The sequence below is a fragment of the Pseudoalteromonas sp. 20-MNA-CIBAN-0454 genome (genome assembly GCF_040308685.1).
Classification (GTDB): Bacteria; Pseudomonadota; Gammaproteobacteria; order Enterobacterales; family Alteromonadaceae; genus Pseudoalteromonas; species Pseudoalteromonas nigrifaciens.
The window spans coordinates 1-115,343 of the sequence record NZ_JBEOOB010000010.1; the positions used below are offsets into that span (position 1 = coordinate 1).

The 115,343-nt window shown below is 39.4% G+C and carries 106 protein-coding genes and 2 pseudogenes (1 of these 108 running past the window's edge); 71 read left to right on the top strand and 37 right to left on the bottom strand.

The window, feature by feature from the left end; all coding sequences use genetic code 11:
- Window positions 1-70: 70 nt before the first annotated feature.
- Both AAEZ22_RS06580 and AAEZ22_RS06585 read left to right on the top strand, forming a co-directional pair.
- Window positions 71-1,330, top strand: a pseudogene (locus tag AAEZ22_RS06580) (SLC13 family permease); the annotation flags it as partial.
- Window positions 1,331-1,508: 178 nt separating this feature from the next.
- On the top strand, window positions 1,509-2,930 hold the full coding sequence (locus AAEZ22_RS06585; protein WP_197182300.1) for a coniferyl aldehyde dehydrogenase: 1,422 nt from the start codon (window positions 1,509-1,511) through the stop codon (window positions 2,928-2,930).
- 118 nt (window positions 2,931-3,048) lie between these two features.
- Here AAEZ22_RS06585 and AAEZ22_RS06590 read toward each other — a convergent pair whose 3' ends face one another.
- Entirely contained in the window at window positions 3,049-3,774 is a 726-nt protein-coding gene (locus tag AAEZ22_RS06590; RefSeq protein WP_193038794.1) for a tetratricopeptide repeat protein, read from the bottom strand.
- A 512-nt stretch (window positions 3,775-4,286) separates the two neighbouring features.
- Here AAEZ22_RS06590 and AAEZ22_RS06595 point away from each other — a divergent pair.
- From AAEZ22_RS06595 to AAEZ22_RS06610, 4 genes are all read left to right on the top strand, one after another.
- Window positions 4,287-4,958 carry a DUF6279 family lipoprotein gene (locus AAEZ22_RS06595; RefSeq protein WP_352296647.1) on the top strand — a complete coding sequence of 224 codons (672 nt, stop codon included), beginning with the start codon at window positions 4,287-4,289 and terminating at the stop codon, window positions 4,956-4,958.
- 51 nt (window positions 4,959-5,009) lie between these two features.
- Window positions 5,010-6,212 (top strand): IS256 family transposase, encoded by a 1,203-nt coding sequence (locus AAEZ22_RS06600; RefSeq protein WP_008465246.1) that lies wholly within the window; start codon window positions 5,010-5,012, stop codon window positions 6,210-6,212.
- Between the two features lie 47 nt (window positions 6,213-6,259).
- Window positions 6,260-6,451 (top strand): hypothetical protein, encoded by a 192-nt coding sequence (locus AAEZ22_RS06605; protein WP_352296650.1) that lies wholly within the window; start codon window positions 6,260-6,262, stop codon window positions 6,449-6,451.
- 131 nt (window positions 6,452-6,582) lie between these two features.
- On the top strand, window positions 6,583-7,614 hold the full coding sequence (locus AAEZ22_RS06610; RefSeq protein WP_350550772.1) for a GGDEF domain-containing protein: 1,032 nt from the start codon (window positions 6,583-6,585) through the stop codon (window positions 7,612-7,614).
- Between the two features lie 3 nt (window positions 7,615-7,617).
- On the opposite strand, the gene AAEZ22_RS06615 is transcribed toward AAEZ22_RS06610, so the two are convergent.
- Window positions 7,618-8,556 carry a LysR family transcriptional regulator gene (locus AAEZ22_RS06615; protein ID WP_011329997.1) on the bottom strand — a complete coding sequence of 313 codons (939 nt, stop codon included), beginning with the start codon at window positions 8,554-8,556 and terminating at the stop codon, window positions 7,618-7,620.
- 118 nt (window positions 8,557-8,674) lie between these two features.
- On the opposite strand from AAEZ22_RS06615, the gene AAEZ22_RS06620 reads away from it, so the two are divergent.
- The 5 genes from AAEZ22_RS06620 (at window position 8,675) to AAEZ22_RS06640 (ending at window position 18,007) form a co-directional block, all read left to right on the top strand.
- Window positions 8,675-9,844: an efflux RND transporter periplasmic adaptor subunit gene (locus AAEZ22_RS06620; protein ID WP_089369230.1), complete on the top strand. Its 1,170-nt coding sequence runs from the start codon at window positions 8,675-8,677 to the stop codon at window positions 9,842-9,844.
- A gap of 9 nt (window positions 9,845-9,853) precedes the next feature.
- Window positions 9,854-13,006, top strand: a complete 3,153-nt coding sequence (locus AAEZ22_RS06625) for an efflux RND transporter permease subunit (RefSeq protein ID WP_089369231.1) — start codon at window positions 9,854-9,856, stop codon at window positions 13,004-13,006.
- The gene (locus tag AAEZ22_RS06630; RefSeq protein WP_089369232.1) at window positions 12,999-14,411 is read left to right on the top strand and encodes a TolC family protein; all 1,413 of its coding nucleotides are present in this window, start codon (window positions 12,999-13,001) and stop codon (window positions 14,409-14,411) included. The genes AAEZ22_RS06625 and AAEZ22_RS06630 overlap by 8 nt, the downstream gene beginning before the upstream one ends.
- A gap of 9 nt (window positions 14,412-14,420) precedes the next feature.
- Window positions 14,421-15,449, top strand: coding sequence for a zinc-binding dehydrogenase (locus AAEZ22_RS06635; protein WP_011330001.1), 1,029 nt, complete (start codon window positions 14,421-14,423; stop codon window positions 15,447-15,449).
- 302 nt (window positions 15,450-15,751) lie between these two features.
- Window positions 15,752-18,007, top strand: a complete 2,256-nt coding sequence (locus AAEZ22_RS06640; protein WP_011330002.1) for an acyl-CoA dehydrogenase — start codon at window positions 15,752-15,754, stop codon at window positions 18,005-18,007.
- Between the two features lie 120 nt (window positions 18,008-18,127).
- On the opposite strand, the gene AAEZ22_RS06645 is transcribed toward AAEZ22_RS06640, so the two are convergent.
- Window positions 18,128-18,679, bottom strand: coding sequence for an outer membrane beta-barrel protein (locus AAEZ22_RS06645; protein ID WP_089369233.1), 552 nt, complete (start codon window positions 18,677-18,679; stop codon window positions 18,128-18,130).
- Between the two features lie 456 nt (window positions 18,680-19,135).
- On the opposite strand from AAEZ22_RS06645, the gene AAEZ22_RS06650 reads away from it, so the two are divergent.
- From AAEZ22_RS06650 to AAEZ22_RS06675, 6 genes are all read left to right on the top strand, one after another.
- On the top strand, window positions 19,136-20,092 hold the full coding sequence (locus AAEZ22_RS06650; RefSeq protein ID WP_197182304.1) for a phosphotransferase: 957 nt from the start codon (window positions 19,136-19,138) through the stop codon (window positions 20,090-20,092).
- A 145-nt stretch (window positions 20,093-20,237) separates the two neighbouring features.
- The gene (gene upp, locus AAEZ22_RS06655) at window positions 20,238-20,867 is read left to right on the top strand and encodes a uracil phosphoribosyltransferase (protein WP_011330005.1); all 630 of its coding nucleotides are present in this window, start codon (window positions 20,238-20,240) and stop codon (window positions 20,865-20,867) included.
- Between the two features lie 24 nt (window positions 20,868-20,891).
- Complete coding sequence (locus AAEZ22_RS06660) at window positions 20,892-22,133, top strand: uracil-xanthine permease family protein (RefSeq protein WP_197182333.1); 1,242 nt, start codon at window positions 20,892-20,894, stop codon at window positions 22,131-22,133.
- Window positions 22,134-22,213: 80 nt separating this feature from the next.
- Window positions 22,214-23,086 (top strand): kinase, encoded by an 873-nt coding sequence (locus AAEZ22_RS06665; protein ID WP_192532289.1) that lies wholly within the window; start codon window positions 22,214-22,216, stop codon window positions 23,084-23,086.
- Window positions 23,087-23,302: 216 nt separating this feature from the next.
- Window positions 23,303-23,692 carry a cytochrome b562 gene (locus AAEZ22_RS06670; RefSeq protein ID WP_011330008.1) on the top strand — a complete coding sequence of 130 codons (390 nt, stop codon included), beginning with the start codon at window positions 23,303-23,305 and terminating at the stop codon, window positions 23,690-23,692.
- Window positions 23,693-23,702: 10 nt separating this feature from the next.
- Window positions 23,703-24,089, top strand: coding sequence for an OsmC family protein (locus AAEZ22_RS06675; RefSeq protein ID WP_011330009.1), 387 nt, complete (start codon window positions 23,703-23,705; stop codon window positions 24,087-24,089).
- A gap of 73 nt (window positions 24,090-24,162) precedes the next feature.
- Here AAEZ22_RS06675 and ykgO read toward each other — a convergent pair whose 3' ends face one another.
- Window positions 24,163-24,297, bottom strand: coding sequence for a type B 50S ribosomal protein L36 (gene ykgO / locus AAEZ22_RS06680; protein WP_011330010.1), 135 nt, complete (start codon window positions 24,295-24,297; stop codon window positions 24,163-24,165).
- Window positions 24,298-24,562: 265 nt separating this feature from the next.
- Here ykgO and AAEZ22_RS06685 point away from each other — a divergent pair, with 265 nt between their 5' ends.
- On the top strand, window positions 24,563-24,832 hold the full coding sequence (locus AAEZ22_RS06685; RefSeq protein ID WP_011330011.1) for a hypothetical protein: 270 nt from the start codon (window positions 24,563-24,565) through the stop codon (window positions 24,830-24,832).
- A gap of 136 nt (window positions 24,833-24,968) precedes the next feature.
- Here AAEZ22_RS06685 and AAEZ22_RS06690 read toward each other — a convergent pair whose 3' ends face one another.
- The 5 genes from AAEZ22_RS06690 to AAEZ22_RS06710 all read right to left on the bottom strand — a co-directional run bounded on the left by AAEZ22_RS06690 (window position 24,969) and on the right by AAEZ22_RS06710 (window position 29,875).
- Window positions 24,969-25,178 carry a cold-shock protein gene (locus tag AAEZ22_RS06690; protein WP_011330012.1) on the bottom strand — a complete coding sequence of 70 codons (210 nt, stop codon included), beginning with the start codon at window positions 25,176-25,178 and terminating at the stop codon, window positions 24,969-24,971.
- Between the two features lie 189 nt (window positions 25,179-25,367).
- Window positions 25,368-25,577: a cold-shock protein gene (locus AAEZ22_RS06695; protein WP_011329603.1), complete on the bottom strand. Its 210-nt coding sequence runs from the start codon at window positions 25,575-25,577 to the stop codon at window positions 25,368-25,370.
- A 190-nt stretch (window positions 25,578-25,767) separates the two neighbouring features.
- Window positions 25,768-25,974, bottom strand: a complete 207-nt coding sequence (locus AAEZ22_RS06700; protein WP_011330013.1) for a cold-shock protein — start codon at window positions 25,972-25,974, stop codon at window positions 25,768-25,770.
- Between the two features lie 553 nt (window positions 25,975-26,527).
- Window positions 26,528-29,092, bottom strand: coding sequence for an excinuclease ABC subunit UvrA (gene uvrA / locus AAEZ22_RS06705; RefSeq protein ID WP_197182305.1), 2,565 nt, complete (start codon window positions 29,090-29,092; stop codon window positions 26,528-26,530).
- A gap of 129 nt (window positions 29,093-29,221) precedes the next feature.
- Window positions 29,222-29,875: a DUF6058 family natural product biosynthesis protein gene (locus AAEZ22_RS06710; RefSeq protein ID WP_011330015.1), complete on the bottom strand. Its 654-nt coding sequence runs from the start codon at window positions 29,873-29,875 to the stop codon at window positions 29,222-29,224.
- Between the two features lie 172 nt (window positions 29,876-30,047).
- Between AAEZ22_RS06710 and dapA the strand changes: the two genes are divergently transcribed.
- From dapA to AAEZ22_RS06815, 21 genes are all read left to right on the top strand, one after another.
- Window positions 30,048-30,965 (top strand): 4-hydroxy-tetrahydrodipicolinate synthase, encoded by a 918-nt coding sequence (gene dapA / locus AAEZ22_RS06715; RefSeq protein ID WP_182683632.1) that lies wholly within the window; start codon window positions 30,048-30,050, stop codon window positions 30,963-30,965.
- Window positions 30,966-31,082: 117 nt separating this feature from the next.
- Complete coding sequence (locus tag AAEZ22_RS06720) at window positions 31,083-31,796, top strand: beta-ketoacyl synthase chain length factor (RefSeq protein WP_182683631.1); 714 nt, start codon at window positions 31,083-31,085, stop codon at window positions 31,794-31,796.
- On the top strand, window positions 31,789-32,574 hold the full coding sequence (locus AAEZ22_RS06725) for a lysophospholipid acyltransferase family protein (RefSeq protein WP_011330018.1): 786 nt from the start codon (window positions 31,789-31,791) through the stop codon (window positions 32,572-32,574). Before AAEZ22_RS06720 ends, AAEZ22_RS06725 begins: the two co-directional genes overlap by 8 nt.
- On the top strand, window positions 32,571-32,828 hold the full coding sequence (locus AAEZ22_RS06730; protein WP_011330019.1) for a phosphopantetheine-binding protein: 258 nt from the start codon (window positions 32,571-32,573) through the stop codon (window positions 32,826-32,828). Before AAEZ22_RS06725 ends, AAEZ22_RS06730 begins: the two co-directional genes overlap by 4 nt.
- 25 nt (window positions 32,829-32,853) lie before the next feature.
- Window positions 32,854-33,099, top strand: coding sequence for an acyl carrier protein (locus AAEZ22_RS06735; RefSeq protein ID WP_011330020.1), 246 nt, complete (start codon window positions 32,854-32,856; stop codon window positions 33,097-33,099).
- A gap of 4 nt (window positions 33,100-33,103) precedes the next feature.
- Window positions 33,104-33,670, top strand: a complete 567-nt coding sequence (locus tag AAEZ22_RS06740; protein ID WP_197182306.1) for a COG4648 family protein — start codon at window positions 33,104-33,106, stop codon at window positions 33,668-33,670.
- Window positions 33,663-35,042 carry an AMP-binding protein gene (locus AAEZ22_RS06745; protein WP_197182307.1) on the top strand — a complete coding sequence of 460 codons (1,380 nt, stop codon included), beginning with the start codon at window positions 33,663-33,665 and terminating at the stop codon, window positions 35,040-35,042. Before AAEZ22_RS06740 ends, AAEZ22_RS06745 begins: the two co-directional genes overlap by 8 nt.
- On the top strand, window positions 35,026-35,385 hold the full coding sequence (locus AAEZ22_RS06750; protein WP_011330023.1) for an ApeI family dehydratase: 360 nt from the start codon (window positions 35,026-35,028) through the stop codon (window positions 35,383-35,385). The genes AAEZ22_RS06745 and AAEZ22_RS06750 overlap by 17 nt, the downstream gene beginning before the upstream one ends.
- On the top strand, window positions 35,386-36,135 hold the full coding sequence (locus AAEZ22_RS06755) for a glycosyltransferase family 2 protein (RefSeq protein WP_011330024.1): 750 nt from the start codon (window positions 35,386-35,388) through the stop codon (window positions 36,133-36,135).
- Window positions 36,125-37,084, top strand: a complete 960-nt coding sequence (locus AAEZ22_RS06760) for a lysophospholipid acyltransferase family protein (RefSeq protein WP_197182308.1) — start codon at window positions 36,125-36,127, stop codon at window positions 37,082-37,084. Before AAEZ22_RS06755 ends, AAEZ22_RS06760 begins: the two co-directional genes overlap by 11 nt.
- A 2-nt stretch (window positions 37,085-37,086) precedes the next feature.
- Window positions 37,087-38,631 carry an HAL/PAL/TAL family ammonia-lyase gene (locus tag AAEZ22_RS06765; protein ID WP_011330026.1) on the top strand — a complete coding sequence of 515 codons (1,545 nt, stop codon included), beginning with the start codon at window positions 37,087-37,089 and terminating at the stop codon, window positions 38,629-38,631.
- Entirely contained in the window at window positions 38,624-39,052 is a 429-nt protein-coding gene (locus tag AAEZ22_RS06770) for an acyl-CoA thioesterase (RefSeq protein WP_011330027.1), read from the top strand. The genes AAEZ22_RS06765 and AAEZ22_RS06770 overlap by 8 nt, the downstream gene beginning before the upstream one ends.
- Window positions 39,053-39,073: 21 nt before the next feature.
- On the top strand, window positions 39,074-39,613 hold the full coding sequence (locus AAEZ22_RS06775; protein ID WP_011330028.1) for an outer membrane lipoprotein carrier protein LolA: 540 nt from the start codon (window positions 39,074-39,076) through the stop codon (window positions 39,611-39,613).
- Between the two features lie 40 nt (window positions 39,614-39,653).
- Window positions 39,654-41,915 (top strand): MMPL family transporter, encoded by a 2,262-nt coding sequence (locus AAEZ22_RS06780; RefSeq protein WP_197182309.1) that lies wholly within the window; start codon window positions 39,654-39,656, stop codon window positions 41,913-41,915.
- A gap of 1 nt (window position 41,916) precedes the next feature.
- Window positions 41,917-43,212 (top strand): NAD(P)/FAD-dependent oxidoreductase, encoded by a 1,296-nt coding sequence (locus AAEZ22_RS06785; RefSeq protein WP_011330030.1) that lies wholly within the window; start codon window positions 41,917-41,919, stop codon window positions 43,210-43,212.
- A 156-nt stretch (window positions 43,213-43,368) separates the two neighbouring features.
- Complete coding sequence (locus AAEZ22_RS06790) at window positions 43,369-43,788, top strand: DUF3261 domain-containing protein (RefSeq protein WP_231613330.1); 420 nt, start codon at window positions 43,369-43,371, stop codon at window positions 43,786-43,788.
- Window positions 43,785-44,957 (top strand): beta-ketoacyl-ACP synthase, encoded by a 1,173-nt coding sequence (locus AAEZ22_RS06795; RefSeq protein ID WP_197182310.1) that lies wholly within the window; start codon window positions 43,785-43,787, stop codon window positions 44,955-44,957. The genes AAEZ22_RS06790 and AAEZ22_RS06795 overlap by 4 nt, the downstream gene beginning before the upstream one ends.
- On the top strand, window positions 44,950-45,420 hold the full coding sequence (locus AAEZ22_RS06800) for a hotdog family protein (RefSeq protein WP_225740935.1): 471 nt from the start codon (window positions 44,950-44,952) through the stop codon (window positions 45,418-45,420). Before AAEZ22_RS06795 ends, AAEZ22_RS06800 begins: the two co-directional genes overlap by 8 nt.
- Window positions 45,417-46,142 (top strand): 3-ketoacyl-ACP reductase FabG2, encoded by a 726-nt coding sequence (locus AAEZ22_RS06805; RefSeq protein WP_086995832.1) that lies wholly within the window; start codon window positions 45,417-45,419, stop codon window positions 46,140-46,142. The genes AAEZ22_RS06800 and AAEZ22_RS06805 overlap by 4 nt, the downstream gene beginning before the upstream one ends.
- A complete protein-coding gene (locus tag AAEZ22_RS06810) occupies window positions 46,142-47,371 on the top strand; it encodes a beta-ketoacyl-ACP synthase (RefSeq protein ID WP_197182311.1) in 1,230 nt (409 codons plus the stop codon). Before AAEZ22_RS06805 ends, AAEZ22_RS06810 begins: the two co-directional genes overlap by 1 nt.
- Window positions 47,372-47,461: 90 nt before the next feature.
- Window positions 47,462-48,763 carry a DEAD/DEAH box helicase gene (locus AAEZ22_RS06815; protein ID WP_011330036.1) on the top strand — a complete coding sequence of 434 codons (1,302 nt, stop codon included), beginning with the start codon at window positions 47,462-47,464 and terminating at the stop codon, window positions 48,761-48,763.
- 91 nt (window positions 48,764-48,854) lie between these two features.
- Here AAEZ22_RS06815 and AAEZ22_RS06820 read toward each other — a convergent pair whose 3' ends face one another.
- The gene (locus AAEZ22_RS06820; RefSeq protein WP_011330037.1) at window positions 48,855-50,465 is read right to left on the bottom strand and encodes an NAD(P)/FAD-dependent oxidoreductase; all 1,611 of its coding nucleotides are present in this window, start codon (window positions 50,463-50,465) and stop codon (window positions 48,855-48,857) included.
- A gap of 194 nt (window positions 50,466-50,659) precedes the next feature.
- Here AAEZ22_RS06820 and fdxA point away from each other — a divergent pair, with 194 nt between their 5' ends.
- The 3 genes from fdxA (at window position 50,660) to AAEZ22_RS06835 (ending at window position 55,426) form a co-directional block, all read left to right on the top strand.
- The gene (gene fdxA / locus AAEZ22_RS06825) at window positions 50,660-50,983 is read left to right on the top strand and encodes a ferredoxin FdxA (protein ID WP_011330038.1); all 324 of its coding nucleotides are present in this window, start codon (window positions 50,660-50,662) and stop codon (window positions 50,981-50,983) included.
- Window positions 50,984-51,129: 146 nt separating this feature from the next.
- On the top strand, window positions 51,130-53,376 hold the full coding sequence (locus AAEZ22_RS06830) for a carbohydrate binding family 9 domain-containing protein (protein WP_197182312.1): 2,247 nt from the start codon (window positions 51,130-51,132) through the stop codon (window positions 53,374-53,376).
- A 139-nt stretch (window positions 53,377-53,515) separates the two neighbouring features.
- On the top strand, window positions 53,516-55,426 hold the full coding sequence (locus AAEZ22_RS06835; protein ID WP_197182313.1) for a putative bifunctional diguanylate cyclase/phosphodiesterase: 1,911 nt from the start codon (window positions 53,516-53,518) through the stop codon (window positions 55,424-55,426).
- Between the two features lie 88 nt (window positions 55,427-55,514).
- Here the strand turns inward: AAEZ22_RS06835 and AAEZ22_RS06840 are convergent, their stop codons facing one another.
- The 7 genes from AAEZ22_RS06840 to AAEZ22_RS06870 all read right to left on the bottom strand — a co-directional run bounded on the left by AAEZ22_RS06840 (window position 55,515) and on the right by AAEZ22_RS06870 (window position 62,319).
- A complete protein-coding gene (locus tag AAEZ22_RS06840; RefSeq protein WP_058375018.1) occupies window positions 55,515-56,216 on the bottom strand; it encodes a TorF family putative porin in 702 nt (233 codons plus the stop codon).
- A gap of 10 nt (window positions 56,217-56,226) precedes the next feature.
- Complete coding sequence (locus AAEZ22_RS06845) at window positions 56,227-57,444, bottom strand: BCCT family transporter (RefSeq protein ID WP_058375019.1); 1,218 nt, start codon at window positions 57,442-57,444, stop codon at window positions 56,227-56,229.
- Between the two features lie 155 nt (window positions 57,445-57,599).
- Complete coding sequence (gene betA, locus AAEZ22_RS06850) at window positions 57,600-59,267, bottom strand: choline dehydrogenase (RefSeq protein WP_197182314.1); 1,668 nt, start codon at window positions 59,265-59,267, stop codon at window positions 57,600-57,602.
- Between the two features lie 12 nt (window positions 59,268-59,279).
- A complete protein-coding gene (gene betB / locus AAEZ22_RS06855) occupies window positions 59,280-60,743 on the bottom strand; it encodes a betaine-aldehyde dehydrogenase (RefSeq protein ID WP_197182315.1) in 1,464 nt (487 codons plus the stop codon).
- Window position 60,744: 1 nt separating this feature from the next.
- Window positions 60,745-61,320: a transcriptional regulator BetI gene (betI, locus tag AAEZ22_RS06860; RefSeq protein WP_050754485.1), complete on the bottom strand. Its 576-nt coding sequence runs from the start codon at window positions 61,318-61,320 to the stop codon at window positions 60,745-60,747.
- Between the two features lie 439 nt (window positions 61,321-61,759).
- Window positions 61,760-62,062, bottom strand: a complete 303-nt coding sequence (locus AAEZ22_RS06865; RefSeq protein ID WP_197182316.1) for a hypothetical protein — start codon at window positions 62,060-62,062, stop codon at window positions 61,760-61,762.
- Window positions 62,062-62,319: a DUF3081 domain-containing protein gene (locus AAEZ22_RS06870; RefSeq protein WP_011330048.1), complete on the bottom strand. Its 258-nt coding sequence runs from the start codon at window positions 62,317-62,319 to the stop codon at window positions 62,062-62,064. The genes AAEZ22_RS06865 and AAEZ22_RS06870 overlap by 1 nt, the downstream gene beginning before the upstream one ends.
- Before the next feature lie 146 nt (window positions 62,320-62,465).
- Between AAEZ22_RS06870 and AAEZ22_RS06875 the strand changes: the two genes are divergently transcribed.
- The gene (locus AAEZ22_RS06875; protein WP_197182317.1) at window positions 62,466-63,746 is read left to right on the top strand and encodes a flavohemoglobin expression-modulating QEGLA motif protein; all 1,281 of its coding nucleotides are present in this window, start codon (window positions 62,466-62,468) and stop codon (window positions 63,744-63,746) included.
- 444 nt (window positions 63,747-64,190) lie between these two features.
- On the opposite strand, the gene AAEZ22_RS06880 is transcribed toward AAEZ22_RS06875, so the two are convergent.
- From AAEZ22_RS06880 to AAEZ22_RS06895, 4 genes are read right to left on the bottom strand one after another with little or no spacing between them, the layout of a single operon-like run.
- Window positions 64,191-64,994, bottom strand: a complete 804-nt coding sequence (locus AAEZ22_RS06880) for a DUF1338 domain-containing protein (RefSeq protein WP_179806896.1) — start codon at window positions 64,992-64,994, stop codon at window positions 64,191-64,193.
- Between the two features lie 49 nt (window positions 64,995-65,043).
- On the bottom strand, window positions 65,044-66,510 hold the full coding sequence (gene astD, locus AAEZ22_RS06885) for a succinylglutamate-semialdehyde dehydrogenase (protein ID WP_197182318.1): 1,467 nt from the start codon (window positions 66,508-66,510) through the stop codon (window positions 65,044-65,046).
- A 6-nt stretch (window positions 66,511-66,516) separates the two neighbouring features.
- Window positions 66,517-67,551 carry an arginine N-succinyltransferase gene (astA, locus tag AAEZ22_RS06890; protein WP_011330052.1) on the bottom strand — a complete coding sequence of 345 codons (1,035 nt, stop codon included), beginning with the start codon at window positions 67,549-67,551 and terminating at the stop codon, window positions 66,517-66,519.
- A gap of 49 nt (window positions 67,552-67,600) precedes the next feature.
- The gene (locus tag AAEZ22_RS06895) at window positions 67,601-68,806 is read right to left on the bottom strand and encodes an aspartate aminotransferase family protein (protein ID WP_011330053.1); all 1,206 of its coding nucleotides are present in this window, start codon (window positions 68,804-68,806) and stop codon (window positions 67,601-67,603) included.
- A gap of 191 nt (window positions 68,807-68,997) precedes the next feature.
- Between AAEZ22_RS06895 and AAEZ22_RS06900 the strand changes: the two genes are divergently transcribed.
- The 3 genes from AAEZ22_RS06900 to AAEZ22_RS06910 all read left to right on the top strand — a co-directional run bounded on the left by AAEZ22_RS06900 (window position 68,998) and on the right by AAEZ22_RS06910 (window position 70,751).
- On the top strand, window positions 68,998-69,426 hold the full coding sequence (locus tag AAEZ22_RS06900) for an Lrp/AsnC family transcriptional regulator (RefSeq protein WP_011330054.1): 429 nt from the start codon (window positions 68,998-69,000) through the stop codon (window positions 69,424-69,426).
- Between the two features lie 283 nt (window positions 69,427-69,709).
- The gene (locus tag AAEZ22_RS06905; RefSeq protein ID WP_182683617.1) at window positions 69,710-70,096 is read left to right on the top strand and encodes a hypothetical protein; all 387 of its coding nucleotides are present in this window, start codon (window positions 69,710-69,712) and stop codon (window positions 70,094-70,096) included.
- A gap of 226 nt (window positions 70,097-70,322) precedes the next feature.
- A complete protein-coding gene (locus tag AAEZ22_RS06910) occupies window positions 70,323-70,751 on the top strand; it encodes a hypothetical protein (RefSeq protein WP_011330057.1) in 429 nt (142 codons plus the stop codon).
- A gap of 79 nt (window positions 70,752-70,830) precedes the next feature.
- Here AAEZ22_RS06910 and AAEZ22_RS06915 read toward each other — a convergent pair whose 3' ends face one another.
- Window positions 70,831-71,751 (bottom strand): hypothetical protein, encoded by a 921-nt coding sequence (locus tag AAEZ22_RS06915; protein WP_041454933.1) that lies wholly within the window; start codon window positions 71,749-71,751, stop codon window positions 70,831-70,833.
- Between the two features lie 224 nt (window positions 71,752-71,975).
- Here AAEZ22_RS06915 and AAEZ22_RS06920 point away from each other — a divergent pair, with 224 nt between their 5' ends.
- The 3 genes from AAEZ22_RS06920 to rluF all read left to right on the top strand — a co-directional run bounded on the left by AAEZ22_RS06920 (window position 71,976) and on the right by rluF (window position 75,365).
- Window positions 71,976-73,190: an HDOD domain-containing protein gene (locus AAEZ22_RS06920; protein ID WP_179806894.1), complete on the top strand. Its 1,215-nt coding sequence runs from the start codon at window positions 71,976-71,978 to the stop codon at window positions 73,188-73,190.
- 11 nt (window positions 73,191-73,201) lie between these two features.
- Window positions 73,202-74,296 (top strand): DUF418 domain-containing protein, encoded by a 1,095-nt coding sequence (locus tag AAEZ22_RS06925; protein ID WP_182683615.1) that lies wholly within the window; start codon window positions 73,202-73,204, stop codon window positions 74,294-74,296.
- An 85-nt stretch (window positions 74,297-74,381) separates the two neighbouring features.
- Window positions 74,382-75,365, top strand: a complete 984-nt coding sequence (rluF, locus tag AAEZ22_RS06930; protein WP_197182319.1) for a 23S rRNA pseudouridine(2604) synthase RluF — start codon at window positions 74,382-74,384, stop codon at window positions 75,363-75,365.
- A 71-nt stretch (window positions 75,366-75,436) separates the two neighbouring features.
- Here rluF and AAEZ22_RS06935 read toward each other — a convergent pair whose 3' ends face one another.
- The 3 genes from AAEZ22_RS06935 to AAEZ22_RS06945 all read right to left on the bottom strand — a co-directional run bounded on the left by AAEZ22_RS06935 (window position 75,437) and on the right by AAEZ22_RS06945 (window position 82,378).
- A complete protein-coding gene (locus AAEZ22_RS06935) occupies window positions 75,437-77,971 on the bottom strand; it encodes a putative bifunctional diguanylate cyclase/phosphodiesterase (RefSeq protein ID WP_197182320.1) in 2,535 nt (844 codons plus the stop codon).
- 241 nt (window positions 77,972-78,212) lie between these two features.
- Window positions 78,213-81,293, bottom strand: a complete 3,081-nt coding sequence (locus tag AAEZ22_RS06940) for an efflux RND transporter permease subunit (RefSeq protein WP_197182321.1) — start codon at window positions 81,291-81,293, stop codon at window positions 78,213-78,215.
- 2 nt (window positions 81,294-81,295) lie between these two features.
- Window positions 81,296-82,378, bottom strand: a complete 1,083-nt coding sequence (locus tag AAEZ22_RS06945) for an efflux RND transporter periplasmic adaptor subunit (RefSeq protein WP_197182322.1) — start codon at window positions 82,376-82,378, stop codon at window positions 81,296-81,298.
- 124 nt (window positions 82,379-82,502) lie between these two features.
- Here AAEZ22_RS06945 and AAEZ22_RS06950 point away from each other — a divergent pair, with 124 nt between their 5' ends.
- Together AAEZ22_RS06950 and AAEZ22_RS06955 are read left to right on the top strand one after the other, a co-directional pair.
- Window positions 82,503-83,405 carry a LysR family transcriptional regulator gene (locus tag AAEZ22_RS06950; protein ID WP_011330065.1) on the top strand — a complete coding sequence of 301 codons (903 nt, stop codon included), beginning with the start codon at window positions 82,503-82,505 and terminating at the stop codon, window positions 83,403-83,405.
- Window positions 83,395-83,700, top strand: coding sequence for an MGMT family protein (locus AAEZ22_RS06955; RefSeq protein ID WP_011330066.1), 306 nt, complete (start codon window positions 83,395-83,397; stop codon window positions 83,698-83,700). Before AAEZ22_RS06950 ends, AAEZ22_RS06955 begins: the two co-directional genes overlap by 11 nt.
- Before the next feature lie 158 nt (window positions 83,701-83,858).
- On the opposite strand, the gene AAEZ22_RS06960 is transcribed toward AAEZ22_RS06955, so the two are convergent.
- Both AAEZ22_RS06960 and AAEZ22_RS06965 read right to left on the bottom strand, forming a co-directional pair.
- Window positions 83,859-83,990, bottom strand: a complete 132-nt coding sequence (locus tag AAEZ22_RS06960) for a putative transporter small subunit (protein ID WP_011330067.1) — start codon at window positions 83,988-83,990, stop codon at window positions 83,859-83,861.
- Window positions 83,991-83,999: 9 nt separating this feature from the next.
- Window positions 84,000-85,625, bottom strand: a complete 1,626-nt coding sequence (locus AAEZ22_RS06965; RefSeq protein ID WP_011330068.1) for a sodium:solute symporter family transporter — start codon at window positions 85,623-85,625, stop codon at window positions 84,000-84,002.
- A 425-nt stretch (window positions 85,626-86,050) separates the two neighbouring features.
- Here AAEZ22_RS06965 and AAEZ22_RS06970 point away from each other — a divergent pair, with 425 nt between their 5' ends.
- On the top strand, window positions 86,051-86,533 hold the full coding sequence (locus tag AAEZ22_RS06970) for a thioesterase family protein (protein ID WP_197182323.1): 483 nt from the start codon (window positions 86,051-86,053) through the stop codon (window positions 86,531-86,533).
- Between the two features lie 218 nt (window positions 86,534-86,751).
- On the opposite strand, the gene AAEZ22_RS06975 is transcribed toward AAEZ22_RS06970, so the two are convergent.
- Window positions 86,752-87,381, bottom strand: coding sequence for a trimeric intracellular cation channel family protein (locus AAEZ22_RS06975; RefSeq protein WP_011330070.1), 630 nt, complete (start codon window positions 87,379-87,381; stop codon window positions 86,752-86,754).
- 284 nt (window positions 87,382-87,665) lie between these two features.
- Complete coding sequence (gene trhA, locus AAEZ22_RS06980) at window positions 87,666-88,295, bottom strand: PAQR family membrane homeostasis protein TrhA (protein WP_197182324.1); 630 nt, start codon at window positions 88,293-88,295, stop codon at window positions 87,666-87,668.
- Between the two features lie 169 nt (window positions 88,296-88,464).
- On the opposite strand from trhA, the gene AAEZ22_RS06985 reads away from it, so the two are divergent.
- From AAEZ22_RS06985 to AAEZ22_RS07060, 16 genes are all read left to right on the top strand, one after another.
- Window positions 88,465-88,806, top strand: a complete 342-nt coding sequence (locus AAEZ22_RS06985; protein WP_179806886.1) for a hypothetical protein — start codon at window positions 88,465-88,467, stop codon at window positions 88,804-88,806.
- A 216-nt stretch (window positions 88,807-89,022) separates the two neighbouring features.
- Window positions 89,023-89,295 (top strand): hypothetical protein, encoded by a 273-nt coding sequence (locus AAEZ22_RS06990; RefSeq protein ID WP_011330073.1) that lies wholly within the window; start codon window positions 89,023-89,025, stop codon window positions 89,293-89,295.
- 219 nt (window positions 89,296-89,514) lie between these two features.
- Window positions 89,515-90,093, top strand: coding sequence for an LON peptidase substrate-binding domain-containing protein (locus AAEZ22_RS06995; RefSeq protein WP_011330074.1), 579 nt, complete (start codon window positions 89,515-89,517; stop codon window positions 90,091-90,093).
- A gap of 69 nt (window positions 90,094-90,162) precedes the next feature.
- Window positions 90,163-90,786, top strand: coding sequence for a sigma-70 family RNA polymerase sigma factor (locus tag AAEZ22_RS07000; RefSeq protein ID WP_011330075.1), 624 nt, complete (start codon window positions 90,163-90,165; stop codon window positions 90,784-90,786).
- Complete coding sequence (locus AAEZ22_RS07005; RefSeq protein WP_011330076.1) at window positions 90,779-91,453, top strand: ChrR family anti-sigma-E factor; 675 nt, start codon at window positions 90,779-90,781, stop codon at window positions 91,451-91,453. The genes AAEZ22_RS07000 and AAEZ22_RS07005 overlap by 8 nt, the downstream gene beginning before the upstream one ends.
- A 24-nt stretch (window positions 91,454-91,477) precedes the next feature.
- Window positions 91,478-92,431 carry a YbgA family protein gene (locus AAEZ22_RS07010; RefSeq protein ID WP_011330077.1) on the top strand — a complete coding sequence of 318 codons (954 nt, stop codon included), beginning with the start codon at window positions 91,478-91,480 and terminating at the stop codon, window positions 92,429-92,431.
- Window positions 92,431-93,837, top strand: coding sequence for a deoxyribodipyrimidine photo-lyase (phrB, locus tag AAEZ22_RS07015; protein WP_089369269.1), 1,407 nt, complete (start codon window positions 92,431-92,433; stop codon window positions 93,835-93,837). The genes AAEZ22_RS07010 and phrB overlap by 1 nt, the downstream gene beginning before the upstream one ends.
- Window position 93,838: 1 nt before the next feature.
- Window positions 93,839-94,267 carry a nuclear transport factor 2 family protein gene (locus tag AAEZ22_RS07020; protein WP_011330079.1) on the top strand — a complete coding sequence of 143 codons (429 nt, stop codon included), beginning with the start codon at window positions 93,839-93,841 and terminating at the stop codon, window positions 94,265-94,267.
- A gap of 2 nt (window positions 94,268-94,269) precedes the next feature.
- On the top strand, window positions 94,270-94,980 hold the full coding sequence (locus AAEZ22_RS07025; protein WP_011330080.1) for an SDR family NAD(P)-dependent oxidoreductase: 711 nt from the start codon (window positions 94,270-94,272) through the stop codon (window positions 94,978-94,980).
- Window positions 94,977-96,233 carry an NAD(P)/FAD-dependent oxidoreductase gene (locus tag AAEZ22_RS07030; protein WP_192531852.1) on the top strand — a complete coding sequence of 419 codons (1,257 nt, stop codon included), beginning with the start codon at window positions 94,977-94,979 and terminating at the stop codon, window positions 96,231-96,233. The genes AAEZ22_RS07025 and AAEZ22_RS07030 overlap by 4 nt, the downstream gene beginning before the upstream one ends.
- Complete coding sequence (locus AAEZ22_RS07035) at window positions 96,226-96,963, top strand: DUF1365 domain-containing protein (protein WP_011330082.1); 738 nt, start codon at window positions 96,226-96,228, stop codon at window positions 96,961-96,963. The genes AAEZ22_RS07030 and AAEZ22_RS07035 overlap by 8 nt, the downstream gene beginning before the upstream one ends.
- A 44-nt stretch (window positions 96,964-97,007) precedes the next feature.
- Window positions 97,008-98,270, top strand: a complete 1,263-nt coding sequence (locus AAEZ22_RS07040) for an SAM-dependent methyltransferase (protein WP_011330083.1) — start codon at window positions 97,008-97,010, stop codon at window positions 98,268-98,270.
- Complete coding sequence (locus tag AAEZ22_RS07045; RefSeq protein ID WP_192531870.1) at window positions 98,248-98,748, top strand: DUF2878 domain-containing protein; 501 nt, start codon at window positions 98,248-98,250, stop codon at window positions 98,746-98,748. The genes AAEZ22_RS07040 and AAEZ22_RS07045 overlap by 23 nt, the downstream gene beginning before the upstream one ends.
- A gap of 53 nt (window positions 98,749-98,801) precedes the next feature.
- Complete coding sequence (locus AAEZ22_RS07050) at window positions 98,802-99,293, top strand: chalcone isomerase family protein (RefSeq protein WP_041454935.1); 492 nt, start codon at window positions 98,802-98,804, stop codon at window positions 99,291-99,293.
- 1 nt (window position 99,294) lies between these two features.
- Window positions 99,295-99,834, top strand: a complete 540-nt coding sequence (locus tag AAEZ22_RS07055) for a DUF3833 domain-containing protein (RefSeq protein ID WP_011330086.1) — start codon at window positions 99,295-99,297, stop codon at window positions 99,832-99,834.
- A gap of 209 nt (window positions 99,835-100,043) precedes the next feature.
- Entirely contained in the window at window positions 100,044-100,319 is a 276-nt protein-coding gene (locus AAEZ22_RS07060) for an HU family DNA-binding protein (RefSeq protein WP_008166804.1), read from the top strand.
- Window positions 100,320-100,471: 152 nt separating this feature from the next.
- Here the strand turns inward: AAEZ22_RS07060 and ilvN are convergent, their stop codons facing one another.
- The 8 genes from ilvN to AAEZ22_RS07100 all read right to left on the bottom strand — a co-directional run bounded on the left by ilvN (window position 100,472) and on the right by AAEZ22_RS07100 (window position 110,334).
- Entirely contained in the window at window positions 100,472-100,972 is a 501-nt protein-coding gene (ilvN, locus tag AAEZ22_RS07065; protein WP_011330087.1) for an acetolactate synthase small subunit, read from the bottom strand.
- Window positions 100,972-102,696, bottom strand: coding sequence for an acetolactate synthase 3 large subunit (locus tag AAEZ22_RS07070; protein ID WP_011330088.1), 1,725 nt, complete (start codon window positions 102,694-102,696; stop codon window positions 100,972-100,974). Before AAEZ22_RS07070 ends, ilvN begins: the two co-directional genes overlap by 1 nt.
- Before the next feature lie 438 nt (window positions 102,697-103,134).
- Entirely contained in the window at window positions 103,135-104,142 is a 1,008-nt protein-coding gene (locus AAEZ22_RS07075) for an isocitrate dehydrogenase (RefSeq protein ID WP_011330089.1), read from the bottom strand.
- 187 nt (window positions 104,143-104,329) lie between these two features.
- The gene (locus tag AAEZ22_RS07080; RefSeq protein WP_352296659.1) at window positions 104,330-106,012 is read right to left on the bottom strand and encodes a hypothetical protein; all 1,683 of its coding nucleotides are present in this window, start codon (window positions 106,010-106,012) and stop codon (window positions 104,330-104,332) included.
- A 12-nt stretch (window positions 106,013-106,024) separates the two neighbouring features.
- Window positions 106,025-106,408, bottom strand: coding sequence for a DUF3192 domain-containing protein (locus tag AAEZ22_RS07085; protein ID WP_011330091.1), 384 nt, complete (start codon window positions 106,406-106,408; stop codon window positions 106,025-106,027).
- Between the two features lie 69 nt (window positions 106,409-106,477).
- Window positions 106,478-107,251, bottom strand: a complete 774-nt coding sequence (gene xni, locus AAEZ22_RS07090) for a flap endonuclease Xni (protein ID WP_011330092.1) — start codon at window positions 107,249-107,251, stop codon at window positions 106,478-106,480.
- A gap of 8 nt (window positions 107,252-107,259) precedes the next feature.
- A complete protein-coding gene (gene ppnN / locus AAEZ22_RS07095; protein ID WP_352296662.1) occupies window positions 107,260-108,603 on the bottom strand; it encodes a nucleotide 5'-monophosphate nucleosidase PpnN in 1,344 nt (447 codons plus the stop codon).
- A 216-nt stretch (window positions 108,604-108,819) separates the two neighbouring features.
- On the bottom strand, window positions 108,820-110,334 hold the full coding sequence (locus tag AAEZ22_RS07100) for a GGDEF domain-containing protein (protein WP_089369277.1): 1,515 nt from the start codon (window positions 110,332-110,334) through the stop codon (window positions 108,820-108,822).
- Window positions 110,335-110,559: 225 nt separating this feature from the next.
- Between AAEZ22_RS07100 and AAEZ22_RS07105 the strand changes: the two genes are divergently transcribed.
- The 3 genes and pseudogenes from AAEZ22_RS07105 to AAEZ22_RS07115 form a co-directional block, all read left to right on the top strand.
- The gene (locus tag AAEZ22_RS07105) at window positions 110,560-112,347 is read left to right on the top strand and encodes a M61 family metallopeptidase (RefSeq protein WP_352296665.1); all 1,788 of its coding nucleotides are present in this window, start codon (window positions 110,560-110,562) and stop codon (window positions 112,345-112,347) included.
- 165 nt (window positions 112,348-112,512) lie between these two features.
- A pseudogene (locus AAEZ22_RS07110) lies at window positions 112,513-114,607 on the top strand (sensor domain-containing protein).
- A 178-nt stretch (window positions 114,608-114,785) separates the two neighbouring features.
- Window positions 114,786-115,343: the 5' end (the start) of a S46 family peptidase gene (locus tag AAEZ22_RS07115; RefSeq protein ID WP_197182331.1), read on the top strand. 1,614 nt of this gene lie beyond the right edge of the window; 558 of the gene's 2,172 nt are visible here — the first part of the coding sequence; the start codon lies at window positions 114,786-114,788; its stop codon lies off the right edge, out of view.

Sequence of the window (115,343 nt, forward strand, 5' to 3'; positions counted from 1 at the left end):
TAAGGGATCACCGCTGTTAAAATTTGCGGTGGAAAGTGAGCTTTAGTGCTTGCTGTCCACCTCAGGGCGTGTTGTTATATCGCCACTGGCTGGTATAGCAGGTATGAAAAGTGTAGCCGCGCCTTATGCTCATCCATTAATATTTTTATTTTTAGGTGGGTTTTTAATTTCTATCGCAATGGAGCGCTGGGGGTTACATAAACGCATAGCACTGAGCACCATGTTGTATGCAGGCACTAAGCCTAGCTTACAAATATTAGCTATGATGCTGGTTACGGCTTTTTTATCTATGTGGATGTCAAATACAGCCACTGCAGTGATGATGCTACCAATAGCTTTGTCTATTACACATTTAGTAAAGCAGTCAGATCCTAGCAATGAAGGATTTGGTAAAGCTTTACTACTCTCTATTGCTTATGGTGCCAGTATTGGTGGTATTGCAACATTAATCGGTACTCCGCCTAATGCATTAATGGCAGCTTACTTGTCCGATAGCTACCAAATAGAAATTGGCTTTGCACAGTGGATGCTAGTCGGTGTACCACTGGCGGTAAGTATGCTGTTTATTAGTTGGATTTGGCTTACAAAGTTTGCATATAAAGTAGACGCAGGTATTAAAAATAATCAAAAAATAGACACCAAAGCTGTATTTACTGAACAATTAAAAGCACTTGGTGAAATGCAACGCGCCGAAAAAGGCGTGTTATTTGTATTTGTGCTTGCTGCCGCGTGTTGGATATTTAGACCTATGCTAGGCGAGTTTAGTGGTTTGAGTATTTCTGACACCACTATTGCGATTGCAGCGGCGTTATTATTATTTGTATTGCCTGCAAATAAAGGCACTAACGAGCGTATTTTAGATTGGGAAAGTGCTGCTAGAGTGCCATGGGGCGTATTATTATTGTTTGGTGGTGGCTTAACACTTGCCTCGCAAATAAAGTCATCGGGCTTGGCGCAATATATTGCACAAATGATTCAAGGCGCGAGTGCTATTCCTCTCGTTATGAGTATTTTAGTGGTCGTTGCATTAATAACATTTTTAACCGAAATCACCAGTAACACCGCCACCGCGGCTGGTTTTTTACCCTTACTTGGCCCCGTTGCAGAATCCATTGCAGGCTCACCACTTGTGTGGGTTATTCCGGCGGCGATTGCCTGTAGTTGTGCATTTATGATGCCAGTAGCCACCCCGCCAAACGCAATTGTGTTTGGCTCAGGGCAAATACAAATGCGCGACATGATACGCGCAGGCTTTGTGCTTAATATTGTGGCAATTGTTTTAATTACCTTAGTAACAATGACAATTGCAGCGCAAGTATTTGGCTTTTAAATTACGCAGCTATTGGCTGCTAAACAACAGCCAATAGCTGCAACAGTTACCACTTAGTTCCAACCAAAACCAGAGTAGTTTTGTATATAGTTCAATACTATGCAAAATTACTCTTTATTGCTCGTATTACAGAACAAGGTTATAGTCTCAAATAACTTTAAAATTTGAGTAATCTATTTTGACTATCGACGCACCGCAAACACCTTCGTTAACTACACAATTTGATGAGTTACAACAGTACTTTATAAAAACTCCTTACTTGTCGATTAATAAACGCATCACAGTGTTAAAGCAATTGCGCAGTCGTATTGTAGAGTTTGAGCAAGAGCTGATAGACGCAGTATCAAAAGACTTTGGTTATCGCACCGCATTTGACACCTTGCTAGGCGATATATTACCCACCATGCAAGCCTTAGCGCACACTATAAAAAAACTACCAAAGTGGTCTAAACCAAGCAAGCGATCAGTAGGTTTAAGCTTATGGCCTTCAAAGGTGAGCGTAACATACCAGCCTAAAGGCGTGGTTGGCATTATAGCGCCTTGGAATTACCCAATACAGCTTGCCATTGTGCCTGTTATTACCGCATTGGCAGCGGGTAATCGTACAATGTTGAAGCTCAGTGAGTTTACCCCCCACACCAATCAAGTGCTTGAAAAGCTATTTAGTGGTGAACTAGAGCAGCATTGTAAATTAATACAAGGGGGGAGTGACGTTGCTAGTGAGTTTTCATCGCTGCCATTTGCACACCTGTTTTTTACAGGCTCAATTGCGGTAGGTAAGTTAGTAATGGGCGCTGCAAGTGCTAATTTAACGCCAGTTACCTTAGAGCTTGGCGGTAAATCGCCTGTTATTATTACTGAAAAAGCAGATATTAAAAAAGCGGCGCAAGCAATACTCTTTGGTAAAATGGCCAATGCTGGGCAAATTTGTGTTGCCCCCGATTATGTATTTGTACCCAAAGAGCTTGAGCATCAATTGGTGCAACACTTGTGTGAATTATATAAAAAACACTACAAACAAGGGGTAGAAGGTAAAAATTTAACCTCTATTGTAAGCGACGCTCACTATGCACGCTTATCTGGTTATTTAGAACAAGCACAGCAGCTAGGCGCAACCATAATTAAACCTCTTGAAGATAACCAGCAAGACCCAGATAAACATCGAATGGGGCTACATATTGTCACCCAAGTAACCGATGACATGCAATTAATGAAAGATGAGCTATTTGGCCCAATATTACCTGTAATGAGTTACACCAACTTAGAGCACGCAATAAGTTATATAAAGCAGCATCATCACCCATTAGCCTTGTATATTTTAGGGCAAAATAAACAAATTCAAGAATATATTATAAAGCAAACACTAAGTGGTACTGTTGCGGTTAACGACACCTTAGTGCAAGTAACTGCCGATGATGCGCCGTTTGGTGGAGTGGGGCATTCTGGAATGGGGCATTATCATGCTGATGAAGGGTTTTTAACCTTTAGCCATGCTAAAAACACGCTGGTTTCTGGATCATTCAATCCACGTATCGGCATGCTACTTAAACAAAGCAAAGTACTAATTAAGTTATTAAAGTGGCTTTATATTAAAAAGTAGTGAATATAACAAAAAGGCTAAACTCATCTTACTGTATTAGTTAGTATTAGCGAGCTTAGCCTTGTTATTTAAACGCTGTTTTAGAGCAATTAATTAAAACAGCGTTTAAAGCAGTTTATTAAAACAACCGCCCTTCACCAGCGTAAGTGCCGGCTAAAATTCTGGTATAAATAGCGTCGGCTTTTTCTTTTGCTTCTTCCACTTCTTTGGGCAGCATTTTTTGCTCGTCGAGCTTGCGACTATGGCTTGCTTGCATATTGCCGTTATACTCGGCAATGGTGTTCCAAATATATGACTTTTCTAAATTCTTAGGCATGCCTAAGCCTTCAAAGTACATTAAAGCTAAATTAAATTGCGCCAAAGTATAATTATTGGCTGCAGCTTTTTCATACCACGTTTTAGCAAGTTCATAATCTACGCTTACGCCATCACCATTGGCATACATAACGCCTAGGTTAAATTGTGCAGCGGGTAGGTTTTTGTTTGCCGCTTGTTCAAATAACTTTATTGCCATTTGTTTGTCGAGTTTTACCCCGTTGCCTTCATCGTATAAAACGGCTAAAGCAAACATAGAATCGGGGTGATTTTTTGCTACCCCTTGTTGATAAAGTTGAGCAGCTTTACGGTAGTCACGCGTTACACCATACCCACCTTCATACAATTTACCCAGCTCATAAATACCAGGGGCAAAGCCTTTATCTGCTAGGTAATTAAACTCTTTTAGTGCTTGTGCAAATTCGCCTTCATTAGCGGCTTTGATCCCTTCCTCTAACCCAGCATGAGCGAAAGGGCTACTAAGTAAAATGCCAGCTAGGAGTAAGGTTTTAAAATTAAACTGTGACATAAGAATGTCTCCAATAAGTGATAGTTGCAATGTGTACTATTTAAACATTATTCTATTTAAAATTTTGCGCTAAATGAGGTAATGCAACGTTTAAAAATTAAGTGCAAAGTTTATTGCTTGTTATGCATTACGCTGGCTTTAGTATTAAGCACCGCATTAGCAAATGCAAAGTACGCTTATTATAGCTTAAAGCCGAGCAGAGTTGTTTTAGCAGTGTAAGATACAGATATTACAAAAAATTTAAAGCAGTAAAAAAAGCCCTTTCGGGCTTTTGGGTCATATCAACCGTCACTAATATGAAAAATGAAGATGTAAGCTAAACTTTGTTTATTAAAACCTGAGCTACATAAGTATTACGTGCTTAAATAAAATAACAGCATCCGTGCTTAAAGTTCATCCTTGGGCACTGAGGTCGGTACATTTAACTTATGCGAGTGATTATCAGTTAGATTTAAATTAAAGTCAAATGCAAATAAAAACTATTATCAAGTTTGTGTGTGCGCAGGAGAGTTATGTTAATTAAAATAAATACAAAAAAAATAATACATGCAATGGTAGTCATCAGCTTTGTACTTTTAGCTAGCTGCTCTACTTCTTTTGCTTATAACAATTTACCTTGGCTATCATCATTTTGGGTAGATGACTACATAGACCTAAACAGTAGCCAAGCAAAACAGCTTAAAATTATAATTAAACAAACCCGTAATTGGCATCGTCAGGTAGAGCTGCCTAAGTACAAGCAAGATCTTATCAAGTTACAAAAAACATTTAATAGTGAGTTTAATATCAGCGATTTAACACAGCAGGTTACTGTAGCTAAATTGCATTGGAGCAATTTATTAGTACAGGTTAAAGCGCCTTTAATAGAATTGGCTAAAACACTCAGTACCAAGCAACAACAAGAGCTTGTAACTAACATACAAGCTAACTTAGCTGACGAGTTAAAACAGTATCAAGAGCAAACGACGCAACAACTTAGCGAAGAGCGCCTAAAAGAGCAGCTTAGTTATTATAAAGATTGGTTAGGGAAATTAACTAAGCAGCAAACCCAGCTTATAACATTGGCTAACGAGCAGCATATTAATACCTTTGTGCTTTGGCAGCGCTATAAGCAAAATAGGTTAAACGCACTGCAACACGCTTTTAATTATGAATTACGTAATGTTGAGCAGTTTGATCGGTAGTGTTTAGAAATCTGTGTCATTTCAGTATTATTAAGAAAACAGGAGTGACACATGACTCAATCTTTCGACTTCAACAAAGCATTAGCTGAACTTCAAGCTGGTAAAGGCCTTACTGGCGAAGACGGTGTTCTAACACCATTAATTAAACAACTCACCGAAGCGGCTCTTAAAGCTGAATTAGAGCAGCATTTAGAATCTGAGACCCAAGTTAACCGTAAAAATGGTTCAACCAAAAAAACAGTTAAGTCATCCATAGGTCAATTTGAACTTGAAACGCCCAGAGACCGTTCAGGTTCGTTTGAACCTCAGCTTGTTAAAAAGAACCAAACCAAGTTAACGCCTGAAATTGATGAGAAAATCCTATCTATGTTTGCTTTAGGTATGAGCTATCGAGATATTCGAGGCCACATACAGGATATGTATGGCGTTGAGGTATCAGAGGCCACCATCACTGCCGTAACAGACCAACTGATACCAGAGCTTAAAGCATGGCAAGCGCGCAGCTTAGACACGCTTTACCCGTTTATCTGGCTTGATGCCATTCATTATAAGATTAAAGAAAATGGGCGCTACGTGAGTAAGGCTATTTATACCGTACTAGGTGTCAATATCGAGGGCCGCAAAGAGTTACTTGGTTTATATATCTCTGAAAGTGAAGGGGCTAACTATTGGTTATCAGTATTAACAGATTTACATAATCGTGGTGTATCCGATATTTTAATTGCCTGTGTTGATGGACTAAAAGGCTTCCCTGAAGCAATAGCAACAATCTATCCTGACGCCGAAGTGCAGGAGTGCGTTATTCATCAAATTCGTAATTCGATGAAGTATGTTGCTTCAAAGCACCAAAAAGAGTTTATGGCTGACTTGAAACCCGTTTATAAGGCAGCCACTAAAGATGCAGCAGAAGCCGCTCTCGCCGAATTAGATGCCAAATGGGGCAAGTTATACCCTATCGTTATCGAGTCTTGGCGTCGTAAGTGGGGCAATCTGTCGGTTTACTTCAAGTATCCAGATTACGTGCGAAAAGCTATTTATACCACAAATGCAATTGAAGCTGTACATCGTCAGTTTAGGCGACTCACCAAGACTAAGGGAGCATTCCCTAATGAAAACAGCTTGATGAAATTATTGTATGCAGGCATATTGAATGCCTCGAAGAAATGGACAATGCCAATCCATAATTGGAATCTGACATTGTCGCAATTGGCCATCCACTTCGAAGGTAGGTTAGATGGTGTGCTAGATATTTAGCAACTTAGGCTGACACAGAATTCTGAACGCCCTCGTTTGATCAGCAAATGGGCATTATAATTACCGAGCGTGAATATTTTATTAGTGAAGAATTAGCGGCCAAAAACCAAGCTAATTTAATGGCTCATGTAAATTTACTTGTTAGTTTAAATAGTACTTTATCGGATAAACAACGCCGCCACGTAAATAAGCACTTTGCTGAGTTGATAGAGACTGTGGATGATCTTATTGCTGATTAGGTTTTTTGCGCAGTACAGTAACGAATTTTTATATAATTATTTACCAGCAGGGCTGCTATTGTAGGTAAACTATTTTGTTATATTTATGTTTCACGCTAAACTAATTTTTTATTTTTTATCAAGTTTCATAAATGGATATAGCAGCACTTAATAGTACAGAGTTTTTAAGGAAAAATGTTCTCAAATGGGTCAGCTTATGCTTTGGTTGCTTGGCGTTGGTATTTTCAGGTTTTAATCTTGCTGTGAATAATTTAAGTGTGCTTGGTTATTTTGAAGCTGTTTTTGCGCTGTATTGTTTTTGCATTTATTTTCGTTTGGGTAAACACCCGGTGCAAGTTTGGCAGTCTGTTGTTATGTGTGCCTTTATTTCTTTTATTGTGGTTTTTGGGGCTTATATAGCCACGCTTAATAATGCGGTGTTTGTTTGGGCGTTGGTGCTGCCTACTATGTATTATTTATTGCTAGGAAAAAACTATGGATTTATTTTTTCTATGGTTTTGCTTAGCTTACAAAGTATTGTATTAATGAATAAATCCTCGTTAGCTCCTTTTACTTCTCTGAATTTATATTTAAATATATTATTTGCTTATATTGTTATTTGGGCTATTTCACATACATTTGAAAGCAACCGCGCACAGTTTTCAAAAAGACTTAAAAACCTTGCCATGCTTGACCCTCTGACCGGATCGGGTAATCGTTTGGCAATGAATCATTATTTTTCGGTTGAGTTACATGAGCGTACCCAGCTTTACTTATTTTTAGTTGATTTAGATTTTTTTAAGCAAATAAATGATAAATACGGCCACGATGTGGGCGATAAAGTACTGATAGAAGTAGCCACGCTATTAAAGGTCACTTTTGCTAAAGGTTATGTTTTTAGGATCGGGGGCGAGGAGTTTGCACTTATAAGCTCGTTTAATAGTGAGCATGCAGCGCTTGCTGTTGCCGAAAAAGTAAGAGCAGCACTGGAAAATAAATACATAAACGTTGATAACTATAAAATAAACCTAACAGCAAGTATTGGCGTTGCACGTTATAAACCCCAACAATCACTCAATGAATTGCTTAAAGCAGCCGATAAACAGCTTTATAAAGCCAAAGATTTAGGGCGCAATAGCGTTTATTATCCAGCGGTTAAAAGTGACAAAACAGCGCTTATATAACGATTAATACATGTGATCAAAATTTGGGATACTGTTTTCCCAAATCGGTTTATCTTTGCCTAAATACTCGCGCACAGCATCAAAAAATAGTCGCGTTCTGACCGGTAAGTCGCGGTGCGGATATAGCGCATACATAGCACTGTGGTCCATTATTTTTATATTGGTAAGTAATGGCACTAACTCGCCATCAATAACTTCGTTATCGAGTAAAAATGCAGGCGCCAAAAAGTAACTGGTGCCAGAGAGTGTTTTCATTAGCAATACTTCAGCGTCGTTAGCCCGAAACACACTCCTTATTTTTTGCTCGCAAGCCTCACCTTTATCGTTATAGTAATTTATTGCATCCACTCTAAATGCATTGCTTTTATAGCTTGCCGCCGGTAATTGAGCCAGATCGCTCATAGTTTTAGGCATGCCATAGGTTTTTACAAATTCAGGTGTTGCTAATATTAATAAACGATTACGGGCAATTTTACGCGCAATGAGCGATGAATCTTTTGGCTCGCCAATTCTAAATGCTAAATCAAACCCTTCAGATACTATATCGACCAAGCGGTCATCTAAACGTAATTCTACTTCTACTTGTGGAAAGCGTTTTTGAAAATCATTAATAACAGGTTGTAAATAACGGCGACCAATAATGGTTGACGCTGTTATTTTTAATAATCCACGCGGCTCTTGGTGATAGTTTTCGGCCATGCGCAGGGTTTCACCTAGCAGCTCTCTAAGGTCGGCTGCTTTTTTTATCATTTCGGCGCCCGCTGCAGTAAGCGAAAAAGAACGTGTTGTTCTGTTTAACAACCTCACGCCAAGCTCATCTTCTAAGCGGCTAATTTGTTTTGATATAACGGAGCGGTCAATATTACGTATTTCAGCTGCTTTGGCAAAAGAGCCTTGTTCAACCACTTCAAGTAACATTAAAAGTCGACTAGTTGTATCCATAACATTACCTAAAATAGTTTATTGATGCCATTTTGGCATTAATGAATTTAGAAATCTATTATTTTTGTCAGCACGATTGTTCCGTACCATGCAACGCTAATTATAAAGGAGCGTCGTAATGAACAAACATTTAATTGCTGTAGCACTGGCTACAGCATCCTTAACACTTACAAGTTGTGCCGATGAAAGCACGGCTCAGTCGGCTCCAACAGCGCAACATCAGCCAATAGATGTTGCCAAGGTTATTGTTAAACCGGTACAAAGCTGGCACACCTACACAACTCGCTTAGAATCGCCTCAAGAAGTTGCTTTAATGCCACGAGTATCGGGTGTTATCGACAGCATCGAGTTTAACGAAGGCGACTTGGTAAATAAGGGCGACGTGTTATTTCAATTAGATAACCGTTCATTTACAGCCAAGGTTGCCAGCCTTGAGGCGCAAGTTAACAGTGCAAAAGCAGCGCTTGAACAAGCAATCAGTGAAGCAACCCGTGCGGTACGCTTAACGCAGCGTAAAGCTATTTCAACTGAGCAAGCACAAGCACGTACTTCAACACTGCGCCAACGCGAAGCGCAACTAGCGGCGCTACAAGCACAGTTAACATCGGCGCAGCTTGATTTAGAATTTACCTCAGTTGTATCGCCTATAGATGGCATTATTTCGCGCGCTAATATTACTAAAGGTAATAATATTTTAGCGGGGCAAAGCGTATTAACGTCGATTGTTTCAAATGAAAAAATGTACGCTTATTTTGATATAGACGAGCGCACTTGGAATTCATCGTTTAATGATGTTAGTGCAGCAAGCCGCCAACCTGTGGTAATGCAAAAGGTAGGTCAAGATGATTTTGCTTATTCAGGTTACATCAACTTTATTGACAACCAAATTAACGCCGCTACGGGTACTTTACGCGTGCGAGCAGTGTTTGCAGATAATAGCGGGCAGTTACGTGCAGGTTCGTTTGCGCGTATTAAGTTAGCCGCTAATGCAATTACTGAAACAGTGATAGTGCCAGATAGAGCAATAGGTACAGATTTAAAAAATCGCTTTGTACTTACGGTCGGCGAAAACAATGTTCTGCAATATAAATTAGTAACCGTTGGAGAGCGTTATGGCTCATTACGCGCGATTACTGCAGGCCTTACAGAGGGTGATGTGATTGCTGTAAATGGCCCCGCTCGCGTCGGACCTGGTATGCCAATTTCTCCTAATACCGTCACTATTGATACCAGTGGAATTGCATTTACTTTAGGTAATAGCAACAACCAGTTAGTCGCTAAACAATAAGGTTTATTGATGAAGTTTTCGCACTTTTTTATCCAGCGCCCAATATTTGCGGCGATGTTGTCGTTAATCATTTTAATAGCAGGGGGAATTTCATTATTTCAACTGCCAGTAAGTGAATACCCAGAAGTTGTTCCACCTACCGTAGTGGTAACAGCCAGTTACCCGGGGGCAAACCCAACCGTTATTGCACAAACGGTAGCAACGCCATTAGAGCAAGAAATTAATGGCACCGAAAACATGTTGTATATGTTTTCACAAGCCACTAGTGATGGTCGTATGACCTTAACGGTGACGTTTGCGCTTGGCACCGATTTAGACCGAGCACAAGTACAAGTACAAAACCGAGTAAATAGCGCATTGCCGCGTTTACCACAAGAAGTACAGCGCTTAGGCGTAGTAGCCGAAAAGTCATCGCCCGACTTAACCATGGTGGTGCATTTATATTCTCCTGAAAACACCCACGATACGGCGTATTTATCAAATTATGCCGATTTAAATATTAAAGATGAAATTGCACGCTTATCGGGCGTAGGTGATATTCGCCTGTTTGGTGGCGGTAAATATTCTATGCGTGTGTGGCTTAATCCCGATGCTTTAGCATCGCGCGAGTTAACCGCATCGGATGTAGTAAGTGCACTGCGCTCACAAAACCAGCAGGTTGCTGCGGGTAGCTTAGGCGCTCAGCCAATTTCGAACGACAGCCAGTTTCAAATATTGTTAAATGTTAAAGGTCGTTTAAACAGTATTGAAGAATTTGAACAAGTTATTATTAAAGTAGGTGAGCAAGGGCAGTTAACCCGTTTATCTGATATAGCTCGTGTAGATTTAGGGCAAGACACTTATGCACTGCGCGCTGAGCTTGATAATCAACCAGCACTGGCTATGCCAATATTCCAACGCCCGGGTTCTAATGCAATTGAGCTCTCTGATCAAGTACGCGAAACCATGGCGCGTTTAGCGAAAGACTTTCCTACCGGTGTTGAATACGACATAGTGTACGACCCTACAGTATTTGTACGCGGCTCTATCGATGCGGTAATTACTACCTTGCTAGAAGCAATCGCATTGGTTGTTATTGTGGTGATTGTATTTTTACAAACATGGCGTGCATCTATAATTCCATTGATTGCGGTGCCTGTTTCACTCATTGGTACTTTTGCAGTGATGCAGTTGCTGGGAGTGTCTATTAATACCTTGTCGCTGTTTGGTTTAGTATTGGCCATAGGTATTGTGGTAGATGATGCCATAGTAGTGGTAGAAAACGTTGAGCGTAATATTGAAAAAGGTCTGTCGCCACTTGAAGCAACCCGCGTTGCCATGAGTGAAGTAACCGGCCCTATTATTGCAATTGCCTTGGTACTTAGTGCGGTATTTATTCCTACAGCGTTTATTACCGGGTTGTCTGGGCAGTTTTATAAGCAATTTGCCTTAACCATTACTATTTCTACTATTATTTCAGCTTTTAACTCGCTGACTTTATCCCCAGCACTCGCTGCATTATTATTAAAACCCCATGACGCAAAGCCAGACGCTTTTACGCGGTTGTTAAATAAACTATTTGGCCGTTGGTTATTTGCACCCTTTAATCGCGTGTTTAATCGTGGCGCTAAAGGCTACGAAAAACTGGTACAAAAGCTGATCCGCATGAGCGTGGTGGTCATGGTTGCTTACGTTGCTTTAGTGGGCGGTACTATTAAGTTATTTGACTCTGTACCCGGTGGCTTTATTCCTCAGCAAGATAAACAGTATTTAGTGGCGATTGCACAGCTCCCTGATGCTGCGAGCCTAGATCGTACCGAAGCGGTTATTAAACAAATGCAACAAATAGCGCTAGAAGTGCCCGGCGTTGCCCATACGGTTGCCTTTCCGGGGTTATCGGTTAACGGTTTTACCAACAGCCCTAACAGCGGTATTGTATTTACGCCCTTAGCTCCTTTTAGTGAGCGGACTGATCCTAGCCTATCTGCCATGGCAATTGCAGCGCAACTTAATCAGCGCTTTGCAGCAATTGACGAAGCATTTGTAGCGGTATTTCCGCCGCCGCCTATTCAAGGTTTAGGCACCACAGGTGGCTTTAAATTACAAATTGAAGATAGAGCAAACAAAGGCTTTGAAGCATTATTTAATAGCCTACAAGCGGTAATAGCCAAAGCGCAACAAGACCCAGCATTAGTTGGCCTGTACTCAAGTTTTCGTATTCAAGTACCACAAATGGATATAGATATTGACCGTGAACAAGCGCTTATTCAAGGCATACCACTGGATGAAGTGTTTAATGCGTTACAGATATATTTAGGCTCAGTGTATGTAAACGACTTCAACTTATTTGGCCGTACTTACCAAGTAAATGCACAAGCTGACGCCGATTATCGCGTTGATCCAGAACAAATATTGCATTTAAAAGTACGAAATCGTGCGGGTAATATGGTGCCATTAGGATCAGTGTTAACGGTAACTCCTACCATAGGCCCAGACAGAGTAATGCATTACAACGGCTACCCAAGTGCAGAACTTAATGGCAGCCCAGCGCCAGGTTATAGCTCAGACCAAGCGCAAGTTGCGATTGAAAAAGTACTTGCCGATACGCTACCTTCAGGTATTGAATACGAGTGGACCGAAGTAACCTATCAGCAAGTACTTGCGGGTAATACTATGGTGTATGTATTTCCGTTAGTGGTACTACTGGTATTTATGGTGCTGGCTGCACAATACGAAAGCCTACGTTTACCATTGGCAATTATAATGATTGTACCTATGACCATATTTTCAGCGCTAATTGGGGTGTGGTTTGTGGGCTCAGACAACAACATATTTACGCAAATTGCATTAATTGTGCTGGTGGCTTTGGCCTCTAAAAACGCGATACTTATGGTGGAGTTTGCCAAAGATCAACACGAAACCGGTTTATCACATTTAGATGCCATGTTAGCGGCATGTCGAATGCGCTTACGTCCCATATTAATGACCTCAATAGCCTTTACCGCGGGCGTTGTACCATTAGTATTAGCAACGGGTGCGGGAGCCGAGATGCGCCACGCTATGGGTAATGCTGTATTTGCAGGCATGATAGGAGTAACCGTATTCGGCTTATTATTTACCCCGGTATTTTATATGTTAGTAGCCAATAAAAAGCAAAAAGCACAGCAGGTATCACATGATTAAATTAGTGCAAAAAAACCTTAAAACGTCGCTTACCACAAGCGCTATATTAATTGCTGCTATGTTATCGGGTTGCGCCGCTAAAATTGACGCTGCCAGCGAGCAAAACGTGGTTAGTGAGTTTATAGCTAGTGCCAATATAGCCAGCGAGCTTAATAATATTGATGAGACAAACTGGTGGCAAAAGCTAGAATCAGCTCAGTTAAATCAGTTGGTTACAGACGCATTAGCCAATAACCACAACTTACAAACCAGTCAGTTAGTACTTAAAAGCGCCTTGGCGCGCTTAGGTGAGCAACAAGCGCAGTATTTACCGCAAGGCGGGGTAGAAATTGGCGCGCAGCGCAGTGGTTTAGGCGATACTAACAGTCGTCAATCGAGTGCTAATTTAGCACTTAATTGGCAGCTCGATTTATTTGGTCGTATTACGGCATTGGTTGATGCAGCGAATGCATCGGCCATGAGCCAAGCCGAGCAAGTACGTTTATTGCAAATTGAAGTGGTTTCGTCGGTTGTTAAAGGCTTTGTGAGCTATCAAGGTAATGTACAAAAGCAGCACATTGTTACGTTGCAAATAGACGCACTAGAGCAAAGTATTGCGGTACTTCAAGCCCAGGTTGATGAAGGCGTAGCAAACGAGCTTGATTTAAATCGTACTATGGCACAACTTAAGCAACAACAAGCACTAATGCCGGCAATTGAATACGCTAAATATCGCGATTTATCTACACTGGCTGTGCTTAGCGGACGACTAGCACAAAATGTTAAACTCACTAATGAGCAAGCCATTTTAGAGCATAAATTTACCGTATCGTTAAATGATGCTAATGAATCTATCGCACTTAGGCCCGATATTAGCCAAGCACTTTATGCATTTAGCCAAGCAAATAGTTTAAGTGTTGCTGCAAGTAAAGCGTTATTACCAGATATAAGCTTAAGTGGTTTTGCAGGCGTGCTTAGTATTGGTAGTAATAGCTTTAGTGATACACAGCAGCAATGGCAGGTGGCTCCGCAAATTCAGTGGTCAATACTGAGCTACCCGGCACTCTTAGCGCAGCGCGATGCACAGCAATTTTTAACTCAAGCGGCTTATAGCGATTATCAACAAGTGATACTCCAAGCGCTGAGCGAAAGTGAACTTTCTTTGCAATTGTTGGTCAACCAAGCTCAGCAAAAGAGCTTTGCTGAGCAGCGTTATCAGTTTGCGAATAATGCATTTTTACAAGCGCAAGCAATGTACGAAGAAGGGCAAATTCCTTACTTAGAGTTGTTAGATGCGCGTCGGGATGTTCTAATAGCTCAAGAAAATGCTGTTGATTCAACGATTTCATCACTGCTCGCTAAAGTAAATGCTTACCAATCATTTAACGGGCGATGGAGTTATGCGTTAAATAATACTAACCAGTAGAGTTTTTTGATGTCTGATACTGATATTTCACCGCAATACACGCTACCGCAGACTATGCGAGCAATTGTATTGCCTGAGCCTAATGAAAAAATTTGTTTAGCCGATGTTGAGTACGCTGTTCCTGAGTGTGCAGACAACGAGCTGCTTATTAAAGTTGAATATGTTGGCTTAAACCCAGTTGATGGCTTGTTTGCTAAATCGGGTTTTTGTAAGTGGCAATATCCACATATTTTAGGGCTTGATGCCGTTGGCGTAGTGGTAAAGGCTGGTAAAGGTGTTTTCCCGGGCGTTGGCACGCGTGTAATGTGGCATGCCAGTATTGGCGATCAAGGGGCGTTGAGTGAATATACCAAAGTAGCTAACTATGCTGTATCGGTTGTTCCTGCTGAGCTTGCAGGCGATATGGCGGCTACTTTACCTTGTGCCGGTATGGCTGCACTCATAAGCCTAGATAAAATTAATATTACCGAGGGCGATACCGTATTAATTGACGGTGGCGCAGGGGCTGTAGGGCAGTTTGCCATTCAGTTTGCAAAGCAGCGCGGTGCCGACGTATTTACCACAGCAGCTAAGCGTAATCATAAATTGGTAAAACAATTAGGCGCTGATGTGGTATTTGCTTACCAGGATAAAGACTTATGCGAAAAAATTCGCCGAGAGCTTGGCCCACAAGGCTTTGATGCGGTAATAGACACCGTTGGTGGCGCCTCTACAATACGCAATATAGAACTAATGCGTTTTTGTGGGCGCATTGCTTGTTTAAACCCATTACCACATTTTGAACAAGAGCTAATGTATCGTCGAGCACCCAATATTGGTGTTGTATCCTTAGGAGGTGCTTGGTTGGCAAATAGTTTATGTGCCCAGCAACGTTTAAGTTTTATGGGTAACTTATTAATAGAAGGTGCTTTGAGTGGTGACATTAAAACACCCGAAATTACAGCTGTCGACTTTAACGCACAAGCAGTATCAGCAGCACTACATAAACAATTAGACGGCGGTTTTACCGGCAAACAAGTGGTTAAAATAAGCACTTAGTTAATTTTATAATTGAGCGGATACTAATTAACGCAGCATATAATTATGCTGCGTTTTTTTATGCCCGTTAAAGTCGCTTTATCTTTAAGGCGTGATTTAGCTAAGTTTTGTTGTTTAATTAGCCAAATGAAGAAAAATAATGTTTTTCAGCGCATAGCCGTAAGCCCTTGTGTTTAAACAGTTTACGTTCACGTAAAGAAAATAAATTGAAAAAACTGTTAATTATTTGCATAGAGTAATTGATCTAATCGAATTTTTATGACGTAATGTAGTTATTATTATCTGGTCGGATGAGTTCAATCATGAGTTTACGTACAAAATTAAAAAAAGTATTACCAAGTATTTCAATTACTGAACAAGAAGCGCTAGACGCCGGCGATGTATGGTTAGAAGGGTCTATCTATCAAGGTAAACCTGACTTTAGTGCACTACGCGCCGTGCCAGCTGCAGTATTAAGCGCAGACGAAAAAGCCTTTATTGATGGCCCACTGCAAGACTTGTTGGGTATGATTGATGACACCGAAATTCAAAATGGCATTCATTTACCGGATTACATTTTAGACTTTTTAAAGAAAGAGCGTTTCTTCTCGCTGATCATTCCTAAATCGTTTGGCGGTTTAGAGTTCAGCCCATACGCTAACTCAACAATTGTAGCCACTATTGCCACTAAAAGCTCTGCAGTAGCGGTAACAGTAATGGTACCTAACTCGTTAGGCCCAGGTGAGCTATTACTGCATTTTGGTACGCAAGAGCAACAAGCACACTACCTACCACGTTTAGCAAATGGTACAGACATTCCATGTTTTGCATTAACTAGCCCAGAAGCGGGTTCTGACGCAGGTGGCATTCCAGATTTAGGTACAGTTACTAAAGGCATGTACAACGGCGAAGAAGTACTAGGTTTAGAAATTACGTGGGACAAGCGTTACATTACACTGGCGCCTATTGCGACTGTATTAGGCTTAGCATTTAAAGTTGTTGACCCTGATGGTTTGCTTGGCGGCAAAGAAAACCTAGGTATTACCTGTGCGCTTATTCCTAAAGAGCACCCGGGTGTAGAGTTAGGTAATCGCCATGATCCTATGAATATTCGTTTTTATAACGGTACTACGCGTGGTAACAAAGTATTTGTACCTATGGACTTTATCATTGGTGGCCAGAAAAACATTGGTCGCGGTTGGCAAATGCTAGTTAGTTGTTTAGGCGCAGGGCGTGGTATTTCATTACCAGCACTGGGTGTAAGTACGGCGCAAGTTGCATTTAAATCAGCGTCTGAGTACGCTGCTGTGCGCGAGCAATTTGGTTTAGCAATAGGCCAGTTTGAAGGTATTCAAGAAAAGCTTGCCGATATTGCAGGTAAAACATACCTACAAGAAGCAATGCGAGTGCTTACAACGGAAGGCTTAGGCATGGGCTTAAAACCATCGGTAGTAACTGCAATTGCTAAATACCACATGACTGAGTTGGGCCGTGATGTACTCGACTCTGCAATGGATATTCAAGCGGGTAAAGCAATTCAAAATGGCCCACAAAACACGCTAGCAAGCGGTTATGTAGCACAGCCAATTGCTATTACGGTAGAAGGCGCGAATATTCTTACTCGTAACCTGATGATCTTTGGTCAAGGTGTAATGCGTTGTCATCCATACTTACAATCTATGGTTGAATCAATTCATAGCGAAGATAAAAATGCAGATAAAGAATTTAACCGTATTTTACGTAAAACAGTAAGTTACAGCGTAGCAAACAGCTTACGTGCGTTCCGCTTGGGTGTATTACCATTTACAGCAGGTGCAAGTTCAACGTTACCAGAAGTACGTGAATACGAAAAAGCAGCACATAAACTGTCAGCTAAATTAGCTGTATATGCAGATTTCTCGCTACTTGTACTTGGCGGTAAGCTTAAGCAAGCAGAAATGTTGTCGGCACGTTTAGGTGATGTAATGAGCTTTTTATACGCGGCAATGGCGTCAATTAAATACTACGAGCAAAAAGTATCAAGTAGTGAACGTGAGCAAGCAGCACCGTATTTTCATTATGCTACTCGCTTTGCACTACAAAGTGCTGAAGAAGCGCTGCACAAGTTTTTAGATAACTTCCCTGCAAGTGGCACGCGTAAGTTCATGCGTTTTATTACCATGAATTACTCAACTAAAATGCCAAAAATTAGCGACGACTTAATTCGTGAACTAGCTAAGCAAGCTCAGCTAGATACGGCCTTTAAAGCGCAAATTACGCATTTAGTTAAGCCAGTTAAAGGTGACGGACATTACATTAACGAGCAAGCGTACAAAGCTAAAATGGCATCGCTTGGTGAGTTGGCTAAAGTTAAAAAAGCACTGCGTGCTAAAACAATTAAAGCGGGTATTCGTTTTTCAATCACACTTGATAACGCACTTGCGGCTAATGTAATTACAGCAGCTGAACATACTCAGCTTATTGATTACAACACTAAGCGCGAAAAAGCGATTCGTGTAGATGAGTTCGATTTTGATATGAACTTACTTGACGACAACGCACAACCGGTTAACCCACTTAAAAGTGTTGTAAACCAGTAATCACCCGGTGTAAATAAATTCAACAATGTAAGCGCCTGTAGTTTGGGCGCTTTTTACGTTTTTAAAGAAAGCCCCCAAAAGTTAATTGAGGGGGCTTTTTGTAACTTAATGAGGAGCTATTTAAAATAAATAAGAAATAGTTAAGTTACCCGATACAGCAACGTAGGTGCCTGTGCGGTACATAAAATCTTCATATTCATCAGCTTGGCGTAGAGTTAAAACAAAATCTAAAGCCGCAGGGCCCCAGTTGTAGCCTAAGCCGCCACCAAGTTGAAAGCCTGACATAGTTTCATTTTCACCCAAGGCACTCCACTTATCTGAAAAGAAACCAGCACCGCCATAGCCCCTAAAGCCTTTTTTAGACAAACCCACACCCCCGTAAGCCATTAGGTCGAATCCATCACTTTCTATCGCTGAAAAATCGTCATTTTCTAATGAGAAGTAGGTAGCTCTAATTTGAAAGTGATTATTAACAGCATAACCAGCAGCTATATTAAAACCACTAAAATCCAAATCTTCGCTTGAGCTATTGTCATTGGCTAATGTGAACGCGTAAGCACCCGCTCCAATACTCCAATGTTTTTGAGGTACTGGTTCTAGCTCATTCGCTTGTACAAAAGAGCCTAGTAATAAAGAAGATAGCAGCAAAGTTCCCTGGAATGTTTTTTTCATTATTTTTCCTATTTTGATATTTTAAAAGTACGATTTAAAGATAATTCTCATAAAGCATATTCAGGTTTTAACGACTAAAAAATTTAGCCCGTTACACCAAGTAAGCAGCATGTATGATGTTATAGAGATGAAATCGGCGAGAGAATAGCGCATACAAAAGCAAGTGTCTAATGTTAAGTTGTTGTATTTGTTTTGTTATTTGCAATGGTGGTGTGGTTGGGATACTTATCATACTAATTGTGAGCGGTATGTGAGCGTGTATTGAGCAATGCTGCTAATTGTTTTCTGTTTTTTGATTTAAAGATGAATAGAGGTAATAGCTAACGTTAATGAAAATAAATTTATAAATAAAATTGTTCTTTGTCACTTAAGTAGTTTTTACTATTAAATAACACTTTTTATAATAACAACGCTTTGCGTTAAACTAACTAAAATTTATTAATATTAAGTGCGGCTATGGCTTTTTACCTTTCTTTATTACAGCAACAGTTTAAACAGATAAAAGTGGGGGCTACGCTGACTTCTTTGTGGAGTGGTTGTGGCAGCATAGTGGCTTGTGAGCTTGATGGTCAGGCGTGTGTTATAAAGGCGGTGAATATTCCTGAGGTTATAAATCACCCAAAGATTAAACAAACGGCGTTTGCTGTTAATCGTAAGCGTAAATCTTATAATGTTGAATACCACTTTTATAATGATTGCAGCCAGCAGTTACCTAATAACGCTGCTGCTATTGGCTGTTTAGCCGCAATCCAAAATGATCAGCAATATGTGCTGGCGTTTAACGATTTTACCCAGCAGGGCTATGTACAAGCTTTGCCTCAAGACTATCGCGAGGTTATTAAATGGTTAGCGCATTTTCATGCGTTTAATCTAACAATTGAAGCTGTTACTCACGCGGCTGAAAAGTTATGGCCACAGGGCAATTATTGGCATTTAAGTACGCGTCCCGATGAGCTTACAAAGCTCCAGCAATCAGCTATTAAGCAGGTTGCAGCTAAGCTAAATACGACATTATGCAATAGTGCATATAAAACAGTAATTCATGGTGATGCCAAGCTGGCAAATTTTGCCATAAACAAACAGCAGCACGTGCTAGGGTACGACTTTCAATATGTAGGTGCTGGTGTTGGGGTTATAGACGTGATGTATTTTATGACAAGCTGCTTTAACGAAACACAATTGCATCAGCATGCTGATAGTTGTTTAGAGTGGTATTTTAGCGAATTGAAGTTAGCATTAGGCGTTTATCATCCTAAGGTAGAGGCAAGTAAAGTGATTAACGATTGGCGCAATTTATGGAGTGTTGCATGGGCCGATTTTTATCGTTTTTTAGCAGGGTGGAGTCCAGAGCATAAAAAAATAAACAGTTACATGTTGCTTCACGTAAAGAGTGAGTTAAAAAAACACATTTAATTAACGCTTGAATTAGGTATATTGCCTTAATATCAGGCAAAATAATGTTATTTGGCAGCAATTGTGAAAACTTAACGAAAACTGCAGGCCAAATGCACTTTTTTACTATAAAATATCGCAAATTTTATCACTAGGTTTTTTTAATATGGCTATTCACGTTATAACTCATCCCCTTGTTCAACATAAATTAGGCTTAATGCGCTCCCATGGAATTAGCACTAAAAGCTTTCGTGAATTGTGCTCAGAAGTAGGTACTTTATTAACCTACGAAGCAACTCAAAACCTACCGTTAGAAGATAACGAAATTACCAGCTGGGATGGCACAAAGTTAAATGTGCAGCATATTAAAGGTAAAAAAATTACTGTAGTGCCTATTTTACGTGCGGGCTTAGGCATGATGGACGGTGTGATGCAGTTATTGCCGGCTGCCAAAGTAAGTGTTGTAGGCCTTGAGCGAAACGAAGAAACATTAGAGCCAATTCCATACTTTGAAAAGCTAGTAAGTAATATTAATGAGCGTTTAAGCTTAGTGATAGATCCTATGCTTGCAACAGGCGGCACTATGATTGCCACTATTGATATGCTTAAAAAAGCAGGCTGTAAAGAAATCAAGGTAATTGTATTAGTTGCAGCTCCTGAAGGGGTTGAAAAAACATTAGCTGCCCATCCAGATGTAGAAATATATACTGCATCGGTAGACAGCCACTTAAACGATAAAGGCTATATTGTGCCTGGTTTAGGTGATGCAGGTGATAAAATTTTCGGTACGGTTTAAGTGAAAACAGTGCAAAACGATACGATGAAAAACAATGCCATGTTCTCAATAAAAACGATACTTACTGGTGCGCAAATGTTGTTTGTAGCATTTGGCTCATTAGTATTAGTACCGCTGTTAACAGGGCTTGATCCAAGTGTTGCTCTTTTTACCGCGGGCTTAGGTACGCTGTTATTTCAGTTTGTTACTAAAGGCCAAGTACCCATATTTTTAGCGTCATCGTTTGCTTTTATTGCACCGATTATTGCCTCAATACAAATATGGGGCATACCTGCCACTATGGGTGGTTTAATGGCGGCTGGTTTTGCTTATATGCTATTGAGCTTTTTAGTTAAATTTAAAGGCACTGAAACGCTACATAAAATATTACCACCAATAGTAGTCGGGCCGGTTATTATGGTTATTGGCCTAGCTTTAGCACCGGTTGCGGTAAACATGGCCATGGGCAAAAGTGGTGACGGCAGCACGCAAATTATTGCTTATGATAGTGCTATTTACATCTCATTATTTTCTTTAGTGGTTACGCTTATATTAGCGGTATGGGGTAAGGGTGTATTTAAACTTATTCCAATATTAGCAGGGGTGATAGCTGGTTATAGTTTATCGCTTGCTATGGGCGTAGTACAATTTGACGCCGTAACCAATGCACAGTGGTTAGCTGTGCCTAACTTTGTTTTACCTGAGTTTAAATGGCAAGCCATTTTGTTTATGGTGCCGGTGGCGATTGCTCCCGCTGTTGAGCATATTGGCGACATGATGGCGATTAGCCAAGTTACTAATAAAGATTTTTTGAAAAAACCAGGGCTACATCGCACTCTATTTGGCGACGGATTAGCTACCTCAGCAGCATCATTGTTTGGTGGGCCGCCAAACACAACTTACTCAGAAGTAACCGGTGCAGTAATGCTAACTAAAAACTTTAACCCAAAAGTGATGATATGGACTGCAATTATTGCCATTACTTTAGCCTTTATAGCTAAAATGGGCGCAAGTTTACAAACAATTCCAGTGCCGGTTATGGGCGGCATTATGATTTTATTGTTTGGCTCAATTGCAGTGATTGGATTAAACACTTTAGTTAAATCTGGGGATGATTTAAGCGAACCGCGTAATTTAAGCATAGTAGCGCTTATTTTGATTTGTGGTATTGGTGGAATGCATATTGGCAGTAGTCAGTTTAGCCTAGAAGGCGTAAGTTTATGTGCCATATTAGGCATAGTGCTAAACTTAGTGTTACCAAAAGCCGAGAAGAAAACCGCAGCTTAAATTTATAGATAAGTTAAACTAACCTAATAGCGCATATATATGCGCTATTTTTTTATCTAAAATAAAGGCGCAATAGAAATATGGATATCAGTGATTTTTTAGCAAAACATCAACTACCAATAAGCTATCAACAGCAGTGTGAACAGTTTTTTATTCCGGTAGCAAAAAATATATTGCACGCTAAAAAAACGAATACTCCGTTATTTGTTGCTATTAATGGCAGCCAAGGCTCGGGTAAAACCACCTTGGCTGATTTTTTAGTAACTTGGTTGGCAAAAAATAGTTCGTTTAATAGCATAGCGCTTTCTATTGATGACTTTTACCTTACTAAGCAGCGCCGACTGCAGCTTGCAAAAAATGTACACCCGCTACTTGCCACTCGCGGCGTACCCGGCACGCACGATGTAGCTTTAATGAAAAGCACACTTGAGCAGTTACTAGCAGGGCACAGTGGTGTGCCTCTACCTCATTTTAATAAGCATTTAGATGACAGTGCACCACATAACGAGTGGCCGCGTAATAATACCGCTGTCGATATTATTATTTTAGAAGGGTGGTGCGTAGGTAGTAAGGCACAATCGGCATCAGCATTAACTGCACCATTAAATGAGTTAGAGCAAAATGCAGATAGCCAAGGTGTTTGGCGTAACTATGTGAACAATTGTTTAAAAACAGAATATTTAAACATTTTTGCTAAAGTTGATTATTTAGTGATGCTTAAAGCCCCTAGTTTTGCTGCCGTATTTGCATGGCGAAAAGAGCAAGAGCAAAAGCTTATAGCCTTAAAAGGGCAAGGTGCAGGCACTATGAATGACGCCCAACTTAGATACTTTATTGCTCATTTTGAGCGTGTCACTCGAGAAAATTTAAACACACTAGCATCAACAGCAAACGCCCTTGTAACACTTAACGAGCAACGTGAAATTAGTTGCTTGGAGTTTAAAGCTGATTAATTAAAATGTTATGTCAGCAGCAACTGTGGCTTGCTATAACAAGGTTGAGTTTACTAAGCTCCTCAAAAAAGTCGCTCTTTACTCTTTAAGTTTGCATCTAAAGTGTAAAGGGGCTTTACACAGCGAACAAGGCTAAACATTACACACTTTCATTTGCGGTTACTTACTAGCGTATTATTGGTATAATCGACGGAGTTTTTAATTGAAAGGTTTATCATGAAGTACTTTTATTTTGTTTTTATTTTACTCACGTCATCAGTCTCAATTGCCAGCGCGCCAGTTGACCTTGAAATTAATATGAAAAACACGGGGCTTGCATATAAACAAGCAGTGCAAGCGACTAATATTGACGAGTTTAACCTTGCGATTAATGAATTCATCTCGTTAGTGGAAATAAGTAAAACAGCTAAGTTTTATAAAGAACCAGAGCAATCATTACAAGGGCTTGATAAAGTCATTGCTCAGGCTGAGCTTGCAAAACAAGCTGCTAACCTGCAAGGTTTGAGTGCGGCTAAACAGCCACTAAAAAATATAGATAATTTACGTAAAAAGTACCATGAGTTACATGAGCCTCCAGGCTTTTTTGAATTACTATTTGGAAAATAAGGGACCCTCGATGGAAATTTCAGTTGCAATGTTAGATGGCCAAAAGCTCAGTGCTAAATTTGGCGATCATGAAGTGATAAGCGATCAGAGTTTGGCTGCAGGTGGCAACGCAGAGCACCCAGAACCGTTTGATTACTTTTTAGTGAGTATGGTGTTATGTGCAGGTTTTTATGCAAGAAAGTTTTGCCAACAACGCGATATTTCGACACAAGGGATGTCACTTAAGCAAAATAACGAAAATGTGGATGAAGATGGTAAAAAGTTATTTTCTATTGAGATAACACTCCCAGATGGATTCCCTGATAAGTATAAAAAAGCACTGGTTGCCGCGGTAAATACATGTACCGTGAAAAAAGTAATTCAGGCAGTACCTGAATTTTCAGTGGTAGTTAAATAACTAGTTAAATAAAGTCACTCTGTGTTGCACACAACACTGAGTGACTGCTTTATAAAGTGATAGTGGTTAAATGCTATTTCTTTTTCATACCCTGAACAGCTTTAAAGCGCGGGTTCTCCTTACAAATCACAAACACGCGTCCTTTACGTTTTACAACTTGACACCCTGCACGCTGCTTAGCACTTTTAAGTGAGCTTAATACTTTCATTTTATACCTCATTAATAAATAAAATAGGGAAATTCTCATAACAGCATTACGTTATGTGATATTATATCATTTTATTCATCAGGATCTATAGCCACTCAAAAAATTATTTAATAAGCATTTAAAAACCATAATTGCTGGCTATTTATGCAAACAAATCAAAAAATGAGCAGTTAAACCAAAAGTGCTGGCTATTGGCGTTTAGCCTGTTATAACTATAATTACATTCGTTAAAAATAGCATAAACAGTAGATCTCAGAGGTAACATATGAGCGACGCAATACAAAAACAACAACAAATAGATCAAGGAGTAATGGATACTCTAAAAGAGCGCGACCATAGTGTTTTAGCACAACAAGTAAACCCCTTAACTTGCACCCATAATGATATTATTGAGTTACTTGCCCAATATATGGCATTAAGTGAACAGGATAACGATGATCTATTTGATCACTGGTTTGATAATCTAACTAAAGAGCAGCATACAGTACTAAAAGTATTTGAAGTGTATCGTGGGCAATACGAACATCAAAACTAGCCTAATAATAATCTTATTTATTGCTATGAAAGCTAAATAACAATGCTATATAAGTATAGAAAAACAAAAAACCCACTTATAGCCTAGCTATGAGTGGGTTTTTAGTGCGCTTTAAAAACGCATCAGCTAAAACAGCTTAGATAGCTACGATGTTTTCAGCTTGTGGGCCTTTTTGACCTTGTGTAACAGTAAACTGTACGCGTTGGCCTTCAGCTAGAGTTTTAAAACCGTCGCCAGAAATTGCGCTAAAATGTGCAAAAACGTCTGCGCCAGATTCTTGCTCGATAAAACCAAAACCTTTTGCTTCGTTAAACCATTTTACTGAACCAGTAGTTGTATTAGACATAATAATATCCTTAAAAATTAATAAAAGTGTGCCTGAAAATAGGCGATTGAGCCGGAAAAAACCTATATTTAACTTGAGGATAACGCGAAGGATTATTACTAATATCAACGTGGTACTTACAAATAAACAGTATTTCTTTCAAACTTATATAAATAGATGGGTTATAAATAACCCATCAACTTAAACATCTTAGATACAAACGATGTTTTCAGCTTGTGGACCTTTTTGACCTTGTGTAACAGTAAACTGTACACGTTGGCCTTCAGCTAGAGTTTTGAAACCGTCGCCAGAGATTGCACTGAAATGTGCGAAAACGTCTGCGCCAGATTCTTGCTCGATAAAACCAAAACCTTTAGCTTCGTTAAAAAACTTTACTGTACCAGTAGTTGTATTAGACATAATTGTATCCTAAGAAATTAATAAAAAATGTGCCTGAAAGTAGGCGATTAAGCTGGAAAAAATAAATATTTAACTTGAGGATAACACAAAGGATTATTACTAATATCAACGTGGTACGTACAAATAAACAGAACTTCTTTCAAACTAATATTCATTAACGGGTTATTACTAACCCATTAAATTAAACAATTTAGATGCAAACAATATTTTCAGCTTGCGGGCCTTTTTGACCTTGTGTAACAGTAAACTGTACACGTTGGCCTTCAGCTAATGTTTTGAAGCCATCGCTAGTAATTGCGCTAAAATGAGCAAAAACATCAGGGCCAGACTCTTGTTCAATAAAACCAAAACCTTTTGCTTCATTAAACCATTTAACTGAACCAGTTGTTGTAGACATAGTAGTATCCTAAAAAATTAAAGTGCGCCCTATATAAGGCAATGTAAAGAGTAAGAAAACATATATTTAACTGAGGATAGCGCGAAGGATTATTACTAATAACAACGTGGTACTTACAAATAAACAGGGCTTTCTATCAACCCGATGCGACGTACTTTAACAGTAACCTCAGCCGGATATCAAGTTTTATTTAGATTTATTTTTACCACTAGCAAAACGTACTGGCTTTTACGGATTATAATTTGTTAAATTATTTCAGATAAAGAACGTTATATTAAGCAGTAACTTAAAAGATGAATTACTTGTTAATTACAGTTTTTATTATATACAGCAAGATAATGAGCTGTACGAAGTTAAATTACCAACACTAGAGCGGTAAACAATAAAGGCATTAATTAACAATAAGTTACATTATCTGGCGTTTGATCTGGTTTACAGGCACTTTTTAAATATAAAACGTATAAATTGGCAAAACTAATTTTGACTTTATACCACTCACCCACTAAGTTATTTGCTTATATCAAGTGTTTAACAGTATTGTTATAGCTGTATTTTAGACTAATAAAAAGGGAGCCGTTTGGCTGGTTTTTGACTTTGCGACCTGTGCAGGGGAGCCTTGAGCGACTATTTGTCCGCCATGATCACCTGCGCTGGGGCCCATGTCGATAACCCAATCACTATTACTGGCAACCTGCATATCATGTTCGACCATAATAACGGTGTTACCTGCATCTACAAGCTTATTTAATTGCACCATCAGCATTGCTATATCAGCTGGATGCAGGCCAGTAGTAGGCTCATCAAGTACATAAAGAGTATCACCGCGTTGTGTGCGCTGTAATTCGGTTGCAAGTTTAATACGCTGGGCTTCGCCGCCAGATAACTCGGTTGCTGGCTGGCCGAGGCGTAAATATCCTAGGCCTACTTGTAACAAAGTGTCCAAAGCTCGTGATATCTGTGGTTCATCTATAAAAAATTGACGTGCAGATTCAACCGTTAAATCGAGTACTTGAGCAATGTTTTTATCGCGATAACACACTTCAAGTGTTTGCTCGTTATAACGCTGGCCTTGGCATACTTGACACGGTGAATAAACACTTGGCAAAAATAACAGCTCAACACTAACAAACCCCACACCCTCACAATTAGCACAGCGGCCTTTTTTCACGTTGAACGAAAAGCGGCCCATATCGTAGCGTCGTGTTTTAGACTTGTTAGTGGATGCAAATAATTTGCGGACGTGATCAAATAAGCCAGTATAGGTGGCTAGGTTTGATCTGGGTGTACGCCCAATTGCCTTTTGATCTACATTTACTAGACGTTTTACGTGCTGCATGCCATCTGTAATTTGCCCGCCAGTGGGAATTTCTAGTTCTTGCTCGAGTAACTCGGCTTCGTCAGTTGGGCTCTCTAAAGTGGCTTTTTGTCCTAACGCATCATAAACCAGCTCCACTAGAGCTTGACTTATGAGGCTTGATTTACCCGATCCAGAAACTCCGGTAACGGTTGTCATCACGCCCAATGGAAATTCAACATCTAATTTTTGTAAGTTATTACGCTCAATTGCTGCGAGCTTTAGCCAGGCTTGAGGTTGTCTGCAAGTGTGTTTGGTTATCGCGTCTGCAGTAAACAAAAATCGAGCGGTATGAGATTTAGCAACGCCTTGTAAACCACTAATAGGGCCGCTGTAAATCACTTCACCGCCATGCGTACCAGCATCTGGGCCAACATCAACAATCCAATCGGCATGTTTAATAACGCTAACATCGTGTTCTACAACAAATACAGAGTTACCAGCTGCAATGAGTTGATCAAGCGCCCCAAGCAATGCTTGGGTATCTGCTGGATGTAGTCCTGCTGAGGGTTCATCTAAAACATAAACCACACCAAATAGTTGTGAACGAATTTGGGTTGCTAGTCGTAAGCGTTGTAGTTCGCCTGCAGATAAAGTGGGTGTGGTACGTTGCAACGACAGATACCCTAAGCCAAGCGTTGTTAGTGCCTCTACCCGGGCCAAAATGTCGCTGGCAATTCGCTGAGCTACAATTGCTTTCTCTCTATTAGGCGTATTTTTGGCTGGCTTTATCTTAGCAATATCACGTAGTCGCAGTGCTAGCTCTGTTAGCGTTAATTGCGATAACTCACCAATATCAAGACCTGTAAACTTGACCGACAAGGATTGCTGTTTTAATTTTTTACCTTTGCAATCAGGGCATTCAGAAATTTGCATAAACTGTGATACACGTTTTTTAGTTCGCGGGCTTTGCGTGGTAGCAAAAGAGTGCAAAATAAAACGTTTAGCACTTGAGTATGCACCCATGTAACTCGGCTTCTCATTTTTTTCAATGGCGTTGCGAGTTTGCTCTTTGCTGTATTGCGGGTAAACAGGTACAACGGGAGTTTCGTCGGTAAATAGAATCCAATCGCGGGTTTTTTTAGGGAGTAATTTCCATGGTGTATCAATGTCGTAACCAAGTGAGACAAGTATACGGCTGAGGTTTTGTCCTTGCCACGCAGGAGGCCATGCAGCTATGGCCCGTTCGCGAATTGTTTTTGTATCATCAGGTACAAGTAACTTTTCTGTTACTGCAAACACTCGGCCAATACCATGACATAAGGTGCAGGCACCTTGTGGAGTGTTAGGGGAAAATGCGTCGGCGTAGAGTATACTTTGACCGCTAGGGTAGTCGCCTGCACGAGAGTAGAGCATTCGCAGGGTATTAGAAATAGTAGTTACACTTCCCACAGATGAGCGAACCGATGGGGTGCCTCGTTGTTGTTGCAGTGCTACTGCAGGAGGTAGGCCGTTTATATCATCTACATCGGGCTCATCTACTTGGTCAATTAATCTTCGCGCGTAAGGCGAAACAGAATCGAGATAGCGGCGTTGTGACTCGGCAAACAAGGTGCCAAAAGCGAGAGATGATTTTCCAGATCCCGATATACCAGTAAAAACGATGAGTGCGTTGCGGGGTAAATCTACATCAACATTTTTTAAATTGTGAACCCGCGCCCCCCGAACCTGAATACAGTGCTCAGGTGCACTGGAAATGCTGTGCGTTTGCTGTTGAAGTGTGTGGTTTACAGATGTTGTTGCGTTTTTGCTGGTACTGCTCATAAAATTGCTGCTCCGGATTATATCGTGCTTTTCAATTTTTGATCTAGTTTGGCGTGGTTAGTCTAGCTTGCTTACCTTAACGTACCTGCATTAATACTTCAAACCTGCATTTTAGTTTAGTTTGTATTATTACTTTATCGATAAGTCGTATTTTAAAATAAGGGTATCTATATAGCGGGTTCTAAGTGTGTGTTGCTTTTCGTGATCGGCACCATGGCTCAAAGCCCGGTTGAGTAACTTTATAGCGGGGTGCAGTTTTGCACGCTCATCTTGATCTAACCCCGCTTTACTGCGTAATTCGGTTATGTCATCAACCACTAGGCGGCCTATATCAACAGCCACTATTTCGTCTATTAAGCCATTTTGAGTAAGCACGCCATATTTGCTGCATAAAAATTGCTGCCATACTTGTTGAACATGTTCTTCTATTTCACAACCAAATAGTTCTTCGTTAAATTCAAACCCTTGTTGGGCAAGTTTGGTTAAGCTGGCGGTATATTGCTGGGCAAAGTAATTAAATGCCTGGCTGGATGAATCGATTTTTTGTTTTATCAGCCCTTGGCCCCAGTTTACACAACCTCGTGGGTAATAATCGTCGTACTCTTCGCATTCGTACAAACCCGAATATGAGCTGCAACTTAGTTGGTTTTTAATACAATAACTAGGCTTAGGAAATACACTTTGCTGTTGCCAATGCTCAAGCTTATCTGCATCAATATTGAGTGCCTGGCATAGCTCGTCGGTATGATAAAAATGGGTTGTTAAGTACTGAGATAAACGCATAAAAGCTCGCCTAATATTAAAAATACAAACACTGTTTATATATACAGTTGTTCATTTTGTATTATCAAACTTAATATTACAAGCCATTTTATTACAAAATATGCGTTTACAGCTGCAAAAGCACACATAAATATGGTACAAATAGCGCAAGTTTTATAAAGAATGATTTTTTATGCGCAGCCTAGAACAAATTAAACAAGCAAGTCTTATTACAGCAATTAAAACACCTTATTTATCGAGTGGCGAAATTGACCTTGCAACATACGATCGCCTTGTTGAGTTACAAATAGCAGCTGGGGTTGACGGTATCGTTGTAGGCGGCACTACCGGCGAAGGCCAGTTAATGAACTGGGAAGAGCACTTAATGCTCATAGCGCATAGCGTAAATAAGTTTAGCAGTAAGCTGGTAATTGTAGGTAATACGGGCAGTAATAATACCCGAGAAGCGATTAAAGCCACTAAATATGGTTTTGCCAGTGGTATGGATGCTGCGTTGCAAATTAACCCTTACTATGGGCGCACCTCTATTGCGGGTGTAAAAGAGCATTTAAAGCGTGTTCTTGATATTGGCCCTGCATTTATTTACAACGTAGCGGGGCGTACAGGACAAGACTTAACGCCTGATATTATTGAACCACTAGCAAAGCACGAACATTTTATTGGTGTTAAAGAGTGTGGTGGTAACGAACGTATAGCTCATTATGAGAAGCAAGGCATAGCGTGTTGGTCGGGTAATGATGATGAAAGCCACGATGCTCGTCATACTCATGGCGCTCATGGGGTTATTTCGGTCAGCTCTAATCTTATGCCAGAATTGTTTCGCCAGTTAATGGATGCGCCAAATGATGCGCTAAATACGTCATTACAACCATTAATAAATTGGTTGTTTTGCGAGCCAAATCCAATTGCGATTAATACTGCACTCATGATGACTGAGGCAGTTAAACCGGTATTTAGATTACCTTACTTACCCCTTAACGACGCACAGCAACAACAAGGTGAAAAGTTGATTAATCAGCTAAGCGCAAGTGATGTTGTTGGTGGCCATGCTCGCTGTATAAATGAACAAGAATTCTTTTTAATATCATAGAATTATTAGCCAGCGCTGAATGAAAATCCAGCGCTGGCTTTTTTTATTGTTTATTTTACTTTTTTTGTTAAAAAATGTAAGATCCTGCGTCCTATCATTAACTAAATATGTATATTTGTGAAATTTGTTGTTGAACAACTCGCTACATGGATCCAGCCAGAACAGCGACAAATAGAAAGCGATCATTGGTATGATAACTCGCCTATAACACTTGATTGGGTTGCACCTATGCAACGCCGGCGTATGACTCGTTTTAGCAAAATGGTATTACACAGTGCTCAGCAAGTAAGTAGCGCTGATCAGTATACTAATTTATCGGCGGTGTTCTCATCGCGCCACGGGGACTTTCATAAAACAGCCAATTTATTAGTTGATATAGTTAATCAGCAACCATTATCGCCCACAGGTTTTGGCCTGAGTGTGCATAATGCCGCAGCCGGACTTTTTAGTATTATAAAAAGTAATACCAGTGCAATGAATGCTATTGCAGCAGGGGCTGAGAGTTTTATGTGTGCAATTGTAGAGGCCTACATTCGCCTTGTTGATAGCAATGAGCCGTACATGTTAGTAGTCCATAGCGATGAAATCCTCCCCGATATATATAACCAATTTGCTGACGAGCTACAAATTACTCATTCCATTGCTATGATAGTGCGCCTTGCTCAAGCAAATGAGCCGTGTTTTAGTTTAAATAAAGTACTTAACCCTGCTGCAAAAAGTAGTAACTTACCAATGAGCCTGCAAGGTGCTAAAGCCCTACACGATAAAAAAAGTGCGATATTAACCCACACTACACTGGCTCATCATTGGCAACTTACCTACCATGATTAAACACATTATAAGAATAACAGGGCTTTGTTGGCGTGTGCTTGCAACCGGTGTTTGTTTTAGCGTGTTTGGCATAGGTGGTTTAGTACTAACATTAGTGGTTTTTCCGCTGCAAAACGTATTAGAAGCAGATGTAAACACCCGTAAAAACAGAGCAAGAGCGACAGTACATTACTGTTTTAAATTTTTTGTTGGATTAATGCATTACACAGGCGTTATTCGTTTTAATATTAAAGACAAAACCCAGCTTGCTAATTTAAACGGAAAATTAGTGCTTGCCAATCACCCCTCTTTAATTGATGTGGTTGTGCTTATATCTGTGATTAAAAATGCAGATTGCGTAGTAAAAGCCCATTTATTTAAAAACCCCTTTATGCGCGGTGTAATTAAAAGTACTGGTTATATAAGTAACGAAGATCCAGAAGGTTTATTACGTGAATGTGAGCGCAGTATAAGCAAAGGAAATAACTTAATAGTTTTTCCTGAAGGCACACGTTCACAGCCCCATACTGCACTTAATTTTAAACGAGGAGCGGCCAATATAGCACTTAGATGTAATGTGCCAATCGCTACAGTATTAATAAAAATGCAGCCTAATACCTTAACCAAGGGTACACCTTGGTATAAAGTAGCGCCTTATCAAGCGCACTTTAGCTTGCAGCTGGCCAGCAAGCAGTTTAACAGTAACCTGCCTTATGTTAGTGACACACCCGCTATACAATCTCGGCATTTAACTAACAGCTTACAACATTATTTTACAGAAGAACTGAGCAATTTATGACTGAATTAAAAGTACAAATTAAACAATTAATTATATCCAGCCTTGATCTAGAAGATATGACAACTGCAGACATTGCTGATGATGAAGCATTATTTGTTGATGGTTTAGGGCTCGATAGCATAGATGCACTAGAACTTGGTTTGGCAATAAAAAAACAATTTGATGTGAAAATAGATGCCAATTCAGAGCAAACAAAAGCGCACTTTGCCTCGGTGAATTCTTTAGCACACTTTATAGAACAAGCACGTTCTTAAATTATAAAAATATATAGGAATAACAATGAAAACCGCTGCTGAAATTTATGATGTATTACACGGCATTTTAGAAAACGATTTTGAGATAGACCCAGCCGACATAAACCTAGACGCCAACTTATATCAAGACCTTGATTTAGACAGCATTGACGCTGTTGACTTGGTAGTAAAACTAAGAGAAATCACCGGTAAAAAAATTGATCCTGATGCATTTAAGCAAGTACGTACTGTGCAAAATGTAGTTAGCGAAATAGAAAAGCTCGTTAACTAAATAAATGCTTAAAGCCTTGTTAACCACCCTTATTATGCTTTGTTTGGCCTGCTACCCAGTTATTGTGTATGTGGGCCTGACGCAGTTTAATAGCCAACTGGTAGCGATCGTATTATTATTTTTGCTTGCACTACGCTTGTGGTTAAGCAAAGCATTATTTGACAAAATGCCGTGGTTAAAGCCAGCGACATTTTTAGCTGTGATAGCAATCGTATTGTCAAAAGTGTTCGACAGTGATGTGGGTTTACGTTTATACCCGGTGATTATTAACACTGTGATGTTGCTCGTGTTTAGCTACTCACTTTATAAAGGGCCATCAATAATAGAAACCTTTGCCCGCATCACTGAGCCTGAGCTCGATGAGCAAGGTGTGCAATACACTAAAAAAGTAACTCAGTTGTGGTGCGTTTTTTTTATAGTTAATGGTGGTATTGCCTTATATACCAGCCTGTTTGCTAGTTTGGCAGTGTGGGCTTTTTATAATGGTGTGATTGCCTATGTAGCTATGGGCGTGTTGTTTGCCTTAGAGTGGCTAGTCAGGCTAAAAGTAAAAAGGAAAGCGCGTGTTTAGTACCTTTCAAAGTAAAGTATTTCAAAGTAATAATGTTAGTGTGTGCTTTAATCATGAAAATAAGGCAGTGACACAACGCCAGTTTGTTAGCGATGTTAATCGGCTATTAGCTAAGTATTCACCGGCCACAGCGCCCACATCTGTGGTGTTATATAGCACTAACACTTATAAGTTTGCGGTGAGTTTAATGGCACTCACCTTGCGCGGTTGCACGGTTATACTGCCACCTAATGGTCAACCCGAAACACTCAAAGCCTTACTACAGCAAACACCTTGTTTTTTAGGTGACTCAGAGCTTGTTGAACCACTGGGTATTGACTTTATCAATATAGAAAACTTGCCTGAACAGCCTGGCTTTTTTCCTTTAGCGCAACTTGTTTGGCCCAAAGAAGGGAACTTGGTGTTTTACACCTCGGGATCAACAGGTAAAGCTAAGCCAATTGTAAAGTCGTGGCAAACAATTAACAAAGAGCTGAGCATTTTATCAAGCAGTTATGCGTTAAAATGTATGCCAATGTTTATTGCTAGCGTATCGCATCAGCATATTTACGGGCTGCTATTTAGGTTGTTATGGCCACTTAGTACCGGACATGTCGTTGATACCGATTTACTGCACTACCCAGAGCATATAGCCGCCAAGCTCAAGGGCGCTAAACAAGTGGTGTTAATTTCTAGCCCCGCACAGCTAAAACGATTACGCGCAGACAACGTATTAATTGAACAAAAATCTCACTTACAATGGATATTTTCATCTGGTGGGCCGCTGGCAAACGAAGATGCAGTATCGCTATTCAGTCAGTTAAATAAACCAATAACACAAGTGTTTGGCAGTACCGAAACCGGTGGTATAGCGTATCGACAAGTTACCTCGCTTGAAAACGTGAGCTCGTGGCAGCCGTTTTCAGGTATAAAAATGAGTGTTGGCACAAACGATAGACTCCTTTTAAATTCACCGTTAGTGAACCACAAAGATTACCCGCTTGACGATAGAGGTTTGGTGCTTAAAAGTGGTCAATTTAAACTGCTTGGTCGATTAGACCGAATCATAAAATTAGAAGAAAAACGCCTCAGTTTGGATGAACTAGAACACCACCTAGCAAGCAGTGAGTGGGTAAACGACGTTAAAGTAATTGTATTACCTGGGGCAAGGCAAGTAATAGGTGCGGTAGTTGTGCTTAGCCAGCAAGGGGTAAAATATTTACAAAGTGAAAGTAAATTAGCCACTAATAAGCTTTTAAAAGAGCATGCACTAACGCGTTTTGAGCGCATTTGTACGCCTAAAAAGTGGCGTTTTATAGAGCAGTTACCTTATAACAGCCAAGCTAAATTAAACTTAAAAGCATTGGAGCACCTTTTTGACAAAGTTGATTAAAACGCAGCCGCAACTACTTAAATGTGAGCAAACCGAGCAAGGTTATCAATTAAGTTTATTTGTGCCCAAGGATTTAGATTACTTTAATGGCCATTTTAAAGACGGCCCTATTTTAGCAGGCGTAGTGCAGCTAGATTGGGCGGTTGCTGCAATTTGTAAGCAGTATAATATTCAATTAGCGGTAAAGAATGTCGAAGTGCTAAAGTTCCAGGTGGTGATTACGCCAGGCCTTACTATGGTATTAGCCATAGAGCAAAAAGCGCTTAATAAGTATGTGTTTTCTTATCGCTCGGCTAAGGGGCAACATGCGTCTGGGCGAATTGTTTTTGAAAGTGTTGTTTAAATGAATAAGTTTTGTATTGTCATTCCAAACTACAATCATACCTCTGTGATAGCGGCGGTATTAACCAGCCTAGCTGAATATAACTTACCAATTATTATGGTAGATGATGCAAGTAATGAGGCAGCTAAAGCAGTGTTTTCTGCACTTACACAGCAGCACCCGTTACTTACCATTGTTACCCATGAGCACAACCAAGGTAAAGGTGGGGCGGTACAAAGCGGTTTGCATTATGCGTATCAGCAAGGGTATTCCCATGCTATTCAAGTTGATGCCGACGGCCAACATAACTTGGCCGATTTAGCGCAGCTTTTGCGCCTGTCAAACGCCAATCCACAGGCATTAGTAAGCTGTTGCCCAATATACGACGCTTCAGTGCCTAAGCATCGCTATTTAGCACGGTACTTAACCCATGTGTGGGTATGGATTGAAACCCTTAGTTTTGAAATTGTTGACTCTATGTGTGGCTTTAGAGTGTATCCGCTGGGAGCCTGCGAAAAACTGTTAAAAGAAGTTAAGCTGGGCAAGCGGATGGACTTTGATCCTGAAATATTAGTGCGTTTATATTGGCGTAATGTGCCGTTTATATTTTTACCTAGCCAAGTGATCTATCCAGAAAATGGGCTTTCTCACTTTCAGCCATTGCACGACAACGTGCGTATATCTTGGCTACATACGCGATTATTTTTTGGTATGTTAGTGCGCTCGCCTTGGCTTATAGCACACAAATTAAAGAGACGTTATGGCCGTTAAACATTGGTCTAAAATGCAAGAGCGCGGTAATTATTTAGGCATTCAAACTCTGCTATTTACACATAAAATACTGGGTCGCAAAGGACTGTGGCTTATTTTGTTTCCTGTGGTGGTGTATCTCTTTATTACTGGTAGGGTTGCCCGTGCTGCTTCAAAACAGTTTTTACAGCAAGTTAATTTGTACACCGGCACTAGGCAAAGCGTGACACTTAAGCAGCAACTAAAGCACTTTTGTAGTTTTGCCGACAGCGCCTTTGATAAAATAGATGGTTGGCTTGGGCGTATTAGCTTAAGTGATATTGAATATACCAACGAGCATTTATTTAGCCAATTAAATGAGCAACGCCAAGGGGCTATTTTTATTGGCTCGCATTTGGGTAATTTAGAAGTGTGCCGAGCGCTTAGCCAACATCGCAGTGGCAAAGTTATTAACGTGCTGGTGTTTACTCATCATGCAGTAGAATTTAATAAAATGCTGAAAAAAATTAACCCCAACGTAGCGGTTAACTTAATTCAAGTAACTGACTTAGGCCCAGGTTTAGCTATTTTATTGAAAGAAAAAATTGAGCAAGGCGAAATTATTGTTATTGTTGGCGATCGCACCAGTACCACCACTGCCGCGCGCTCTGTGCAAGTGCCTTTTTTAGACAAGCCAGCCCCGTTTTCTCAAGGACCTTTTATTTTAGCGGCATTACTTGATTGCCCAGTTTATTTTTTGTTTTGTTTAAAAGATCAGCAAAGCAGTAAGTACCACGTAATATTTGAGCAATACAGCAACAGCTTAAAAATGCCACGCACCCAGCGACAGGCAATTTTAAACCAAGTAATTACAGACTATGCGCAGCGTTTAGGTCACTATGCTGCGCAATATCCTTATCAATGGTTTAATTTTTACGATTTTTGGCAAAATGATCAGCAAGTCGCCCGCGATCAAGCAAAGGAGAAATAGAAGTGCCAGTTCAAAACACACAGCTTTTTGGTCAGCAGCGATTATCAATCGAAAACATTGTTGATATTGCACATAACCACACCCAAGTGCAAATTAGTGGTTGCAGCGAATTTAGTAGCAAAATTAATAGTGCGCTGAGTTTTTTAGATACATTATTAAAAGAAGACGGCGTTATTTACGGTGTAACGACCGGTTATGGCGACTCAGTAACCGTAGCAGTACCATTAAATTTAGTAGATGAACTCCCCCTACATTTAACGCGATTTCATGGATGTGGACTAGGCGATGTATTTAATAAAGTACAAGGACGAGCAATTTTAGCCACGCGGCTTACGTCTTTATCGCAAGGCTACTCGGGTATTAGCTGGGAAATGCTGAATTTACTGCGCGACTACTTAAATCACGATATTGTACCGGTTATTCCTCAAGAGGGATCGGTAGGTGCCAGTGGCGACTTAACGCCATTATCTTATGTTGCTGGTGCTATGATAGGCGAGCGCGACGTATATTATAAAGACACCGTACGTAATAGCTTAGCGGTAATGCAAGAAGTTGGCTTAACGCCGCTCGTGCTGCGCCCAAAAGAAGGCCTTGCAATAATGAATGGCACCGCGGTAATGACCGCATTAGCCTGCTTAGCCTTCGACAGAGCCAATTATTTAGCCAAATTAGCCAGTCGTATTACCGCCATTGCTAGCTTAGCGCTCAAAGGAAATAGCCATCATTTTGATGAAATTTTATTCTCGGTAAAACCTCACCCAGGGCAGCAGCAAATAGCACGTTGGATCAGAGATGATTTAAATCATCACGACCATCCACGTAATGCCGACCGCCTGCAAGATCGCTACTCAATTCGCTGTGCACCGCATGTTATTGGTGTGCTGCAAGACAGCTTGCCGTTTTTTAGGCAAATGATCGAAAACGAATTAAACTCAGCCAACGACAACCCAATTATTGATGGCGAAGGGGAGCATGTACTGCACGGCGGGCATTTTTATGGCGGCCACATTGCCATGGCAATGGACAGCATGAAAACCGCAGTAGCTAACTTAGCTGATTTAGCCGATCGACAAATAGCCTCCTTGGTTGATACTAAATATAACAATGGTTTGGCGTCTAATTTATCCGACAGTGCCCCTGAGCGTCGTTATATAAATCATGGTTTTAAAGCGGTACAAATTGGTGCCAGTGCTTATACTGCCGAGGCATTAAAATTAACTATGCCTGCCAGTGTATTTTCGCGCTCTACCGAGTGTCACAATCAAGACAAAGTAAGTATGGGTACCATAGCCTCGCGCGATTGTTTACGTATTTTACAGCTTACCGAGCAAGTGATGGCCAGTACCTTATTAGCCGCTATTCAAGGGTTAAGGCTGCGAATTAAACAAGGCGAATTAGAATTTACGAGTTTAACTGACGATATGCAGCATATGTATAGCGATATAACAGGTTACTTTGAAAACCTGACCGAAGACAGACCAATGGAAGCGGTGCTAAGACAAACTATTAGCTATATTCAAAGCAAACGCTGGGCGCTTTATGAATAATAAAGGCGCATTACTTTCGCACAGCGTAGAAATAGAAATCCCTTTTCATGATTGCGATCCAATGAATGTAGTGTGGCATGGTAATTACCCACGCTATTTAGAAATTGCTCGTTGTGAGTTACTCAGAATATTTGACTACGACTACCTGCAAATGAAAGACTCTGGATTTGCGTGGCCCATTGTTGATATGCAAATTAAATACGTAGCATCAGCTGTATTTACACAAAAAATTAAAGTGGCAGCGTATTTAAAAGAGTATGAAAACCGCTTACGTATTGATTATGTTATTACCGATGCAATCAGTAATAAGCGCATTACCAAGGCGTCCACTACACAAGTGGCGGTAGAAATTAGCTCCAAAGAAATGCAATTTGTTTCACCCCCAATACTTTATGAAAAACTAGCCCCTTTTTTAAAGTAGCTGGCAATTAAAGGAGAAGGAATGACAATGTTTAAATTATTTATAACCAGCGTATTGCTGCTATTTTGTAGTGCATTGCAAGCAAACACTGTATCGCAGGTAAATACCACATTAAAGGCTGATACAGTAACGGGTGAGTTTAAACAATATAAACAACTTGCTGGTTTTGCATCGCCGTTCGTCTCCTCTGGAGTGTTTTCTCTAAATGCCAAAAAGCTAGTATGGCAAGTAGAACAACCGGTAAAAAGCGCATTGATTGTAGAAAATGGCCAGGTATTGGTTGAAAATGCTAAAGGGGAGTTTGTACCACAGCCAGGCAGTGAGCAGTTTGTAGGGCTTTTAACTGACTTACTCAGTGTAGATATGAGCGCCCTTGCAACACGCTTTAGTATAAAAGCGCAAAACAATTGCCTGCAACTAACCCCAAAAGAAGCGTTGTTACAGCAATTATTTAGCCACTTTACTTTGTGTGAAAGTGATAAAACAGTACACAGCATCATCCTTTATGAGCATTCAGGTAGTAAAACAACTATTGAGTTTAGTTACCCTGAGCAGCCTTAACGGCTCAATCGTTTAAATAGTTAATTAATGGAATAGTGGATTGAAGAAACGAATTGGCATTGTTTTTATTTGGTTTAGTGGTTTAATTTTGCTTTTAACCAGTATATTTTGGCTGACTAAACCTACATTTAGTGCTGATATGTTTAGTTTGCTGCCAAAATCGCATTCTCAATTAGCTTATGGCGAACAGCTGTTTTTTGAAAAAAATGCCCACCGTGTGGTGTTTTCATTTGCTGGTGAGCAAAAAAATAACGCCCACGATGAATTTAACAATTGGCTTGAGCAGCAAGGTATAACAAGCACATTTAATTTTCCCTCTATAAACGCTTTAACAACCACATTTGCGCCTTATAAATATGCACTATTAAGTAAGCCCTATAAGCAAAAAATAGCAGACAAAGCCAGCTTTGAGCAGTTTTACCTGCAGCAATTAAATCAGTTAGGATCGCCATTTGTTAGTGCTACATTAAGTACTGATATTAGTTTAAGTTTAGCTGGCTTTATTAGCGAAAACTTAAGCCAAAGCCAAGTTTTTACTATTAAACAAAACCGCCTCACTCGCCAGTATGAGGGGGTTGAATATGCAATGCTTTTTGCCACACTGCCAGAGCCAAACTTGAGCATTAATAATGCAATTAGCTTAGCTGCTAAAATTAAAACGCAAATAAACACTCTAAGTAAAGCGTACCCAAATACCACTATTTCTTATTCAGGGGTGCTGTTTCATACGGCTGAAAATGCCCAACAAGCAAAATACGAAATGAGTTTGTTTGGTGGCATTAGCCTAATGGCACTAATGGTAATGGTGTTTTGGGTATTTAGGGCGCTTAGCAGTATTTTATTAGCGAGCTTTACAGTGCTTAGCGCATTAATGGGCGGCGCTATTGTTATGTTATTGGTGTTTAACAGCATTCACTTATTAACCTTGGTATTTGCCGTAACCCTAATAGGCATTGCAATTGATTACGCCTTTCATGGCATGACTGATTTAGCCAAAGTAGCAAATGAAACTGCACAGCAAGCCTCTTCTAACGGCTATAGCAAAGGGGTGAAATCGGCGTTATTACTCTCTTTTATTACGACCGCATTAGGCTACAGCTGCTTATTAGGTGCACCGTTAACCTTATTAGCGCAAGTGGCTGTGTTTGTTATAGCTGGCTTATTTAGTGCATGGTTGTTTACTGTGTTAATTTTACCATTTTGGCAGCAAACACTGCGTGTATCGACATCGAGTTTATTACTCAGTAAAAAAATAACGCGGGTGTTTTTGTACTGTAATAAAATAAAAAAACCACTGTTTATTGCGCTAAGTATAGTGCTTGCAAGCTTATTGATATTAAAACCGATTGAGTTTAATGATGATATTAGATTGCTTAATGCCAGCTCTGAGCAGCTAATGGCAAGTGAAAAAAAACACTTAACTTTACTGGATCAATGGCGCAGCCATATAGTATTTATTATTGGCGACAATGCACAACACGTGTTACAAAAACAACAGCGGTTAGTTAGCAATTTAACCGCGAGTAACCCGCATATTAAACACAATGCCATTAACCGATGGCTGCCTAGTATTGAGCAGCAAAAAAATAATTTAGCGGTGTTTAATCAAGCTAAAAAAAGTGGTGTATTTGCACTAAGCGAGCAATTAACTGGGCGGCAATTAAGTAGCGGCCCCGCGCAATTTATTACCTATAACGCATTATTAAATAGCGATTTTAAACCCTTATTGTTAGCGCAAATGCATGTTGAGCCGCAGCAAGCCATAACCTGGATGACAATTACCAATATTAATACACAGAGCTTAAGCGCCGCGCTTTTAGAAGATGATGGCTTATTGCTATATAATAAACCGCAGCAAATTAGTGCGTTATTAAGCGATTACCGAGCATACTTATTGTTAAGTTTAGTGCTTGCAGGGGCCATTAGTTGGTTACTTTTTAGTTGGCGTTTTGGCGTAAAAATTGCCACTTTACAACTGTTAAGCTTGTTATTAGTGGTTGTTAGCATGCTGTGGGTGTGTAATGCAATTCAAGGCAGCCTGTCGTTATTTAACATGTTGGGCGCGTTGCTAGTGGTAGCCTTAGCTATTGACTACCTTGTTTTTTATCAAATAAATAAGTTACAGCCAAAAAATATATTGGCAATTAGTTTATCTGCAGCGTCTTCTATGTGGGTGTTTGGTATGTTAAGTGCCTCAAGCACCCCTGCTATTTTTAGTTTTGGACTTACCGTAATGGTAGGGATTTTAGCGGTATATATTTTATCGCCGCTGAGTGTATTACCCTCGCAAAAGGAAGGATAAAGTGAATAACCCTGAGCAGTTTGATGTTGTTGTAATTGGTGCGGGCCCCTCTGGCGCACTTGCAAGTAGCCTTTTAGTGCAAAAAGGCTGGCGAGTATTAGTACTTGAGCAACAGATTTTTCCGCGCTTTACTATAGGTGAGAGCTTGTTACCGCAATGTATGGAGTATTTGGCCGACGCTAATTTAGTCGCTCCATTGCATGAACACGCTGCTAGTTTGGGGTTTCAGTTTAAAAACGGCGCTGCGTTTCATCGAGCGGGTGAAAATACCGCTATTAATTTTACCGAAAAATCATCACCAGGGCCAGGTACTACTTATCAAGTGAAAAGAGGGCTGTTTGATAAATTACTAGCCGATAATGCACAGCTGCAAGGGGCTGTTATTCGTTATCAGCACAGTGTTAAAGACTACAAGGTTACTGATGTTTTTGAAAACAGTTCCGATAAAGGTAATACCAATAAAGATAGTACCGATAAAAATGGTGGTGCAACCTTATTAGTACACGACGCGCAGCAGCAGCCTTACCAAGTTCAAGCACGCTTTGTGTTAGATGCCAGCGGTTTTGGCCGAGTATTACCTAAACTACTAAACTTAGAGTTACCTTCTAACTTTCCGGTACGCAGTGCTTATTTTAGCCACTTTGTAGATAATATTAGCGATGAAAATTTTGATCGTAATAAAATCCTCATTACCGTACACCCAGAGCACCGAGATATATGGTATTGGCTAATTCCCTTTAGTGATGGCACCGCAAGTATTGGTGTTGTAGCAGAGTCTGAGCGTTTTAATGACGACGAAGCAGAGGTAATGTTAAATCGCTTTTTAGAGCAAGATCCACATTTAAAAGCACTGCTAGCTAAACGCGAATTAATTGGGCCAGCTCGCAGCATAACAGGCTACTCCTCTAATGTGAGTAAGCTGTATGGACAGCACTTTGCGCTATTAGGCAATGCGGGAGAGTTTTTAGATCCGGTGTTTTCATCAGGAGTAACCATTGCGCTTAAATCAGCAAGTTTAATTGCCCCTTTGGTCGATCAGTATTTAAAAGGTGAGACGATTGACTTTGAGCAGCATTATGCAAAACCGCTACAAGCGGGAGTTAACTGTTTTAGAACTTTTGTTACAGGCTGGTACGATACGCGCTTTCAAGACGTAATATTTCATACAGAGCAAAACAAACAAGTGCGAGAAATGATCAGTGCAATTTTAGCCGGATACGCATGGGACACGAGTAACCCATTTGTTGCACAAAGTGAGCGCCGCTTAAATGTGCTAGCTCAGCTGTGCCGAACCTAATATGTTGAAATTAATATGCTTAAACTAATACTCCAGCGTGCTTTGATATTGCTAACCTGCATAGTGCTGTCAGCCTGTGCGAGTCAGTTTAGTTCCAGTGCAGCTATAAGCATAGCACCTGCGGCTAGCCTAAATTTAAATAGCATGGCGCCATCAATGTATGGCCGCTCTTGGCAACAAGTGTTATTTATTACCACTGGGCAAGAGCAGCATACCTTGTTATCGCAATTGGCGGTTAATGAGGCGGGAGGGGTCAAGTTGCTGATGATGACCAGCCAGGGCTTTCCAATTGTAGAGCTTGAAAAATCACCCAAAGAGCCAATTAAAGCTAAAAAAATGCTTGTAGGCGTCGATATAAATCCTGCTTATGTATTGGCCGACATTGCCTTAGTACATTGGCCTGTTGCGTTTATAAATGAGCAGCTGAGCGGCGCACTGGTGGAGCAAGTAGGCACACACAGACAAGTACTACAAAATCATAAAACCCTGATCACCATTGACTATAACGATGATGCAATTACGCTGCATAATATTGTACGTGATTATAAAATAATATTTAAAAAGGTAACTCAGTGACATATTGGCTAAATAACTTAGGTATTGTTAGTGCGATGGGAGTAGGCCCGCAGGCAACTCTCGATAGCTTAAACAGTTATAACTCTGCAACGCCTATATTAACTCTAAATTCTACACTTAGCGCGCAACAACAGCCGTTATATGTTGGCCAAGTAACCTCGGTTGCGTTGGCGCAAAAAAAACGTATAAATACCTTTATTGATATGTGTTTAGCGCAACTACAAACAACTATTGAGCAATTTTCGCATATCGATAAATCCCGTATTGCGGTGGTGTTAGGCACGAGTACTTCGGGTATTGCAGATGGTGAACGGGCTCGTGCTCATTTTGAACACACAGCGCAATGGCCAAATGACTTTCATTATTATGACCAAGAACTTGCCACCCCAGCACACTATATTGCGCAAAAGCTTGATGCAAAGGGACCCTGTTATAGTATTTCTACAGCCTGTACATCAAGCGCAAAAGCATTACTAAGTGCCCGCGCACTGCTAAAAGCTGATATGGCCGATGTTGTTATATGCGGTGGCGTTGACACCCTATGCCAACTTACTCTCAATGGTTTTGATTCGTTAGCGTCGTTAAGTAGCGGAGTTTGCCAGCCGTTTTCAAGTAACCGAGACGGCATTAATATTGGTGAAGGCGCAGCATTATTTGTAATGAGTAAAGGCGTAAGCGCAATTACAGATAAAGCAATTGCACTGTACGGTGGCGGCGAAAGCTCTGATGCACATCATATTTCAGCGCCCGATCCCAATGGTATGGGCGCGCAATCTGCAATGCAAAAAGCACTAAAACAAGCGCAATTAGCTGCCCATGAAATTGACTACATAAATGCACACGGTACCGCAACGCTAAAAAATGATGAAATGGAGGCACTTGCAATTAATCGTGTGTTTGGCAACAATACGCCACTTAGCTCAAGCAAGCACTTAACTGGGCATACCTTAGGAGCTGCAGGCGCAATTGAAGCCGCGCTATGCTGGCTACTTCTTAAAGAGCAAGGCCAGTATGCATTGCCGTATAACGTATTATCAACAGGCGGTAACTTGGCCGATGTAAAAATAATAAAACAAGCATTTAAGCCCAAATTGCGTTACTGCTTGTCAAACTCATTTGCCTTTGGTGGCAATAACGCCAGTTTAATTTTAGGTATTGCCAATGAATGAGCTGAGCAGTAATCATTACGCAATTGAGCAGTTGCTTGCCCACGACGCACCAATGATTTTAATTGACACTTTAACGCATTATAGCGCCGAGAGTGCGCGTTGCCAGGTAACGATTACACCGCAAAGTGCGTTTTATAATGCCGATATTGCCGGTGTACCCAGTTATATTGGGGTTGAGTATATGGCGCAGTCAATAGCCGCTTACGCAGGCGCATTAGCAAACGATGCAAATGAGCCTCCTAAAATAGGCTTTTTAATTGGTACGCGTAAATATCAAACCCATCAAGCGTGTTTTAAAGTTAATAGTAGTTTAACTATTAAAGTGCATAAGCTATATCAAGAAGAGTCGGGATTGAGTGTGTTTGAATGCCAAATAATCCACGGCGATACATTAGCATGTGAAGCAAAAATTAATGTTTTTCAGCCCGAAAATCCGCTGGAATTTATAAGAGATAATCAATGACAAAACGAATTTTAGTCACAGGTTCAAGCCGTGGCATAGGCAGGGCTATTGCGCTTAAATTAGCATCCCAAGGGTATGACATTACAGTGCATTGTAAAAGTGGTGTGGCAGATGCACAAGCAACTTGCGCAGCAATACAGGCATTAGGCCAAGCTACTAGCTTATTACAATTTGATGTATGCGACAGAGCCGCCGCCAAAGCACAAATAGAGCAAGACATAGCCCAGCATGGTGCTTATTATGGCGTGGTATGTAACGCAGGTATTACCAATGATATGGCGTTTCCGGCTATGCAAGGCGAGGACTGGGATTGTGTTATTCGTACCGGGCTTGATGGCTTTTATAATGTGGTGCACCCCACGGTAATGCCTATGGTGCAAAACCGTAAAGGTGGGCGTATTGTAACCATGGCTTCTGTATCGGGCATTGCCGGTAACCGTGGGCAAGTAAATTACAGTGCAGCAAAAGCCGGTATTATTGGCGCTACAAAAGCGTTGTCGTTAGAGTTGGCTAAGCGAAAAATAACCGTAAACTGCGTTGCACCTGGGTTAATAGAAACCGCAATGACTGACGAGTTACCGGTAGACGAAATGCTAAAAATGATCCCGCTTAAGCGTATGGGCACAGTAGAGGAAGTTGCGGGTACTGTGGCATTTTTAATCTCAGATGATGCGGCCTACATTACCCGCCAAGTCATTTCAGTTAACGGTGGTATGGTGTAATGAAACGCGTTGTAGTGACAGGTATGTCGGTGATCACCGCACTTGGCGATGAATGGTCGGTATTTAAACAAGCACTGATCAGAGGCGAAAATGCAGTGACCACTATGCCACAGTGGGACAAAGCACCAGAGCTTAATACGCGTTTAGCGGCGCCGGTTACTCATTTTGAGCGACCGAGTCATTATAAACGTAAACAAATACGCTCAATGGGGCGAGTGGCGCTTATGTCAACACGCGCTACAGAGTGCGCGTTAGAGCAAGCCCAGTTACTCAATCATAGTAGCTTAACCGATGGCTCTACGGGGGTTTCTTATGGTTCATCTATAGGGTCAACCCCGCCGTTACTCGCGTTTGCTAATATGATGGAGTCGGGCTCTATGTCTGGGGTAACAGCCACTAGTTATATTCAAATGATGGCGCATACTGCTCCGGTTAATGTTGGAGTGTTTTTTGGCTTAAAAGGGCGAGTGATCACCACAAGCTCAGCTTGTACCTCAGGCTCACAAGGTATTGGTTATGCCTATGAAGCAATAAAATTTGGTCGTCAAAAGGTGATGGTTGCTGGTGGTGCAGAGGAGTTATGTATTACCGAAGCCGCAGTATTTGATACCTTATATGCTACCAGCACAAAAAACGACACACCCAAGTTAACCCCCAGGCCATTTGATAAAGACCGTGATGGATTAGTGATTGGCGAAGGTGCTGGCACACTGATTTTAGAAGAGTATGAACACGCAAAAGCGCGCGGTGCCACTATACTGGCAGAGGTGGTTGGTTTTGGTTGTAATAGTGATGGTGAGCATGTTACTCAACCTACCTCTAAAACAATGCAAATAGCGATTGAACAAGCCCTACACGATGCAAATTTAACCGCCCAGCAAATTGGTTATGTAAGTGCGCATGGCACCTCAACCGATCGAGGCGATATAGCAGAGTCGCATGCCACTTTTAACGCATTAGGGGCAAAACCCATTAGCTCTTTAAAAAGTTATTTAGGCCACACTTTGGGCGCATGCGGTGCTATTGAAGCGTGGGCGACGATTAGTATGATGAATGATAACTGGTTTGCCCCCACAATAAACCTCACCGAGGTGGATAACGAGTGCGCTCAACTTGACTACATAACAGAGCAAGGGCGAGAAATTAACACCGATTATGTAATGAGTAATAACTTTGCTTTTGGCGGTATTAATACCTCTTTAATATTTAAACGCTATAAAACAGATTAAACCATGCAAAAGTAAAGTAATGACTAACTGTTAGCACTTTTTTACTGTATAATTTGCGACCCTTGATAATGTGGCCGCAGGTTATATACCATGAATTTTAAATCTTTTAGTTTTGCTCCTGAACTTGTTCAGGCGTTAGACGAACTTAACTATCACACCCTTACGCCCATTCAGCGCGCAGCAATTCCTGCTGTTCGTAAAGGTAAAGACGTTTTAGCAAGTGCACAAACGGGGACGGGTAAAACCGCCGCGTTTGCGCTACCAATTATTCAAAAATTATTTGAGTCTGAAGTAAGCACTACTAATGCTCCGCATGCTTTAGTTTTAGCGCCTACGCGCGAACTTGCAGAGCAAATAGCAAATAACTTTAAAGACTTCGCAAAACACACTTCGTTAAAAGTAGTCAGCTTATTTGGCGGTGTTAACACCGCAGGCCAAGCTAATGCACTTAAAGAAGGTGTTGATATTGTAGTAGCAACGCCAGGGCGTTTACTTGATCATATTCGCTTAGGTAACTTAAGCCTTGCCAGCGTAAAGCATTTGGTACTTGATGAAGCAGACCGTATGCTCGATATGGGCTTTATTGAAGAGATGCAAGGCGTTATAAAAAGCTGCGCTGACGATCGTCAAATCTTGTTGTTTTCAGCTACTTTCCCAGCAGCAATTAAACAGTTTGCATCTAAAGTATTAAAACAGCCAGAAATAGTACGTGTTGATCAAACAAACAGTACTGCTAGCACTGTAGCGCATGTGGTTTACCCAGTTGAAGAGCGCCGTAAGCAAGAGCTGCTTTCTGAGCTAATTGGTAAGAAAAACTGGCAGCAAGTGTTAGTATTTGTAAACATGAAAGAAACAGCCGATGAGCTAGTAACAGAGCTTAACCTTGATGGTATTCCGGCTGCGGTTTGTCATGGCGATAAGTCACAAGGTAATCGTCGTCGTGCGCTGCGTGAATTTAAAGAAGGTAAAGTACGTGTATTAGTGGCAACAGAAGTTGCGGCGCGTGGTATTGATATAGACGGTTTACCGCGTGTAATTAATATTGACTTACCTTGGCTTGCAGAGGACTACGTACATCGTATTGGTCGTACTGGCCGCGCAGGTAAAGAAGGCCAAGCAATTTCATTTGTAAGCCGTGAAGAAGAAAACATGTTGTTTGAAATTGAAACCTTAATTGGTCAAAAAATTAAACGTGTTTACTTAGAAGGCTATGCAGTAAGTAACCGTGAAGTATTAATTGATAAAATTGGCAAAAAGCCTGCACACTTACGTCGTACTCGTGCTAATAAGCCATCTGGTCAAGCAACTGGCGAAGCAAGAGCAGTAAATCGCTCACGTATATCTAAAATACGTAAAAGCTTAAAAGGCGAAAAACTGTCGCTTAAAAAGTAATTAATAATGCGCTAACCTAATATGGTTATTTGCAGTTACAAAAAAACCTGAGCTTGCTCAGGTTTTTTTATGGCTTAAATTAATAAAACGCTTATTTTGCGTTTTCTAGCATTGAAAGCGCCACCGCTTCAGCTGCTTTAATACCATCAATACCTGCCGATAAAATACCACCGGCATAGCCTGCGCCTTCTCCAGAAGGGTAAAGCCCTTTAGTATTAATACTTTGAAGTGTTTTATCGCGCTTAATACTTACCGGCGAAGAGGTACGTGTTTCTACCCCTGTTAGTAAGCCATCATTAGTTGAAAAACCACGAATTTGCTTATTAAATGCCGGAATTGCTTCACGCAGAGCATCAATTGCATATTTAGGTAATACATCGGCTAAATCGGTTAATTTAATACCCGGCGTATAAGATGATTGCACATCGCCTAAAGCTGATGACGATTTACCCTTTAAAAAGTCGCCAATAAGTTGTGCTGGCGCATCGTAATTACTGCCGCCAAGTTCGTATGCTTGTTTTTCAAGTTTACGTTGTAACTCAATACCCGCTAATGGGTGACCCGGAAAGTCTTGCTCTGGCGAAATACCTACAACAATAGCGCTGTTTGCATTGCGCTCACTACGAGAATATTGGCTCATACCATTGGTAACAACTAGGCCTTCTTCAGAGGTGGCTGCAACCACAGTCCCCCCTGGGCACATACAAAAACTATATACGGTACGGCCATTATCACAGTGGTGAACTAGTTTGTAATCAGCAGAGCCTAAAATGGGGTTACCTGCATTGTCGCCAAAACGGCACTCATCGATCATAGATTGCTTATGCTCGATCCTAAAGCCCACCGAAAATGGTTTAGCTTCCATGTAAATACCTTTTTTATATAGCATATCAAAGGTATCACGGGCACTGTGACCCACAGCAAGCACTACATGGCGGGTATTTAGCTGCTCGCCATTTGACAAGGTTAAGCCCGTTACTTGGCCGTCTTCTAAATGAATGTCGTCTACGCGAGTGCTAAAGCGAATTTCGCCGCCAAGTTCTACAATATGCGCGCGCATTTTTTCAATCATAGTTACCAGTTTAAAGGTTCCTATGTGTGGCTTACTTACGTATAAAATTTCTTCTGGCGCGCCAGCGGCAACAAACTCGGTAATAACTTTACGGCCATAATGTTTTGGATCTTTTACTTGGCTGTATAATTTACCGTCGGAGAATGTACCTGCGCCGCCTTCACCAAATTGTACATTTGACTCGGTATTTAGTGCGCGCTTACGCCAAAAACCAAAGGTATCTTTAGTGCGCTCGCGTACTTCTTTACCACGCTCTAATATAATTGGCTTAAAGCCCATTTGTGCCAACACTAAACCTGCAAATAAACCACAAGGGCCAAAGCCTATTACGACAGGGCGCTCTTTTAAATCGTTATTTGCCTGGGCAACAAACTTATAAGCGGTGTCGGGTGCTACTTTTACATGCTGATCTTTGGCAAAAGTTGTGAGTAACTGCTCTTCGTTATCAACGCTTATATCTAAGGTATAAATAAGTAAAATAGCTGTTTTTTTACGGGCATCGTAACCACGTTTAAACACATTAAAACTATGTAACTGTTCTGGCGTTATTTTTAGCTTACTGACAATGGCATCTTTAATTGCATTTTCGTCATGATCTAGCGGTAGTTTTATTTCGGTTAAACGTATCATTTTGTCTCTTTTAGGTGTCTTAGCGGGCTTTTAATTACCGCTCACAATAAGGGGAGTAGCGCAAATAGCACCACAAAACATAAGGCGCTTATTTTACGTTAAATTACGCTATTATGGCACTTATATATTGTATTTTAGCCTTGGTTGGGTATGATCCGCCGTTGTCGTTATAAAACCTTAGGCATTGAACCATTATGGCATTTGTAGTCACCGAAAACTGTATTAAATGTAAGTACACAGATTGCGTATCAGTGTGCCCAGCAGATGCATTTTTTGAAGGCCCTAACTTTTTAGCTATAAGCCCAATTGATTGCATTGACTGTGGTTTATGCGTACCTGAATGTTCAGCTGATGCTATTTATCAAGAAGATGAATTACCAGAGTCACAACAAGAGTTTACCGAACTAAATGCCGAGCTTGCACTTATATGGCCACGCATTACGCAGGCAAAACCAGCCCCAGCCGATGCTGATGAGTGGAATGGTATTGCTGATAAACTCAAGCTTATTGAAACCTAATCGCTGCGCTTAAATACTTCTTTATTATTAATTAGTTAATGTTATGCAAAAAACTCTTTGCAAGGTATTAACAAATCCATTGGTATAAACTACAATCCACGCCAGAAATTACTCTTATTGAGTAATTTAAGTCTAAATGGATGTTTATGCAGTACTTAATAATAATAAAAAAACAATCAGTGTTCTTTATTTTAAGCTTTTTCTTTCTTTTACTCACCACTCCAAGCGCGCTTGCCAATAAACAACACTATTCACTCACGCGTATTAATAAAAATATAACAGTAGATGGGGTAATGAATGAGGCGCATTGGCAAGATGCCACGCGCATTGCATTGCAGTTTCAAGATGAACCAAATGAAAAAGGTACGCCACCGGTAAAAACCGATGCTTATATATACGAAGACGGCAGTAACTTATATGTAGCGTTTGTTGCACACGATCCTGACCCAACGCACATTCGCGCTGCACTGCGAGATCGCGATACTCTGTGGCAAGATGACACCGTGGCACTAGTAATTGATACCTTTAATGATGAGCGCTCTGGTTATGAATTTTATGTGAACCCGCTAGGGGCTCAGGGCGATATTCGCATGACCGACACCGATGGCTGGCAACAAGACCTTTCTTGGAATGCCATTTGGGATAGCGCAGGCAAGATTACTGAGCAAGGTTATGTGGTAGAAATGCGTATTCCTTTTAAAGCGCTGCGTTTTGCACAAAATAAAGAGCAATTAACCTGGGGTTTTGCCCTAATGCGCAATTATCAACGAGATGTGCTTTATCAGTTATCAAACATTGGGTTTGATCGCGATATTAAGTGCAGCCTTTGTCAGTTTGATAAACTTACCGGCTTTGAAAAAATAACGGCCAGCAAAAACCTGCAATTAACGCCTACTTTAACTGCGCTGCGTAACGATACCAAATCACAGTTACCGGGTGATTGGGAAAATGGCGATGTAAACGCCGAAGTAGGTATAGATTTACGCTGGGGCTTAAGCCAAGACGCCGTTATAAACGCCACTATAAATCCAGACTTCTCGCAAGTGGAAACCGACTCTCTGGCGCTGGATATTAATACCACTTACTCTATATACTATGAAGAAAAACGACCGTTTTTTTTAGACGGTGCGTCATATTTTAAAAGTAGTTTATTTGAGCTTTTATATACTCGCACCATTGCAGAGCCTAATCTAGGCGCTAAATTAACCGGCAAAACAGCTAATCACAGTTATGCGGTGATGTTTGCCGATGACGACAATAGCAATATTTTACTGCCAACTAATCAGGGCTCAGGATTTGCAAGCTTAAACGAAAATACCAAAGTGGCAGTGGCGCGTTACCAGTACGATATTGGCCAGCAAGGCACTATAGGGGTTTCAAGTACGCATCGTGAAGGTGATGACTATCGCAATACGGTTTTATCAGTTGACGGGAGTTACTGGTTTAATCAATCAGACACCTTAAGTTATCAAGTTGCGAGCAGTGATACCCGCAACTCAGCATTTTTAGTTGAAAATTATAACCTGTCACAAACACAATCCGATCAAGCGTATGCAATTAAGCTCACCCGCGATAAACGCGATTATAAATTATTCGCAGAGTACGAAAATATTGGCGCAGATTATCGCGCCGATTTAGGCTATCAAGCTAAGGTCGATTACGAAAAAGTTATTTTAGGAGGCGGGCAAACCTGGTATCGAGATGAAAATGATTTAGTTACCTCTTGGTCATATGTAGCTGATTGGGATAAAACCTGGGCGAAAAATGGCGATTTACTTGAGCAAGAGTACGAAGGTTATTTAAGCTTTAAAGGCCAAAAACAGTCTATTTTCGAAATAGGGCTGATACATAGGTATGAAAATTATAACACTAATTTTTATAATCAAAACATTGGTTATATTTACAGCGGATTTAAACCAACAAAAGATCTTAGGCTGTCTTTGTATGTTGAATACGGGAGTCGCATTGACTACAGTAATGAGCAACTAGGTGACGCCTTTGATACCCAAACTCAAGCGGTGTGGGATATAAACAATCATTGGCAAGTTGATATAAAGCATAGCTACAGCCAATTAGACAACCCACAAGGGGAGCGTGTTTTTACAGCTAACCTAATTGATTTTAGGCTTTACTATAAATTTAATATGCGCTCAATGCTAAAGCTTATTTGGCAATTTGAAGATATTGATCGCAACGAAAATGCTTATTTTTATCAAGTGAACCAAACTAATAAAGATTACGGCAGCCAACTCGTTTATTCGTACAAAATTAATGCGCAAACATTATTTTACTTAGGGTATTCAGATAAAGGTTATCAAGATGATTCACTTAAAAGCTTAGAGCGCGACCAGCGCACCTTTTTTACTAAAGTCAGTTACGCATGGCAGCTTTAAAATGCACTTAATTAGATAATAATGAATGCCTTGCAATCATTAAGGATTGTATAATAACTTAATTAGTAGTAAAAACAGCCTATATGATGTTTTATTTTCTTATGCTTTAATATGTTAACAACGTTAGATGGACCTTTAAGTGAATAAATTAAAATCTATAAATGTAATTATAATAATGGCTATTTCTTTATGTTTTAGTATTAATGTAGGTATAAGTAATCAGATAGATAAAATTAATTTATTTCACTCTAATATCGATGTTCGTAATTTTGAAATAGATACCACCACATTGACATTGGCCCCTTGGTATAACCCAATATTAAATGGCTATTATATTGTTAAGCAAAACAATATAAACTTTATAGTATTGAAAACCAGCAAAACAGAATTTATAGCGGTTAAAGCTAACGATTTAATTTTAATTACGCTTACATCGCCACGAAACCTATTTATATTTTTTGTGATTTTTCTCATTGGCTTTGTGTATTTAAAAAAAGAGCTTAAAAAACATTACTACACAAAAAAAATTATCCAACTTAATAAACAAACAGATACCTTACTCAAAGCATTTAACTTACAAACAAAGTCAGCAGCTAACGCTAATAGTATTACAACGCTGAGTGAGTCTATAAGCACCCTTAATAGCCATGTTGAGCACTATGTAAAGCAAACTCAAACCAGTATTTACCAAGATAAACTCACCCTACTAATAGACCGCCATGCCTATATTAAACATATAGATAGACAAATTAGCCAAGTAAATATTGAAAATTTAAAATGTGCTTTATTGTTTATTGATTTGGATGGTTTTAAAAAAGTAAATGACTCTTTTGGGCATAGTTTTGGTGACGAAATATTAGTTCAAGTGGCAACCCGTTTAGCCAATGTATTACGCCATAATAAGTTAAATAACATAAATCTAGCTAACCAGTTAGAGCAAAATTTATCTCGACTAGGGGGCGATGAGTTCTCTATTTTTATAGAGTCAGTTGAGTCAGAAGCGCAAGTTTTAGATATTGCAAGGAATGTATTAAACGAGTTAGAAAAAGACTTTGTGTTAGGTAATAAAATTATAAAAATAAGTGCCAGCATAGGTATTGCAAAATACCCAGAGAGTGCCTCAACGCCGCAAGCCTTACTGCAACTTGCAGATGTAGCTATGTATAGAGCAAAGCACGATGGTAAAGGTATTTTTAAAGTCTACTCTCCCGAAATGGGTAATAAAATGCGTCGCTATCATTATTTGCTAGAAGAGCTGCGTTTAGCGGTCGCCCGCAAAGACTTTTATTTAAACTTTCAACCTATCGTACATGTTGAAGATTGCATGATAGATTATTTTGAAGCACTAACACGTTGGAACCATTCAATTGAGGGAATGATTTCGCCTGTTGAATTTATTCCTATAGCTGAGGAGTCTAATTTGATTTTAGAATTAGGCGATTGGATTATGTTAGAGGCATGTAGACAAATGGCTGCATGGCATAATGCCGGTTTGCGCAAAGTAAGAATATCGGTAAACGTGTCGGGAGTGCAGCTAAAACATAGATCTATATATGACTGGGTTATGGCAACCCTTACCAAAACCGGGCTGTCACCTAACTCACTGATGCTAGAAATTACAGAATCAACGCTTATAAAAGCAGATTCTTTAATAATTAAAGAGCTTGAAAAATTACGTAAAGAGGGCATTACGATTGCCATTGATGATTTTGGTACTGGTTTTAGCTCTTTAAGTACCTTGGCTGATTTACCTATAGATGTGATTAAAATTGATCGCTCTTTTATTACTCAAGCAAATAAAAGTAAAAAGTACCTTGATATATTAAAAACTATTTGCGAACTCGGACAAAAGCTGGGGCTTAAAATAGTGGCCGAAGGTGTAGAAGAGCCAGCACAGTTTGAATTAGTAAAGCGTATAGGTGTGAGCTCTGTACAAGGCTATTTAGTAAGTAGGCCAGAGTCATCTGTTAATGTAGGTAATAAACTACTCAACAAAAATGTGAGCAATATGTCAGGCTCAGGAACCAGTGCCTGGGAAATAAGTAATTAGTAAATTGCATATTTTACAGCCGCACATAAAAATGCCACTTAACTTAAGTGGCATTTTTTGCTAAGTAATAGCATTCATTTAATTAAGTTTATAAATTAAACGTACGTGAAACGGCCAGTACTAGGCGCTCATCTGCGTAGTCGTAATCTAAGCTGGTGTTTTCAGCGGCAACTTCAATATTAAAACCTTCATAGCTAGTTTGGTATGCTAAGCGGTAATGGTTGTAAGATTTTTTTTCATTGCTATCCCACGCGTATTTTTTACCGTCTAATGAGTTCGAAATATCAAAACTTGCACGTAGCGCATGGTTAGGTGCTAACTCATATGTATGTGCTATTTGCGATATAACATGACTTGCACCACTGCCAAAGTAATCCCAGCTGTACCAAAAGTTAAGCTCTGTTTGGCCATAATCACTCGCATAGCCAAATTTAGTATAGGCTTCGCCATAATTACCATCACTATTATTGCCTTGGTAAGTGTAATAAGCAATACCGTAATCAGCACTAAAGCGTTCATTAAGCTGAATGTATCTACCTACATAAGCATCAAGTTCGAAATCAGTGTCATCACCAAAATCTACATTAGAGGCCCAAACACCTGCATATACACCGTTATCAAAAGCGTAATCAAGGCTTGCTTGAATTGCAGGGTCGTTATCTGTTTGCGTTACACCATTGAAAGTATAGTCAGAAGCGGCAGTAATGGTTGTTGACCAATTAGCCGCTGCAGTTGTAGATAAAAGTGTAAAAGGTAAAGCGATAAAAAGTTGTTTTAGTTTATTATTCATAATGTTTTTTCTAGCTCATATTTTCAATTTTGGTGTAATCAATTTTGTTTGCTTTTGGTGAGCCTATAATGTCGTTCACCGTTTTTAATTTGTTGTAGCCAATATAAGCAATACAAATAAAGAACAAGGCAATAACTAATGCGCCAACCCATTGAATTTGCAAAAACTCTAACTTAAATAGTAATGTTAACAACGACAAAGCAACAATATTCATGGTTAAGTATTTAAATTTACCTAAGCGTTTAACCGTCAAGTTTAAGTTATCTGTGTATAACCGGATAAGCGAATCAAGAGAGTTAATTACAAAAATAATACCAACAAATACCATGGCAAAGTTTTTAATACCTTCGGTAGGAATACCAGCTTCGTGGTAGTGATAAAGCACACTAAACCAGATAGCAATTGGAATTGATGGGAAAATCAACATCGCAGCTAATACTTGATACGTTCTTAATCCACCCACAAAGCGTGCAGTAAATTGACCTATCATAATGCTCCATGCAAACCACCAAAATAAATAAAACTCATGATAGTCATTCAGCGGTAAAACAAACTCATTAATATTGGCAAAATAAGTACCAATAGCGCCTAAGTTATTCGAAAAGGCAGACAATTCACTGTCACCAAATACAAATGCACCCGCCCACATAAAGGCAATGAGCGCTAAAAACATCCAAGTAGTAGAAATACTTAAAATACGTACATACTTAATGTCGGTACTCGAGTAGGCAGCAAACGATATTGCAGCCAACACAATTAAATAAAACACCGGAATAACACTTGAGCCATCGCCTAAATCGGGTAAGTACCAAGGTAAATTAGTCAGTAGTAGGTAAGCAGTAAATGCACAGGTGCCAATGATGACAACGTTATTAATAAACTTAACCCAAGGAATGTCGAAAAATTTAACTTTAGGTTCTATTACACAGAAATAAAAGCACGTAAGAAAGTAAAATCCCCAGATTAAAAACCCCCAATAGCCAAACTCAATAGCTAGCGGATTGGCAAATGCGTACTCTGGGCTTGCTTTTATGTCTGCATAACCGGCAAATTCGGTTAACGGAAACATAATAAGGCCAACATCTAGGCCTGAGGTAAATAATATGGCTATAAAGGTAAATGTTCTAACAGGCGTTACACCAACAACACGTACATTGCCCCATTTAAATAAAATAGCGATTACAGCTAATAAGGTGAAAATAATCCCAGCACTAAGCCAAATAGTCATTATCGCCCTCCCAAAATAAATAAAAGTAATTCATAAATACTCCGTTTATTGTTTTTTCTCGCGTTAACACAACATAACCAATTTATATCGTGAGCCACGGCGAGTCTCACAAAGGCTTAACTACCTAAGTAGTAAACCTTTGCTAGTGGCTTAATTTATATCTTGCTATTACGTTGTGTTGTTTGCCAGTCAGCGCTCATTGCTACTGGTGCATTGAGCTTCGCTAATGGCTTATTACCTAAAATAATATCAGCGGCTTTTTCGGCCACCATAATGGTAGGGCCGTTTAAGTTACCGTTTGGTATGGTTGGAAATATAGATGAGTCAACTACACGTAAACCTGCGATCCCATGTACTTGGGTGTCTGAATTAACGACTGCCAGTTCATCTTCACCCATTTTGCAAGAGCAAGAAGGGTGATAAGCGCTTTCAACCGTTTGACGGACAAAGGCATCTATTTCTGCATCGGTTTGAATATGCTTACCTGGCTGAATTTCTTCATCGCGATAATCATCAAAGGCACTTTGCTCAATAATTTCACGAGTTAGGCGTACACAGGCTCTAAAGCCTTCAATGTCATCTTGATGTTGTAGGTAATTAAACACAATTTTAGGTGGTTGCTCAGGATCAGCCGATGCAATAGTAACGCTGCCGCGGCTTTTTGGCTTGTTATGACCTACATGTACTTGAAAACCATGGCCGTCAAAGGCACTGCGTCCGTCGTAGCGCATTGCGGCAGGTAAAAAGTGGTATTGCAAATCTGGCCATTCAACTCCAGGCTTAGAGCGAATAAAAGCACATGATTCAAAGTGATTTGTAGCGCCCAGTCCCTTGCGGGTTAATAACCAACGTGCACCAATTAAACCTTTTGAAATTAACCCTAATTTACCGTTTAAGGTAATAGGTTGTTTGCACTTATATTGAAAGTAAAACTCAAGATGATCTTGTAAGTTTTGCCCTACACCGGGTAAATGGTGTTTTACCTCAATGCCTGCTTTTTTAAGCACTTCGCTATCGCCAATACCCGATAGCTGTAAAATATGTGGCGAGCCAATAGAGCCGGCGCTTAATATCACTTCTTTTGCAGCAACAGCGGTTTTAACTTCGCCATTTACTTTGTATTCAATACCAGTGGCTTTTTTGCCCTCTAAAACAACGCGCTGGGCAAGTGCACCGGTAACAATAGTTAAATTATTACGCGATTTAACTGGATCTAAGTATTCACGCGCGGCTGAGCTACGTACACCGTCTTTTACCGTCATGTGCATTGGCCCAAAGCCTTCTTGCTGCGAGGCATTGTAGTCGTTAGTGTGTGCGTAACCCGCTTCAATGCCCGCTTTAATAAAGGTGCTGTACAAAGGGTTTTTCATTTCGTTACCGTTATTAACGCCCAGCGGGCCTTTACCGCCACGGTACTTATTTTCACCTAAGTAAAAGCTTTCTGCTTTTTGAAAATACGGTAAACACGACTGATAATCCCAGCCGTTTGCGCCATTGTGTTGCCATTCGTCAAAGTCTTTTGCATGGCCGCGTACATACACCATGCCATTAATAGATGACGAACCACCGAGTACTTTACCGCGCGGACAATGCATTTCGCGGTTGTCTAAATGCGGCTCAGGTTGGGTATGAAACTGCCACGCGTACTTATCGCTATTCATTGGAATAGAAAGCGCGGTAGGCATTTTTATAAAAATGCTTTTATCACTGCCACCCGTTTCTAGTAGTAATACACGGGTGTTTTTATCGGCTGATAAGCGATTTGCTAACACGCAACCTGCAGAGCCTGCGCCCACAATAATATAGTCATACGAATTACTCATAATCAGTATCCTTTAAAATGGGCTTTCTATGTCGGCCATACCAACATAAACAGATTTAGTTTGGGTATAAGTATCGAGGGTTTCTATGCCGTTTTCGCGGCCAATGCCCGATTGCTTGTAACCACCAACTGGCATTTCTGCAGGTGAGTTACCATAAGCGTTAATCCAACAAATACCCGCTTGTAGTTGATGAATAACACGGTGTGCACGTTTAATGTCGCTAGTAAATACACCCGCAGCTAGACCAAGGTGAGTACCGTTTGCACGTTTAATCACATCGTCTTCGTCATCAAATACCAACACGCTCATTACTGGGCCAAATATTTCCTCTTTAACTATGCTCATGTCATCGTTGCAATCAATAAACACAGTAGGGGCAACAAAATAGCCGTTAGGTGCAGATGCAGGTGAAAGTGTTGTACCACCTGTTAGTAGCGTTGCGCCCTCTGCAATACCTTTATTAACGTAGCTCATTACTAAGTCTTGATGCTTTTTAGAAATTAGCGCGCCAAAGTTAGTATTTAAATCTTGAGGATCGCCGGCAATAATATTTTGTTCAGTACGGGTTTTAAGCTCATCAATAAATTGTTGATATACATTTTTATGAACATAAATACGGGTACAATTAGTACATACTTCGCCTTGAGTATAAAAGTTGCCTAACATTGCAGCACTTACTGCTTGTTCAATATTGGCATCATCAAATACAATTAATGGCGACTTACCACCAAGCTCCATGGTGACATCTTTTAAAGATCCCGCAGCGCTCGCAACTACCTTTTTACCTGTACCTACTTCGCCAGTAAACGACACTTTATCTATATCAGTATGCTGTGTTAGCCATTGGCCTACATCGCCTGCGCCTTGTACGACATTAAATACACCTGCGGGTACGCCAGCTTCTACAAAAATTTCAGCTAGCTTAATTGCGCCAAGTGGTGTTTCTTCCGATGGTTTAAAAATAAACGCATTACCAGCGGCAAGAGCAGGGCCCGATTTCCAACAGGCAATTTGTAGCGGGTAGTTCCACGCACCAATACCAGCGCAAATACCTAAAGGCTCTTTACGGGTATAGTAAAAGTCGCTGCCAACCATTTGTTGTTGGCCAACTTGTGCCGGTGCTAAACCAGCAAAGAATTCAATAACATCAGCGCCTGTTTCAATATCTACACAGTTTGCTTCTTGCATTGGTTTGCCGGTATCAAGTACCTCTACCAGCGCTAGCTCGTCATTGCGCTCGCGTAAAATTGCTACGGCCTTGAGTAAAATGCGACTGCGCTCAATAGGCGACATGGCCGACCACTGAGCAAAACCTTGCTTTGCACTTGCAATGGCAGCGTTTTGAATAAACTCGTCAGCAATTTCTACTGCATAAATAACTTCACCCGTAGCAGGGTTAGTTACATCAAATGTTTTGCCGCTTTTATTTGCAAGGAAATGGCCGTTAATAAAATTTTGATAGACAGGTGTTGTCACGCTAGGCTCCATATTGCTTGATGAGTGAATGCACATAACTTTTTGCTAGCTTTTCACTGTGATTAAACTGATGTTCGTTTGATTTACTAAGTACTGCTCGTAACCATAGGCCGTCGATCATGGCGGCGCTAAGTTCGGCGGCTTGTTTTGCTTGCTCAGCGGGCATTAATTGCTTAAATGAAAATGCTAAATTACTTTGCAAGCGTTTGCTGTTTACATTTTGTAGCCGGTGTAATTCGGCATCGTGCATTGATTGTGCCCAAAAGCTCAACCAAGTTCGTGTAGTATCTGAGCGCTGTTGCACAAGTGCAAAGTTGGCTTCAATAATAAACATTAAGCGCTGCGTCGCGTTGGTATTTGCTTCAAGTTTGCAAACAAGCTCCTGTTTTAAACTCGTAAGTAAATACCTCACCGTTGCTTCAATTAATCCCTGCTTACCACCAAAGTAATGACTAATTATGCCAGAGGATAATCCCGCATTTTTACTAATACTGTTAATAGTGGTTGCCTGTAAACCGCGCTGTGCAACCGACTCAATTGTTGCGTCAATTAGCTGCTGACGTCTTATAGGTTCCATTCCAACTTTAGGCATATTTATTATTAATTGACCGTTCAATAAACATAAGTTTAAGGTAATAGCTCTAACAATTCAAGGCGCAGGTAAATGATCGGATGCCAAAATGTAGATGAATCATTAACAAAAAAGGTAGTCTAGTATACGTAAATAATAAACATTGAATTTGTTTTATGTTGTTTAAAAACAAGAGTTTATGTATTATTTTGTAGTACAATAGGGTAGGGTTATTTTGGCTAAGAAATAAAATGTAAATAATTTCAAATAATATGCTTAGTACGGTAATCATTAGAGCACTAACGGTATGTGTTGCTGTTTATATAGCCAAAATTGCAATGGATATAATTATAACAACAGGCTGGTTTTATAAAGTTAATTGTAAATATAGCAAAGCAAGAAGGGCTAATATAGGTACAAAGCAGACGTATTGTTACAGCTTAATTTAAGGCGCTAATGTACCTTTGAACAAAAGAGGATAACGCCTAAGACGATTTCCAATGTAGTCATCGGCCATAATTTGTGCGCAAATTTCATCCACGTTATTACATGCTGCAAACACCCAGTCAAATCGCTCAATAGCGAGGAGAAAGCCTTTTTTTAAATGGGTTTGGGTACGGTAGTAAGCTAGGTTGTGGCGAATAATTTCGAGCTTGTGCGGGTTAGCTTCAAGCTCAATAATTACTTGCGTAATAAAGGAAGTATTGAGCTTGCTAGTGGCGCGTTTTTTAAGCCTGGGTGGCAGCATTAGGTTTCATTGGCAATATTGTGTAATTTTTTTAAAAAGTCATCTTTGTGTTTTTCATGTTCGTAATCAAGATGATACGTATTATGAAACCCAAAACGCAGTTCTACGCCGCTGCCTTGTAAATAAATGGTATAACCGTCTGCGTCTGAATACGCGGTAACACCTTGATAATGCTTACCATCATCCTGCATTTCGCCGCGTTGTATTATGCGTTCATACACAGCTAAAATTTGCTTGTTGTCGATTTCATTTTTCATTAATTAATCCTTAACTTTGCAAGTATATACGTTTTAGATATGTGGTCCGATCATCTTAAAAACAATGGTTAAAAAATGATGATATTACTTTGTAATTTGGTTATTTTAAATTATGCTCACAATTCATTATTTGTTGAGCTTACACCATGATAGACAAGGCGTTACTACTTAAAACTCGTGAATTATCAGATCAATTAGTTGCCCTGCAAACACCTATAAGAATACTGGATGCGATTAATTGGGATAAACAAATTAAAGAAGAATTTTTTAGACAAAAATGTCAAAAAAATCCAGTTATCGATCGTGCTTATTATCAGCAGCGCGATTTAGGATTTGTGCCCAGCGAACTACGCCAAGCGTTTTCTACTTTGCAGCGTAACATTATTAACCAGTTAGGACAGCTAAACCCAATAGCTCAATATATGGGAAAAATGTGCAGCGAGTATAAAACCGTATTAAGCATGCTGGAATATCGAGGAACGCCTGAATTTCATGACCTATCAGTAGAGCTATTTGGGCACCCTAAAGATTTGTTTCATGCTGGTGAGCCTTCACTTACTGAGCTGGCAAACATGTTAGAGCGGCCGCTTAAAAACTTATTAATTGCCGATATACTGCCAGACGATCCTAAAAATATAGCAGCAAGCGATGCTGTGCGTATTTTATCTGAGCAAGTTAATGCCAGTATGGTAGGGATCAACGTAGAGGTAATACTAAGCGATGGCATAGTGAGCGATGCAGCAGCTGGGGCTAATAACATTAAGCTAAATAAAGATGTGAAGTTTTCGCAGCGTGAACTCGATATTCTAGAAGTGCACGAAGGCTGGATACATGTAGGCACGACGCAAAATGGCCTAGCGCAACCTTACTTAACCTGTTTAAGTAAAGGCACGCCAAGCTCAACAGTGACCCAAGAGGGCCTTGCGGTATTAACCGAAATTATTACCTTAAAATCAACACCACGGCGCTTATCTAAATTAGTTAACCGTATTCAAGCGGTGACCAAGGTAATTGATGGTGCTGAATTTGTTGATATTTACCGCGATTATGTAGCGCAAGGGTTATCGCAAGATGAAAGCTATACTTTAGCTCAGCGTGTATTTAGGGGCAGTACCCCCACAGGTTTGCCGTTTACTAAAGACATTGCCTACATTAAAGGCTTTGTTTTGGTGTACAACTTAATTCGGGTTGCCATACAACTGGGCAGAATCGATCAACTGCCTTTATTACTGGTTGGAAAAATATCGATTGATGACTTTAGGCTGATTACGCAACTGCATAGTTTAGGAGTAATCGAATCGCCTAAGTTTGTACCTCCACACTTTAAAGACTTACGCGGTTTAGCAACTTGGCTCAGCTTTGGGCGCTTTATTGGAGACTTGTCGTTTGAACAATTAGAAAACGATTATAAGCCGCTGTTTTTATAATAACTACTGGGAGCTTTTCTCCCTTAAAGCAAAAAAAACGCAGTTGGAATGAGCAACTGCGTTTAAGTATATAGTTACAAGCCAACGTAACTATAGTTGAGGAAAGTTTGCTAGTAATTAGCCAGGTAAAACTTGGCTGTATAGTTGCTGATTTGCCTTGCTACAAACTAGGTTTGTAATCTACTCAGATTGATTATAATCAAGAAGCAGCGAAATAATAAAACGTGTTTTTAATGTGTGTAATAGTTAATTTTAAATAGCTTGGAATTAATTTAAGTTAATATAAAACAGTAGTTTGGGTTATTAATTTAAATCATCTTATCGATAAGTGAAATTTATCGAAAGCGCCATTACGTTAGTAAACCTCTTTACCAGAGCTCCGGTTAAATAAGCATAAAAAAAGCCCTTTACGGGCTTTTTAAAGAGTGACTAAATGCAGGCTAGTTAGCGCGCATTGGTACTTTCAAAAATTTTATCGGCAGAGGCTGCTACAAACCCGGTGTAAAGCTCGCCATCGGCTTTAGGGTAGCGAATAGCAAACTCATAAAAACAGCTAGGAATGCTCATTTCACCATCGCTAAAGCTTACTGAGTACTCATCAGCAAGGGTCGACGATTGCTCAAGTAATACCTCTGGCGAGCCTTTTACTTCGCCGCCTGAGCTATTAAGTGTAAAGCCTGCATCTTTTAGCGCTTGGTTAACATCTTCAATGTTATCAAATTTATCAAGGGTATTAATATTTACCGTAAAGTGATTAGCTCGGTAACCCCATGCCGACATCCACGCTGCGTATTCGCTCTCGGCAAGAAGTTGCTTATAAGTGTCTGTACTTACTTGCCAGTGCGTGCCTGAGTATAAAAAGTTATCGGCGGTCACTGCGTCCTCGTCAATTTGACTCACCATATCATTTACAATTGCTTGTAACTCAGCAGAGCATTTATCTACCAACAACTCAGAAATAAATACTTTTGGCTGTGTTAAATCACTATGCTCGTAGTGCTTTGCGTATAGTTTTTTAGCTTCAAAGTGATACTCACCACATTCTTTATAACCCAAAGCTAAAAAGTGTGCTGCCAGCTTTTCTAAGCCCACTTTTTCAATGTTAAAGGTACGCAGAGCAATATGATCGTTAATAATGTCATCTTTTTGCGTTGAACCTAATAGATCATGAATTTTGTCTGCCGATGGCGTTACGTTTAAGTAATTTTGCCATAGGTTATCAAATAATGTATTTACATCAGTATGCATTTTAAATCCTTAAATTTTGTTATATACCTTAACGCGAGTTAAGTTGTATTTATTCAATTATTAAGCCCGGCGCGAGGGTTTGCGGTAAAGTTACTTTATCTGATTCAACAGAAGCTACCGGGTAGGCGCAATAATCGGCAGCGTAATAGGCGCTTGCTCTGTGATTACCACTGGCGCCAATGCCACCAAATGGTGCAGCGCTAGACGCACCGGTAATGGGGCGATTCCAGTTAACAATACCAGCACGAATACGCTTTAAAAAGTGGTTATAATCGTTTTCACTATCGGCGAGTAAGCCGGCAGATAAACCAAAGCTGGTGTTATTTGCTTCATTAATGGCGCTGTCAAAATCGCTGTAGCGATATATTTTAATTAATGGCCCAAAATGCTCTTCATCTGGCATATCATTAACATTAGTCACATCGATAATACCTGGGCTGACAAAACCAGTACCTGGTTTTAATTGCTTAAGTTCAACTAAAATCTCAGCGCCTTTAGCGACAAGTTCATTTTGCGCAGCCACCATACCTAATGCTGCTTTTTCGCTGATCATAGCACCCATAAATGGCTGCTCTGTTGCAAAGCTGTCATCAACTACAATATTTTTAGTGGCGCTAATAAGCTTAGCTAGAATGGCATCGCCATTACTCGAGTTTTCAATAAATACACGGCGTGCACAGGTACAGCGTTGGCCAGAAGTAATAAAGCCCGACTGAATAATGTCGTGTACTGCGGCGCTAACATCGTTTACGTCTTTAATTATAAGCGGGTTATTGCCGCCCATTTCAAGCGCTAAAATTTTACCCGGGTGGCCAGCAAACTGTTTATGTAATAAATGACCTGTATTAGAACTACCGGTAAAAAATAAGCCATCTATATATTGGTGAGCGGCCAATGCCTTACCTGTTTCAATTTCGCCTTGTACTAGGTTAATTACACCAGCAGGTAAGCCCGCCTTTAACCACAGCGATAAAGTAAATTGTGCTACATGAGGAGTAAGCTCTGAGGGTTTAAATACCACAGTGTTACCCGCTAAAATAGCGGGCACAATATGCCCGTTAGGCAAGTGCCCAGGGAAGTTATAAGGGCCAAAAATAGCCACTACACCGTGCGGCTTATGCCTAATAAATGCTTTAGCACCTGGCATTGGGTTTTCTGTGGTACCGGTACGCTCATTATATGCTTTTACCGAAATAGCGACTTTACCTGTCATTGCGCCTACTTCAGTACGGGTTTCCCATAAAGGCTTCCCGGTTTCTTGGGCAATAATAACGGCAAACTCTTCGCTGTGTTCTTTTAGTTGTGCAGCAAAGTTCTCTAGTATGGTAATGCGCTGCTCAAGCGGGGTATCAGCCCACTGTAACTGCGCTGCTCTTGCGGCTTTTATTGCGCTATTTACTTGCTCAGCACTGGCGCCATTACCTTGCCAAATTGTTTCGCCATTGCTTGGATTAATTGAGGCAAATGCTGGGCCTTGGCCTGCTTGCCATTGGTTATTTATAAGTTGTGTATTCATATATATTTACAGACGAAAGAATCGTGCTGCATCTCCTTGGCTTAACTTAAGTGCATCAGCCACTGCTTGGCTAATGATTAACGTATGCTTTGCATGATTATAATGCGCGTGTTTAGTAAATGTAGCTCTAAAGTCACTCACACCATGATTACAAATAGCGAGCGTGTCGGAACTGTTTTGTGTTATATGTTCAAGTTCACCTATGGTAATAGGGCACACTTGAGACTCGCGAATACTGCGAATATTACCTAGCTTAGCTTCTACAGTGGGGCCGGCATCAAATAAGTCAACATAGCCGCGATGTTCAAAACCTTCTTTTTCGAGAAGTTTAAGCGCGGGTTTGGTTTTTTCATGAACATGACCGATCACAGCTTGGGCTTTTTTACTCAGTAAATTTACGTAAATAGGGTACTTAGGCATGAGCTCGCTAATAAATACCTTGTCGCCTAAACCGACTAAATGATCTGCTTGTGGAAACTCAATACTAAAAAAGTGCTCTTGTAGCCATTGCCAAAATGGCGAATGGCCGTGCTCGTCGCTTACACCGCGCATTTCGGCAATGACGGTATCGGCAAAGCGTTCACTGTGCTGCGCCATAAACAAAAAGCGCGAGCGCGATAAAAAGCGCCCAGTTAAGCCTGTACGGCTGTCTTCACGTAAAAACAAAGTGCATATTTCAGAGCAACCCGTGTAGTCGTTACACATGCTCAAAATATCAACAGTGTTGTATACATTTAATGTAGGCGAGTGATGCACTGTTTTACCTAAGTGATAATGATATAGCGGCACAGTTAAGCCTACAGCGGCTTCTATTGCGGTTGTGCCAATCACTTTACCTGTTTCACTGTCTTCTAAAACAAATAAATAGCTCTCGTCCAATGGTTTATTAATGTTTTTAGCAAAGCTTTTTTCAGCGCGGTCAATTTTTTCTTTTAGCTGGGTGTCATCTACGGGCAAAGAGGTAAACCCATGCCCAGACTCTATTGCTATTTGCTTAAGCGCATCAAAGTCGTTGGCTGTAATAGGACGTAATACTTGCATTAATTACTTGCTCCAATAGCACGCCCAAAGGCGTGCTGGTTTACTATTATTAACCGTTAACTACATCGCTTACGGCTTTATCAAAGCGCTCTAGGCCTTCTTTAATATCTTCTAACGGAATAACTAAAGACGGAGTAAAACGAATAACATCCGCACCGGCTACTAAGTTCATTAAACCATTGTTAGCACTGGCTATTAAAAAGTCGCGTGCACGCCCAGCAAACTTGTCGTTTAGTGCAGCACCAATTAATAAACCTTTACCGCGAATTTCACTAAATACATTATATTTTTCGTTAATCGCATTTAGGCCATCACGAAACAGCTGTTCGCGCTCTTTTACGCCGCTAAGTACTTTTGGGGTATTTACTGTATCAAAAGCGGCTTCGGCTACGGCGCAGGCTAATGGATTTCCACCGTATGTAGAGCCATGTGTGCCAACTTTTAAATGCGCTGCTATTGCCGTGGTGGTGATCATGGCACCGATAGGAAAGCCTCCACCTAACGCTTTTGCTGTAGTTAAAATATCAGGTACTACGTTTAAGCCCTGATACGCGTATAAATCGCCAGTACGGCCAACACCCGTTTGCACTTCATCAAAAATAAGCAGCGCGTTGTGCTTAGTACATAGCTCGCGTACTTTGTGTGCAAAATCGTCAGTGGGTGAAATAATACCGCCTTCACCTTGTAGTGGCTCCATCATTACCGCACAGGTTTTATCGCTAATAAGGGCTTCAAATGCGCTAATGTCGTTAAAATCGCAATGCACAATATCGGCAGGCTTAGGGCCAAAACCATCTGAATAAGCTGCTTGACCACCAACCGTTACGGTAAAAAAGGTACGACCGTGGAAGCCTTTATTAAAAGCAATAATTTGCGTTTTTTCAGCACCGTGTACGTCTAGGGCAAAACGACGCGCTAATTTTAGCGCTGCTTCGTTAGCTTCGGCACCCGAGTTGGCAAAGTACACTTTTTCAGCAAATGTAGCATCAACCATTTTTTTAGCTAAACGCAAAGCAGGCTCATTAGTCATTACGTTTGATAAATGCCAAATTTTTTCACCTTGCTCTTTTAGTGCATTAACTAAAGCCGGATGACAATGTCCTAAACAGTTAACCGCAATACCACCGGCAAAATCAATAAACTCGTTATTATCTTGATCCCATACACGCGAACCTACGCCGCGTACCGGAATAACTGCTGAAGGATTGTAGTTTGGCACCATTACATCGTTAAATAAGTCTCTAGTTACTTGCATTTTTACACCTAAATTATGTGGCTACTTAAAAAAGTGTTGCTAAAACAAAGAAGAACTTAGCCTGTATTCTTCAGTAAACACTGTGTTTTTTGTTATAAGTGTCATTATCGAAGGTTGTGAATGAAATTTGCAGTGCTATTTTGTGAAAAATGATTAGAATAAAAGTCAAATTAACGAAGGGTTTGTGCATTATGATAACTCCACAAGACGAAAAGCTATTATCTATTTTAAAAACCAATGCCAGAGCGAGTATTTCAGATTTAGCTAGGCACCTTAATTTATCACGCTCAACTGTACAAAGCCGCATGTTAAAGCTAGAGGAAAGTGGCGTAATTAAAGGTTATAGCGTTGATTACGGCGATGACTTTTTAAATAGTATGGTAGCCGCTCATGTGTCTATTAAAGTAAGGCAAAAACTGACGACAAAAACCAATTTAGAGCTAAAGCAAATTAATGCTATATCGCAGCTTTATGCTATTAGTGGCGAGTTTGACTTAATTGCAGTTGTGCAAGCACAAAACTTAGAACAACTTAGCCACTTACTCGATGATATTGGCAACTTAGATGGTGTAGAACGCACTACTTCATCTGTTATTTTAGAAACCAAATTTAAACGTTAGGTTTGTTGTATAAAAATGTAAACAGGTAGCGATTACGCATTGATATAGCAAGCAATTTATAATAAAGTTATTGCATAGAGTACAAGCTCTAATGTCATGAAAGTGGATACTATTAGCTTGTACTTTGTAAACAAGGACTGTTTAAATAAACTTAGGAAAGTTGAATTTTACTCTCCCTTTTTAATTCAATTAATAGCAATCAATTTACAGTACATTGGGTAGTTTATTTCATTAGCCGCACTGCCAAGGAATCAGCAATCTGCTGACATAATAAGGACAAATTGTGAAAGTTATTATAACCATCATTGTTTTATTAATAATAACGAGTGGCTATTACCTTAGTGTTCATGCCGCCATTTTTAATGCGAACAAAACTATTGAAGTTAAAGAGTATAGCGATTTATTTTATAAACTAGGCTCAGATTCGGCCCCAGACTCAGTGAGCATAGATGAAATTATTGCTGGAGCTTCACAATTTGCACTTTCAATGTGCGATGATGCAGTTTATCAGCAGGTTTTAGGGAAAACGGTTGACTCTTGCAAACTCAAGTTTCATCAATCAAAAGCAAAATGCGCACAGTTTTTAACGGCGCATAACGCAGCATTTTACGATAAAAAAACACCGGTTAGCTTAGTCGCAGAAAAGTTTATTGACTGCGTAAGTTCGTAATATTTTAATTACTTATCTTTTGCTCGGGTAAATGCGTTAAACTTGTCACTAATAATTTAGTGGCTTTCTCGTCATTTAAATAGCTCTCTTAATCAATGGTATTGGTATTAATCTTGATAAAGTGCACTTCATTGCAGCTTATATTTCTTAATTTGCTAAAATAAGTTTATTAAAGAGAGAATGATTAATTTACCCACTATTTAGTGGTAGCAAAAGGTAATTAGCAATGATGAACACCAAAGTATATAAAGCAGTACACGACTTAGCTGAAGAGCTAATGGCGGCTGCAAATAAAAACGATACAAAAAAATTCGAGTCACTTTACGCGCAGCTTAAAGCAATTTGTATTGAAAACGAAAACACCAGCAAAGATCACCCCGTACAATGGGAAACGCTGGCTGATTTTACCGAAGAGTTAGAAGAAGCAATTGAAGGCTACGAAAAAGCCTTAAAAAAATCGATAGCCATTAACTCTAAAGATCATATGTCGTCGGTTGCATTCTCTATGGCAACTTTGCAGCTAGAATTAGGCCAAAAAGAGGCTGCAATTAAAAACCTTCAAGATGCTAAAATCAGCGCTAATAAAATTTCGGATAAAGAGCTTAAAGCAGAAATACATGACCTTCTAGAGTCGCTGGTAGAAGAAGAAGGCTAGAGCCTTTTTTATTGATATTTATTTTGCTGAGCTACCTAAGCTCAGCACTTTAAAGTAATACATTAAGCACCATTAGTTATTATGGTTTTAAAGGGGCTTTTCTAATGATTTGCTTTTTGGCTTCGTCGAGTTTTATAACATAGGCATTACCGCCGATACCTTTAAATTCTTCATCGGTAAATACTATGGTGTTGTCGTCGTAAAAAGTAACCGCTTCTTTTTGGGTAACAATGCCTAGGTCTATTCGCGACACGTCACCCGAGAAAAACTTATCCCCTTTAAAATTCTCAAATAACCAAAGGCTAGTTGAGTCTAATAACACTAGTTTTTTCCGATCAGGGCTCAGTGCAGCAGAGGTTATCCAGCAGAGCTTTTCCATGGTGGTACAGGTTTTAAATGAGTCGATTAGTTCTGCGTTAAAATTAGCCGCATGATCACCCACTTTATATACATTTGTAATGCCATCAAAGGGTTCAGTACGATTTTTGGTAAATAAATATAAGTGTCTACCTAATGCTACAAACGCCTCTAAGTCATAATTGCGGTTATCTGGAGCAACCGGTGTACCGTCTAACTCGGGGTAGGTAAACTTAATTATTTCAGCTTCGGTGGTATCGGTTTTAATATCAATGGGGTTTTCTATTTTATAAATAGTAAGCCAGCGGCGCTCATTGGTGTTATTACCAAAATCACCTAAAAAAAAGTGACCAAATTTATTTTGGGTCATATCTTCCCAATCTATATTTTTAGCGTTAGTCACTAATATTTCTTTAGCAATTGAGCCATCATCATTGAGTCGGTAAAGTTTAGGCTCGTCGCCGCTATCGTTAATAGCCCATAAGCGTTTATGCTTATCATACTCAATACCAGATACTTCTTTGAGCCTAGGGTCAACAGAAATCATTTTTTTGCTATACAAGGTATAAATAGCAGAGCCTATATATGTGGCACTAAAAATAAACAGAGCAGCAATAGAAAGTAGAATGCTTTTTTTCAACATCAAATTAATATATTTCAGAATGTTAATTAATATATCGTTATTATCGCTGATGGTAGAAGAGAACTAAAGACTTATCTTGTAGCGTTTATTAACGGTTGCTTAAAATTGCATGTATTTTAAACTAAATAGGTTAATTAACATGATTTTGTCGAAGAAAAGTGACAATTATTGCTGATTACGCTATTAATAGCTAAGTACTGTATAAAAACTAAGAAGTAGGTAATGTGTCTGTATTTGTTGCAAGGCAAGCAATATTAAATCGTCGCCAGAATGTGGTTGCTTATGAGCTATTATTTCGTGATAGTGATAAAAACTATTTTCCAGAAATATCTGATGGCCAAGCAACGGCAAGGTTGATCATGGAAAATCAGCTTAACTTAGGAACCCGTCATATAACGTCAGGTAAAAAAGCGCTGATTAATATAGGCCCAGAGTCGTTAAAGCTCGATTTATGTGCATTTTTACCCTGTAAAGATGTGGTGATTGAGTTACTCGAAACCATAGAGCCCACAGACGATAATTATGAGTTATGCCGTGATTTATTTCATAGTAATTATAAACTAGCGTTAGATGATTTTGTGTACACCCCACAGTGGGAGCGATTTTTAAAGCTGGTAAATCTGATTAAGTTTGATATACGCCAAACCCCATTACCTGAAATTGCCCAGGTTGTTAAAAAACTAAAAAAACATAAAAGAATAAAAATACTTGCCGAAAAAATAGAAACGCCCGAGGAGTTTGAACTTGCCTATAAAATGGGCTTTGATTACTTTCAAGGTTATTATTTTGCAAAGCCAACCATGCTTAAACAAAACGATATTGACTATAATTACGCGCTAGTAATTGCAATTTATGCAGAAGTTATGAAACCCAATCCAGATATAAGCGTAATTTCTGGTTTATTTGAGCTTGATGCTGCGCTGGCATACAAACTATTACGCTTAATTAATAGTGGTGTGTTTCCTATTAAAAGCCAAATATCTTCCCTTAAACAAGCATTAGTATACTTAGGTCAGGAACGGTTAAAAAAGTTTGTAAGTTTGATTGTGACCGCTCATACCGCTAAGTCTAAGCCTGCCGAGTTAATGCAAATATGCGTAGTTCGTGCTCGCTTTTGCGAACTAATTGCCGCGCAAATAAGTAAACAGCAAAAAGGTGAAGCTTTTTTAACCGGGCTATTTTCGTTACTCGATGCCATATTAGATCAACCTATGAGTTTATTAGTTAATAAACTACCATTTCCAGATGACATTAAAGCAGCATTACAAGGCGAAAAAAACACCTTGCATTATATTCTTGAAACCGTAAAAGCATATGAATCAGGAAGCTGGTGGACATTAGAGCAAGCCGTTTTATTAATAAATATAGATAGCAAATTACTACCTAACATTTATAAGCAAGCGGTAAACTGGGCCGATAGCTATAAAAATACCACGTAATGGAATAGGTAATGCGTAATTATAATTTAGACTTCATTCGTGGTATTGCCGTACTTGGCTTGGTGTTTATGAATATATACACCTTTGGAGTATTTGAACTCGGTTATACGCCCCTAACAACCCCACCAAGCAGTGATAGCCTGATTCAAACATTAAACCTAATATTTATAGAGGGGCGTTTTAGGAGCATATTTAGCATACTGTTTGGGGCGGCTTTATACATACAATGGCAACGCTATAACTTGGTTTTACCACTTAAAAGCCGCCTATATTGGTTACTAGTTTTTGGTTTATTACATGGTTTTTTACTTTGGGCCGGCGATATTTTGTTTTTGTATGGGGTGTCGGGGTTGCTTGCTATAAGGTACTTAAGCAGTACCAATGAGCAACTTTTAAAGCACGCCTATGGGTTTATTCTACTCTCGGGTTTGGCAACCGCTTTAGTTATGTATAGCGTACCAGAGACATTAATATACCGTGATTCGCCAGAGTTTAATGCTTTGTATAGCCAATACTTTCAATCATATGGCGATCACTTGTTATCTAACATAACTATGAACGCCTTAATGGTGTTTATGGTGCCTATACTTACCATGTGGGTAACGACAGCGCTAATGTTATTAGGTATATATCTGTATAAGCAACAGGTGTTTGCTAGTGGCTTATCGGCAAAGCAACTCATTTTAGTAATTAGTAGTGCGCTACTATTTACCAGTTTACGGCTAACTACAGAGCAATATAGCAGTGGTGTATTTTATGCGCTGCAAGAATTAATTAACAGTGTGGCAGCATTATGTATGGCGGTTATTTATATTCACATTGCAGTTAAGTTGTGTAGTAACAATGCGAACACAGGAAAATTAATTCAACAAGTAGGGCGTTTAGCATTTAGTTTATATATAAGCCAAACGTTAATGCAACTTGTGTTGTTTAAAGTGTTTTTTAAGCAGTGGGCGCTCAGTTTTAATCGTATTGACTATTGTTTAGTTGCTACCTTACTAATCGTTATTCAGCTTATTATTACCGCCATTTATAGCCGTTATTTTCAACAAGGCCCTTTAGAATACATATGGCGAAAATTAACTTACGCAAAAATCACTGCTTAAACGGCTACAAAGGTTAAATTAAGGGCGAAAAATTATTGTGGGTGGTTTAAACTAGCAGCCTTTAAAATTAAGGTGAATTGCTTCCATGACAGACTTAAAACGATTAAATAAATTTATTAGCGATACTGGCTTTTGTTCGCGACGCGAGGCTGATAAATATATTGAAGACGGTCGTGTTACTGTTAATGGTATTCGCCCGGAAATGGGCGTAAAAGTTTCATCTACTGATGTTGTATTGGTAGATGGCAAAACACTTAAAGCAATCCCTAAACGCGTTTATATTGCCTATAACAAACCCGTTGGTATTACCTGTACTACAGAGCGAAAAATTCAAAGTAATATTGTTAAAGCAGTTAATTACCCCGATAGGATCTTTCCAATAGGGCGCTTAGATCGCCCATCTGAAGGGCTAATATTTTTAACTAACGAAGGCGACATTGTTAATAAAATTTTGCGCGCTGGCAATAATCACGAAAAAGAATATGTAGTTACTGTAGATAAACCATTAAACCGTCAGTTTGTAGCTAAAATGGGTAATGGTGTGCCCATACTCGATACCATCACTAAAAAATGTAAAGTAATCCAAACCGGTGCGCAGCAGTTTACTATTATTTTAACCCAAGGGTTAAATCGTCAAATACGTAGAATGTGTGAATATTTAGGTTACGAAGTGGTCACACTCAAACGCGTACGTATTATGAATGTGACGCTTAAAGGTTTAAAAGTAGGGCAATGGCGTCACTTAACTGAACAAGAAATGGCGATTATAAACAACTCTATTTCTGACTCAGGAAAAACCCAAGAACATTCAGTATACGATGAAGCAAACGCTTTACAGCAACAAAGCCCGCAAGCTGTAGCTAAGCCGCAAAAAACAAGTGATAAAAAACGTGATTTTCAGGGCGAAAACCCTAAACGTTTTAATCAAGGTGAGCGCACTGAAGAACGTAAAAAAGAGCGTAGTAAAACGCCTTATCAAAAGCGCTCAACCACTTATGTTAGTAAACCTAAAAGTATAAAAGCAAATAAATCATCCGACTCAAAAGGAATATTGAGCCTTAAAAAATAAAGCGATATAACATTAGGTACGGTACAACAACTTAATTAACCTGCGATTTTAATAATTTATTATCAAAATCGCTATTTGTTGCTATGTATATATTCTATAAGTTTATCCAGAGGCATAGGTTTACAGTAATAAAAGCCTTGTATTCTAATGTTATTAAACTTAGATAAATAACCGATCAGCTCAGGACTTTCTACACCCTCTACTACCACTGTTTTATTTAACTGCGTGCAAATATTAATAATGCCTTCTAGCAATGCTCTTTTTTGCCCAGCTAATTCGGCGCCAATGGTAAATTCACGATCTATTTTTATTATATTTGCCGGCTGACGCGATAAATAAGACAAGCTTGAGTAACCCGTCCCAAAGTCATCAATTGCTACATTAAAACCTTTATTCATCAGTGCCTTAAGCACTTCTTCAATAGCGCCTTTTTCTGACATAATCATTTCGGTCACTTCGATGGTGAGCAACTTAGGCAGTATGTTTTTTTCAGACGTTAACTTATAAAGCTTTTCGGTAAAGTTTCGCTGTTGTATTTGTTGCGGTGAAAAGTTAACCGCAACACAAATATTTTGTAATTCAGCTATGGTACTCATATCGTTTAGCACTTGAGTGAGGACTTGTTCGCCCACTTGTAATATTTGCCCTGTTTGTTCAGCAATAGGAATAAAAACAGCAGGAGAAATATAACTGCCATTATTTTTCCAGCGAACTAAAGCTTCTAAAGCAACAATACATTGAGTAGTTAAGTTATAAATGGGTTGATAATAAACCTCTAATGCCTCATTTTTAATCGCTTTTTGTAGCTCACTTCTAATTGTAACCATAAAATTATGGCTCTCATCCATAAGCTTATGGTAAAAACAAAATTGATTGCCGCCTAAAGCTTTAGCGTTATCCATTGCTATATCAGCTTGTTGTAGTAGTAATGCAGGGCTAATGACCTCTCCATCAGACATGGCTATGCCAACACTCACAGTAAGGTGGATATCAACTTCATCTAAGTTATATATATCGGCTAGCGATTTTATTACGAGTGTAATTTCATCCGATAGCTGCTGCTTAGATATATTACAGTAATGCAATACAAACTCATCATTGCCAAAACGCGCTATGGAATCCGCTGCAACTGCATTTTTTTTAAGCCTTTTAGCGACTAATTGCAAAACCATGTCACCTAATTTATGGCCCAAACTATTGTTTACCGCGCTAAAGCCATCTAAATTAAAAAACACCATCGCGCAATTTACATCCACACAGTTAACCTGCTTAGCCTCTATTTCTGCATTTAATGCATCACGGCGTAGCAGGCCGGTTAACTCGTCGTATTTAGCCATTTTATGTAACACAATAGACTGTTGTCTGAGCAAAAAAGTAGAGTCAATGGCTAAGATCAAAATATAAATAAACGCAAAAGTAAGCCATATTATCATTTGCTCAATTTGTGCCGCTTCTTTAAGCTTTGAATAGTCTTTAATAAAGCTATAAACGTTGTGCTTAATTACCTCTCTTACAACAATTTCGTTAACTATATAATGCTTGCTATAACGGCTTAATAAGCTATTTAAGTCTTGAACATTTTTTTGGTTTTTGTCGATTGCGAAATAAATTTTAGGTGTTAACTCAATAAAAGTATCAAACGAGCTGAGATAATCTATGTATCTGTTTTCAATTAACAAGTTTAAATTTAACAGTGCCAGCACTTGGTATTTTTTACCATTGCTTGCCGTTATTGGAATTGAGAACATAATTATGGGCGTGTCTGTGTCTAATGTTGCTGAGTTAGCCGCAAATCTAACTTCATTTTTAGCGGCTTTTAACCAGTTAGTAATAGGGCTGGTTGCAATTAATCCGTCATTAGTAAATTGCTTAGAATACGTTGTGCCGCTTATGTAATTCAAGTCTTCATCGAGAAGAAGCATACTGCTAATAACTTCAAAGTCTTGGGTATAAATTTTTAAGTCTATATTAGCCATTTTTATAAAGTCGTCGGCATTCACTGCTTCTAAACGTGTTTTTATGCGAGTAAGTGATGTGATATGACTTTCGAGGTTTTTATTGAGTATAGTTTCAACAAATTTAATTTTATTTTGTGCATCTACAGCTACATTAGTTACCGTTTTAACCGCGGTAACTTGCCAAAGTGTTATGCCAATAAAAATAGCAAAAAACGTAATTACTTTAGCGGTTATAGAACCTTTAACGGTAGTAATTGGGTTTTTAATTTTTATAATTAAAGCTAAAAAAAACACAAATACCATTACAGCACTAAAAGATGAGATAAAAGGGTTATGGCTGTCCCAAAACCAGCTACTGCTATCATGTCGCCACAAACTTAGCTCAAAGTTAATAAACAATATAGCGCCGGTAATGAGTAATATAGGTATGAGATATTTAATTTTTTTTGTAGGTAAAACCTTAGGTAAAAAAGCCAATAAAATAGCTAAGCCTAACGCAGTCAAAGAAAGTTGCAGAGAAATAACCGGCATTAAGCTTTGCGTAACAACAACACTTTCTAAAGCCCCCAAAAATGCAACAACAAGAAAAAATTGGATAAAACCTAAATACAATATACTTGCTGCTGATTGAGTTAGGGATAGTCTCATTATTTTCTCATGTCCTTAAAATGATTAACCTTAAAGTTACATTAGCATTATTAAAACAAAATACCAGATATTTAAAATGTTTGTATGTATATAAAATATAAGAAAAACGATGTTTTTGAGCGGTATAATCACAATGGTACTTTATTACTAAGAGTAGGCAGTTATAAGGCAGGTATAAAGTGGTATATAAAATAAACGCAGCTTTAGCTGCGTTTATTAATTTACTAAAAGCTTATTTGCTTTATTTAATTCTAGTTTTAAGTGGCTGATATTCAATTTTATATATAATGGTATAAAGCACAGGCACTACAATTAAAGTTAATATGGTAGCAAAACCTAAGCCAAACATAATGGTAACCGCCATTGATTGAAAAAACACATCAAATAATAGTGGGATCATCCCCAATATAGTGGTTATTGCTGCCATAGCAACAGGGCGTACACGGCTTACTCCTGAATCAAATACCGCCTGGTATGGCGCTTTACCTTCAGTTAATTCAAGATTTATTTGATCCACTAATACTATGCCATTTTTTATTAACATACCGCTTAAGCTTAGTAATCCTAATAATGCCATAAAGCTAAACGGCGCATTCATGACCAATAGCCCAGCGCTTACCCCAATAATTGCCAGTGGTACAGTAGCCCAAATAACTAAAGGCTGCTTAACAGAGTTAAACAGCAATACTGTAATTGCAAACATAGCTAAGTAACCAATCGGCAATGAGCCAAAGATAGCTTTTTTAGCTTTACTCGATGACTCGTATTCGCCACCCCATTGCATTTCGTAACCGCGTGGCAGCTCAATGTTTTCGATATCGGTGCGAATGCGTGCAAATAGTTTAGCCGGCGTTTCGTCACTTAGTACATCATGGTCAGCCATAACGGTAATAGTGCGCTTACGATCGCGGCGCATAATCAAGCTGTCTTCCCATTCAACTACAAACTCATCAACAACTTGAGTAACCGGTATAAACACCCCCAATACTGGGCTGAAAATTTGTAGGTCGTGTACACTTTCTACGTTTAAGCGCTCGTTAGCAGGAGAGCGCGCAATAATAGGCAGTAATTGGGTGCCATCACGATATAAACCCACTTGCTTACCCGACAAGTTAGTAAGTAATACTTGATCAAGGTCTGATTTACTAATACCTAAACGACGCGCTTTTTGTTCGTTAAACTGTGGGCGGATCATTTTGGTACGTGCCCGCCAATCATCACGAATATTATGCGAACCTGTATCTTGCGCTATGATATGTTTGGCTTGAGCAGATAGTTTTCTAAGTACAACTGGATCTGGGCCAGAAAAACGCGCTTCTATTTTTGCATCAGTTGAAGGGCCTATTTCCATAGGTTTAACTTTAAGCTGTGCGGCAACCGGATTGTGCTGTGCGAAATCTCGTACTTTTTGCATAACAGTGGCAACTGCTTCACGGTCAGTTACACGAATAATTAATTGCCCGTACGCGGGGTATGATTTTTCAGGAGCATAGGTAAGCATAAAGCGCGGAGCACCTTGGCCTACAGTACTGGTTATTTCAGTAACGAGCGGGTTTTGCTGTAAAAATGCTTCTAATTTTTTAATCCCCTCAAGCGTTGAGCGAATATCAGCGCCTTGTTCTTGCCAATAATCGACATAAAACATTGGCGTATTAGATGCCGGAAAAAATGATTGCTTTACAGCGCCAAAACCAACAACAGCACTACACAACAGTACTAACATTAAAACTAAAGTGCTTTTTCTAAAGCGCATAGCAAGGTTTAAGCTGGCTTTGTAACTGGTGAATATAAAACCTTGATATGGGTCGTCATACTGTTGCTCGCCATCAGCGTTTAATTGCGTTTCTTTAAACATTAAGTTGGCAAAAAATGGTGTGAGGGTAATGGCAGTGATCCAGCTTAATAAAAGCGAAATAAGTAATACCCAAAATAAACTGCCGGCAAACTCACCGCTGGCGTCGGAGCTTAAACCAATCGGCGCAAATGCAGTAATCGCAATCACAGTTGCCCCAAGTAATGGCCACTTAGTTTGTTCAACAATATTAATAGAGGCTCTTAGCTTAGTTTGCCCACGTTTGAGGTTAATTAAAATACCTTCGGTAACAACAATGGCATTATCAACAAGCATACCAAGTGCGATTATTAGCGCACCTAACGAAATTCTTTGCAAATCTATAGCAAATAACTTCATAAAAATAAAAGTACCTAAAACGGTAAGCAGTAAAATACCGCCAATTAATAGCCCGCTTTTAACCCCCATAAACAGCAGCAACACTATAATTACAATAGCAATCGCTTCAACTAGGCTAATAATAAAACCGTTTACCGATTTTTCTACTTCGTTTGGTTGGTTATAAACAGCATTAACTTTAATCCCATGTGGCCGCTGGTACTCAAGCGACGCAAGATGCGCGTCAATGTCGTTACCTATATCAACCACATTAACGCCCGACATAAACGACACGCCAATTAACAATGCTTGTTGTTGGTTGTAACGAATAATATTGTTGGGCACTTCGGCGTACTCGCGATATACCTTAGCTACATCACCTAAATAAATTAGCTCGCTGGCACCCGATTTAGAAATAAGCAGGGTTTCTAACTCTTTTACATCTTTAAACTCGCCAGTAGGATGTAAGCGAATAGACTCACTGCCGACCCTAATTTTACCTGCGTTAGAAACCGTATTTTGCGATTGTAATAATTGAAAAATATGACTAGGCGCTATACCTAATTGAGCAAGTTTTTGCGTAGAAATTTCAACCATTACTTGCGCTTGTTGCTCCCCCGCAATAGTTACTTTACTTACGCCTTTAACCAGTACTAGTTCGCGTTTAAGGTAGTCTACGTAGTCTTTAAGCTCGTCATACGAATAGCCGTCGCCGGTTACTGAATACATTACGCCGTAAACATCAGCAAAGTCATCAATAATTTTACTAGCGTATACACCACTGGGCAAAGATGGGTTGAGGTCGTTAATTTTACGCCGCATTTCATCCCAAATTTGTCTTAACTCTTGTTTTCGGTAGTTACTTTTCATTTCTACGGTAATTTGCGACTTACCATTTGACGAAATAGAGGTAACGTAATCAACGTAAGGTAATTGCTGAATCGCATTTTCGATAGGAAAGGTAACTTCTTCCTCTACTTGCTGTGGCGACGCGCCAGGATACATGGTGATAACCATGGCTTTTTTTAACGTAAATTCAGGGTCTTCTAATTGCCCTAAGTCAAAATAAGAAACACCACCGCCAATAAGTAGCAGTAGGGTAAACATCCAACTAATAACTTTTTTCTCTATAGATAGTTGTGCAAAGCTCATAATTACAGGCCTCGCTCTTTATTCCATGGGCGTACTTGCATGCCTTCTTTTAATGAATGTACACCGGCAGAAACAATTTGCTGTCCTTCTGTAATCCCACTGAGTACTTCAATGCCATCGCGGTGTAATTGGCCCACTTTTACTGCTTGTTTATGTATTTGGCCGGTTTGCTCGTTATATAACCATACATAAGCGTTGTTACTAATAGATTGCTGCGGATCAGAAAACACCGCCTCGTTGGGCAAAATAGTGTAAGCGGTTTGTGATTGCGTTACTTTACTTAAATCGATAAGTACGCGGCCAGTCATACCGGCAAGTAAGTTAAAATCTTCTGGCACTGGCAGCGAAAACACAACTTTATACGTTAATGTGGCAGGATCTGCTTGGGTGTCCCACTCCTTAAGTGTGAGTGTGTATTTTTTATCGTGATAGCCGTCAAAAATAACCGTTGGTTGGTATTGAGTTCCTTTAATAAAGCGCGCCACAATTCTTTCAGGTACTTGAATTTCAACATCCATTAAATCGCGGGTTTCTAAACGCAGTATATTTTGCTTTGCTTGTACGCTTTCATAGTTTTTTACAAATACTTTAGCAATCGTGCCCGCAAACGGCGCTCTAAGTTGGCTATATTCCACATTCGTTTGTGCAATTTTAAAGGCCGATTCGGCAACTTGCTTGTTAGCAATAGCCTGATCAAGCTCTGATTGGCTGGTAATGCGTTTTTCGAAAAGTTGTTCAATGCGCCCTAATTGTGATTTAGCCAGCTCATAGCGGGCTTTACGCTCATTATATTGCAGCTGAAAATCTTCAGGGTCTAACTTAGCTAATAGTTGTCCTTTTTTTACATGCTGACCCGCTAATACCGGAAACTCAACCAGCTCACCACTTACTCTAAATGCAAGGTAAGAGCCTTGATTTGCAACTACTTCACCAGGAAAACTGCGAATGTTAACTTGCGAATCGTGACCAATATTAAATAACTTTACCGGGCGTATTGGCTCTTCTTTTACTTGCGGCTCAGGCTCAGAGCAGGCTATTAAACCAAGTAAAGTCGTCGTTACTACACATAGACGTAAGAGGTGCATATTTTCTCCATGAAAATTAAAAGCTAAATAAAGTCAGTGCAGCATACTCCGCAAACATATAAAATAAAATTCATTAAATTTTAAAAACTCAATAAGTTTTACTTATGTTGTTATTGGCAGTGCTATGAAACTCAACCAGCTACAAATATTAGACGCCATTGTACAAAGCGCAAGCTTAAGTGCAGCGGCACTTAAACTACACAAAACACAGCCAGCGCTTACGTTAGCAATTAAAAGTTTAGAGACAAAAATAGGCTTTGCGCTACTCGACCGTTCGCAATACCGTTTACAATTAACCGAAAAAGGGCGGATTTTTCATCGCCAAGCTAAGCAACTACTCAATAACAACGAAGAGCTTGCACAACTTGCAAAAGAGCTAGCACTGGGCAATGAAGCGCAATTTAGAATTTGTTATGAACAAATATGCCATGTGCAAAGCTACAATGAGATCATAAGTAATACTTTTAGAGTATTTAATAGCACTGAGTTTAGTTTAACCAGTGGTAAACGCTTTATTTCGTTGGAGCAAGTTAATAATGGCCAAGCAGAGCTTGGCATAGGCCCTTGGTTTGACTTGTTTCATGCTACCGGCGATTTAGAAAGCTTGCCCATAGGCAAGCTCGACATTGGTATTGTTAGCGCAAAAAATATTATACCCAACACACTTAGCTACAGTGAATTACAGTCGTACCCGTGTTTAGCCATGTTTGAAAGCGGCCTGAGTATAGACAGTGATAGGTTGTCTTATTCTAAAGGCCCAGCAATGATGAAAATTGACGATATATCGAGCTTAAAATCGTTTTTACTATCGGGCGCTGGTTGGGCTATGATCAGCTTAGAGCATTGCGCTGAAGAAATTAAATCGGGGTTATTACAAAAAGTCAGCATAACTGATCGCGAGCATGAATTTAGTACGCAAATTCGCGTTTTTAGGCAGCACTCTAGCCATCATGGGCCAGTAGCACGTACTATTTGGCAGCAGTTTACTCAACTTAGCCAGGCGTATTTGAAAAAACATGGAAATTGATAAAGAAACGCTTATTTATACCGTTATTGGTAGTATTCCTAAAGGGCAAGTTGCAAGTTATGGGCAAGTAGCCGCTATTGCGGGGTATCCGCAAAATGCGCGTTTAGTGGGGCGGTTATTAAAGCTAATGCCCAACGACTCAACAATTCCTTGGCATAGAGTAGTAAACAGCCAAGGTAAAATATCGTTTCCTATAGGCAGTAATAAATATCAAGAGCAACGACAAAAACTGTTATTAGAAGGCATTGCATTTAAAAATGAGCGAGTGAATATGCGTGTGTACCAATGGCAGTAATATAACAAGTTTAATCTGCCTGCTGTTTACTTAGCCACTTACTTAATGAGTGCGCTGTTAAAATAGTGCTAGCGTTAAAGTGTTTATAACTAAGTGCTTAACGCAATAAAAAAGGGCAAGTTAAATGCTTGCCCTAGTTTGCGTGTAAAGTGCATGCTTTACACTAAGTTTTTGCCTTTTTGTTTCGCATTTTTAAGATCTTTAATAAGTGAGCAAAGTAAAATAACAAATACACCAAAGGCAATCACAGGCCAAATTAATACATAAATAGTAAGTAATGTTGTAGACATAATTTTTCCTTATTTATTGTCACTAAATTCAACAACACGTTGCTTAATTAAAGCAAAATCAAACGCGCTTTTGTTGCTGGTTAAGGTAAGCACTACACAAATAATAGCGCTGGCACCGTAAGCGGTCAGTGAGCTTAGCAATACAATATAGTCGCGTAAAAAACCTAAAGTAAAAAACAGTAGTATTACGGCTGTTATTGCGCCCAAAATTAACCCCGCAGTGCGGCCAAAAAAACCAAAACACATTAAGCCAATAACAACACCGCCGCCTACGCTTGCTATTACCTCAAAAAATAACGCGACAGCGCCAGTTAATTCCAGCCACTCAAAGCGTGCGATAATAAAGAGTAAAAACGCGCCGGTTACCGCGGCAGTAAACGCCAGATTTGTCACCTTATTCCAATATAAGCTAGAAATAACTGGAAACACAATTGCGCCCCACAGTGCGCCAACAAAAATTAGCATTGAGAGAATATCGAGTTTAAGGCTTGCAAATATAACGCCTAACATGGTGGCAACAACCATGGTAAAGCGGCCAACCCAAAGCATTTTTTTAGGGTTAGGATTGTTTTTACTTAAATGTTTACCGTATACGTCGGTCATTATAATTGCGGATAAGGCTGACAAGTCAGAATCGGCGGTGGATGAAAGCGAGCCAATAATCATCACAAATAATACCAACACCATAATGGGCGACAGGTAGGTGGCGGCCATCTGTGGAATGAGGTTATTTAAATCACCGTCTATAGGTTGCACGCCGGCTAGTAACGCCAGTAAACCCAGCATACCTAAGCCTATAACAATAGAGCCATAACCTATGGTTGCGGTAATAAAGCTCGGTTTTATTAAGTCTTCGCGTACAGCAAATAAGCGTTGGGCAATAGTTTGATTACCAATAGCGTACGCAAGAACTGCAACAAAAAATGGCGCGCCTTGCTCTAAAATGGCAGTAGTAGAGAAAAAGTCAGCTTGTTCTATTGTTAAGTTACTCATGCCTTGAGTAAATAAGTCGGGGCCATCGAGCTCAAAAAATAGCATAGGAATAATAACCACAGCGGCGAGCATCATAGCCATTAACTGGCCAAAATCGGTAAAAACCGAGGAGCGAAACCCCGACCAAAAAGTGTATATAAGCACGCCAGAGCCTGCAATTAATACCCCTTCGGTAAAGTTCAGTGGTGATAAAATATCTACTAGCGCACCGGCTGCAGTAAAGTTAACCATTAAACTAATTATACTGCCGACTATGTTTGAAGAGGCTAAAATCATTTGGCTAGCACTGCCATGCCGCGCATGCATAATTTCGGCTAAGGTACGCGCATTTGGCGCAAGCTCTCTAAAGCGCTTACCAAAGGGGTAAATAAATAAAATCATCAGTGCGCCCCAAAAACCGTAATGGATTGCCCCCGATAAACCATATTTGTACCCCGAACTTGCAGCAGCATAAAACGATGCTGCCCATATCCATGTGGCTGTCATACTCGCTGCAGACATGCTAAATCCAACGGATCCGTTGGAAACCATATAGCCATCGGCATTTTCTTGTTTTTTGCCAATACTTAGCGTGAATAAAAAGGTTAAACCATAAAAAGCAAATAAAACCAGCAGTATAGTGCTGGTACTAAACTGAAACATTTTGACTCCTTCGCCGCGTCACTCGTCATTACAATAGAGGTAATAAGGTGACGGTTATTATTTATTTTACGCAGTTAAAAACGCACGTAAATAATTAGAGGGCTACTAAAAACTTTATAAAATAGCTTAATAAAACTAGTAGCAAAAAATAGCTGATACGATCATCAGTAAAGAATAATGTAAGCAAAAACGCCCACATAAGAAATTAATGTTAACACAAATGGAGGATGTTATGTGATTTAGCTTGGTTTACAGTATTAAATGCTGAAATTGGTGCTGCTCAATATTTAATATAAATCAATTTTCTGCTAACGAATAACAACCAACAGGACGGCTATTTAATGTAATTACACAGCCAGTTTTCAGTGTTTGGTTAATACAGCAATAGCAACTTAAGCCTTATCGTTACCCTAAAAGGAAGTAAAATGTCGCTCTACCCATTTAAAAAATATACAGCCACAGTGCCCACCCAGTGGGTTGATTTTAACGGCCATATGAATACAAAATATTATGGTTTAGTTATTTACGATGCGCATATAGATTTTACCGAACATCTGGATTTAGGTGAGCGATACCGTTATGCAAATAACTGCAGCAAAGCATTAGTAGAGAGCCATTGTATTTTTGAAAGGGAGTTGTGCGAAGGCGATGAAATTGAGGTTGTGTCTTGGCTGTTGTACGTTGATGAAAAACGTATTCATACATTTCATGAAATATATTGCACCAATAAAGGGTATCGCGCCGCTGCGGGCGAGCACTTAGATTTGCATATTGATTTAGCAACCAGGCGAGTATCTCCATTTCCAAGTGAGGTGCTAGAGCGTTTAAAGGTAATAGAGCAGCAATTTTGCCAACTACCCAAGCCCGTTAAAGTAGGCAGTACAATTAAAATACCCAGCATAACTTGAACTATGGATAACAAATCTATCTCAAGCAGCTATTTTCGGCGCTAACTACGTTAAAATTACTTGCAATAGGCTAGCTATTGGCGCGTTAATTCGCCTTGTTTTCACTGAAAATCTCTTAATCAGAGTTCATGTTATATATTTCACGTTGATTTTATTTTAGCGGCAGGTAGAGCATAAGCTGCCGCTAAAGCGAAACACAAAGCGGTTAATTTTTAGCGTTATTTATTTTTAACTGTTCTTTTTCTAAATATGTTTGGCTGCCAACCCCAATGCAGCGCGCCCAAACGTAAAAATACGGTAATAAACAAGGAGCCTAAAATACACCATATATAAGACACTCCGAGTAAAAACAACGCTGCATAAGTTAAACCGCCCGACAGACACGCAGTAGAATACAGCTCTTCGCGCATTACTAGCGGAATTTCTCTGCAAATTACATCGCGCATTAGCCCGCCAAATATACCGGTAGTCATACCCATGGTAATGGCAACTATCATGGTAGTGCCTTCAATTAACGACTTTTCAATGCCGACAATATTAAATATAGCCATGCCTAATACATCAACTAGCAGCATGTAATAATTAGATACGTGCGGTAAATGGCGAATAAACACCACCGCAATAAATATTGCGCCATAGGTGGCGTATAAATAATCGGGCTCTGCAATCCAAAACACTGGCTGATTTAATAATATATCACGCAGTGTACCGCCGCCAAGCGCAGTAACTGAGCCTACAACTACAACACCAAAACCCCCAATGTTTTTTTCGTGGCCTAATAAAGTGCCCGATATAGCAAAAAAGGCCACCCCAATTAAACTCATAAAATGAAAGTATTCAAACGCCATGGTGTGGTTTCCTTACCATAATTAGGAGAGGTAGAATTAATAAACAGTGTAGCGTATTTAAAATTTATTTTTGCTGAACACTCCCCCACAACAATAGCTTTAATATGAAATTACGTAGGTTGGTTTGAGCGCAGTGAAACCCAACGAATAAAGGCAGCATCAATTAATCTAGGCGTTTTGCATTATCGATTGGCTTAAATAATTGGCTAAACTAAGCATCAATTTAATAAATAAAATAAACCTTATTCACGATTTTATCGGCTTTATCAGAGGACGCTTTCCCTTCAATACACATAACGACTAATGCCCACATAGTGGCAAACGCAGCCGGCAACAACAAATAAGTGCCAAATGGCGTGGCTAAATTGGGTGTTTTTGGCGCTGTAAAATACTGTGCCTAGGCTGTAAAAAATGCCGCCGGCGAGTAGCCAATATAATGCGTTTACATCAATTGCTAAGTAAAGCGGATAAATAATGGCGAGTGCAAACCATCCCATGAGTAAGTAGGTGGCAAGGGAGACTTTTTTATTACCATTGTGAACTAAAACTTTATACGCTACGCCAGCAAGTGCTACTGACCAAATAAAGGTGAGGGTTGCCCAAGACCAAACACCTGTTAACGACAGGTGTAAAAAGGGAGTGTAAGTACCGGCAATAAGAATATAAATAGCGCAGTGGTCGCACTTTTTATAAAATGCCCTGAGCCTAGGTTGTACACTGGCGTGATATAAAGTAGATGATAAAAACAAAATAAAGATGCTGGCGCTATAAATCGTTGCACTTATATAGGCTTTGGTGCTGCTTGATTGATTAAACAGATCCCACATTACCCAGAAAGCAAATAACACACCTATTGCATGGCTAATTACATTGAGCTGTTCTTCTTTACGCGAATAGGGCGCATTCGATGACATAACTGATCCTACCACTTTTAATTGTTTTCAGTGTACGTGTGTACGCTGAATCTTTCAATTATTATAAGCAAACATAAGGGCAAACTTTCGCTTGCTTTAAAGGCTCATTAATTCAATATGTTTTACTACAAAATAGGCTGAACACTCAACTGTTACTTAAAGGAAAATTATGCAAAAAAGCTTTAAAGCAGCATTACTTAGCGCTTTAATTTACCCAGGTGCTGGGCACTTTGCGTTAAAAAAGCATTTAATAGGCGCTATTTTTGCGGGAGTATTTTCGGTTTTACTACTGTTAACTTTACAAGAGGTGTATGCAATGGCGCAATGCATAGCTAATGACATAGTAAACACAAGGGGCGGTGCTAGCTTTGATGATATTTTGGCTGCAGTAAAGCACCCATCAGCGCACTGTGCAGCATTAGGGCAATACCAGTATATTTACTTAATGTTGGTTATTTGGTTTTTGAGCATAGTAGATGCTTACAGGTTAGGTAGAAAGGTGGTTAAATAAACAGCGGTATTGGCGCATAAATACAGCGTGTTATATTAACTAAAATTTAGCTGAAAAGTTAAATTAATTAGTTATATTAACCAACGCTGAATTTCATTTTCGGCTACTAATATTTAAATCTGCTTTATAAACAATGGGTTATATTTTTAATTTAGTGTGGCACATCCCTTGAATATGTAATTGAGTCGAAACAATACACAAACAAGGAAATCCATTATGAAACATTCAATTAAAATCGCTATGGCAAGTTTATTAGTATTAGGTTCGTTGCAAGCAAACGCAACCGAAGTTGACCTTGATGTAACTGATATGCTCACACAAACAATTACCAGCTATATATCGCAAACCACCATAGAGCTTGAAAACTCAATAAAAGACACGCTTACTTTTAATACCGAAACTATGCTTAATAGCTGGTTAAGTGAGCCATTAATTACCGATATTCAAGCTGAAATTAAAACCGAAAATACCGTTAAACCAGTGCAATAATATACGTCAATTATAAGGAATAACCCTATGAGCAGTGAATTTGGATTATTTGCTTTAATGCTGGCGCCGGTTGTAAGTATGATCAGCGCTTATTATTCGGTGCAATTACTTAAAAGTATGGGAGCGTGGTTTAATATTTAACATTGGTTTAATAAAAGCTGATCGACTTAGTTAAAGCGCACGTAAATGAAGGCAGAATGTTTTAAACAAGTAGACTTTATGAAACGTGCGATTTTTCCATTACCCTTATTTATCCTCCCTGACGGTTATACGCGTTTACGCATATTTGAACCTCGCTATTTAAATATGGTTAAAAGCGCATTAAAAGAAAACATTGGATTTGTGCTTTGTAGTTTTGAGCACGACACGCCATTTAATATCAGCGCCCAAGGTTGCCTAATGAACATTATTGACTTTGATCAAGATGATAATGGCATGCTACTTATAGATGTATGTGCTACTCAAAGTGTGCAAATAAACGATGTGTTTCAAGACGAGCAAGAACTGCGCTACGGTTTAATGTCGAACTGTAATACGCCTTATTGGTACACAGAGGCAAACAATAATATTGGCGAGCATAAACGCCTACAAGATACGCTGCGTGAAGTGTTCACTAATAACCCAGAGCTTAGTTCGTTATATAAACAAACCTATTTTGACAAGCTTACTTGGGTTGCTGCTCGATGGCTTGAGCTGTTACCTATATCTATTGAGAAAAAACAGCAACTTGCGTTTGAAACTAACTTTGATAACTTACTAAGTTTCCTCCATACTGTGATTAATAACGAATTTGCCTAATTTAATTTGATCCTTATTTAATTATTGCCCGTATTTACATGTACTAAAGCAATAACGGGATAAATTACTATGGTAAGTCAACAACAATCATTACGTTGTGAACCTAATACAGGTAAGTACACTGCCATGCCAGAAACGCCAAGTAAGGAATTGATGCAAGCATTAATTGATGTTGCACAAAGCCGCGATAAAAAAGCATTTGCTTATTTATTTGAATATTTTTCGCCAAAAATTAAACGTTTTGGTATCAAGCAATTTGGTATTGAAGCTCAAGCAATGGAGTTAGTGCAAGAAACACTAACATCGGTTTGGCGTAAAGCACATTTGTACAATAGTGACAAAGGGGCTGCGACTACTTGGGTTTACACGGTAATGCGAAATGCTTCGTTTGATATGCTGCGCAAAATGAAAAGCAATAAAGAAGAAAACATCAGCGAAGATATTTGGCCGTTATTGAACGAATCGCAAAATACGCATCACGAATACACAGATCATTTAGAAGATAAACAAATTAAACGCTACCTTGAAAAGCTACCAGTAGCTCAGCGGGAAGTAGTAAGAGGTGTTTATTTTCAAGATATGTCGCAAGAACAACTTGCACAACAACTTAATATTCCAGTAGGCACGGTAAAATCACGGTTACGTTTAGCCTTGCAAAAATTACGTAATGAAATGGGAGATCAGCATGATTAAACATCACCCGAGTGATACTTTACTGACACAATATTGCAGTGCATCACTTAGCGCATCGTTAAGTTTAGCTGTGTCTATACACGTAGATATGTGCCCAGTATGCCAAGAAAAAGTAACAAAGCTTGAAGCTGATAATGCAGCTGAAGTGTTTAACGATGCATTACCTTCAGAGGCTAAGGATGATACTAGTGGTTATTTTGAGCAAGAAAGCTCAAGCTTATTTGATTTAATAACCAGCGATACCAGTATTGATGAAGTATACGAAGTTGAACCAATTGCTGTTGAAATAAACCAGCAAAACTATCAACTGCCGCGTGCTTTAACACGTATTTCGCACAGCAAATTTACTCAAGTTGGCAAACTAGCCCGCTCGCGCGTTGCCCTAGATGATGGCCCATTACGTACCAGCTTATTGCACATTGCTGCGGGTGGAGAAATACCAGAGCATACTCATACCGGATTTGAGATTACTTTGTTACTAAACGGCGAGTTTAGCGACGAAGAGGGTAGCTACGTACCGGGTGATTTTATTTGGCAAGATGGCAGCCATCTGCACACACCGGTAACAAAAGAAGGCTGTTTATGCTTTACAGTAGTCAGTAGTGCGCTACATTTTAATAAAGGGCTGAGTAAGTTACTTAACCCAATTGGTAATTTAATTTACTAATATAAACAGTTTATTAGGGATATTATGCAAGCTGATACAATTAAAATAGGCATTAGTGCATGCCTAGCAGGCGAAAAAGTGCGTTTTGACACAGGCCATAAACGCTCAAACTTTTGTATGGATGAGTTTGCAAAGCATGTTGAATATACGCGCTTTTGCCCAGAGGTGGCGGTGGGTTTACCTATTCCAAGGCCAACTATTCGCCAAGTACGAGTAGGCGATACAATAAAAGTGTGTCGCCCTGATGGTTCTGGCGACGTTGGACCACAACTTACTGCTTACGGTATTAAAGTAGCTACCGAACAAGCGAAAGAGTTAAGCGGCTTTGTGTTTTGTGCTAAAAGCCCAAGCTGTGGCATGGAGCGCATTAAAATATACAACGAAGCGGGCACTGGTAACACATCAGAAGGTGTTGGTTTTTTTGCAGAGCAAATAATGAAGCACAATCCATTATTACCGTGCGAAGAAAATGGCCGTTTAAACGACATGCACTTGCGTGAAAACTTTGTAATGCGAGTGTATACGTTTAAAAATTGGCAAAAATTAATACAACAGCCATTGAACGTTCATCGCTTAACCCAGTTTCATGCGCAATATAAATACTTGTTAATGGCGCATAATTACCAAGCTTACCGCGATCTAGGTCATCTGTTAGGTACGTTTTTAGGTGATGACGTAACCGAGCTTGCTGATAAGTACATTTTAGGTTTGATGAATGGACTTAAAAAGCCAGCCTCACGCAAAAATAATTGTAATACCTTAATGCACTTACAGGGCTACTTTAAAAAAGATTTATCGTCAGTCGAAAAACAAGAAATGCGAGAAGCAATTGATGAATACAGCGATGGTTTAGTGCCTCTTTACGTGCCACTTACTTTGCTAAAGCATCATTTAAAAGTGCACCCAAACGAGTATCTTGAAAAACAAGTATTTTTTAATCCTTATCCTAATGAATTAAAACTACGCTACGGTATTTAATGAACACATTATTTTGGTTTAGGCGCGATTTGCGCCTTTTTTCTAATGAGGCGCTAATTCAAGCGCTTAATAATGGCGCTAACCACGCTATTTTTTTTATCTGCGAAAAACAATGGCAGCAGCATCAAGCAGCGCCAATACAAATTGACTTACTTAAACGTCGCATTACTTACCTGCACCAGCAACTTGCTGATCACGGCATTACCTTACACATTATTGATGCGCCAGACTTTGCTGATTGCGAAACTCAACTCATTGATTTTTGTAAGGCTAATAATGTTAAGCATGTAATTGCCAATACCGAGTATGAACTAAACGAAGTAAACCGCGATAAAGCCATTTTAGCAAAGTGCGATGAGCTTTCTATTACGTTTACCTTGTACGAAGGCGATTTAATTGCCCCGGTAGGCAGCGTTAAAAACCAAAGCAACGAAATGTACAAAGTATTTACGCCATTTAAGCGCGCTTGGTTAAAACAGTACATTGAGGTGCATTTTTCTTTGCCGCAGTGGCCTGTAGAGCACGTTAGCGGCGGTGCGCAGTTAAGCAAAAACGAAACAAATTTACTCAAAGGCGATAGCAGCTCTGAAAAATGGCCCGTTGATGATAAAACATTGGCCACTGTGGTCGATAACTTTATTTGCGATAAACTAACAAGTTACGACGATCACCGTGATATTCCCAGTATTAAAGGCACCTCAGGCCTTAGCCCTTATTTAGCGCTAGGTATTATTAGTACTAAGCAATTATTAATAAATATACAGCAGCGCTACCCGGATATTTTAAGCACTTCAAAAAGCAAAACCTTTACTTGGGTTAATGAGCTTATTTGGCGTGAATTTTATCGGCATTTAATTGCGCAATTTCCAAAGCTTTCGCGTGGCGATAATTTTAACGAAAAGTATAACGCGGTAGTTTGGCGTAGCAGCGATGACGAATTTAAAGCATGGTGCGAAGGCCGCACAGGTTACCCGCTTGTTGACGCTGCGATGAGGCAACTCTTGCAAACCGGGTGGATGCATAACCGTTTACGCATGGTGGTTGCTAGCTTTTTAACTAAACACCTACTTATAGATTGGCGCAAAGGCGAGCGTTTTTTTATGCAACATCTTATAGATGGCGATTTGGCCTCTAATAATGGTGGTTGGCAGTGGGCGGCCAGTACCGGGTGTGATGCACAGCCTTACTTTAGAGTTTTTAATCCTATAAGACAAAGTGAACGCTTTGATCCAAACGGCGAATTTATTCGTAAATACATACCAGAGCTTGAAAACGTGCCAGATAAACACATTCACTTTCCACATAGTTATTTAGCTTCATTGGGGCAAAGTGATTCGTGTTATTGGCCAGCAATTGTTGATCATAAAGCGGCGCGAGAGCGTGCCCTAGCAGCATTTAAGGTATGATATGGATAACCAGTTACCAGTAGATAAGTTTGTAGATATATATCAAAAACTTAATAATAGTAACCTCGATTTATTAAGTGAAATTTACTGCGACGATATACAATTTACCGACCCAATGCACAACATTAATGGCATTGTTGAGCTGCGCAAATACTTTGCTAATTTGTATAGCAATGTTACGCATTGCCAGTTTGATATAACTGATTCCTTCAGTGTTGCCAATAATGCCTTTGTGTATTGGAGTATGCATTATGTGCATCCTAAATTAGCCTCAGGAAACACCATTACTGTGCAGGGGCACAGTAAGCTTACATTTAACGGTGACAAAATAATTGAGCACCGCGACTATTTTAACGTAGGCGAGCTACTGTATAAGCATATTCCTTTATTAGGCCGTATTATTAAGCTTATAGATAAAAGGGCGGGCTAATTATGATCACACTTATTACCGGTGCTACCTCAGGTATTGGCGAACAATTAGCAATAAAATATGCCGAGCAAGGCGATACTGTTATTGCTTGCGGTCGTAACAGCGAAAAGTTAGCTGAGCTTGCTAAGCATAACAACATTCAAACCTGCCAATTTGATGCCACAAATTTACAACAAATAAAATCTGCTACCATTGGCTTTGCTCATTTTGATCGGGTCATACTCAATGCTGGTAACTGCGAATACGTTGACGATGCACGAAATTTTGACAGCGCCTTATTTGAGCGAGTCATTAGCGTTAATTTACTGGCTATGGGGTATTGCTTAGAAGCTTTATTACCTAAAATAAATAGTGGTGGCCAGCTGGTGTTAGTCAGCTCAAGTGTAACCTATTTAGCACTACCGCGCTCAGAGGCGTATGGCGCTTCTAAAGCGGGTGTAAGCTACTTGGCTAAAAGCTTAGCAATTGATTTAAATGACGTTGATGTAACCTTAGTGCATCCTGGTTTTGTTAAAACCCCTCTAACTAATAAAAATGACTTTCCTATGCCTATGGCCGTTACAGCGCAAAAAGCGGCAGACTACATGATAAAAGGCATACACAAGCGTCGTAAAGAAGTGCATTTTCCGTATCGTTTTACACTAATATTAAAAGCACTGCGCATATTACCATTGCCGCTGTGGCTCAAAATTGCAAAAGGACTAGCGCGTTGAAAAAAATAGCTATAATTGGCACTGGCGTTTCAGGTTTAACCTGTGGGCATTTATTGCATAAGCACTATGATGTAACGCTATTTGAAAAAAACAATTACATTGGTGGCCACACGGCTACGGTTGATGTGCAAGTTGATGGTATTGAACACGCTATTGATACTGGTTTTATTGTATTTAATAACAGAACCTACCCTTATTTTGAAAAGTTATTAGCGCGTATTGGCGTTGATAAGCAAGAAACAGAAATGAGTTTTAGTGTGCATAACGATGCCACAGGTTTTGAATACAACGGCCATACCTTTACGAGTTTATTTGCACAGCGTCGTAATATTTTTAGACCACAGTTTTGGCGTTTACTGTACGACATAGTTAGGTTTAATAAATTATGTAAAACAATACACGAGCAAGGCAGCTATAAAGCCGATCACTCATTAGGTGAGCTACTAAGTGAGCATAATTTTAACGACTTTTTTAAATATCATTATATTTTACCTATGGGCGCTGCTATTTGGTCTACCAGCATTAAAGAAATGCAAAATGTAGGCGTTGAATTTTTTGTTAAATTCTTTTTTAATCATGGCTTATTAGATGTAGTAAACAGGCCGCAATGGTATGTAATACCCGGTGGTTCTCGTCAATATATTAACCCGCTAATTAGAGGCTTTGCCGACAAAATCAAACTCAATACAGATATTAAATCAGTAACTAGAGCTGCCGATAAAGTAACTATAGTGTTTGCTAATGGTGAGCAAAGCGAGTTTGATAAAGTGATATTTGCTTGTCATTCAAATCAGGCGTTAGCGTTATTGGACGATGCCAGCGAGCAAGAAAAGTCAGTGTTGGGCGCTATTCCTTATACCGAAAATTCAGTGGTACTACATACCGATACTAATTTATTACCCGACAGAAAAGCAGCCTGGGCTAGTTGGAATTATTTACTCAATAATAATACCGATAAAGCGGCTGTTGTTACGTATCAAATGAATATACTTCAAGGGTTACAGTCAGATACGCAGTTTTGTGTAACATTGAACCATCTACAAGGAATAGAAAAGAGTAAGATATTACGTGAATTTACTTACCATCACCCAGTATTTAACCAAGAATCGATAGCCGCGCAGCAACAAAAGCATAGCATTGACGGGAAAAATAATAGCTATTTTTGTGGTGCGTATTGGTATAACGGTTTTCACGAAGATGGGGTGCATAGTGGCGTAGACGTTGCCAAACAGCTTGGGGTTGAATTTGACTAGCGCTGTATATTTAGGCGATGTAAAACATCGCCGTTTTGCGGTTAAAAGCCATAGCTTTAGTTACCCATTGTACATGATGTGGGTTGATTTAAATAACCCACAGCAATTAAACGGTGTGCATAGCCAATTGGGCAGTTCAGGTTTTAAAGCTCTTAAATTTAACCAAGCAGACTATCTAAATAAAGACCCGCAATTAAATACCTTTTCGTTAGTAGAGCGCGCGCGCAAACACCTTGCAAAGCTAGGTGTTAAACAAACCTTTAGCCATGTTTATATGCTGGGGCAATTACGCTGTTTAGGTATTTACTTTAGCCCAGTAAATTTTTATTTTTTTGGCGATAACGATACAAAATTTAGTTACATGATCGCAGAGGTTAGCAACACACCTTGGAATGAACGCCACTATTATTTAGTTCCGTTAGAAAAAAAAGTGAACTTTAAGAAAACCTTTTCCGTATCACCTTTTATGGACTTGGACATGAACTACCACTGGCATATTCGACAAACGCAGGATAAAGCATTAATACAGATTAAAAATATACGCGACGAGCAGGTATTATTCGACGCTACACTAAGGTTAAAACGCCACGAATTAACTGAGCAACAAGTAAGTAGGTTGCTTAAACGTTTTCCGGCGATGACTTGGTCAATTTTTAAGGGTATTTATTATCAAGCATTAAAGTTGTTTATTAAAAGAGTGCCTTTTTTAGGCCACTCAGGTAAGCCATAAAGCAAGTTGTTATGTTGTTTAAGAGTAATAATATAGGTGATTTTATGGAAAAAGCGACGCATTTACGTTGTCAAAATAATCGAAGCTGGCTTACTAATTTATATAAAAAAATAGTATTTAAAGCCTTTTCATCGATTCAAACAGGGCAAATAACGTTAGTTGATAATAACGAACGCAGTACTTTTGGCGATTTATCGTCAGCTGCAAAAGTAACGATTACTGTTAATAATAAAGCAATGTACAAAGCATTTTGTTTGTCGGGTAGTGTGGGCGCAGGCGAGTCTTATATTTTAGGACAATGGTCTTGCGATAACTTAACTCAGCTGATCGAAATATTTGCAATTAATCAAAATCAATTAGATGCTTTTGAAAAAAAGTTTTCTTTTTTCAGTAATATTGTCAATCGCTTAAATCACTTAAAAAACAAAAACTCAGAATCGGGTTCGAAAAAAAATATTATTGCTCATTATGATTTAGGGAATGATTTATACGAATCGTTTTTAAGCAAAGAAATGCTCTATTCGTGTGCAGTCTATCCCGAAAAAGAAGCAACCTTAGAGCAAGCTCAACAATATAAGTTACAACGAATTTGTGAACAAGTTGAACTACAAAAAGGCGACTCGGTAATAGAGATAGGCACCGGATGGGGGGCATTCGCAATTTATGCAGCTACTCATTACGACTGCTATGTTACTACCACGACTATATCTGATGAGCAGCACGACTATGTTGAACAAAAAGTGAAGCAACTTGGGCTTGAACATAAAATAACTTTGCTTAAATTAGACTACCGTTCACTTAAAGGGCAATACGATAAACTGGTTTCAATTGAGATGATTGAAGCGGTAGGGCACGATTACCTACCAAGTTTTTTTACTCAATGTAGTGCGTTATTAAAAGATGATGGCGCTATGCTTATTCAGGCGATTACTATTGGCGATCAGCGTTATAAACATTATTTAAAAAATTCAGATTTTATTCAGCAATATATTTTTCCTGGTGGTTGTTTGCCATCGTTAAATGAAATGAGTGAACAAATTAAAAATAATACCGATATGGTTATTCATACCGTAAACGATATTGGTGCCCATTATGCACGTACACTTGCCGATTGGCGTACGCGCTTTATACAAAGCTGGCCAGACTTAGACAGCTCTAAATTTGATGAGCGCTTTTATCGTTTGTGGTTATTTTACTTTGCTTACTGCGAAGGTGCATTTAGAGCACGTGCAACTAGTACCGTGCATTTAATGGCGCGTAAACCACGTTTTATCAGTACTGATGATGAAATTGCACTCGGTTATTAATTTTGTGTTATTTCAAGCAGTGTGGTTTTTATCCTTACTGCTTGAATCAAGCTCTGTTGTGTTTAGTAGCGCTATTATTGCGTTGATGTTTTATTTATCAAAACAAAAGAAGCACGACGCATTACTGGTTTTAGTGGCTTTGCCCGTGGCTTTATTGAGCGAGTTTATTGCCGTTAAAAGTGGCTTATTAGAGTTTAAAGTATCCCCATTTCCTGTTTGGCTTGCCTTATTGTGGTTTGCATTACTGCTTAGCATAAACACCTCAATGCGCTTTTTAATCTCACTAAAACTTTGGCAAGTATTTATTATTTGCCTTGTGTTTTCCCCTGCAAGTTACTGGGCCGGCGCGCGCTTTGAAGTGCTAAATTTAGGCCTGCCACTATTGGAGTTTTGGCTGGTATACGGTGCTCTTTGGGCTGCTGTATTTACTTTAATTATTTTAGCTAATTTAAAACTTAAATTACTTATTACTCGCTGATCCTCGCCCTTGCCGCTCCCGTATGATTATTCACTTACCTGAAGGGATTTACCATGAACGCTATATTTAAAGTACTGTGTATTTGTTTACTCACAACGAGTTGTGTTGCTGTGGCACAAATTAGCTTAACGAAGGTAGGGGATGCGCGGATGGAGTATTTATTTTGGGATGTATACGACGCTACATTATTTACTACAACAGGAGAGTATAAGCTAGGCGATAATCCGATTAAATTTAAGCTGACTTATTTGCGTGACTTTGCTGCTAAAGACATAGTAAAAGCGACCAACGAGCAGTGGCAACATTTAGGTAAAAAACAGCTAACAACGCAATATAGCGATAAATTATTAGCGATGTGGCCAAATATAAAAAAAGGCGAGTCGTTAACGCTCGTAACAGACAAGCAAGGGCTTAGTGTTTTTTATCATAATGATAAACACATTGGTGAAATTAATGAGCCTGGCTTTGCCGCTGACTTTTTGGCGATTTGGCTGAGCGAAAATACCTCTGAGCCCGCACTTCGAAAGCAATTATTAGGAAATTAATATGACGATTTTAAATTATGCAAAAGTAACCTTTGCCGCTATATGTGCGCTGTTATTGGTAAGTTGCTCTGCCCCCAATGTCGAACATTACAATAACACCTCTCCAGAATTTGACTTTAAAACATTTTTTAGCGGAAATTTAAAAGCCTATGGCGTTGTACAAGACTATAAAGGTGAATTAACCCGCAAGCTCGTGGTTGACATGCATGCAAGCTGGGAGGGCAACCAAGGCGTTATAGAAGAAGATTTTATTTATGATGATGGTGAAACTCAAAAACGTATTTGGAAAGTAACACTCAATGATGACAAGAGTTTAACCGGCACTGCAGATGATGTTTTAGGCACAGCTAAAGGGAAAAGTGATGGCAGTGTATTTCATTGGAATTACGATGTTGAACTGCCTTACGATGGCAGCACTTTAACGGTAAACTTTGATGATTGGATGTACTTGGTAACACAAACTCGCTTGATAAACCGTACGTCTATTGTTAAGTTTGGTATCGAAGTTGGGGAAGTTACCTTGGTTATCGAAAAAATATAGCTTATGACTTTGTGGCTTAACTTGCGTTAAAATTGCACTTAAATTAAGTCTTTGTTAACTCAACACGCTGTATTTTACCGATAATTATTTTAATTTTACGCATTTTATAAGATTTTAAGCAAAAAATGCAATTTGCTGTTGCTAACTCTTCAAAAATGCATAAAGATAGGTTTTGCGAAGGCAAAATAATAACGAATAGGAATTAAATAATGAATAAAGCTCAATTAGTTGAAAAAATTGCTACTGATGCAGAAATCTCTAAAGCCGCTGCTACACGCGCTCTTGACGCGTTTACTGGCGCTGTAACTTCTTCTTTAAAAGAAGGTGATTCAGTAGCGTTAGTTGGTTTTGGTACTTTTTCGGTTAAAGAACGTGCAGCACGTACTGGCCGTAACCCACAAACGGGTGCTGAGATCCAAATCGCAGCGGCAACTATCCCAAGCTTTAAAGCAGGTAAAGGTCTTAAAGATCAAGTAAACCTTTAATTGTAGGTTTATCTAATTAAATGAAAAGAGGGCCTTTTAGCCCTTTTTTTTATGCCTAAAATATTTGCCAACCTTGTTAACATTATAATTACATTTAATAATTGTAATAAAGTTAATCCACCTTTATTAAGGTGGATTAACTTTTTAGTTATTTATTTGGCTTTTAGGGCTTTATCGCCACGGCCAATGCCAACTGCACCAGAGCGCACTACCTCAATAATGTCGGTTTCGTGGCGTAGCGTATCTAAAAATGATTCAATTTTATCTGTGCTACTCACTAACTGTAGGCTATAACTTAGCCGGCCCATATCTAAAATAGTCCCTTGGAATACATCTGCTACGCGGGTAACCGCTGCGCGTGTTGTTTCGTCTTGGGCAAATACTTTAACCAATAATAGTTCACGCTCAATATGACTCATTTCGGTTAAATCAATAATTTTTAGTACATCAACAAGCTTGTTTACCTGTTTGGTAATTTGCTCTACTACACGGTCATCACCCATAGTGGTAATAGTAATGCGCGATAAAGACTGATCATCCGTTGTGCCAACTGTTAGGCTGTCGATATTATAAGCTCGCTGCGAAAATAATCCTACAATACGCGACAGTGCTCCTGGTTCGTTTTCTAATAATATAGATAAAATACGACGCATTATGCTTTTACTCCTTTACGTAGCCACATCTCATCAATGCCACCAAACTTAATTTGCATTGGGTATACATGTTCTTTTTCGTCTACAAGAATGTCTAAAAATACTAAACGATCGTTAATCGACATGGCTTTGTCGATTGCCGGTTGTAACTCATCTAGGGTGTTTACTTTAATACCTACATGGCCGTAGCTTTCTACTAATTTAACAAAATCAGGCAAAGACTCCATGTAAGATGATGAATGACGCCCGCCATACACCATATCTTGCCATTGGCGTACCATGCCTAAAGAGCGGTTATTTAATGACACGACTTTTACCGCTAAGTTATATTGTAAACACGTAGCTAGCTCTTGAATATTCATTTGAATAGAGCCGTCGCCAGTAATACATACCGATTCTTTATCCGGAAAAGCAAGTTTTACACCCATGGCAGCAGGTAAGCCAAAGCCCATAGTGCCAAGGCCGCCTGAGTTGATCCACTGACGCGGATGTTTAAACGGGTAATACTGGGCTGCAAACATTTGATGTTGGCCAACATCAGAGCTTACATAAGCGTCGCCATTGGTGGCTTTATAAACTGCTTCAATAACGGCTTGCGGTTTAATTGCATCACCATCGGTGTTATAGCTTAAGCACTTTTGTTCGCGCCAGCTGATAATTTGACGCCACCAATCTTCTTGGGCGCTGCGATCAATTTGAATAGGGCTCTTATCAATACCAGCTTGTAGCTGCTCTAGTACGGTTGCAAGACAGCCAACTACCGGAATGTGAGCTTTAATTGTTTTAGAAATAGACGTTGGATCAACATCTACATGCACTATAGTGGCGTTGGGACAAAATTTTTGCACATTATTGGTGACCCGATCATCAAAACGCGCCCCTAATGCTAATATTACATCGGCATTAGCCATGGCTTTATTGGCTTCAAGGGTGCCATGCATACCTAGCATGCCTACAAAGTTTGGATGCACACCTGAAATGCCACCTAGCCCCATAAGGGTATTGGTAATTGGCGCATTTAGTGACTCTACCAAGTGAGTTAATTGCTCAGAAGTGTTTGAAATTACAATTCCGCCGCCAGAGTACACTACCAGTTTTTTTGCTTCTAGTATGGCGGTAACGGCTTTGCGTATTTGTTTTGAGTGGCCTTTAGTGTTTGGGTTGTAAGTTCTTAAATCGGTAGATTTAGGAAATTCATAATCAAACTTTATCTCAGGGTTTAGCATGTCTTTTGGCAGCTCTACTACCACTGGGCCTGGGCGGCCTGTGCTGGCAATATAAAAAGCTTTAGCTAAAATAGTTGGGATATCTTTTGCGCTTCTGCAGTTAAAGCTGTGCTTTACTATAGGGCGCGAGCAACCAACGATATCAGTTTCTTGAAAAGCATCATCACCAATCAAGTTGGTAGGTACTTGTCCTGATAGCACGACCATTGGAATGGAGTCCATATAGGCTGTAGCAATGCCGGTAATACAGTTTGTAGCACCTGGGCCTGATGTTGCCAGTACTACGCCTACATCGCCAGTAGCACGCGCATAACCATCGGCCATATGTGTGGCGGCTTGCTCATGACGAACTAAAATATGTTCAATGTCGTCTTGCTGGAAAAGCGCATCGTATAAATCTAATACTGACCCCCCGGGGTAGCCAAATATGTATTTAACCTTTAATTCTTTTAATGCCTGAACAACTAGTTCAGAACCATTATATTGTTGTTTGCTCATCCTCATTCCTCTGCCGTTATTTTTATGCATAAAAAAACCCCCGCATGGGGCGGGGGTTTTTAAAAAGCAGTATCACCTTTCAATACATCCCCGCTGGGCTTATAACTAAGACCAGTACGAGTACGACTAATAGGCGAATTGTAGTATTCATAATTAATTACTCTATTACAAAGCGTTAATACTGCTTTAAACTAAAATTGTGTATGTGGTTATTTTTAAGGGTTTTGAGGGAATATGTCAACCGCGAAATGGCTTTTATGCATTATTTTTTCTCATCATGCTATTTTTGTGCTGGAGTTAGTTGTTTTTTGAGGTTTTAAAGTAAGTGGAGGGAGTTTTTATGCAGGTTTGCAATTTTGAATATTAAAAAGCCAGCAATTGCTGGCTTTTTATATCAGTACGCTTACAAGTACTTATGTATGTACTTTATACTTTATATTACAAACGGTCGATAACAGCTTGAGTAAAGTCTGTTGTACCGTGGCTGCCGCCTAAATCACGAGTAGTACGATCGCCTGACTTAATCACATCAGCAACTGCACTTCTAATGCGCTCTGCGGTGTCGCCCATGTTTAAATGCTCAAGCATTTGAATAGACGCTAAAATTACAGAAGTAGGGTTAGCTAGGTTTTTACCTGCAATATCAGGCGCACTGCCGTGTACTGCTTCAAAAATTGCAGTATCTTCGCCAATGTTAGCTCCTGGTGCCATGCCTAAGCCGCCAACTAAACCAGCACATAGGTCTGATAAAATATCACCAAATAAGTTTGTGGTTACTATTACGTCAAACTCTTCTGGCGTCATTACTAGTTTCATACAGGTTGCATCAACAATCATTTCGGTTGATTCAATTTCTGGGAAACGTTCTGCAACTTCACGCGCTACTTTTAAAAATAGGCCTGATGTAGATTTTAAAATATTTGCTTTATGTACCGCTGTTACTTTTTTACGGCCTTCACGTACTGCTAGCTCGTAAGCAAACGTTACGATTTTTTCTGCGCCTTCGCGAGTAATAACAGATTTTGCTTCTGCTTCGTTACCATCTTCACTTACAATTTGACCAGCGCCAGAGTACATACCTTGGGTGTTTTCACGAATAGTGATGATATCAATATCATCATAACGTGCTTTTGTGCCTACAAACGATTTAACAGGACGTACGTTTGCGTACAAACCAAATTGCTTACGTAGTGTTACGTTTATAGAAGTAAAGCCTTCACCAACTGGCGTAGTTAAAGGACCTTTTAAGGTGATTTTGTTTTTAGCGATAGTATCGATTGTGTCTTGCGGAAGTAACTCACCTGTTTTTTCAAGTGCAGCTAGGCCAGCATCAACAAATTCATAATCAAAATCGCATCCTGCGGCTTTTAGTATTTCAAGTGCTGAGTCGATAATGCTAGGGCCGATGCCGTCGCCTTTGATCACTGTTATGGTTTGTTTGGCCATTAACTTATCCTTTAAAGAGTTTGATTTGCACATAAATTGTGGCTCCGAGGGAGCAACTGCTTGTTAGAAAATTTATGTGAACGAGCTTGAGAATTCAAGGGCGCATTTATACCAATTATTAAGTCATTTTGCCAGTTTATACTATTAATACTGGGTATAATCGTTGTTTATAGTTGGAATAAGTAGCTTAAATACTATCAAACAAAGCTAATGTTTGAAGTTTGTCATAAAAATCGGCTTGATTGTCCCAGCCCTGGGCTATTAATTGCTGCTTAAGTGTTTGCTGTTGCCAAGGAGTTAATGCTGTTTTTGGCTTAAACACGCTTTGCGCCACGACTTTAAATGCTACCCATAACTTACTTTGCTCAGTGAGTTCGTTTTTAGCTACTTGTTCGGCATCTAATAATGCAAAGGTCCATGGGTTATCGCTTAAAAGCGCTGATAACTGCTGATTTAAATGCTTACTATCCATGTTTTCCATGCCAAAAAATGCGCACATAGGTGTATCGGATGATTTATTTGGGGCGTGCGCTATAGGCGTCTTTCTTGAAAGTTGCGTACTACAATGTATTAATAAGTAATCCGCGTAAGCATATAAAGGCAAACAAATATGCTCAAACTGATATTGCTTATTGTTATAGACCAATAGCCTCATTATATCGACCATACATTTGAGTCGATTAACTAAAAAAGCATGTAAAGGATGCGGAATAGCAAAAACTAGTTGCTCAAACACCACGCGCTGTATAATAGCTGGGGCATTATTGTAGCCAACCATAGACAAACTATGCGTTAAATTTTTAGCGGCTTGATGCTCTTTGTTATACGGTTTAACTGCTTGGCATAAGCTTTTAATAACATTAGGGTGTGGGGCTAATAAAGTATTTATATTGTTAAAGCTATACTCTTGTTGCAGTTTAATAAGCCCAATTAGATCATATAATGTGTTTTGGGTACTGGGAGTTGCGGCTTTTATATTTACATATTCAGTATCCCACACTTTATAAAGTATACGTTTATCAGCGCATAGCCATTGTACTGCGTTATCGTTAAGCGTTGCTTTTACCCTGTACCAAACTATTTTGTTCTTTAAGCTTTTAATAAGTATGTGGCGCTGCTCGGCGTCGGTTGCTAAATAAATCATTGCTTGTTCGGCATATAAAACTCGGCTCCCGGGGAGCAAAGGGCCAATATGCGCAATTAATGATTTTAAGAGTCGCTGAGCAAATAAATTTGGGGTTCGCAAATATAAGTCTGCTATCGCTTTATAAAAATTTATTTGTTGATTTGCTGCATTACACGTGAGGTTAACTGCCAAAATATTAGCTAACGCCACAATTATTGTGCCGCCATCGTATAACATTATTTTAGGGGTGCTAACTAAAGCGTGTTTATATTTACTCAGTTTAGCTAATACTTGAGTAATACTATGGGCAGGTTGCTTTGCGGTTAGTAATACGCGCGCTGCAAGTTTGTGGCGTAATTGCCATATTTGGCTTTCGGTACTGGTAAACGCTATTTGTTTGGACAGTTTATTAAGTTGAGCGCCTACGCACAAGTGCTCAATTAATGACGCACTAATATACAGCTCACTTAGTTCGTCATCGTAATTTTGGCTTACGCACAGTGCGGTTGTTAAAATACATTGGTTAATTACAAGGTTGGTAGCAAAGTCGTACTGAGTTTTATAAAGCATAAGTTGCGCTTGTAGAGCACTCGGATTTTGCTTATAAAGGGTTCGGTATTGCTCTGCAAGTTTGCACACTAGCGGATAAAAGGTAGGCCATTGTTTTTTATTATTGTATGAAGCTAAAAATAGCTGCGTATGCTCAAGCAACCTTTTTAGCTTTATTGATACAGGCTCATCCATTATGCCGTTTCCCTAACCTGGTTTTAGATATTGATCGTAAGCACTGGGACCCCATAAAATGAGCTGCCCGTTTTTAAATAATAAGCCGGTACATTCATCTATAGTAGTAATGCCGTCAGATGTTTTATGCTGGGTACGATAAAAAACAATTTGCCATACTTGGTCCTCATCACGCTTAGCAAAGGTAAGATCTGGGCTACCTAAATATTCGAGTACACTATTGAGGGTTGCAGTGTCTTCTATTTTTAGCTTTTCGATATAGCGTTTATTATAGGCTTCTCTGTCTTGCCAAATCATAGCTTGTGGATCATCTTTATAAAAAACGATCACTAACGTGGCTATTAGCGCATACAGCCCTAAACCTAAAATTAAATATCTAAAAAACTTTTTGAACATTACTTACTCTACTAACCATCACTGCTAATAGTATACGTATTGTCGTACGGCAGTGCTATTAACTTGCGACTAATTAAGCCTTAACTGCTTTAAACTAAAGCCTAAGTTTATATCGGTGCGTAAACTAACCAGTTGCTTTGAAATAACATACATATCCATATTCTCAGTTAGCTTTTTACGTAAGCTGGCACTAAGAGCATCGTCATTGAGTGCATCCTCGACAGAGCTATAGTTATTAACTAGTAGCTGCGCCGATTTAGTGCCTATGCCTTTTACGCCCGGAATATCATTGGTTTTATCGCCAGCAAATGCCCAAAACTCTACTAGTTTTTTTTGCTCAACGCCAAAGCGTTGCTTAATACTATCTTGATCTAAATAATGTTTTTTAAAATAATCATACACAGCTATATGCTCATTTAAAAAAGGTAAAAAGCCTTTATCAGTTGAGACAATCACACTGCTGATGTTGTTATGTGATGCCTTATTTGCAAGAGTTGCAATAATATCATCAGCTTCATCGTTTATTGGTTCAAACACTACAATACCGGTTTCTTCAATGGCGGCTTTAAATTGCACTAATGCATCTTTAAGTATTTGTGGCATAGGAGCACGGGAGTGTTTGTAATCTTTATAAAAATGATAGCGCCAACTTTTATCGCCATCAAATACGGCAATGGCATGGGTTGCTTTAGTGCTGCTTAAAAGTTTTGAGCAGGCATGCGCTACACGTGCGCAGCTTGCTTTAAGCATCTGCTCATCACTGTGATGTTTTTGATTCGCGTCTACCGCGTAAATGCGCCTAATTAAATTAAGCGCATCAATAAGTAATAAATGGGGTTTCAATACAGAACTCACGCCTTGATTGTGTAGCAGGGGACATATTTACTGCCGGGTAGTTTCATTCTTCCCTCGTCAACATAAGCTTGTAATAACTTATCCATTGCTTTCATTAAACTAGGCTCGCCACTTAGAATATAAGGCCCATGTTGTTTAATTGCTTTTACGCCTTCTTCTTTAACATTACCGGCAACAATGCCCGAAAATGCGCGGCGTAAATTTGCAGCTAATAACTGTTTTGGTTGTTCTAGGTGCAAGTCTAGGTTCGCCATTTGTTCATGTGATGGTATAAACGGCTGTTGAAAGTCATTTTCTATTTTTAATGTCCAGTTAAAATAGTATGCATCGCCTTGGCTTTTACGATAGTCGCGAACATTAGCCATGGTCGACTTTAATTTTTGCGCTACTAATTGTGGGTTATCTATAATAACTTCAAATTTGCTGAGTGCTTCTACACCCAGTGTCATTTCAATAAAGTGGCACAGCTCTTTAAAGTAGGCTTCACTTTGTTTGGGTCCTGTTAAAATAACCGGTAGGCACTGCTTGTCATTTTCTGGGTGTAATAATATCCCTAATAAATAAAGAAACTCTTCAGCAGTACCAGCGCCACCAGGAAAAATAATGATAGCGTGAGCTGTGCGTATAAAGGCTTCTAAACGTTTTTCTATGTCGGGTAAAATGACTAATTCATTTACAATTGGGTTAGGCGGCTCTGCTGCAATAATGCTGGGCTCGGTTAATCCTAAATAACGATTGTTTTTAATGCGCTGCTTAGCGTGGCCAATAGTAGCGCCTTTCATTGGGCCTTTCATAGCGCCAGGGCCACAGCCGGTACAAATGTTTAAGCCGCGCAGGCCCAGCTCATAGCCTACTTGTTTGGTATATTTATACTCAACTTCACTAATAGAATGCCCACCCCAACATACAATCATGCTTGGTTCGCTGTTTACTTTTAGTGCATCGGCATTTCTGAGCATATCAAAAACCATGTGGGTAATGGCTTTTTGTTCTTTAAGATTTTTTTCGTATTTTTGACATATAAATAAAATATCGCGGATCACAGAAAATATATGTTCGTGAATACCGGTAATAATTTCACCATCAACAAATGCGGTATCAGGTGCGTTAATTAGTTCTATTTTTATGCCGCGCTCACGGCTAACTAAACGAATATCAAAGTCTTGGTATTTATCGTAGATGTCGCTACTTTCATCTGTATGGCTGCCTACGTTGAGGACGGCAAGCGCGCAGTTTCTAAATAATCGATAGCGTTCACTAGCAGAAGATTGCTCTAATAAATCAACTTCTAATTGCGACAGTAAATCTAAAACCCCAGTTGGGTTTAACTGTATTAACATCGGCATTCTCCTTGCTGTTTAATACCAATTGGGTGCAAGTGTTGATTGTTCTAGCAGGTTAAGCTCATTAAGGGCACTTGAACTTATATAAGTAATATATAAGGCGCCGTACTTTTTTAGAGCGGTTGCTATAATTAACGACTCATTTAATACAATTGGTATAAAATGTAAAAAACTAGCTAGTTATAAAACTCAAAACAATTGAGCTATATAACATTATTTACGTATACACAGACGATCCCGACCTGCGTTTTTGGCTTCGTATAAAGCATCGTCTGCTCTATCAAATGCCTTTAATAATGTGTCACCTTGTTTAAACTGAGTTGCGCCAAGTGACACTGTAATTTCTATTTGCTTATCTTTAAACTTAAACGGGATCTTTTTTATATTCTTTTTAAGCTTTTCGAGTTGGGGAATGGCATGCTCCAAAGAAGTACCTGGCATTAATAGTACAAATTCTTCGCCGCCATAACGCGCTATAAAGTCTGTTTTTTCTATCGATTTTTGCAAGGCTTTAGCAATAACTTGTAGCGTAATATCTCCAGCCGTATGACCAAACCTGTCGTTTATTGACTTAAAATAATCTACGTCTATTACCGCTAGAGTAACATCGGATGCTTGCACATTAAATAAGTGCATTTCGTGATTATAGCGCTCATCGAAGGCGGCTCTATTTGGCAGTTTAGTTAGGCTATCGAGCAGGCTTTTAAAACGTTGATCGTTAAGGCGCTTTTTATATTTAGTGAGTTTATTTTCTAAGCTGCCAATACGATTATTTATTTCATCAAAGCTGGTTATAAGTATTTTTCGATCTTTGCGTTCAAGTTCTTCTTTGGCAATAAAATCTTCACCGAGGGACTTTAATTCATGATCAACTAATTTTCTTAACGATGAAATTGAGGTGGTACTCTTGGTTTGCTCATTAAGATTATTAATTTTAGTTTTAATACGTTTATTTAATGCGTCAAACTCAATCCCCATAGATTCGGAATGTTTACTAGTCGAAAAAATCGAATGGTGTAACTCTTCTAAGGTTTTATTTAAAGACACTAAAAAACTTTGCGCAGATTGGCGCTCGTTATTAATATTTTTTACAATAATACTAATAATTTCAATTGCGGCAGCGAGTAAGTCATCTACTGTATTACTTTGTAAAATGGCAGTTATTATTGATTGAATTTGCTCTGCAGCTTCATCTTCAAGTACCAGCTGGTGGGCAAGTTCTAATAACTTTTTAGCAATTACTGGAGTGTCGGTATGTTGCTCTGCGGGTATTGCATTAAATTTAGTCTGTAACGCTTGGTTATAAATAGTAATTAATTGATTTAATAGCGGTATAAAACCATGGGTTGACTGAACGTTATTAAGCTCATTATCTAACAAGTTACGCAGCGCTCTGCGTGTGTCGTCAGGTAAGCCATTGGTTTTTTGTAATTGCTTGCCAGCATTTTTTACACTTGTGCGTAAATCTCGCTGATGGGCGAGTTGAGTGGCTTCTTGGCTTTTTAAAAGTACTAAAATATCATTAATTAACGGCGATAAGTGCTCAAAGCTAACCCCTTTATTAAGCGCGCTTCTAAATTTAGCTAGACGATTATCTAATTCAATATCAAGACCCTTACAGCTTAAAGACAATTTAGCTGCAAAATTTGACAGAGTGTCTACTTGAGTTTTCCTTGCGCTCTCAATTACTATTCGTTGCTCAATAGCTTGTTTGAGTTTTTTGTCCATAGAATTAGATTTATCAGGCACCTAAACATACCGCCATTGTGTTAATTAGTATCAGTTAAGTTTACAACAAATTTATATTAAGTGTAGTTATCTCATTAAAAACTTTGCATTTTAATAAGATATTGTCAATAAACGTATCTAAAAGTCTATTTATCGCTTTTAATTCACTTTTAAATAGCGCCTTGTTAGTCTTCTTTACACACTAAGTTATCTTTATGAGCCATTATGAAAAAGCTATTAGCGCTGTCTATTTTAGCCGCATGTTCTGCCCCTACGTTTGCTGATGTAAATTATTCATTAAACATTTCTCAGCCACAGCACCACTTAGGTAATGTTACGGTAGAGTTTCCCAAAACGGCACAAGCGCATTTAGACATTAAATTACCTGCATGGCGCACTGGGCGTTACGAAATATTAAATTTAGCCAATGGGGTGCGTTACTTTGATGCAAAAGACAGTACGGGTAACCCCCTAAAGTGGGAAAAAATTGATCACAGCACCTGGCGTGTACATTTAAATAAGCCAACTAAAGTTAACTTAGCATATCAAGTATACGCAAATGAGCTTGGCAAACGTGCGCGCCATATTGATGACAGCCATGCATTTATTGATGCATCAGGCTTTTTTATGTTTAGTGACTCATTTCGCCAAGAACCCGTTACGATTAATTTAGAGGTGCCTAAACAGTGGCGCTCTGTTTCTGGAATGAAAAATAACAAAGGTAAAAATACATTTAAGGCGGCAGATTATGACGTACTTGTAGATTCACCAATCGAGACAGGTATTAACCAATTACACACCTTTAAAGTTGATGGCCGTGAATACGATTTAGTTATATGGGGCGATGGTAATTATGATGTAGAGCTCATGCTAACGGATCTAAAAAAGTTAGTGGCTACTGGCAATGTTATTTGGGATGGCTACCCGTATGAACGTTATGTATTTATGGTGCATGCAACATCGGGAGCGGGTGGTGCTACTGAGCATTTAAATTCGACTATAATTCAGCGTCCGCGAGACCGATTTGCTAAACGCGAAGATTACTTAGCCTTTATAAGCACTGCGGCGCATGAATTTATTCATACTTGGAACGTTAAAGCATACCGCCCAGCGGGCCTTACACCTTACGATTACACCAATATGAATTACTCTAAATTACTTTGGATAGCAGAGGGCTCAACCAGCTATTTCGAAGATCATTTATTAGTGCGTTCAGGCATTCAAAGCACTGATGAGTTTTTTAACCTACTGAGTAAAACAATTAATCGTCATTTACAAACACCTGGTCGCGAAGTACAAAGCGCCAGCGAAACCAGCTTTGATAAGTGGATAAACCAAGGCGGGGACCACGCGCGTAATTACTCTACTAACATTTATTCAGAAGGCTCATTGTTATCACTTGCTTTAGATATTGATTTACTAGAAAAAAGCCAAGGTAAAATAAGTTATCGCGATGTACACAAGGCACTTTATAAGCAACATAAATTACCTGCAGGTTTTACTTCTTTAGATGTACTCAATATTTTAAAAGACCTAACCGGGCGTGATTACAACACTTGGTGGCAAACTAATGTCGACTCGCCAGTTTCACTAAATTTTGACGAGTTACTCAATAAAGTAGGTTTAACATTTGAGCGTCCAGAAAAAGCGAAAGCCTTAGCTAGTATAGATGCTGTGGCAAAAAATACCGGCCAACTCCTTACGCTTTCGCATGTTAAACGCGGTGGCAGTGCATGGCAGGCAGGCTTAACAACAGATGATAAAATTGTTGCTATTAATAAGCATCACGTTGGTAAGGATTTAACCAGCAGCCTAGAAATGTATAAAGTAGGGGATAAAATTACAATTGATTATATTCGCCGCGATGCACTTGCTAGCACCAGTTTAGTTTTATCAGAAGATTTTGATAAACCTAAAAAGGTGATTGCTAATAAGCAAGCATCGAGTGAACAAAAGGCGTTGTTTAAAGCATGGATAGGTGTTGAGCATCCTAATAACGCTAAAAAAGATTAACATTAATGAGTTAAAAACTAATAACTAAAAGGAGCAACGGCTCCTTTTTATTTTTACACTCTTATATTGCCGCATTACCTAAAAGCATTTATTCGCTCCTTTAAGTGTTAATTTAATTATTTCGTTCTATTATAAATATTAAGTATTATTTATTAATTGATCAGAATGAAATCTAAAAATAATATACATACTTTAGCTCACCAATATGTTGTTAATGACCCATTACATCAATTATTTGATGCTGTGAATGCTATTTCTGTACAGGGGTATGATGAACAACGCCGTGTTATTTATTGGAATAAAGGCAGCGAAGTGCTTTATGGTTATACGAATGTTGAAGCAACAGGTAAAAAGCTTGAAGATTTAATTATACCAAGTGATTTACGAGAGGCCGTGGTTGCTGGCCACGGAAATTGGATTAATAATGGCATAGAAATTCCTGCAGCAGAGCTAACTCTTCGTGATAAAAATAATAATGATGTTTCGGTGTTTTCAAGCCATGTAATGTTTATAAATCAATATGGCATTAAACAAATGTATTGATATTGACTTAACCGATGTTAAACAGGCGCAAGAACAGGCTATGTTCAGAGAGAAAATGTTGGAAACAATATTTGAGGCTATTCCTGATCTATTTTTTGTAATGCAAGAAGATGGCAAAATCCTTGATTATCAAGCCAGTAGCAGTAGTAGCAGTAATCTTTATGCTTTACCTCAGCAATTTATTGGTAGCAGTATGTTTGATTTATTACCAGACGATGTTAGCAGTAAGTTTAGAAAGAATATTTCCCAAGCCTTAAGCCAAAAACAGATGGTGAGCTTTCAATATGAATTAACCATGCCATTGGGAGTTGTGTACTTTGAGGCAAGAATTAACCATGTTTCTCAATATCAGCAAGTTATGGTTATTATTCGAGATATTACCGAGCAGCACAAGGCAGAAGAGCTGATCCGTAAACAAGCTTATTATGATAATTTAACCTCATTACCTAACCGCTTTTTAGCACTTGACCGACTATCGCATATGCTTTTTGAAGCACAAAGAAACAAGGGGCATGTGGCTGTACTTTTTATTGATTTAGATAACTTTAAAAAAGTAAATGACTCGTTTGGCCATGAACTAGGCGATAAGCTACTGGTTAAATCAGCTGCAAGATTACAGCAAGTCATTCGCAAAGAAGACACCATAGGGCGTTTAGGAGGAGATGAATTTATTGTACTATTGCGGGGTATTAATAGTCATTATAACGCAATATGTATTGCAGAAAAGCTACTGAAAAGTTTTACCTCGCCATTTAAAATTGAAGGGAGAGAACTTGTACTCACTATGAGTATTGGGGTTGCTATGTACCCCGAAAATGGCGATACAGCGTCTGATCTTTTACGCAATGCAGATACGGCAATGTATCAAGCAAAAGCCTTGGGACGTAACAGTTACTCGTTTTTTACTCCACAAATGAACGTAGTAATTCAGCGTCGCCTTGCGATAGAGGAGCAGATGCAAGGTGCGTTACAGCGTAATGAATTTGAACTATATTACCAACCGCAGTTAGATGTTAAAAATAAACATGTTACCGGCGCGGAAGCTTTGCTACGTTGGTATAACCCAGTGCTGGGGAATATACCGCCCGATGAATTTATTCCAATAGCCGAGCATAATGGGTTGATTATCCCCATTGGGAAGTTTGTTATTAAGCAAGCCTTACAGCTTTTAAAAAAATGGCAAAATCAGTGCCTTAATAAAGGGCAACACCATAAATATACTATGGCTGTTAATTTATCCCCAAGTCAATTTAGAGACACAGCGCTACTTAGTTTTATAAAAGACACTCTTAGCGAGCTAGATGTAAAGGCTAAATATTTAGAGTTAGAAATTACCGAAGGGGTGTTAATGAATGCTAAATTGAATATAAATGACACCTTGCAAGAAATAACTAAATTGGGCATAAAGCTATCAATGGATGACTTTGGTACTGGGTATTCATCATTAAGCTATTTAAGGCAGTACCCTTTTAATGTTTTAAAAATAGATCGCATGTTTATTAATGGCATTACATCCAAAAAAGAAGACTGTAATTTAGTCAAAGCAACTATAGCCATGTCGCATAGCTTAGGGTTAACCGTGGTTGCAGAGGGAGTGGAAACGAAAGAGCAGCTTGTTTTACTTGGTGAGTTAAATTGTGATTTTGTTCAAGGTTACTATTTTAGTAAGCCATTACCTGAGGAGTTGTTATTGGATTTTTCACCAAGGTTTTTATAAATAATCACATATTATATAAAGTAGTTATAAGTAAATACAAAATATAGCTGCCTCAGTTTGCTATTAACGCTATATATGAAGGTTTATAGGCCACATTGTAACAATTTATTACCACGGTATTGACCTGCATAATACTTCACGAGTAACCTGTTATAGAAACAATAAAAAGGACTCTATAATGCGTTTAACACCTCTTGTCGCTACAATAGCATCAACTTTAGCAATTACACTCTCAAGCACTGCAATTGCAGATGAAGGCATGTGGCAACCACATCAGCTTCCAGAATTAGAATCAATATTAAAAGCCAAAGGGCTTGAAATAGATGCTAAATCTATTTCAAAATTAACCGAATTCCCGATGAATGCGGTAATTAGCTTAGGTGGTTGTACGGCATCATTTGTATCGCCAAAAGGTTTGGTGGTAACAAACCATCACTGTGCTTATGGCTCTATTCAATACAACTCAACAACCGATAATAATATTTTAGAAAATGGCTTTTTAGCTAAAACTCCAGCGCAAGATTTACCCGCAGCTCCTGGCTCTCGTGTTTATGTTACTAAAACCGTAACTAACGTTACCGACAAAGTAATTAAAGACACTCAAAAGTTAAGTGCTAAAGCACGCTACGATGCCCTTGAAAAAAATGAAAAAGCACTGGTGGCTCAGTGTGAAGCCGATGAGAGCTATCGTTGTAATGTGTATTCGTTTCATGGTGGCTTAGAGTATTACCTCATT

Excerpts from the sequence above, each read along its gene's own strand:
- AAEZ22_RS06635 (WP_011330001.1), top strand. The coding sequence starts at position 14,421 with ATGTCTGATACTGATATTTCACCGCAATACACGCTACCGCAGACTATG.
- AAEZ22_RS06650 (WP_197182304.1), top strand. The coding sequence starts at position 19,136 with ATGGCTTTTTACCTTTCTTTATTACAGCAACAGTTTAAACAGATAAAA.
- AAEZ22_RS07040 (WP_011330083.1), top strand. The coding sequence starts at position 97,008 with ATGGAAAAAGCGACGCATTTACGTTGTCAAAATAATCGAAGCTGGCTT.
- AAEZ22_RS06690 (WP_011330012.1), bottom strand. The coding sequence starts at position 25,178 with ATGTCTAATACAACTACTGGTTCAGTAAAATGGTTTAACGAAGCAAAA.
- ykgO (WP_011330010.1), bottom strand. The coding sequence starts at position 24,297 with ATGAAAGTATTAAGCTCACTTAAAAGTGCTAAGCAGCGTGCAGGGTGT.
- AAEZ22_RS07055 (WP_011330086.1), top strand. The coding sequence starts at position 99,295 with ATGACGATTTTAAATTATGCAAAAGTAACCTTTGCCGCTATATGTGCG.
- AAEZ22_RS06685 (WP_011330011.1), top strand. The coding sequence starts at position 24,563 with ATGAGCGACGCAATACAAAAACAACAACAAATAGATCAAGGAGTAATG.
- AAEZ22_RS07080 (WP_352296659.1), bottom strand. The coding sequence starts at position 106,012 with ATGGATGAGCCTGTATCAATAAAGCTAAAAAGGTTGCTTGAGCATACG.
- AAEZ22_RS06940 (WP_197182321.1), bottom strand. The coding sequence starts at position 81,293 with ATGAGCTTTGCACAACTATCTATAGAGAAAAAAGTTATTAGTTGGATG.
- AAEZ22_RS06695 (WP_011329603.1), bottom strand. The coding sequence starts at position 25,577 with ATGTCTAATACAACTACTGGTACAGTAAAGTTTTTTAACGAAGCTAAA.
- AAEZ22_RS06590 (WP_193038794.1), bottom strand. The coding sequence starts at position 3,774 with ATGTCACAGTTTAATTTTAAAACCTTACTCCTAGCTGGCATTTTACTT.
- AAEZ22_RS06970 (WP_197182323.1), top strand. The coding sequence starts at position 86,051 with ATGTCGCTCTACCCATTTAAAAAATATACAGCCACAGTGCCCACCCAG.
- AAEZ22_RS07050 (WP_041454935.1), top strand. The coding sequence starts at position 98,802 with ATGAACGCTATATTTAAAGTACTGTGTATTTGTTTACTCACAACGAGT.
- AAEZ22_RS06735 (WP_011330020.1), top strand. The coding sequence starts at position 32,854 with ATGAAAACCGCTGCTGAAATTTATGATGTATTACACGGCATTTTAGAA.
- ilvN (WP_011330087.1), bottom strand. The coding sequence starts at position 100,972 with ATGCGTCGTATTTTATCTATATTATTAGAAAACGAACCAGGAGCACTG.
- AAEZ22_RS06870 (WP_011330048.1), bottom strand. The coding sequence starts at position 62,319 with ATGAAAAATGAAATCGACAACAAGCAAATTTTAGCTGTGTATGAACGC.
- AAEZ22_RS06775 (WP_011330028.1), top strand. The coding sequence starts at position 39,074 with ATGACAATGTTTAAATTATTTATAACCAGCGTATTGCTGCTATTTTGT.
- AAEZ22_RS06965 (WP_011330068.1), bottom strand. The coding sequence starts at position 85,625 with ATGTTTCAGTTTAGTACCAGCACTATACTGCTGGTTTTATTTGCTTTT.
- AAEZ22_RS06730 (WP_011330019.1), top strand. The coding sequence starts at position 32,571 with ATGACTGAATTAAAAGTACAAATTAAACAATTAATTATATCCAGCCTT.
- dapA (WP_182683632.1), top strand. The coding sequence starts at position 30,048 with ATGCGCAGCCTAGAACAAATTAAACAAGCAAGTCTTATTACAGCAATT.
- AAEZ22_RS06950 (WP_011330065.1), top strand. The coding sequence starts at position 82,503 with ATGAAACTCAACCAGCTACAAATATTAGACGCCATTGTACAAAGCGCA.
- AAEZ22_RS06675 (WP_011330009.1), top strand. The coding sequence starts at position 23,703 with ATGGAAATTTCAGTTGCAATGTTAGATGGCCAAAAGCTCAGTGCTAAA.
- AAEZ22_RS06710 (WP_011330015.1), bottom strand. The coding sequence starts at position 29,875 with ATGCGTTTATCTCAGTACTTAACAACCCATTTTTATCATACCGACGAG.
- AAEZ22_RS06725 (WP_011330018.1), top strand. The coding sequence starts at position 31,789 with ATGATTAAACACATTATAAGAATAACAGGGCTTTGTTGGCGTGTGCTT.
- AAEZ22_RS06900 (WP_011330054.1), top strand. The coding sequence starts at position 68,998 with ATGATAACTCCACAAGACGAAAAGCTATTATCTATTTTAAAAACCAAT.
- AAEZ22_RS06625 (WP_089369231.1), top strand. The coding sequence starts at position 9,854 with ATGAAGTTTTCGCACTTTTTTATCCAGCGCCCAATATTTGCGGCGATG.
- AAEZ22_RS07100 (WP_089369277.1), bottom strand. The coding sequence starts at position 110,334 with ATGGACAAAAAACTCAAACAAGCTATTGAGCAACGAATAGTAATTGAG.
- fdxA (WP_011330038.1), top strand. The coding sequence starts at position 50,660 with ATGGCATTTGTAGTCACCGAAAACTGTATTAAATGTAAGTACACAGAT.
- AAEZ22_RS06670 (WP_011330008.1), top strand. The coding sequence starts at position 23,303 with ATGAAGTACTTTTATTTTGTTTTTATTTTACTCACGTCATCAGTCTCA.
- AAEZ22_RS06955 (WP_011330066.1), top strand. The coding sequence starts at position 83,395 with ATGGAAATTGATAAAGAAACGCTTATTTATACCGTTATTGGTAGTATT.
- AAEZ22_RS06640 (WP_011330002.1), top strand. The coding sequence starts at position 15,752 with ATGAGTTTACGTACAAAATTAAAAAAAGTATTACCAAGTATTTCAATT.
- AAEZ22_RS06790 (WP_231613330.1), top strand. The coding sequence starts at position 43,369 with ATGTATGGCCGCTCTTGGCAACAAGTGTTATTTATTACCACTGGGCAA.
- AAEZ22_RS06995 (WP_011330074.1), top strand. The coding sequence starts at position 89,515 with ATGAAACGTGCGATTTTTCCATTACCCTTATTTATCCTCCCTGACGGT.
- AAEZ22_RS07025 (WP_011330080.1), top strand. The coding sequence starts at position 94,270 with ATGATCACACTTATTACCGGTGCTACCTCAGGTATTGGCGAACAATTA.
- AAEZ22_RS06910 (WP_011330057.1), top strand. The coding sequence starts at position 70,323 with ATGATGAACACCAAAGTATATAAAGCAGTACACGACTTAGCTGAAGAG.
- AAEZ22_RS06875 (WP_197182317.1), top strand. The coding sequence starts at position 62,466 with ATGATAGACAAGGCGTTACTACTTAAAACTCGTGAATTATCAGATCAA.
- AAEZ22_RS06760 (WP_197182308.1), top strand. The coding sequence starts at position 36,125 with ATGGCCGTTAAACATTGGTCTAAAATGCAAGAGCGCGGTAATTATTTA.
- upp (WP_011330005.1), top strand. The coding sequence starts at position 20,238 with ATGGCTATTCACGTTATAACTCATCCCCTTGTTCAACATAAATTAGGC.
- AAEZ22_RS06645 (WP_089369233.1), bottom strand. The coding sequence starts at position 18,679 with ATGAAAAAAACATTCCAGGGAACTTTGCTGCTATCTTCTTTATTACTA.
- betA (WP_197182314.1), bottom strand. The coding sequence starts at position 59,267 with ATGAGTAATTCGTATGACTATATTATTGTGGGCGCAGGCTCTGCAGGT.
- astD (WP_197182318.1), bottom strand. The coding sequence starts at position 66,510 with ATGAATACACAACTTATAAATAACCAATGGCAAGCAGGCCAAGGCCCA.
- AAEZ22_RS06990 (WP_011330073.1), top strand. The coding sequence starts at position 89,023 with ATGAAACATTCAATTAAAATCGCTATGGCAAGTTTATTAGTATTAGGT.
- astA (WP_011330052.1), bottom strand. The coding sequence starts at position 67,551 with ATGCAAGTATTACGTCCTATTACAGCCAACGACTTTGATGCGCTTAAG.
- AAEZ22_RS07005 (WP_011330076.1), top strand. The coding sequence starts at position 90,779 with ATGATTAAACATCACCCGAGTGATACTTTACTGACACAATATTGCAGT.
- AAEZ22_RS06630 (WP_089369232.1), top strand. The coding sequence starts at position 12,999 with ATGATTAAATTAGTGCAAAAAAACCTTAAAACGTCGCTTACCACAAGC.
- AAEZ22_RS06830 (WP_197182312.1), top strand. The coding sequence starts at position 51,130 with ATGCAGTACTTAATAATAATAAAAAAACAATCAGTGTTCTTTATTTTA.
- AAEZ22_RS07060 (WP_008166804.1), top strand. The coding sequence starts at position 100,044 with ATGAATAAAGCTCAATTAGTTGAAAAAATTGCTACTGATGCAGAAATC.
- AAEZ22_RS07000 (WP_011330075.1), top strand. The coding sequence starts at position 90,163 with ATGGTAAGTCAACAACAATCATTACGTTGTGAACCTAATACAGGTAAG.
- AAEZ22_RS06700 (WP_011330013.1), bottom strand. The coding sequence starts at position 25,974 with ATGTCTACAACAACTGGTTCAGTTAAATGGTTTAATGAAGCAAAAGGT.
- uvrA (WP_197182305.1), bottom strand. The coding sequence starts at position 29,092 with ATGAGCAGTACCAGCAAAAACGCAACAACATCTGTAAACCACACACTT.
- AAEZ22_RS06975 (WP_011330070.1), bottom strand. The coding sequence starts at position 87,381 with ATGGCGTTTGAATACTTTCATTTTATGAGTTTAATTGGGGTGGCCTTT.
- AAEZ22_RS07085 (WP_011330091.1), bottom strand. The coding sequence starts at position 106,408 with ATGTTCAAAAAGTTTTTTAGATATTTAATTTTAGGTTTAGGGCTGTAT.
- AAEZ22_RS06600 (WP_008465246.1), top strand. The coding sequence starts at position 5,010 with ATGACTCAATCTTTCGACTTCAACAAAGCATTAGCTGAACTTCAAGCT.
- AAEZ22_RS06815 (WP_011330036.1), top strand. The coding sequence starts at position 47,462 with ATGAATTTTAAATCTTTTAGTTTTGCTCCTGAACTTGTTCAGGCGTTA.
- AAEZ22_RS07045 (WP_192531870.1), top strand. The coding sequence starts at position 98,248 with ATGAAATTGCACTCGGTTATTAATTTTGTGTTATTTCAAGCAGTGTGG.
- AAEZ22_RS06935 (WP_197182320.1), bottom strand. The coding sequence starts at position 77,971 with ATGAGACTATCCCTAACTCAATCAGCAGCAAGTATATTGTATTTAGGT.
- AAEZ22_RS06615 (WP_011329997.1), bottom strand. The coding sequence starts at position 8,556 with ATGGATACAACTAGTCGACTTTTAATGTTACTTGAAGTGGTTGAACAA.
- AAEZ22_RS06605 (WP_352296650.1), top strand. The coding sequence starts at position 6,260 with ATGGGCATTATAATTACCGAGCGTGAATATTTTATTAGTGAAGAATTA.
- AAEZ22_RS06805 (WP_086995832.1), top strand. The coding sequence starts at position 45,417 with ATGACAAAACGAATTTTAGTCACAGGTTCAAGCCGTGGCATAGGCAGG.
- AAEZ22_RS07070 (WP_011330088.1), bottom strand. The coding sequence starts at position 102,696 with ATGAGCAAACAACAATATAATGGTTCTGAACTAGTTGTTCAGGCATTA.
- AAEZ22_RS07010 (WP_011330077.1), top strand. The coding sequence starts at position 91,478 with ATGCAAGCTGATACAATTAAAATAGGCATTAGTGCATGCCTAGCAGGC.
- AAEZ22_RS06865 (WP_197182316.1), bottom strand. The coding sequence starts at position 62,062 with ATGCTGCCACCCAGGCTTAAAAAACGCGCCACTAGCAAGCTCAATACT.
- AAEZ22_RS06960 (WP_011330067.1), bottom strand. The coding sequence starts at position 83,990 with ATGTCTACAACATTACTTACTATTTATGTATTAATTTGGCCTGTGATT.
- AAEZ22_RS06620 (WP_089369230.1), top strand. The coding sequence starts at position 8,675 with ATGAACAAACATTTAATTGCTGTAGCACTGGCTACAGCATCCTTAACA.
- AAEZ22_RS06945 (WP_197182322.1), bottom strand. The coding sequence starts at position 82,378 with ATGCACCTCTTACGTCTATGTGTAGTAACGACGACTTTACTTGGTTTA.
- AAEZ22_RS06895 (WP_011330053.1), bottom strand. The coding sequence starts at position 68,806 with ATGCAAGTAACTAGAGACTTATTTAACGATGTAATGGTGCCAAACTAC.
- AAEZ22_RS06925 (WP_182683615.1), top strand. The coding sequence starts at position 73,202 with ATGCGTAATTATAATTTAGACTTCATTCGTGGTATTGCCGTACTTGGC.
- AAEZ22_RS06845 (WP_058375019.1), bottom strand. The coding sequence starts at position 57,444 with ATGACTATTTGGCTTAGTGCTGGGATTATTTTCACCTTATTAGCTGTA.
- AAEZ22_RS07020 (WP_011330079.1), top strand. The coding sequence starts at position 93,839 with ATGGATAACCAGTTACCAGTAGATAAGTTTGTAGATATATATCAAAAA.
- ppnN (WP_352296662.1), bottom strand. The coding sequence starts at position 108,603 with ATGTTAATACAGTTAAACCCAACTGGGGTTTTAGATTTACTGTCGCAA.
- rluF (WP_197182319.1), top strand. The coding sequence starts at position 74,382 with ATGACAGACTTAAAACGATTAAATAAATTTATTAGCGATACTGGCTTT.
- AAEZ22_RS06840 (WP_058375018.1), bottom strand. The coding sequence starts at position 56,216 with ATGAATAATAAACTAAAACAACTTTTTATCGCTTTACCTTTTACACTT.
- AAEZ22_RS06800 (WP_225740935.1), top strand. The coding sequence starts at position 44,950 with ATGAATGAGCTGAGCAGTAATCATTACGCAATTGAGCAGTTGCTTGCC.
- AAEZ22_RS06665 (WP_192532289.1), top strand. The coding sequence starts at position 22,214 with ATGGATATCAGTGATTTTTTAGCAAAACATCAACTACCAATAAGCTAT.
- AAEZ22_RS06595 (WP_352296647.1), top strand. The coding sequence starts at position 4,287 with ATGTTAATTAAAATAAATACAAAAAAAATAATACATGCAATGGTAGTC.
- AAEZ22_RS06740 (WP_197182306.1), top strand. The coding sequence starts at position 33,104 with ATGCTTAAAGCCTTGTTAACCACCCTTATTATGCTTTGTTTGGCCTGC.
- AAEZ22_RS06755 (WP_011330024.1), top strand. The coding sequence starts at position 35,386 with ATGAATAAGTTTTGTATTGTCATTCCAAACTACAATCATACCTCTGTG.
- AAEZ22_RS07075 (WP_011330089.1), bottom strand. The coding sequence starts at position 104,142 with ATGGCCAAACAAACCATAACAGTGATCAAAGGCGACGGCATCGGCCCT.
- phrB (WP_089369269.1), top strand. The coding sequence starts at position 92,431 with ATGAACACATTATTTTGGTTTAGGCGCGATTTGCGCCTTTTTTCTAAT.
- AAEZ22_RS06880 (WP_179806896.1), bottom strand. The coding sequence starts at position 64,994 with ATGCATACTGATGTAAATACATTATTTGATAACCTATGGCAAAATTAC.
- AAEZ22_RS06985 (WP_179806886.1), top strand. The coding sequence starts at position 88,465 with ATGCAAAAAAGCTTTAAAGCAGCATTACTTAGCGCTTTAATTTACCCA.
- trhA (WP_197182324.1), bottom strand. The coding sequence starts at position 88,295 with ATGTCATCGAATGCGCCCTATTCGCGTAAAGAAGAACAGCTCAATGTA.
- AAEZ22_RS06610 (WP_350550772.1), top strand. The coding sequence starts at position 6,583 with ATGGATATAGCAGCACTTAATAGTACAGAGTTTTTAAGGAAAAATGTT.
- AAEZ22_RS06770 (WP_011330027.1), top strand. The coding sequence starts at position 38,624 with ATGAATAATAAAGGCGCATTACTTTCGCACAGCGTAGAAATAGAAATC.
- AAEZ22_RS06820 (WP_011330037.1), bottom strand. The coding sequence starts at position 50,465 with ATGATACGTTTAACCGAAATAAAACTACCGCTAGATCATGACGAAAAT.
- AAEZ22_RS06660 (WP_197182333.1), top strand. The coding sequence starts at position 20,892 with ATGAAAAACAATGCCATGTTCTCAATAAAAACGATACTTACTGGTGCG.
- AAEZ22_RS06915 (WP_041454933.1), bottom strand. The coding sequence starts at position 71,751 with ATGTTGAAAAAAAGCATTCTACTTTCTATTGCTGCTCTGTTTATTTTT.
- AAEZ22_RS07105 (WP_352296665.1), top strand. The coding sequence starts at position 110,560 with ATGAAAAAGCTATTAGCGCTGTCTATTTTAGCCGCATGTTCTGCCCCT.
- AAEZ22_RS06810 (WP_197182311.1), top strand. The coding sequence starts at position 46,142 with ATGAAACGCGTTGTAGTGACAGGTATGTCGGTGATCACCGCACTTGGC.
- betI (WP_050754485.1), bottom strand. The coding sequence starts at position 61,320 with ATGGAACCTATAAGACGTCAGCAGCTAATTGACGCAACAATTGAGTCG.